Annotated in this window: 114 protein-coding genes, 1 tRNA gene and 1 riboswitch (2 of these 116 cut by a window edge); of the genes, 48 read left to right on the forward strand and 67 right to left on the reverse strand. The window is 33.0% G+C overall.

All coding sequences use genetic code 11. The features are described from left to right. The 4 genes from ACQ654_RS09305 to ACQ654_RS09320 form a co-directional block, all read right to left on the reverse strand. A protein-coding gene (locus ACQ654_RS09305; RefSeq protein WP_430410049.1) for a chorismate mutase crosses the window boundary here: on the reverse strand, window positions 1–304 show its 5' end (the start). The gene continues 779 nt to the left of window position 1, outside the view; only the first 304 of its 1,083 coding nucleotides appear in the window; the start codon lies at window positions 302–304; the stop codon falls past the left edge of the window. 273 nt (window positions 305–577) lie between these two features. Then, on the reverse strand, window positions 578–1,426 hold the full coding sequence (locus tag ACQ654_RS09310; RefSeq protein ID WP_430410050.1) for a prephenate dehydrogenase: 849 nt from the start codon (window positions 1,424–1,426) through the stop codon (window positions 578–580). Further along, the gene (locus ACQ654_RS09315; protein WP_430410051.1) at window positions 1,423–2,577 is read right to left on the reverse strand and encodes a pyridoxal phosphate-dependent aminotransferase; all 1,155 of its coding nucleotides are present in this window, start codon (window positions 2,575–2,577) and stop codon (window positions 1,423–1,425) included. The genes ACQ654_RS09310 and ACQ654_RS09315 overlap by 4 nt, the downstream gene beginning before the upstream one ends. Next, a complete protein-coding gene (locus tag ACQ654_RS09320; RefSeq protein ID WP_430410052.1) occupies window positions 2,577–3,404 on the reverse strand; it encodes a prephenate dehydratase in 828 nt (275 codons plus the stop codon). The genes ACQ654_RS09315 and ACQ654_RS09320 overlap by 1 nt, the downstream gene beginning before the upstream one ends. 422 nt (window positions 3,405–3,826) lie before the next feature. Here ACQ654_RS09320 and gldA point away from each other — a divergent pair, with 422 nt between their 5' ends. Both gldA and porU read left to right on the forward strand, forming a co-directional pair. After that, on the forward strand, window positions 3,827–4,723 hold the full coding sequence (gldA, locus tag ACQ654_RS09325) for a gliding motility-associated ABC transporter ATP-binding subunit GldA (RefSeq protein WP_430410053.1): 897 nt from the start codon (window positions 3,827–3,829) through the stop codon (window positions 4,721–4,723). Between the two features lie 154 nt (window positions 4,724–4,877). After that, window positions 4,878–8,756, forward strand: a complete 3,879-nt coding sequence (gene porU, locus ACQ654_RS09330; protein WP_430410054.1) for a type IX secretion system sortase PorU — start codon at window positions 4,878–4,880, stop codon at window positions 8,754–8,756. Window positions 8,757–8,859: 103 nt separating this feature from the next. Here porU and ACQ654_RS09335 read toward each other — a convergent pair whose 3' ends face one another. From ACQ654_RS09335 to ACQ654_RS09345, 3 genes are all read right to left on the reverse strand, one after another. After that, a complete protein-coding gene (locus ACQ654_RS09335) occupies window positions 8,860–9,606 on the reverse strand; it encodes a head GIN domain-containing protein (RefSeq protein ID WP_430410055.1) in 747 nt (248 codons plus the stop codon). A 145-nt stretch (window positions 9,607–9,751) separates the two neighbouring features. After that, window positions 9,752–10,312, reverse strand: coding sequence for a hypothetical protein (locus ACQ654_RS09340; RefSeq protein ID WP_430410056.1), 561 nt, complete (start codon window positions 10,310–10,312; stop codon window positions 9,752–9,754). Window positions 10,313–10,376: 64 nt separating this feature from the next. Next, a complete protein-coding gene (locus ACQ654_RS09345) occupies window positions 10,377–11,471 on the reverse strand; it encodes an acyloxyacyl hydrolase (RefSeq protein ID WP_430410057.1) in 1,095 nt (364 codons plus the stop codon). A 210-nt stretch (window positions 11,472–11,681) separates the two neighbouring features. Here ACQ654_RS09345 and ACQ654_RS09350 point away from each other — a divergent pair, with 210 nt between their 5' ends. From ACQ654_RS09350 to ACQ654_RS09375, 6 genes are all read left to right on the forward strand, one after another. Further along, window positions 11,682–11,879 carry a hypothetical protein gene (locus ACQ654_RS09350; protein ID WP_430410059.1) on the forward strand — a complete coding sequence of 66 codons (198 nt, stop codon included), beginning with the start codon at window positions 11,682–11,684 and terminating at the stop codon, window positions 11,877–11,879. 332 nt (window positions 11,880–12,211) lie between these two features. Further along, complete coding sequence (locus ACQ654_RS09355; protein ID WP_430410060.1) at window positions 12,212–12,403, forward strand: hypothetical protein; 192 nt, start codon at window positions 12,212–12,214, stop codon at window positions 12,401–12,403. Window positions 12,404–12,438: 35 nt separating this feature from the next. Continuing rightward, window positions 12,439–12,630: a hypothetical protein gene (locus ACQ654_RS09360; RefSeq protein WP_430410061.1), complete on the forward strand. Its 192-nt coding sequence runs from the start codon at window positions 12,439–12,441 to the stop codon at window positions 12,628–12,630. A 30-nt stretch (window positions 12,631–12,660) separates the two neighbouring features. Further along, entirely contained in the window at window positions 12,661–12,861 is a 201-nt protein-coding gene (locus ACQ654_RS09365; RefSeq protein ID WP_430410062.1) for a class I lanthipeptide, read from the forward strand. Between the two features lie 10 nt (window positions 12,862–12,871). Beyond that, window positions 12,872–13,072, forward strand: a complete 201-nt coding sequence (locus ACQ654_RS09370; protein WP_430410063.1) for a hypothetical protein — start codon at window positions 12,872–12,874, stop codon at window positions 13,070–13,072. Window positions 13,073–13,157: 85 nt separating this feature from the next. Further along, the gene (locus tag ACQ654_RS09375) at window positions 13,158–13,352 is read left to right on the forward strand and encodes a class I lanthipeptide (protein ID WP_430410064.1); all 195 of its coding nucleotides are present in this window, start codon (window positions 13,158–13,160) and stop codon (window positions 13,350–13,352) included. 71 nt (window positions 13,353–13,423) lie between these two features. Here the strand turns inward: ACQ654_RS09375 and metF are convergent, their stop codons facing one another. The 17 genes from metF to ACQ654_RS09460 all read right to left on the reverse strand — a co-directional run bounded on the left by metF (window position 13,424) and on the right by ACQ654_RS09460 (window position 35,026). After that, entirely contained in the window at window positions 13,424–14,380 is a 957-nt protein-coding gene (gene metF / locus ACQ654_RS09380; RefSeq protein WP_430410065.1) for a methylenetetrahydrofolate reductase [NAD(P)H], read from the reverse strand. A 283-nt stretch (window positions 14,381–14,663) separates the two neighbouring features. Continuing rightward, the gene (metH, locus tag ACQ654_RS09385) at window positions 14,664–17,378 is read right to left on the reverse strand and encodes a methionine synthase (RefSeq protein WP_430410066.1); all 2,715 of its coding nucleotides are present in this window, start codon (window positions 17,376–17,378) and stop codon (window positions 14,664–14,666) included. Window positions 17,379–17,569: 191 nt separating this feature from the next. After that, window positions 17,570–18,571, reverse strand: coding sequence for a homocysteine S-methyltransferase family protein (locus ACQ654_RS09390; protein WP_430410067.1), 1,002 nt, complete (start codon window positions 18,569–18,571; stop codon window positions 17,570–17,572). A gap of 332 nt (window positions 18,572–18,903) precedes the next feature. Next, window positions 18,904–19,010: riboswitch (SAM riboswitch) on the reverse strand. A gap of 100 nt (window positions 19,011–19,110) precedes the next feature. Then, window positions 19,111–20,091 carry a phytanoyl-CoA dioxygenase gene (locus ACQ654_RS09395; RefSeq protein WP_430410068.1) on the reverse strand — a complete coding sequence of 327 codons (981 nt, stop codon included), beginning with the start codon at window positions 20,089–20,091 and terminating at the stop codon, window positions 19,111–19,113. Between the two features lie 326 nt (window positions 20,092–20,417). Further along, window positions 20,418–20,660 (reverse strand): hypothetical protein, encoded by a 243-nt coding sequence (locus ACQ654_RS09400; protein ID WP_430410069.1) that lies wholly within the window; start codon window positions 20,658–20,660, stop codon window positions 20,418–20,420. A 190-nt stretch (window positions 20,661–20,850) separates the two neighbouring features. Then, the gene (locus ACQ654_RS09405) at window positions 20,851–21,906 is read right to left on the reverse strand and encodes an NAD(P)/FAD-dependent oxidoreductase (RefSeq protein ID WP_430410070.1); all 1,056 of its coding nucleotides are present in this window, start codon (window positions 21,904–21,906) and stop codon (window positions 20,851–20,853) included. Between the two features lie 40 nt (window positions 21,907–21,946). Continuing rightward, window positions 21,947–22,528 carry a precorrin-2 dehydrogenase/sirohydrochlorin ferrochelatase family protein gene (locus ACQ654_RS09410; RefSeq protein WP_430410071.1) on the reverse strand — a complete coding sequence of 194 codons (582 nt, stop codon included), beginning with the start codon at window positions 22,526–22,528 and terminating at the stop codon, window positions 21,947–21,949. 4 nt (window positions 22,529–22,532) lie between these two features. Beyond that, window positions 22,533–23,309: a uroporphyrinogen-III C-methyltransferase gene (gene cobA / locus ACQ654_RS09415; RefSeq protein WP_430410072.1), complete on the reverse strand. Its 777-nt coding sequence runs from the start codon at window positions 23,307–23,309 to the stop codon at window positions 22,533–22,535. Further along, window positions 23,302–25,395, reverse strand: coding sequence for a HEPN domain-containing protein (locus tag ACQ654_RS09420; protein WP_430410073.1), 2,094 nt, complete (start codon window positions 25,393–25,395; stop codon window positions 23,302–23,304). The genes cobA and ACQ654_RS09420 overlap by 8 nt, the downstream gene beginning before the upstream one ends. A 310-nt stretch (window positions 25,396–25,705) precedes the next feature. Continuing rightward, entirely contained in the window at window positions 25,706–26,953 is a 1,248-nt protein-coding gene (locus ACQ654_RS09425) for a sulfate adenylyltransferase subunit 1 (RefSeq protein ID WP_430410074.1), read from the reverse strand. A 29-nt stretch (window positions 26,954–26,982) separates the two neighbouring features. Beyond that, complete coding sequence (cysD, locus tag ACQ654_RS09430; protein WP_430410075.1) at window positions 26,983–27,888, reverse strand: sulfate adenylyltransferase subunit CysD; 906 nt, start codon at window positions 27,886–27,888, stop codon at window positions 26,983–26,985. A gap of 10 nt (window positions 27,889–27,898) precedes the next feature. Continuing rightward, entirely contained in the window at window positions 27,899–28,513 is a 615-nt protein-coding gene (locus tag ACQ654_RS09435) for a phosphoadenosine phosphosulfate reductase family protein (RefSeq protein WP_430410076.1), read from the reverse strand. Window positions 28,514–28,515: 2 nt separating this feature from the next. Next, entirely contained in the window at window positions 28,516–28,767 is a 252-nt protein-coding gene (locus ACQ654_RS09440) for a DUF2061 domain-containing protein (protein WP_430410077.1), read from the reverse strand. Between the two features lie 131 nt (window positions 28,768–28,898). Further along, window positions 28,899–30,077: a trans-sulfuration enzyme family protein gene (locus tag ACQ654_RS09445; RefSeq protein ID WP_430410078.1), complete on the reverse strand. Its 1,179-nt coding sequence runs from the start codon at window positions 30,075–30,077 to the stop codon at window positions 28,899–28,901. Between the two features lie 225 nt (window positions 30,078–30,302). Beyond that, entirely contained in the window at window positions 30,303–32,705 is a 2,403-nt protein-coding gene (thrA, locus tag ACQ654_RS09450) for a bifunctional aspartate kinase/homoserine dehydrogenase I (protein WP_430410079.1), read from the reverse strand. Between the two features lie 25 nt (window positions 32,706–32,730). Further along, window positions 32,731–33,723 (reverse strand): alpha/beta fold hydrolase, encoded by a 993-nt coding sequence (locus tag ACQ654_RS09455; RefSeq protein ID WP_430410080.1) that lies wholly within the window; start codon window positions 33,721–33,723, stop codon window positions 32,731–32,733. A 7-nt stretch (window positions 33,724–33,730) separates the two neighbouring features. Next, window positions 33,731–35,026, reverse strand: a complete 1,296-nt coding sequence (locus tag ACQ654_RS09460; protein ID WP_430410081.1) for an O-acetylhomoserine aminocarboxypropyltransferase/cysteine synthase family protein — start codon at window positions 35,024–35,026, stop codon at window positions 33,731–33,733. A gap of 832 nt (window positions 35,027–35,858) precedes the next feature. On the opposite strand from ACQ654_RS09460, the gene metK reads away from it, so the two are divergent. Continuing rightward, entirely contained in the window at window positions 35,859–37,112 is a 1,254-nt protein-coding gene (gene metK / locus ACQ654_RS09465; protein WP_430410082.1) for a methionine adenosyltransferase, read from the forward strand. An 81-nt stretch (window positions 37,113–37,193) separates the two neighbouring features. On the opposite strand, the gene ACQ654_RS09470 is transcribed toward metK, so the two are convergent. The 3 genes from ACQ654_RS09470 to ACQ654_RS09480 all read right to left on the reverse strand — a co-directional run bounded on the left by ACQ654_RS09470 (window position 37,194) and on the right by ACQ654_RS09480 (window position 39,204). Then, a complete protein-coding gene (locus tag ACQ654_RS09470) occupies window positions 37,194–37,838 on the reverse strand; it encodes a hypothetical protein (RefSeq protein ID WP_430410083.1) in 645 nt (214 codons plus the stop codon). Window positions 37,839–38,045: 207 nt separating this feature from the next. Next, window positions 38,046–38,510: a hypothetical protein gene (locus ACQ654_RS09475; protein ID WP_430410084.1), complete on the reverse strand. Its 465-nt coding sequence runs from the start codon at window positions 38,508–38,510 to the stop codon at window positions 38,046–38,048. A gap of 121 nt (window positions 38,511–38,631) precedes the next feature. Continuing rightward, entirely contained in the window at window positions 38,632–39,204 is a 573-nt protein-coding gene (locus ACQ654_RS09480) for a hypothetical protein (protein WP_430410085.1), read from the reverse strand. A 124-nt stretch (window positions 39,205–39,328) separates the two neighbouring features. On the opposite strand from ACQ654_RS09480, the gene ACQ654_RS09485 reads away from it, so the two are divergent. The 3 genes from ACQ654_RS09485 to ACQ654_RS09495 all read left to right on the forward strand — a co-directional run bounded on the left by ACQ654_RS09485 (window position 39,329) and on the right by ACQ654_RS09495 (window position 42,247). Then, window positions 39,329–39,853 (forward strand): DinB family protein, encoded by a 525-nt coding sequence (locus ACQ654_RS09485; protein ID WP_430410086.1) that lies wholly within the window; start codon window positions 39,329–39,331, stop codon window positions 39,851–39,853. A gap of 15 nt (window positions 39,854–39,868) precedes the next feature. Further along, window positions 39,869–40,843 carry a Gfo/Idh/MocA family protein gene (locus ACQ654_RS09490; RefSeq protein WP_430410087.1) on the forward strand — a complete coding sequence of 325 codons (975 nt, stop codon included), beginning with the start codon at window positions 39,869–39,871 and terminating at the stop codon, window positions 40,841–40,843. A gap of 129 nt (window positions 40,844–40,972) precedes the next feature. Then, entirely contained in the window at window positions 40,973–42,247 is a 1,275-nt protein-coding gene (locus ACQ654_RS09495) for a paraquat-inducible protein A (protein ID WP_430410088.1), read from the forward strand. Here ACQ654_RS09495 and ACQ654_RS09500 read toward each other — a convergent pair. Genes ACQ654_RS09500 through ACQ654_RS09515 form a run of 4 tightly spaced genes read right to left on the reverse strand, consistent with a single transcriptional unit; the run spans window position 42,244 to window position 45,059 of the window. After that, window positions 42,244–42,903 carry a response regulator gene (locus tag ACQ654_RS09500; protein WP_430410089.1) on the reverse strand — a complete coding sequence of 220 codons (660 nt, stop codon included), beginning with the start codon at window positions 42,901–42,903 and terminating at the stop codon, window positions 42,244–42,246. The genes ACQ654_RS09495 and ACQ654_RS09500 overlap by 4 nt on opposite strands. After that, window positions 42,900–43,685: a sensor histidine kinase gene (locus ACQ654_RS09505; protein ID WP_430410090.1), complete on the reverse strand. Its 786-nt coding sequence runs from the start codon at window positions 43,683–43,685 to the stop codon at window positions 42,900–42,902. The genes ACQ654_RS09500 and ACQ654_RS09505 overlap by 4 nt, the downstream gene beginning before the upstream one ends. Next, a complete protein-coding gene (locus ACQ654_RS09510; protein ID WP_430410091.1) occupies window positions 43,661–44,311 on the reverse strand; it encodes a hypothetical protein in 651 nt (216 codons plus the stop codon). The genes ACQ654_RS09505 and ACQ654_RS09510 overlap by 25 nt, the downstream gene beginning before the upstream one ends. A gap of 10 nt (window positions 44,312–44,321) precedes the next feature. Continuing rightward, window positions 44,322–45,059, reverse strand: coding sequence for a hypothetical protein (locus ACQ654_RS09515; RefSeq protein WP_430410092.1), 738 nt, complete (start codon window positions 45,057–45,059; stop codon window positions 44,322–44,324). A 276-nt stretch (window positions 45,060–45,335) separates the two neighbouring features. Between ACQ654_RS09515 and ACQ654_RS09520 the strand changes: the two genes are divergently transcribed. Further along, window positions 45,336–45,671 carry a hypothetical protein gene (locus ACQ654_RS09520; RefSeq protein ID WP_430410093.1) on the forward strand — a complete coding sequence of 112 codons (336 nt, stop codon included), beginning with the start codon at window positions 45,336–45,338 and terminating at the stop codon, window positions 45,669–45,671. 275 nt (window positions 45,672–45,946) lie between these two features. Here the strand turns inward: ACQ654_RS09520 and ACQ654_RS09525 are convergent, their stop codons facing one another. The 6 genes from ACQ654_RS09525 to ACQ654_RS09550 all read right to left on the reverse strand — a co-directional run bounded on the left by ACQ654_RS09525 (window position 45,947) and on the right by ACQ654_RS09550 (window position 53,543). Beyond that, window positions 45,947–48,667 carry a carboxypeptidase regulatory-like domain-containing protein gene (locus ACQ654_RS09525; protein WP_430410094.1) on the reverse strand — a complete coding sequence of 907 codons (2,721 nt, stop codon included), beginning with the start codon at window positions 48,665–48,667 and terminating at the stop codon, window positions 45,947–45,949. Between the two features lie 41 nt (window positions 48,668–48,708). Next, entirely contained in the window at window positions 48,709–49,599 is an 891-nt protein-coding gene (locus ACQ654_RS09530) for a GLPGLI family protein (RefSeq protein ID WP_430410095.1), read from the reverse strand. 151 nt (window positions 49,600–49,750) lie between these two features. After that, complete coding sequence (locus ACQ654_RS09535) at window positions 49,751–50,935, reverse strand: aspartyl protease family protein (protein WP_430410096.1); 1,185 nt, start codon at window positions 50,933–50,935, stop codon at window positions 49,751–49,753. A 14-nt stretch (window positions 50,936–50,949) separates the two neighbouring features. Next, window positions 50,950–51,798 carry a GLPGLI family protein gene (locus tag ACQ654_RS09540; protein ID WP_430410097.1) on the reverse strand — a complete coding sequence of 283 codons (849 nt, stop codon included), beginning with the start codon at window positions 51,796–51,798 and terminating at the stop codon, window positions 50,950–50,952. Between the two features lie 245 nt (window positions 51,799–52,043). Then, window positions 52,044–52,655 carry a TlpA family protein disulfide reductase gene (locus ACQ654_RS09545; protein WP_430410098.1) on the reverse strand — a complete coding sequence of 204 codons (612 nt, stop codon included), beginning with the start codon at window positions 52,653–52,655 and terminating at the stop codon, window positions 52,044–52,046. Between the two features lie 243 nt (window positions 52,656–52,898). Next, the gene (locus ACQ654_RS09550) at window positions 52,899–53,543 is read right to left on the reverse strand and encodes a bacteriocin fulvocin C-related protein (protein WP_430410099.1); all 645 of its coding nucleotides are present in this window, start codon (window positions 53,541–53,543) and stop codon (window positions 52,899–52,901) included. A 193-nt stretch (window positions 53,544–53,736) separates the two neighbouring features. Here ACQ654_RS09550 and ACQ654_RS09555 point away from each other — a divergent pair, with 193 nt between their 5' ends. The 4 genes from ACQ654_RS09555 (at window position 53,737) to ACQ654_RS09570 (ending at window position 57,527) form a co-directional block, all read left to right on the forward strand. Beyond that, window positions 53,737–55,224, forward strand: a complete 1,488-nt coding sequence (locus ACQ654_RS09555; RefSeq protein WP_430410100.1) for a sensor histidine kinase — start codon at window positions 53,737–53,739, stop codon at window positions 55,222–55,224. Continuing rightward, a complete protein-coding gene (locus tag ACQ654_RS09560; RefSeq protein ID WP_430410101.1) occupies window positions 55,221–55,904 on the forward strand; it encodes a response regulator transcription factor in 684 nt (227 codons plus the stop codon). Before ACQ654_RS09555 ends, ACQ654_RS09560 begins: the two co-directional genes overlap by 4 nt. Window positions 55,905–56,040: 136 nt before the next feature. After that, window positions 56,041–56,832: a hypothetical protein gene (locus ACQ654_RS09565; RefSeq protein ID WP_430410102.1), complete on the forward strand. Its 792-nt coding sequence runs from the start codon at window positions 56,041–56,043 to the stop codon at window positions 56,830–56,832. Between the two features lie 77 nt (window positions 56,833–56,909). After that, window positions 56,910–57,527: a deoxynucleoside kinase gene (locus ACQ654_RS09570; protein WP_430410103.1), complete on the forward strand. Its 618-nt coding sequence runs from the start codon at window positions 56,910–56,912 to the stop codon at window positions 57,525–57,527. Between the two features lie 62 nt (window positions 57,528–57,589). Here ACQ654_RS09570 and ACQ654_RS09575 read toward each other — a convergent pair whose 3' ends face one another. Then, window positions 57,590–57,838 carry a hypothetical protein gene (locus tag ACQ654_RS09575; RefSeq protein WP_430410104.1) on the reverse strand — a complete coding sequence of 83 codons (249 nt, stop codon included), beginning with the start codon at window positions 57,836–57,838 and terminating at the stop codon, window positions 57,590–57,592. A 135-nt stretch (window positions 57,839–57,973) separates the two neighbouring features. On the opposite strand from ACQ654_RS09575, the gene ACQ654_RS09580 reads away from it, so the two are divergent. Both ACQ654_RS09580 and ACQ654_RS09585 read left to right on the forward strand, forming a co-directional pair. Continuing rightward, window positions 57,974–60,502 carry a hypothetical protein gene (locus ACQ654_RS09580; protein WP_430410105.1) on the forward strand — a complete coding sequence of 843 codons (2,529 nt, stop codon included), beginning with the start codon at window positions 57,974–57,976 and terminating at the stop codon, window positions 60,500–60,502. A 6-nt stretch (window positions 60,503–60,508) separates the two neighbouring features. Further along, window positions 60,509–61,000, forward strand: a complete 492-nt coding sequence (locus ACQ654_RS09585; protein ID WP_430410106.1) for an SAM-dependent methyltransferase — start codon at window positions 60,509–60,511, stop codon at window positions 60,998–61,000. A gap of 63 nt (window positions 61,001–61,063) precedes the next feature. On the opposite strand, the gene ACQ654_RS09590 is transcribed toward ACQ654_RS09585, so the two are convergent. After that, the gene (locus ACQ654_RS09590; RefSeq protein WP_430410107.1) at window positions 61,064–63,355 is read right to left on the reverse strand and encodes a sodium-translocating pyrophosphatase; all 2,292 of its coding nucleotides are present in this window, start codon (window positions 63,353–63,355) and stop codon (window positions 61,064–61,066) included. Window positions 63,356–63,472: 117 nt separating this feature from the next. Then, window positions 63,473–64,000, reverse strand: coding sequence for an inorganic diphosphatase (locus ACQ654_RS09595; protein ID WP_430413018.1), 528 nt, complete (start codon window positions 63,998–64,000; stop codon window positions 63,473–63,475). Window positions 64,001–64,366: 366 nt separating this feature from the next. Here ACQ654_RS09595 and ACQ654_RS09600 point away from each other — a divergent pair, with 366 nt between their 5' ends. The 3 genes from ACQ654_RS09600 to ACQ654_RS09610 all read left to right on the forward strand — a co-directional run bounded on the left by ACQ654_RS09600 (window position 64,367) and on the right by ACQ654_RS09610 (window position 68,402). Then, window positions 64,367–66,121 (forward strand): helix-turn-helix domain-containing protein, encoded by a 1,755-nt coding sequence (locus tag ACQ654_RS09600; RefSeq protein ID WP_430410109.1) that lies wholly within the window; start codon window positions 64,367–64,369, stop codon window positions 66,119–66,121. 97 nt (window positions 66,122–66,218) lie between these two features. After that, entirely contained in the window at window positions 66,219–66,476 is a 258-nt protein-coding gene (locus tag ACQ654_RS09605; protein ID WP_430410110.1) for a hypothetical protein, read from the forward strand. A 147-nt stretch (window positions 66,477–66,623) separates the two neighbouring features. Then, a complete protein-coding gene (locus ACQ654_RS09610; RefSeq protein WP_430410111.1) occupies window positions 66,624–68,402 on the forward strand; it encodes a helix-turn-helix domain-containing protein in 1,779 nt (592 codons plus the stop codon). A 99-nt stretch (window positions 68,403–68,501) separates the two neighbouring features. Here ACQ654_RS09610 and ACQ654_RS09615 read toward each other — a convergent pair whose 3' ends face one another. Together ACQ654_RS09615 and ACQ654_RS09620 are read right to left on the reverse strand one after the other, a co-directional pair. Then, a complete protein-coding gene (locus ACQ654_RS09615; RefSeq protein WP_430410112.1) occupies window positions 68,502–71,024 on the reverse strand; it encodes a DUF5686 family protein in 2,523 nt (840 codons plus the stop codon). A gap of 75 nt (window positions 71,025–71,099) precedes the next feature. Next, complete coding sequence (locus ACQ654_RS09620; protein ID WP_430410113.1) at window positions 71,100–72,077, reverse strand: pyruvate dehydrogenase complex E1 component subunit beta; 978 nt, start codon at window positions 72,075–72,077, stop codon at window positions 71,100–71,102. Between the two features lie 533 nt (window positions 72,078–72,610). Here ACQ654_RS09620 and ACQ654_RS09625 point away from each other — a divergent pair. The 9 genes from ACQ654_RS09625 to ACQ654_RS09665 all read left to right on the forward strand — a co-directional run bounded on the left by ACQ654_RS09625 (window position 72,611) and on the right by ACQ654_RS09665 (window position 80,279). Beyond that, on the forward strand, window positions 72,611–73,357 hold the full coding sequence (locus ACQ654_RS09625) for an electron transfer flavoprotein subunit beta/FixA family protein (RefSeq protein WP_430410114.1): 747 nt from the start codon (window positions 72,611–72,613) through the stop codon (window positions 73,355–73,357). A gap of 111 nt (window positions 73,358–73,468) precedes the next feature. Then, complete coding sequence (locus ACQ654_RS09630; protein WP_430410115.1) at window positions 73,469–74,437, forward strand: electron transfer flavoprotein subunit alpha/FixB family protein; 969 nt, start codon at window positions 73,469–73,471, stop codon at window positions 74,435–74,437. 93 nt (window positions 74,438–74,530) lie between these two features. Continuing rightward, the gene (locus tag ACQ654_RS09635) at window positions 74,531–75,169 is read left to right on the forward strand and encodes a bifunctional nuclease domain-containing protein (protein ID WP_430410116.1); all 639 of its coding nucleotides are present in this window, start codon (window positions 74,531–74,533) and stop codon (window positions 75,167–75,169) included. A 12-nt stretch (window positions 75,170–75,181) separates the two neighbouring features. Beyond that, window positions 75,182–76,939 (forward strand): nucleoside transporter C-terminal domain-containing protein, encoded by a 1,758-nt coding sequence (locus ACQ654_RS09640; protein WP_430410117.1) that lies wholly within the window; start codon window positions 75,182–75,184, stop codon window positions 76,937–76,939. A 164-nt stretch (window positions 76,940–77,103) separates the two neighbouring features. Then, window positions 77,104–77,739, forward strand: a complete 636-nt coding sequence (locus ACQ654_RS09645; RefSeq protein WP_430410118.1) for an antitoxin Xre-like helix-turn-helix domain-containing protein — start codon at window positions 77,104–77,106, stop codon at window positions 77,737–77,739. Continuing rightward, window positions 77,736–78,194, forward strand: a complete 459-nt coding sequence (locus ACQ654_RS09650) for an RES family NAD+ phosphorylase (RefSeq protein ID WP_430410119.1) — start codon at window positions 77,736–77,738, stop codon at window positions 78,192–78,194. Before ACQ654_RS09645 ends, ACQ654_RS09650 begins: the two co-directional genes overlap by 4 nt. Window positions 78,195–78,321: 127 nt before the next feature. Next, window positions 78,322–79,146, forward strand: a complete 825-nt coding sequence (locus ACQ654_RS09655; protein WP_430410120.1) for a thymidylate synthase — start codon at window positions 78,322–78,324, stop codon at window positions 79,144–79,146. A 5-nt stretch (window positions 79,147–79,151) separates the two neighbouring features. After that, a complete protein-coding gene (locus ACQ654_RS09660) occupies window positions 79,152–79,679 on the forward strand; it encodes an alpha/beta hydrolase (RefSeq protein ID WP_430410121.1) in 528 nt (175 codons plus the stop codon). 6 nt (window positions 79,680–79,685) lie between these two features. After that, window positions 79,686–80,279 (forward strand): GNAT family N-acetyltransferase, encoded by a 594-nt coding sequence (locus ACQ654_RS09665; RefSeq protein ID WP_430410122.1) that lies wholly within the window; start codon window positions 79,686–79,688, stop codon window positions 80,277–80,279. Window positions 80,280–80,385: 106 nt separating this feature from the next. Here the strand turns inward: ACQ654_RS09665 and ACQ654_RS09670 are convergent, their stop codons facing one another. Then, window positions 80,386–80,682: an isoamylase early set domain-containing protein gene (locus tag ACQ654_RS09670; protein ID WP_430410123.1), complete on the reverse strand. Its 297-nt coding sequence runs from the start codon at window positions 80,680–80,682 to the stop codon at window positions 80,386–80,388. 349 nt (window positions 80,683–81,031) lie between these two features. On the opposite strand from ACQ654_RS09670, the gene ACQ654_RS09675 reads away from it, so the two are divergent. The 4 genes from ACQ654_RS09675 to lspA all read left to right on the forward strand — a co-directional run bounded on the left by ACQ654_RS09675 (window position 81,032) and on the right by lspA (window position 83,975). Next, on the forward strand, window positions 81,032–81,517 hold the full coding sequence (locus ACQ654_RS09675) for an energy transducer TonB (RefSeq protein WP_430410124.1): 486 nt from the start codon (window positions 81,032–81,034) through the stop codon (window positions 81,515–81,517). Window positions 81,518–81,530: 13 nt separating this feature from the next. Continuing rightward, the gene (locus ACQ654_RS09680; protein ID WP_430410125.1) at window positions 81,531–82,460 is read left to right on the forward strand and encodes a dihydrofolate reductase; all 930 of its coding nucleotides are present in this window, start codon (window positions 81,531–81,533) and stop codon (window positions 82,458–82,460) included. Window positions 82,461–82,562: 102 nt separating this feature from the next. Beyond that, window positions 82,563–83,453: an ACP S-malonyltransferase gene (gene fabD / locus ACQ654_RS09685; RefSeq protein ID WP_430410126.1), complete on the forward strand. Its 891-nt coding sequence runs from the start codon at window positions 82,563–82,565 to the stop codon at window positions 83,451–83,453. Window positions 83,454–83,468: 15 nt separating this feature from the next. Continuing rightward, entirely contained in the window at window positions 83,469–83,975 is a 507-nt protein-coding gene (gene lspA, locus ACQ654_RS09690) for a signal peptidase II (RefSeq protein WP_430410127.1), read from the forward strand. 174 nt (window positions 83,976–84,149) lie between these two features. Here the strand turns inward: lspA and ACQ654_RS09695 are convergent, their stop codons facing one another. The 3 genes from ACQ654_RS09695 to ACQ654_RS09705 form a co-directional block, all read right to left on the reverse strand. Next, on the reverse strand, window positions 84,150–84,353 hold the full coding sequence (locus tag ACQ654_RS09695; RefSeq protein WP_430410128.1) for a hypothetical protein: 204 nt from the start codon (window positions 84,351–84,353) through the stop codon (window positions 84,150–84,152). A 245-nt stretch (window positions 84,354–84,598) separates the two neighbouring features. Next, window positions 84,599–85,312 carry a zeta toxin family protein gene (locus tag ACQ654_RS09700; protein ID WP_430410129.1) on the reverse strand — a complete coding sequence of 238 codons (714 nt, stop codon included), beginning with the start codon at window positions 85,310–85,312 and terminating at the stop codon, window positions 84,599–84,601. 20 nt (window positions 85,313–85,332) lie between these two features. Continuing rightward, window positions 85,333–85,623, reverse strand: a complete 291-nt coding sequence (locus tag ACQ654_RS09705; RefSeq protein WP_430410130.1) for a hypothetical protein — start codon at window positions 85,621–85,623, stop codon at window positions 85,333–85,335. Window positions 85,624–85,904: 281 nt separating this feature from the next. On the opposite strand from ACQ654_RS09705, the gene ACQ654_RS09710 reads away from it, so the two are divergent. The 3 genes from ACQ654_RS09710 to ACQ654_RS09720 all read left to right on the forward strand — a co-directional run bounded on the left by ACQ654_RS09710 (window position 85,905) and on the right by ACQ654_RS09720 (window position 86,793). Then, window positions 85,905–86,141 (forward strand): hypothetical protein, encoded by a 237-nt coding sequence (locus ACQ654_RS09710; protein WP_430410131.1) that lies wholly within the window; start codon window positions 85,905–85,907, stop codon window positions 86,139–86,141. Window positions 86,142–86,287: 146 nt separating this feature from the next. Then, on the forward strand, window positions 86,288–86,503 hold the full coding sequence (locus ACQ654_RS09715; RefSeq protein ID WP_430410132.1) for a hypothetical protein: 216 nt from the start codon (window positions 86,288–86,290) through the stop codon (window positions 86,501–86,503). A gap of 110 nt (window positions 86,504–86,613) precedes the next feature. Then, the gene (locus ACQ654_RS09720) at window positions 86,614–86,793 is read left to right on the forward strand and encodes a hypothetical protein (protein WP_430410133.1); all 180 of its coding nucleotides are present in this window, start codon (window positions 86,614–86,616) and stop codon (window positions 86,791–86,793) included. Between the two features lie 71 nt (window positions 86,794–86,864). Here ACQ654_RS09720 and ACQ654_RS09725 read toward each other — a convergent pair whose 3' ends face one another. The 3 genes from ACQ654_RS09725 to ACQ654_RS09735 all read right to left on the reverse strand — a co-directional run bounded on the left by ACQ654_RS09725 (window position 86,865) and on the right by ACQ654_RS09735 (window position 90,411). Continuing rightward, window positions 86,865–88,145, reverse strand: a complete 1,281-nt coding sequence (locus tag ACQ654_RS09725; protein WP_430410134.1) for an amidohydrolase family protein — start codon at window positions 88,143–88,145, stop codon at window positions 86,865–86,867. Between the two features lie 19 nt (window positions 88,146–88,164). Continuing rightward, window positions 88,165–89,190, reverse strand: coding sequence for a UDP-glucose 4-epimerase GalE (gene galE, locus ACQ654_RS09730; RefSeq protein WP_430410135.1), 1,026 nt, complete (start codon window positions 89,188–89,190; stop codon window positions 88,165–88,167). A gap of 63 nt (window positions 89,191–89,253) precedes the next feature. Then, the gene (locus tag ACQ654_RS09735) at window positions 89,254–90,411 is read right to left on the reverse strand and encodes a DegT/DnrJ/EryC1/StrS family aminotransferase (RefSeq protein ID WP_430410136.1); all 1,158 of its coding nucleotides are present in this window, start codon (window positions 90,409–90,411) and stop codon (window positions 89,254–89,256) included. A gap of 98 nt (window positions 90,412–90,509) precedes the next feature. Here ACQ654_RS09735 and ACQ654_RS09740 point away from each other — a divergent pair, with 98 nt between their 5' ends. Together ACQ654_RS09740 and ACQ654_RS09745 are read left to right on the forward strand one after the other, a co-directional pair. Next, window positions 90,510–91,748 carry a 3-deoxy-D-manno-octulosonic acid transferase gene (locus ACQ654_RS09740; RefSeq protein WP_430410137.1) on the forward strand — a complete coding sequence of 413 codons (1,239 nt, stop codon included), beginning with the start codon at window positions 90,510–90,512 and terminating at the stop codon, window positions 91,746–91,748. Between the two features lie 137 nt (window positions 91,749–91,885). Next, window positions 91,886–92,242, forward strand: a complete 357-nt coding sequence (locus ACQ654_RS09745) for a hypothetical protein (protein ID WP_430410138.1) — start codon at window positions 91,886–91,888, stop codon at window positions 92,240–92,242. A 76-nt stretch (window positions 92,243–92,318) separates the two neighbouring features. Here the strand turns inward: ACQ654_RS09745 and ACQ654_RS09750 are convergent, their stop codons facing one another. The 4 genes from ACQ654_RS09750 to ACQ654_RS09765 all read right to left on the reverse strand — a co-directional run bounded on the left by ACQ654_RS09750 (window position 92,319) and on the right by ACQ654_RS09765 (window position 96,688). Continuing rightward, window positions 92,319–92,555 carry a hypothetical protein gene (locus ACQ654_RS09750; RefSeq protein ID WP_430410139.1) on the reverse strand — a complete coding sequence of 79 codons (237 nt, stop codon included), beginning with the start codon at window positions 92,553–92,555 and terminating at the stop codon, window positions 92,319–92,321. 406 nt (window positions 92,556–92,961) lie between these two features. Further along, window positions 92,962–94,467 carry a tail fiber domain-containing protein gene (locus ACQ654_RS09755; RefSeq protein WP_430410140.1) on the reverse strand — a complete coding sequence of 502 codons (1,506 nt, stop codon included), beginning with the start codon at window positions 94,465–94,467 and terminating at the stop codon, window positions 92,962–92,964. Between the two features lie 325 nt (window positions 94,468–94,792). Further along, window positions 94,793–96,376, reverse strand: coding sequence for a tail fiber domain-containing protein (locus tag ACQ654_RS09760; protein WP_430410141.1), 1,584 nt, complete (start codon window positions 96,374–96,376; stop codon window positions 94,793–94,795). A 230-nt stretch (window positions 96,377–96,606) separates the two neighbouring features. Next, window positions 96,607–96,688: transfer RNA gene (locus ACQ654_RS09765), tRNA-Leu, on the reverse strand. A gap of 109 nt (window positions 96,689–96,797) precedes the next feature. Between ACQ654_RS09765 and ACQ654_RS09770 the strand changes: the two genes are divergently transcribed. The 5 genes from ACQ654_RS09770 to ACQ654_RS09790 all read left to right on the forward strand — a co-directional run bounded on the left by ACQ654_RS09770 (window position 96,798) and on the right by ACQ654_RS09790 (window position 104,276). Further along, window positions 96,798–98,186 (forward strand): dipeptidase, encoded by a 1,389-nt coding sequence (locus ACQ654_RS09770; protein WP_430410142.1) that lies wholly within the window; start codon window positions 96,798–96,800, stop codon window positions 98,184–98,186. Window positions 98,187–98,565: 379 nt separating this feature from the next. After that, entirely contained in the window at window positions 98,566–98,931 is a 366-nt protein-coding gene (locus ACQ654_RS09775) for a BlaI/MecI/CopY family transcriptional regulator (RefSeq protein WP_430410143.1), read from the forward strand. A 3-nt stretch (window positions 98,932–98,934) separates the two neighbouring features. Then, complete coding sequence (locus tag ACQ654_RS09780) at window positions 98,935–101,568, forward strand: M56 family metallopeptidase (RefSeq protein WP_430410144.1); 2,634 nt, start codon at window positions 98,935–98,937, stop codon at window positions 101,566–101,568. Between the two features lie 115 nt (window positions 101,569–101,683). After that, complete coding sequence (locus ACQ654_RS09785) at window positions 101,684–103,120, forward strand: TlpA family protein disulfide reductase (protein ID WP_430410145.1); 1,437 nt, start codon at window positions 101,684–101,686, stop codon at window positions 103,118–103,120. Window positions 103,121–103,175: 55 nt separating this feature from the next. After that, a complete protein-coding gene (locus ACQ654_RS09790) occupies window positions 103,176–104,276 on the forward strand; it encodes a DUF4407 domain-containing protein (RefSeq protein WP_430410146.1) in 1,101 nt (366 codons plus the stop codon). A gap of 9 nt (window positions 104,277–104,285) precedes the next feature. On the opposite strand, the gene ACQ654_RS09795 is transcribed toward ACQ654_RS09790, so the two are convergent. The 9 genes from ACQ654_RS09795 to ACQ654_RS09835 all read right to left on the reverse strand — a co-directional run bounded on the left by ACQ654_RS09795 (window position 104,286) and on the right by ACQ654_RS09835 (window position 110,427). Then, window positions 104,286–104,510, reverse strand: a complete 225-nt coding sequence (locus ACQ654_RS09795) for a hypothetical protein (protein ID WP_430410147.1) — start codon at window positions 104,508–104,510, stop codon at window positions 104,286–104,288. 127 nt (window positions 104,511–104,637) lie between these two features. After that, on the reverse strand, window positions 104,638–105,357 hold the full coding sequence (locus ACQ654_RS09800) for a LytR/AlgR family response regulator transcription factor (RefSeq protein ID WP_430410148.1): 720 nt from the start codon (window positions 105,355–105,357) through the stop codon (window positions 104,638–104,640). A gap of 12 nt (window positions 105,358–105,369) precedes the next feature. Beyond that, window positions 105,370–105,693, reverse strand: coding sequence for an Hpt domain-containing protein (locus ACQ654_RS09805; RefSeq protein ID WP_430410149.1), 324 nt, complete (start codon window positions 105,691–105,693; stop codon window positions 105,370–105,372). A 1-nt stretch (window position 105,694) separates the two neighbouring features. Continuing rightward, window positions 105,695–107,758, reverse strand: a complete 2,064-nt coding sequence (locus tag ACQ654_RS09810) for a PAS domain-containing sensor histidine kinase (RefSeq protein ID WP_430410151.1) — start codon at window positions 107,756–107,758, stop codon at window positions 105,695–105,697. A 149-nt stretch (window positions 107,759–107,907) separates the two neighbouring features. Next, window positions 107,908–108,321 (reverse strand): response regulator, encoded by a 414-nt coding sequence (locus tag ACQ654_RS09815; RefSeq protein ID WP_430413019.1) that lies wholly within the window; start codon window positions 108,319–108,321, stop codon window positions 107,908–107,910. 149 nt (window positions 108,322–108,470) lie between these two features. Beyond that, window positions 108,471–108,743, reverse strand: a complete 273-nt coding sequence (locus ACQ654_RS09820; RefSeq protein ID WP_430410152.1) for a DUF1272 domain-containing protein — start codon at window positions 108,741–108,743, stop codon at window positions 108,471–108,473. A 16-nt stretch (window positions 108,744–108,759) separates the two neighbouring features. Then, window positions 108,760–109,128 carry an MmcQ/YjbR family DNA-binding protein gene (locus ACQ654_RS09825; RefSeq protein WP_430410153.1) on the reverse strand — a complete coding sequence of 123 codons (369 nt, stop codon included), beginning with the start codon at window positions 109,126–109,128 and terminating at the stop codon, window positions 108,760–108,762. 315 nt (window positions 109,129–109,443) lie between these two features. Further along, window positions 109,444–110,058 carry a DUF4230 domain-containing protein gene (locus tag ACQ654_RS09830; protein ID WP_430410154.1) on the reverse strand — a complete coding sequence of 205 codons (615 nt, stop codon included), beginning with the start codon at window positions 110,056–110,058 and terminating at the stop codon, window positions 109,444–109,446. A gap of 108 nt (window positions 110,059–110,166) precedes the next feature. Beyond that, the gene (locus ACQ654_RS09835) at window positions 110,167–110,427 is read right to left on the reverse strand and encodes a hypothetical protein (protein ID WP_430410155.1); all 261 of its coding nucleotides are present in this window, start codon (window positions 110,425–110,427) and stop codon (window positions 110,167–110,169) included. Between the two features lie 151 nt (window positions 110,428–110,578). Between ACQ654_RS09835 and ACQ654_RS09840 the strand changes: the two genes are divergently transcribed. Together ACQ654_RS09840 and ACQ654_RS09845 are read left to right on the forward strand one after the other, a co-directional pair. After that, window positions 110,579–110,971, forward strand: a complete 393-nt coding sequence (locus ACQ654_RS09840; RefSeq protein WP_430410156.1) for a hypothetical protein — start codon at window positions 110,579–110,581, stop codon at window positions 110,969–110,971. A 214-nt stretch (window positions 110,972–111,185) separates the two neighbouring features. After that, a complete protein-coding gene (locus ACQ654_RS09845) occupies window positions 111,186–111,581 on the forward strand; it encodes a hypothetical protein (RefSeq protein ID WP_430410157.1) in 396 nt (131 codons plus the stop codon). A 7-nt stretch (window positions 111,582–111,588) separates the two neighbouring features. On the opposite strand, the gene ACQ654_RS09850 is transcribed toward ACQ654_RS09845, so the two are convergent. The 5 genes from ACQ654_RS09850 to ruvC form a co-directional block, all read right to left on the reverse strand. Then, entirely contained in the window at window positions 111,589–112,338 is a 750-nt protein-coding gene (locus ACQ654_RS09850) for a cyclase family protein (RefSeq protein ID WP_430410158.1), read from the reverse strand. A 48-nt stretch (window positions 112,339–112,386) separates the two neighbouring features. Continuing rightward, window positions 112,387–113,511 (reverse strand): radical SAM family heme chaperone HemW, encoded by a 1,125-nt coding sequence (gene hemW, locus ACQ654_RS09855; protein ID WP_430410159.1) that lies wholly within the window; start codon window positions 113,509–113,511, stop codon window positions 112,387–112,389. Next, complete coding sequence (locus ACQ654_RS09860; RefSeq protein WP_430410160.1) at window positions 113,511–114,257, reverse strand: DUF3667 domain-containing protein; 747 nt, start codon at window positions 114,255–114,257, stop codon at window positions 113,511–113,513. Before ACQ654_RS09860 ends, hemW begins: the two co-directional genes overlap by 1 nt. Window positions 114,258–114,267: 10 nt before the next feature. Beyond that, entirely contained in the window at window positions 114,268–114,558 is a 291-nt protein-coding gene (locus ACQ654_RS09865; protein ID WP_430410162.1) for a hypothetical protein, read from the reverse strand. A gap of 64 nt (window positions 114,559–114,622) precedes the next feature. Beyond that, window positions 114,623–115,177 carry a crossover junction endodeoxyribonuclease RuvC gene (gene ruvC / locus ACQ654_RS09870; RefSeq protein WP_430410163.1) on the reverse strand — a complete coding sequence of 185 codons (555 nt, stop codon included), beginning with the start codon at window positions 115,175–115,177 and terminating at the stop codon, window positions 114,623–114,625. A 137-nt stretch (window positions 115,178–115,314) separates the two neighbouring features. On the opposite strand from ruvC, the gene ACQ654_RS09875 reads away from it, so the two are divergent. Beyond that, window positions 115,315–115,343: the 5' portion of a lysylphosphatidylglycerol synthase domain-containing protein gene (locus tag ACQ654_RS09875; RefSeq protein WP_430410164.1), read on the forward strand. The gene runs 955 nt beyond the window's last position; only the first 29 of its 984 coding nucleotides appear in the window; the start codon lies at window positions 115,315–115,317; the stop codon falls past the right edge of the window.

Consider the following 115,343-nt stretch of genomic DNA (forward strand, 5'->3'; position numbering starts at 1 on the left):
CGTGTTCTAATGCTAAACGAACGTGTGTTGCGTTTGCAACTTCTGTTGCTGTCAACATTCCGGTTTCTTCTTTGGCTTTTTGCAACCATTTTAGTCCGAGTGCGCCAACACCTTCAAAGTTTCCAGGACGTGTACGTGGTTTCCAAATTCCTGCACGCAATACAGTTGCATCTGTACCTTTGAGTTGGTGTGCTATTTTGAGTACTTGTTCTTCAGTTTCTGCACTACATGGCCCAGCAATTACTAGTGGATGTTCCAATCCGAAAGCATTCAGCCAATTTCTAAGTTCTTTTTTGTTTTCCATGATTATCTTGTTACTGTTTTTGGTTCTTGTTTACTATTTTCACTTTCGTGAGATATTACTTTTTAAGTTTCTCGTTTTATTGGGAAGTTCCGCGTTAGGGATTGAGACGGCATCCTTTTTTGTTTTGCCTCGTCATTACGAGGAGTTTGCGACGAAGTAATCTGCTACTTCTTAACAGATTGCCATCACAAATTTAAAAATTTGTCTCGCAATGACAGTATCAAAAAAGATATAGCCGAAAGCCCGACCCAAAGGGTAACGCCCAAATTGTTGTTATATAATTCCGTTTAATATTTTTTTTATGTGATTTGTATTTTCCATTTCTTTATAAATTCCTTCAAAGTTATCTTGCAACATTAATTGCTTAAACTCTTCTAAGTTAGCAATATATTCTTGTAATGTTTCAATTACATTTGCTTTGTTTTGTTCAAATATTGGTGTCCACATGTCTGGCGAACTTTTTGCCAAACGCACTGTTGACGCGAATCCACTACCAGCCAAGTCAAAGATATCACGTTCGTTTCTTTCTTTTTCAATAACTGTTTTCCCCAACATAAACGAACTGATATGTGATAAATGTGACACATATGCAATGTGTTTGTCATGCGATTTCGGGTCCATATACCGAATGCGCATTCCTAAGTTTTTGAATAACTCTAATGCTGTTTCTTGCAGTACGAATGCTGTTTTTTCAACTTCACATATGATATTGGTTTTTCCGTTGAACAATCCTTTTATTGCCGCTTTTGGACCTGAAAATTCGGTTCCTGCTATTGGATGCGCCGCTAAAAAATTTCTTCGTCTTGGATGCGTTTCAATGCTTTTGCAAATTTTTTCTTTTGTTGAACCTGCATCTATGACTAAAGTTTGATCGTGTATTGTATGCAATACTTCTGTAATGACTTCAATGGATACGTGTACAGGAATCGTTATGATGACGATGTCTGCATTTTTTACATGTTGCAGTGTTGTTTTTTCATGAATAAGCTGTCTTTGCAGTGCTTCTTCCAAATGTGCGTCGTTTGCATCAATTCCATAGATTGTTGCCTTCGGATATTTTTCTTTAATATCTAAAGCCATGCTTCCGCCAATAAGTCCAACTCCTATGATGTATACATTCATGATGCTTCGATTCTTTTGATCACTTCTTTTATTTTTTCTTCAGATACACATAATGAGAAACGAATATAACCTTCTCCTTGTGTTCCAAAAATGCTTCCTGGCGTAATGAATACGTCTTTTTCATAGAGTAATTTGTCTATGAAAGCTTCTGACGTGAGCGTATTACTTTCAGGTAATTTTGCCCAAACAAACATTCCGGCTGTTTCTGTATCAAACGTACAGTGTAAGTTTGTCGCTAATTCCCAAATGAGTTTACGACGTTTTTCATAAATTGTATTTAGTTGTGCAAACCATTCTGTAGAACTTGCCAATGCTTGGATTGCTCCTTTTTGGATTCCATAAAACATTCCTGAATCCATGTTACTTTTTACTTTTAATACATGTTGAATGTGTTTTGCTCTTCCCATCACCATTCCTGTACGCCAACCTGCCATATTGAACGATTTACTGAGCGAATTTAACTCCAAAGCCACTTCTTTTGCACCTTCAATTGCCAAAATACTCAACGGCTCATCGTTTAGAATAAAACTATACGGATTGTCATTAATGAGTAATATTTGATGCTTTTTTGCGAAAACGATCAATTTTTCAAAGAATGATTTTGTTGCTTTTGCGCCAGTTGGCATATGTGGATAGTTTACCCACATAAGTTTTACATTGCTTAAATTTTGCTTTTCAAGTTGTTCTAAATTTGGCAACCAATTATTGTTGGCATCCAAGTCGTAATATATAGGAATAGCGCCTAATAGTTTTGTAACTGATGTATATGTTGGATAACTTGGATTTGCTATTAATACAGCATCACCTTCGTCTAAATATGCCATTGATATGTGCATGATTCCTTCCTTGCTCCCCATGAGTGGCAAGATTTCATCATTCGCATTAAGCGAAACATTGTAGTTTTTCTGATAGAAATCAGCAATGGCATTTCGCAATTCTGGAATTCCTTGATAGCTTTGGTATTTGTGCGCCGTTTCGTCGTGTAAACTTGCTTCCAACGCATCAACTACAACTGTTGGTGGTTGCAAATCTGGACTTCCAATTCCGAGATTTATAATTGGTTTCCCAGCGGCTATTAATCCGCGTACTTCTCGTAATTTTTTAGAAAAGTAGTATTCTTCAACAGTATGTATTCGTTTTGCAGGAATCATTAGTCGCGTTGGTTTTTGTAGGTTCCTAATACTTTTAAACTTGTGGTCATTATTTCTAAGATGGAAATTGCTTTGACATAGTTTTCATAACTTTCAAAAGTTACATCTACGAAAAAAGCATATTTCCAAGGTGTTTCAATAATTGGTAAGGATTGTATTTTGGTGAGATTGAGTTTGCAATCGCTCATTACATTTAAAACAGCGGCCAAACTTCCTCTTTTATGATCGAGTTCAAAACGAATAGACGCTTTGTCAATTTGATCAATGCCATTTGTTGGTTTTTCTTTTTGAAGAATTACAAAACGTGTTGCATTGGTTTTTATGGTTTGAATTTCTCCAGAAAGGATATCTAATTTGAACAATTCTGCGGCAGTTTTTGTAGCAATTGCAGCAATTCCTTTTAGTTGTTTTTTCTGAATTTTTCGTGCTACAGCGGCTGTATCAACATCTTCTACCAATTTGATATGTGGATGTCGCTTGAAAAATTCTTTACACTGTAATAATGCCATCGGATGCGAACATACTTCCGTAATATCTTCTATTGTTTGATTTGGCAACGCCATTAAGTGATGATGAATGTTTAGGTAATATTCACCATTGATGTGAATATTATTAGCATCAATCAACGCGTAATTTGGAATTATAGATCCTGCAATCGTATTTTCCAACGCCATAATTGCGTACGTGCATTTTCCTTGTAGCAAGCTGTTTACCAAAGTATCAAAAGACAAACATTCGTCTAACTGTACGTCGTTTCCAAAGTATGCTTGTGCTACTTTATGATGATTGGAACCTTGAATTCCTTGTATGGCTATTGTATTTTTCATATGTTCATTTCTATTGCTTTTATTGGTTATTGGGTGCATTCATATAACCTTAATCAGCAAGCATTCAAATTTTTAATTATGAATGGTTCATTCGTTTTTGTGCAAAAAAAAAGTTCCGATTATTTCGGAACTTACTTTTTATATAATGTGTTTATCTACATAAACTATACAACAAGGAGTTCCAACTTCTTTCCGTAGAAGAAGTAAAAATAACCTTGCCAAAAATAGTTTGTACTAAACATGTTGTTTTCGTTTATGTTAGCTAAAGTATTGATTAATTTTAATAATCAAAATCCTTTTCCAATATTTTTTAAAGAAAAACGTTTTTATCAATAAACTGTCCTATTTTTTGTTTTTATTTAATTTAAACATGTGAAATACTGATAAAAATTTATGTAGTTTTGAATCTTTAATTCCTTTATATGTCTATAGTTGTAGAAAATATTACGAAAACTTATGGTGAACAAAAAGCATTAGATAGTGTTTCATTTACTGTAAAAAAAGGTGAAATTGTTGGTTTTTTAGGTCCAAATGGTGCTGGAAAATCGACGATGATGAAAATATTGACTACATATGTAAAAGCCACAGCTGGAAATGCCACTGTAAATGAGTTTGACACGAATGCTGATGCAAGAAACGTTCAAAAAAGTGTTGGTTACTTGCCTGAGCACAATCCGTTGTATTTGGATATGCACGTTCGTGAGTATTTAGCGTTTAACGCGAATGTATATAAAACGGAAAAATCACGGATCGATGAAGTTATAGAAATGACAGGATTAACGCCAGAAGCCAGCAAAAAAATTGGGCAACTTTCAAAAGGATACCGACAGCGTGTTGGATTGGCAAATGCATTGTTACACGATCCGGAAGTGTTAATTTTAGATGAACCTACAACTGGTTTAGATCCGAATCAGTTAACCGAAATTCGTAATTTGATCACTTCTATTGGAAAGGAAAAAACTATTTTCTTATCAACACATATTATGCAAGAAGTGGAAGCTATTTGCGATCGTGTGATTATTATTAATAAAGGAGAAATTGTTGCCGACACAACCTTGGCGAAACTTAAGAAAGATCAGAAACAAGTAATTGAAGTTGAATTTGATTACCGTATTGAAGATGTATTGATTGAGCAAATTCCGCATGTTGAACACGTAATCAATACGCGCGATTTGGTATATGAAATTACGTTTAATACTTCTAAAGATATGCGATCAACAGTATTTGATTTTGCACATGACAATAGTTTGAAAGCATTGCAAATTAATCAAAAAAACAAAAACTTAGAGAGCTTGTTTAGAGAGTTGACGACTGAGTAATTACACTTCAACTACACTCAGTGTGCAATTTTCATCAGATAAACCAACAACAAAAATCTAGTTTTCAGCAATCAAAAACTACACTTCAGAAATTTTTATGATTTTTAAAGCATACGTTGATACTATTTAAACAGGTTTTATCGTTTAGAGAACGATGAAAACAACCACCACATTTTTCCTACTAAGTTTATTCTTTATAAATATTCATGCACAAAGCAAACATTTTGATTTAACATGGAAAGAGTCAACAACCGATTTTACCATAGGAAATACCACAACGAAACTTCCAACATTCAATACTGAATATTTTGTCTACAATAACGATCAGACAATCAGTTTTGTAACGCAATGGGACAATAACCAAAAAGCAAATACAACTTCGTTACGCATTGATAATGTTTCGTATGGAAGTATCAGCAATAGCGATTTAGGCGGAATTGACAAAACGAAATTACCTACTGAAATTCAAGCTCGTATTTACAATGTAAAAGCACGAAATAGACATGAACATATATTAGTCGTTTCACCATTGATAAACGAAAATGGTAGTGTAAAAAAAGTATTGAGTTTTGATATTAGTTACACAACAACTTCGCAAAACGCTAATAATTTCAGCAATAGCGAAACAATTGAAAATTCAATATTATCCTCAGGAAGCTTTTATAAATTCTCGGTAACGGAATCTGGAATTTATAAAATTGACGCAAATTTCTTAAATCAATTAGGACTCAATACGGCAAACATCAATCCTAGAAAACTTAAAATCTATGGAAATGGAGGACGTATGTTGCCTTTACGAAATTCCGAAAATGAACATTATGGCGTTCCTGAAAATGCCATTACTGTTGTTGGAGAAGAAGATGGTTCGTTTGATGCAGCAGATTATATGCTGTTTTATGCAGAAGGTCCTGATAAATGGAATGAAGACAGCCAAACACACATTAATGCCTATACAGATGTCACCTATTATTACGTTACGATAGAAGGTGTTGATGATGGAAAACGAATTCCAGAAGCTGTACAACCTTCTGGAACACCAAATGAAACGATTACAACTTTTGACGATTACCAGTTTCATGAAGTAGACAACGTAAATTTGGTGCGTTTAGGACGAAGATGGTTTGGTGATATTTTTAATATAGAAACCGAAAAAACCTTTGATTTTTCCATTCCAAACCTTGTGACTTCCGAACCTGTAACTATCGCAATAAAACCTGCGGCAATTGCTAATGTTTCAACTACGATGTCTACATTACTTAACGGACAAGTTCCGCAAAACACAACTGGACAATCTATTTTTAATTTTGGTTTTTCGCCTATCAATAACTCTTCATATGCAACTCAAAACCTTTCGGGTTCTCAATATACAGCAGGTTTATTAAAAGAAGAAGTGAATTTAAATTCAGAAGACTTAAGCATTACTTTAACCTATGATAATGGTGGCGTTGCTGGATCAATTGCCTATTTAGATTACATTACGGTAGAAGCCAAAAGAAATTTAGTCGGCATCAATGAACAATTCTTTTTTAGACATAAAGATGCCGCAAATACAACAGGAATTGGCGAATATGTTATTGGAAACGCTTCTAACATTCCGCAAGTTTGGGATGTTTCAAACATTTGGAATGTAACTAAAATCACAAACGAAACTGCCGCTACTAATTTTTCATTCAAAGCATCTTTAGGAGAAATTAGAGAATATATTGTGTTGGATAATTCTGAAATATTAATTCCAACAATAGAACCGAACAGTTTAGTTTCGAACCAAAACTTAAAAGGAACCATCTTTTCCAATGGTGATATTGACTATATGATTATCACGCCTGAAGCATTTGCATCAGAAGCGGAACGTTTGGCAGATTATCACCGTACAAATTCAGGCATGAACGTACAAGTTGTTGGTTTGCAAAGTATTTACAATGAATTTAACACAGGAAATCCAGATGTCGGTGCCATTCGAAATTTTATAAAATATGTGTATGACAATGCAATTTCTGATCAAAACAAGCTAAAATATATATGCATGTTTGGTGATGCTTCATTTGATTACAAAGGTCGAATTGAAGGAAATACAAATATTGTCCCAGTGTTTCATGCGTTTCAAAGTTTTAGCTTAACGGCAGGCTTTATGACAGATGATTTTTATGGATTGATGGACGATCATGAAGGCAACCTAGATATTTTACCAATAACACAACGCTTAGATATTGCAATGGGAAGAATGTTGGTTTCTTCGCAAAGTCAAGCAAAAGCGATGGTTGACAAAACGTTGACATATTATACAAAAGAAGCCTATGGAAGATGGCGAAACAATATTACAATAATATCTGATGACCCTGATGTTCAAGGAGATGTTAGTTTACAAGAAGATTTGGATGCTTTGGGAAATGTCATTGCTGCAAACAAACCTTTTATCAATATTGTCAAAATACATTCAGATTCATATGAGCAACAAACATCGGCTGGTGGAGATCGTTATCCCGAAGTAAATACTGCTATTAAAAATAATATTGCTCTAGGTTCGTTGGTTGTAAACTACTTTGGTCATGGTGGAGAAGACGGCTGGGCTGGTGAACGAATTTTTGAAAAAACCGAATCGCAAGCATTACGCAATGAATGTCGATTGCCATTATTAATCACAATTACTTGTGAGTATACTCGATTTGACAATCCGCTGCGTCAAACTGCTGGCGAATTTATGTATTGGAATGAAAAAGGCGGTGCAATTTCCTTAGTATCAACAACTCGACTCATTTTTAAACAAGTTGGACTTAATCTAAATCGTTATTTATCAGAACATTTATTTTCCTACGATTCAAACACGTATATACCAGTTTCTGAGGCGTTCCGATTGGCCAAAAATTCAGAAAATAGTCCCAACAAACATGTCGCTTTTTATATTGGCGATCCTGCACTTGTCATTGCCATTCCGAAATCTAGAATAAATTTAACAGCTATTAATGATGTGCCAATTACACAAGAAACTGATACCTTAAAAGCATTGAGCAAGGTTAAAATTTCAGGAAATATTACCGATGAAGCTGGCAATTTACTTTCAAACTATGACGGAACTGTTTTTTCTACCATTTATGATAAACAAGTTCAACGTCAAACATTGGCAAATAATTATCAAACAATAATGGATTTTACCACATTGGGCGAAATTATTTTTAGAGGAAAAGCGGTTGTTACAGACGGAACGTTTTCTTTTGAATTTGTAGTTCCACGTGATATTGCAATTCCTGTTGGAAATGGTCGAATTAGTTTTTATGCGGAAAGAGAAGGCACTTTGGAAGATCATACAGGCGCAAGTGAAAACTTGAAAATTGGAGAACTCAATGAAGATGCGCCGCAAGACAATCAAGGTCCAGAAGTAAATTTGTTTATGAATGATGAAAGTTTTATGTCTGGTGGAATTACTAACGAATCCCCTTTTTTACTTGCAAAATTAGCCGACGACAACGGAATTAATACGGCAAGCGGAATTGGACATGATATTGTCGCCATTTTAGATGGTGATGAGTCAAATCCGGTTGTTCTGAACGATTATTACGAAACGGAATTAAACGATTATACCAAAGGAATTGTAAAGTTTCCTTTTCGCGATCTTTCGGAAGGAACACATACATTAAGTTTAAAAGCGTGGGATGTATATAACAATTCGACAACCGTTGAAATACAGTTTACGGTTTTTAATGAAAATAATTCGTTGACAGTTACCAATGTATTAAATTACCCGAATCCGTTTGTGAGTCATACTGAATTTTGGTTCAATCATAACAGTTCAAGTGAATTGGATATTACGGTACAAGTTTTTACAATTTCTGGAAAAGTAGTACGTACACTTTTTGGAAAAGCCAATTCAGGCTCTAGTAGTAAAGATTTTAGTTCGCTTTCGCGCGATATTACTTGGGACGGACGCGACGATTTTGGAGATAAACTAGGAAAAGGTGTGTATGTGTACAAACTTATTGTAAAATCTGCGGCAACCAATCAAAAGGTTGAAAAGTATGAGAAGATTGTGTTGTTGTAGGTTTGATTTCTTTGAATTTTGGTAGAAGCAATTATTTTCTAAAGTTTCTCGACTGCGTTCGAAATGACAAAAAAAATAGCAACATATGCCTGTAAAATTAACATTAATTAAAAATAAGACTTCCTGTATAATGCGTTGTTAGTGTTACAATTGGTGGACGATTTACAGCAATAACATCACCTGTTCCGTATATATTTCCTAAAAGTTCTAATTTTGGGTTTATGATGATATCATTGCTTCCGCGTGAAAAGATAGTTACTACAGCTGCTGCAAAATTTGCTGCTTCAACTCTTGAATTCCCACCTGGAAAGTTAATATCAAAAAGTTCGGTTGAACCTGATATGAACAGGTTTGATAAGTTATTAAACACAAAATTCAATTCCTCATTTTCAACTTCTAATTTAAAATTTCCGGAAGCCGCACTGTCATTGGTAAAGTTTTCAGATAGTAAAGTAAGTTTTGGAAATGTCAGTACACCTTCCGATCGAACTTCAAATTGTGTTTTGCTATTAATTTCTGTAATGTTTGAAGCCGTCACATATATTATTGTAAGTCCGTAATCACGTACATAATTACAATCGTTAGCATCCGATAAAAACAACGTCTCGCCTACTACTTTCACTTCTACATCATTGATGAGATTTGCGCCAGTTTCTACCAAAATTTCTTGACTCAACCCTTCTTTTACGACTAAAGTGATACCTTCATTTACTTCTATTTTTGTAAAATTGCTTACACGAATTTCTTCAGTAATAATATTTCCTGATGTTTGAAAACAGTCGTTTGCGTTTTCCTTATCACAAGAAACAAGCATCGCAAGCAAACATATTAAATAGTATTTTTTCAACATTCAGTTTTCAGTTTTCAGTTTTCAGTTTTCAGTTTTCAAAACTAACTTATTATTTTCAATTTAAAACTATGTATTCCTATTTTGCTTTTTATTTAAATTTTTAGTGTAATTAACAGACAACGGATACTTTCAACTTTAGGAAGTGTTACATTCCTAGAAAATTTATTTTTTCTTTTATCCCATTTGCCTTTTTATTGAAATTTAAGAAGCAAATAACAGATGCCATATATTTGCTAACGTTTGGCATGTCTTTATTTGTGATTGCCATATTGGTAGCAAAAGTAATTTTAAAGCTTCCTGAAGCAAGTCCTATTTCTGGTCGCAGGCGGAAACTATTATTTTTTTCCATATCAAAATACCATGGAAAGCTCATTCCTATATTTAAGAAAATAGCATTTGCCCATAAAGCGACTTTTGGTGCAATAATATAATTCTGATTTATATAATGTTCGGTTGTTAACGAATAACCAAATCCGCCAATCGCAGGAATTTTGCCATCTTCATTTACCCAGAGATAATCAAAATACCCAATTTCAAACATAGTTTCTCTTGCTCCATGAATTCCTAAAAGTAATCCTTTTAAACGAGGAGTTTTTTCAAAAGTTTCGGTCGTATTTTTATCAACTTCTTCTTCTGGAGCTATTTGTGCTATTCCAAATTGAAATGCCATTAGTAGTAGAAATACTAAATATGTTCTTTTTTTCATGTCGTTGCTTTTTGATTGGTATTGTAAAGAGCAACTGAAAGTCAGAATGTTACAGTCTAAGGTTTTACAATCGGATTCCGACACCAAATTCAACAGCTTCTGCTTTGGCGGCATGTGATTTGAGCGTAACTGCCGCAAACCATTTTTTTCCGAAATAGCGTTTCATTCCGATACGTATGTACGTTCGTCCTTCAAAATCAACAGGATAGTAGACATAATATCCCAATTGTGTTATGATAGAAAGTTTATTGATAAATAATTCGTGTCCAGCAAATACACCAACACGCTTGTAATCTTCATCACCTTTTACTTCCCCATTAGGAAATGCAATCGATCTGTATCGAATCCATTCTTCTAAAAAGTTAGAGAAAAACACTTCTGTTCCTAATTGAATAGCACTTTTGCGTCCTAATCGTTTATCGGCATACGCTGAAAGGATATAGAAACCATATTGTCCACTTCCTATGGCATCACTTTCGTTGATTCCTGCACGTAATACAAAGTTGAATTTTATAGGTTCGGCAAAGTTTTGTGCGACTTCATTTTTTTGATATTCAATGAGTGAAGTATCTTCTAAATTATAATTTACACCAATATTAAAAGCCAATGTGTTAATACTTGTGTTTGGCGCTTTTACATTCGCATTGGAATAATGAATGAATGACAAACCTGCTTGTACTCCCAAACGTTTGAAAAGGTTTTCTTTTTTGTAATTGAACATTAAATACGTGCTACTCATAAAACGTGAGCCAAATGCAATGTTTCGGAAGTTGTCTTTTTTATCGTACGGATTGCTGGTATATGCCAATCCTTGTCCAAAACGCAACATTAAATTTCGCTTTAAGAAGTAAAAATTGTAATGTGCATACAAGGCAACATTCTTTCCTAAATATTCATTATTAAGATTTTGATAGCTCAATGAAACACCATAATCTGGGTAATTGAAGTATTGTGACCAATTATCATAGCCAAAAGTTTTCTGGTTGTAACTTACAATAAAACCTTCTGGATGTCCCGTAATTAAATGTAGAATGTCATCATTGTGACGTACGATGTTTCCTGTAAAATAGTTTACATCAATAGAAGCCGCTTTTGGCGTTTCTACTTGTGCAATCATAGTGGTGACAGAAAGTAACAAGAGGAAAACTATATTTTTCATAGGGATGACAAATGTAGTTTTTTTCATTGAATTTTTTCACATCTTGTCAAATTCTAACATAATTGGAAAATGTTAAAATAATTATGTTAAATTGTGTTAATATAAGTTAAAACTTACACAAAGTGCGGTTAAAACTTTAATATTGAGGGTTTTATTTCATATATTTGTACTGAATATACCTACTTATTTTAAACCCAAATTTTTTAAACCATGAAAAAAAAATCAATGAACACGTTAAAATTAAAAAAATCATCAATTGCTATGTTGAGCGCAAAAACAGTTACTGGGGGAAACGAGCCAAGTAATGTAGACATATACTGTGTGTCTGTTAATTTTTGCGAAACTAAAGATTTTTCTCAGTGCTTTGGAGAAAATCAATGTCAAGTTTATAGACCTCAAAGAAGTTAAGCAACTGTAGTTGTTTTAAATGATTGTTTACTGTTAAACCTACAGCTTTCAAATTTAATACGATAACCATATCCAAGAAACATTCTAAGCTACTGTAAAACAATCAATTACACAACTCACATCGAGAAATACACATAAAATCATGATTTTCATAAAGATGATTTTATAATTTTAAAAAAGAGATTATCTAAAAAGGTAATCTCTTTTTTTATTTGTTTTTTCTATTCCTTTAATAAAAATACTATTGGGAACACGTACTTGTAGTAATGGAAAACCGCTACAGTCAACTGTTTCGTTTTTATATATTTAGCCTAAATGAAAAAACTTAGATCATGAAAAAAAAATCTATTAAAAAATTAAAGTTAAAGAAAGCTTCTATTTCTACTTTAAATGCTGAAGCATTGACAGGTGGAACTATTGGTGGCACCTTGTTTTGCCAATCTGTTAATATTTGCGAAACTATTGATTACACTAGATGTAACGGAGAGTTTTATTGTCAATTGTACGATAGAAACGAACGATAGTTCTTAAATTAATTTTAACCTAAAAAAAGTAAATCATGAAAAAAAAATCAATTCAAAAATTAAAATTAAATAAGAATGCTGTTTCTACATTAACTGCCAACGCATTATCAGGTGGAACAGACACAAATACGCTATTCTGTTTTTCTCAAAATTTCTGTGAAACTATAGATTATACAGCATGTAACGGAGAGTTTTATTGCCAAATTTATCCGTATCCACAACGCTAATTAAATACAAATTTTAATCAAATCTTTATCATGAAAAAAAAATCAATTCAAAAACTTAGCCTAAACAAAGCTTCTATTTCTACTTTAAATGCAAATACTATAAAAGGAGGAACTGCGCTTTCTCAAATTGTATGTGAATCTAGAGATTTTTGCGAAACTATTGACTACACAAGATGTAGAGGAGAATATAACTGTCAGTTATATCAATTTACAACTACTCAAGATTTTTAAAGAATAGACCATGAAAAAAAAGTCAATTCTTAAATTAAAATTAAAGAAAGCATCTGTATCTAATTTAAACGAAAATGCAGTTAAAGGTGGTTTTGGAGATTCATTTCATATATGTCAATCGGTAAACAATTTCTGCCAAACTGTAAATGTAACAAGATGTTATGGAAATTTAAATTGCGGATTATTCGATCCGAATACAGTAAATTGTTAGTAATAACAAGTTGAAATTTGTAAAGGTGGAAGGATGGAGGGTATTTTTCCGCCTTTATATTTAATAACAAACAAAAAACAAAATCATGAAAAAAAAGTCAATTAAAAAGTTAGCACTAAAAAAAGATGCTATTTCTACGTTAAATGCAAATAGTGTACAAGGAGGAACTTGGCAATCTGTGTATTTATGTGAGTCTGTAAACTGGTGTGAAACCAGAGATTACACTAGATGTAATGGAAATAGAAACTGCGGAATATTTGATCCAACAAATGATTTTTAACAATTTAATTTGTAGTTTAGTAAAAGCGGAAGAATTTTTAAGTGATTCTTCCGCTTCGTTTATAGTATCATTTAGAAAACTGCTTTAGCAATTGCTTCTATATTGCTCGATCTTCCCATAGAATAATAGTGTAAAATTGGTACGCCAGCTTCAATCAATTCTTTACTTTGTTGCGTACACCACTCAATTCCTACTTGGCGTACTGCTTTGTTATCTTTGCAACGCACAACATTCATAATCAAATCGTCTGGCAAATCTACTTTGAAACGATGTGGAATCAAGTTCAATTGTTTGCGTGTCGCAATCGGTTTCAATCCTGGAATAATTGGCACCGTAATACCTTCACTTCTACATTTCTCTACAAATTCAAAATATTTTTGATTGTCAAAAAACATTTGTGTCACAATATATGCTGCGCCCGCTTTTATCTTTTTCTTTAAGAAATGTATGTCCGAATCTAAACTTGGCGCTTCCATGTGTTTTTCTGGATAACCTGCAACGCCAATACAAAAATCTGTTTTGGACGAGTTTAGCAGTTCTTCATCCAAATATTTTCCGTTATTTAAGTCTTGTATTTGATGTACCAATTCGGAAGCATATCGGTGTCCATCTTTTTCTGCCTTGAAATAGGTTTCACTTTTTACGGCATCACCACGCAATGCTACTACATTATCAATTCCTAAGAAATCTAAATCGATTAAGAAATTTTCGGTATCTTCTTTTGTAAATCCACCACACAAAATATGCGGAATGGCGTCTACTTGATATTTATTCTGAATTGCAGCACAAATTCCAACCGTCCCGGGACGTTTTTTTACGACTTGTTTTTTTAGCAAACCATTTTCAAGTTCTTTAAACGTGTATTCTTCTCTATGATATGTTACGTCAATAAATGGCGGTTTGTATTCCATTAACGGATCAATGTTGTCAAAAATCGATTTGATGTCTTGTCCTTTTAATGGTGGTAAAATTTCAAAGGAAAATAAGGTTTCTCCGTTTGCTTTTTCTATATGATCTGTTACTTTCATGTTTTTCTTGTATTGAGTTTTGAGTAATTAGTATTGAGACTTGCTTACTCAGCTCTTCTATTTTCTTTTCTATAATTTTATCATTCCTGCATCACATCGAGTGCAGTCGAGATGCATACAGGAATCTATTTATTTTCCTCTTTCTGTCATTGCGAGACATTTTATTAATTTGTTGTGACAATCTGCTCCTTAAGAAACCGATTACTTCGTCGCAAATTCCTCGTAATGAAGAATGCAGCGTAAAAAAAGGATAAACCTGTACTGAGCGCAGTCGAAATGCGGGTTAATCCGCCAACGTTGGATGCAACCATTTTTGTGCTTTTTCAATGGTAATTCCTTTTCTGTTTGCAAAATCTTCAACTTGATCATTTTTTATTTTCCCCAAACCAAAGTATTTTGCTTCTTCGTTTCCAAAGTAATATCCAGAAACTGCCGCTGCTGGCCACATAGCTAAACTTTCCGTTAGTGAAACACCAATTACTTTTTCGACATCTAGTAATTCCCAAATTGTTTCTTTTTCCAAATGATCTGGACATGCTGGATAGCCTGGTGCTGGGCGAATTCCTTTGTAATTTTCCTTGATCAAATCTTCATTAGTTAACTCTTCACTGACTCCATAACCCCAATGTTTCGTTCTAACTTGTTTGTGTAAATATTCTGCGAATGCTTCCGCAAACCTGTCTGCAATTGCTTGTGCCATAATTGCGTTATAATCGTCTTGTTTTTCTTTGTAACTGTTTGCCAATTCATCAGCTCCAAATATAGCTGTACAAAACGTTCCCATGTAGTCTTGTTTTCCAGTTTCTTTTGGTGCTATAAAGTCAGAAAGTGCAATGTTTGGAACTTCCGCACGTTTTTCTAATTGTTGGCGAAGCGTTCTGAAAACTGCAATTTCTTTTCCGTTTTTCTGAATAGAAATATCATCATCATTGATTGTATTTGCTTCAAACAGTCCAAAAATTCCTTTTGCTTTTAGCGATTGTTTTACAATGATTTCTTGAATCATTTCTTGTGCATCTTTGTATAATTGTGTGGCTTGTTCACCCACAATTTTATCTTTCAAAATTGCTGGATAATGCCCGTGTAAATCCCACGACCTGAAGAATGGACTCCAATCGATATATGGAACTAATTCTTTTAAACTCAATTGTGTTAGTTTTTGAATTCCGAGTTCTTTGGGTTTTATAATGTTGCTTGTTTCCCAATCAATTTTGTACTTTTTCTTTCTGGCATTTGCCAATGAAATATATGATTTTTCTTTTTTACGTTTTAAGAATTTTTCGCGAAATTCATCATAATCTTGTTTTAGTTTATCACGATATTCCTTTGATTTTTTCTTGTTAAGTAAATCTCCAACAACCGTTACCGCTCTGGATGCATCATTGACATGAACTACTGCATTTTTATATTCTGGATCAATTTTTACAGCCGTATGCGCTTTGGATGTTGTTGCGCCACCAATTAGTAAAGGCACACTAAAGTTTTGACGTTCCATTTCTTTTGCCAGATATACCATTTCATCTAACGAAGGCGTTATTAAACCAGATAAACCAATGATGTCTACATTTTCGGCTTTTGCAGTTTCAATTATTTTTTCTGGCGGAACCATCACACCAAGATCTACAATTTCGTAGTTGTTACAGCCTAAAACGACACTTACTATATTTTTTCCGATATCGTGTACATCTCCTTTTACTGTTGCCATGAGTACTTTTCCAATTGCCCCATGATGATCGTCTTTTTCAGCTTCTATAAAAGGGTTTAGATACGCAACTGCTTTTTTCATGACGCGTGCCGATTTTACCACTTGTGGTAAAAACATTTTCCCTGAACCAAATAAATCGCCCACGACATTCATTCCAATCATTAGGTTTCCTTCAATGACTTCAATAGGTTTTTCGGCTTTTTGGCGTGCTTCTTCTACATCTTCTACAATGTATTTGTCTATTCCTTTTACGAGCGAATGTGTGATGCGTTCTTGCAATTTATAACTACGCCATTCTTGTATTGTTTCTACATCTGCTTTTTTTGTTCCTTTGAAGGCTTCCGCCAGATCAAGCAAGCGTTCTGTAGCATCTTCTTTACGATCAAACATTACATCTTCAACATGTTCTAGCAAGTCTTTTGGAATATCGTCATACACTTCTAACATGGTAGGATTTACGATTCCCATGTTCATTCCTGCTTGAATGGCATGATATAGAAATACAGAGTGCATGGCTTCACGAACGACATTGTTTCCTCTGAATGAAAACGATACATTACTTACGCCACCACTTACACTTACGTTTGGATAGGTTTCGCGTGTCCAACGTGTAGCTTCAATGAAGTCGATAGCATTTTTACGATGTTCGTCCATTCCTGTAGCAACAGGAAATATGTTTAAATCAAAGATGATGTCTTCTTCTGGAAATCCTACTTTATTCACCAATACATCGTACGAACGTTTTACAATTTCTAAACGACGTTCGTAGTTGTCTGCTTGTCCAACCTCATCAAAAGCCATAACAATTACAGCGGCTCCATAACGTTTGATTTGTGTGGCTTCCCAAATAAATTTTTCTTCACCTTCTTTGAGTGAGATTGAGTTTACAACACTTTTTCCTTGTACTACTTGCAATCCTGCTTCAATGATTTCCCACTTAGAGCTGTCAATCATAATTGGCACGCGGCAAATGTCTGGTTCGGCGGCAATAAGGTTTAGAAACTTTACCATGGCTTCTTTTCCGTCTATTAAACCATCGTCCATATTAATATCGATAATTTGTGCACCGCCATCAACTTGATCTCTGGCAATTGCCAACGCTTCATCAAATTTTTCTTCTTTGACGAGTCTCAAAAATTTACGTGAACCTGCTACATTCGTTCGTTCTCCTACATTTATAAAGTTGCTGTTTTCGTTTAAAACTAAAGGTTCTAACCCTGAAAGTTGCATGAATTTTGTTTGGCTGATGGGTTTTTGCTGTTCGGTATTTGGTGTTGTATCTTTATCTTGCATCTTCTTTTCTCTTTTTTACTGATGTCGCTGTACTCTGATATTTGTTTTTTGTTGATTCGTCTATTTGTTGATATAATTATTTGGTTTTCACAGTACTTCTCGATACTAAATTTTATATTAAAATTTCACTCAAAGTAGCACTAACCAATTCGTTTTCAACTCTTAAAACACAGTTTCATTTTTAATTTTTCTTAAGCGTTTACTGTTATTTGACGCGGTTTGTACTTTGCGGCTACGTTTGCAATTGCTGTGATATGATCAGGTGTTGTTCCGCAGCAACCACCAATAATATTGATGAGATTCTTTTTTAGGTATTCTTCTATTTGTCCTGCCATTTCTGAAGGTGATTCGTCATATTCACCAAAAGCGTTTGGCAATCCTGCATTTGGATGTGCAGAGATTGCAAAGTCCGTTTTGTTGGCAATGGCTTCTAAGTGTGGTTGCAATAGGTTTGCACCTAATGCACAGTTGAACCCGACAGATAGTAATGGAATGTGCGATACAGAGATTAGGAATGCTTCCGCTGTTTGTCCTGATAGTGTACGTCCGCTTGCATCGGTTATGGTTCCGCTTAACATGATAGGAATTGTGATGCTTCTTTCCTCTTTTACTTCTTCAATGGCAAATAGTGCCGCTTTTGCATTGAGCGTATCGAAGACCGTTTCTACGAGTAATAAATCTACGCCACCATCTATTAGTGCTTCTACTTGTTGTTTGTAGGCAATGCGTAATTCGTTGAAGGTTACAGCTCTGTAGCCAGGATCGTTTACGTCTGGTGACATACTCGCCGTTCGGTTTGTTGGGCCAATAGAACCTGCTACAAAACGTGGTTTGTGTGGTTCTTTTTCAGTGAATTCGTCTGCAACTTCTTTTGCTATTTTTGCCGATTCGAAGTTGAGTTCGTACACCAAATCTTCCATTTGGTAGTCAGCCATTGCGATTGTAGTCCCTGAGAATGTGTTGGTTTCTACAATGTCTGCACCAGCCGCAAAGTATTTTGCATGTACTTCTTTAATGGCATGTGGTTGTGTTATGGATAGTAAATCGTTGTTTCCTTGTAATGGTGTTGGATAGTTTTTGAAACGTTCGCTACGGAAATCGGCTTCCGTAAATTTGTATGCTTGTAGCATGGTTCCCATTGCGCCATCTAAGACTAGGATTCGTTTTTCTATTTCGTTCCGGATGTTTTTCATTTTTCCTTGTATTCTTTTTTCTTCGCTTCGATTTTGCTCAGCGAGCTTTGTTTTTTACTTCTTTAATACCTTTTTTACGTAGCGTTAAGGATAGTAGCACTTTGACTACACTCAATACAGACTTATATTTTTTAAAATTTTGATATGTCATTGCGAGGAGATACGACGAAGTAATCTGCTTTTTGAATGCACAGATTGCCACGAATTTTTACAAATTCTCGCAAAGACGTTATCTTTTTAAAAAATATAACGAATAGCCTGACCCGTTAGGGTAACGCCCAAATAAATATTGTGTATCAAAAAAGTGTGAGGAAATAACGAGAATTTCTCTTTTGTTATCTATCTGTATGTAAGTACAGTAGAACGTAGCACCTTCTTTAAATGTAAAGGGTTGCTAAGGCTTCATCGGGTCTAATCCCTCGGCCTTTCTTGATAACGACAGTATAGGTATGAACTATTTTACACAAATTAACGGCTTCCAAAAGGAAGATGCAAATATTTTGTAATGATTTTTAAACGATAACGTTTTCGAGGTTTGTTTAGTTACTTAGTTTGAGCTCAACAGATGGTTTTAGCTGATAGAAGAAGGTTACGTTTGGCGCTTCGAGTGGATATACTATTTCCATTTCGAGTGGAATGCTTAGTGACGATTCGTTTCTGTACAACCAAATATCCTTGTGTATGTGTACTTTGGTATCAACAATCATTGTACTGTATTTTTCTTCGCCGCTTAGATTTATTGTTATTGGCTCGAACGATTCTGGTAGTGTTTTGCTTCCGTCATTTGCTTTTACAGCTTCGCGAACATTTAAGATTACACCAACTTGTTTTTCTTTTTTAGTGTCTTCTCCTTCTTGTTTTGGAAATGTCATACTTGCTTCCACTATCACATTGTTTGGAATTACCGCGCAGTTTTCTGAGAGTTGTGGTAGCATGTTCCAAAGAATTGGTACATACGATTCTCTGTAGAGTAGCGCATCGAGTGTTTCACTGAATAGAATGTGGTATTTTTTGGCATCCGGAATTTGAAACGTTACGGCATCAGCTGTATAATATTCTGAAACGTACTCAGATAGATTTAGTTCTTTGATTAGATTTTTTGCTACTTGAATGGAAGCCGTATTTATTTCGAGTATTGAAAATTGCACTTCTTTTGAATTGAATAATGGAGCAATTAAAGTTATAAATGGAGCATATGGTCCACAACCAGCATAGAATATGTTGATGATTTCGTTTGGATGTTGTTGTTGTTTTTCGCGAATAAGCGATACCATTGCATCTAAAAATTTTGTGGTTCTTCGGTAATCTAATAAACAAGCTGCTGCATGATTGAGTGATATTGCCGCACCACTTGCAGTTGGTACAGCCGCTAAGTTTTGCAAACCTTCTCCCATGTCAGCAATGTTTGTTATTTCGAGAAAGTGCTTGTGTATTTCATCAATTAGTTCTTTCGCTTTTGAAGGATTTGATTGATTGTCAATGATTGCAGTTGAGAGTTTTTTGATGGTATTACTTAGCATACTTGTTTGTTTGATTTGGTATAAAAGTAAGCGAACCTTTTCAATTTAGCAACCCGTATTTCTATCTGTTTTGTTTCGTTTCTTTTACTGACAATTTAAATAACTTCTATAAATAACAGAAACCTTACTTCATTGCAGCAACAAGGCTTTGTGTGTATTTTTATTTTTTACAATTTTACCATAATTATAAAGAAATTACTATAGAAATGTTTATAACAATGTTTTTTTTAAAACTGGGAACTAAAAGTAAAGCGAGCCTTTTGAGCTCGCTTTTTTGGTTGATTTATATCATTAGAATAATTATGATATTTTTATGAATTTTAAGATTATTCACAATCTCTACATGTAGGGAATTCTGTTTGTGTAATACAAGTAATCAAAACACTTGCACAACCGTCAGTTATAACACACTTCGCAGTTTCAAGGCAAATGTTTATACCATTCGCATTTACAAATGTTCGAATACATTCTATATAAGAATTTGGTGCTCCACCTTTACTATTCGTTGCATCAAGGTTAGAGATTGTTTTTCTGTTAAGTGCTAGGCTTTTTAAATGTTTTTTCTTCATGATTTTAAATGTTTTAAGATTAATAAGCATGAAATTACTATTTATTTTTTCACACAAATTACGGGAATACCTTACTTAACATTTCAACTCATCTTAGTACAAACATTTAATTTCAATATTATTTATTGAAAACACTCAGTAGTACATCATCTTTTAATTTTACTTGCGTGAATTTCTAAATTAATCCACATTAGTATATCGTTTGTACAATTTCCTTTTTTGCTTCCTTTTTAGATCCGTCAAATCCTTCTACACCTGAAACTGTCGTGTATTTCATTACATATTTTTTACCTGGATTGATGCGCTGATACGCACTTTGACACATAATTGCTGCTTCATGAAATCCTGATAGAATAAGTTTCAATTTCCCTTTATAAGTGTTTACATCACCAATAGCATACACACCTGGAAGATTCGTTTGATAATCGTATGAGTTGTCTACTTTAATGGCGTTTTTTTCTATTTCGAGTCCCCAATTTCCTAAAGGTCCTAGTTTTGGAGATAATCCAAATAAAGGAATAAAATGATCTACTTCTAAGAGTCTTGACTCTTCTCCTTTTTTTGCAATCGTTACCGCAGTGAGTTTACCTTCTCCATGTAAACCTTTGATTTCTGCAGGTGTAATGAGATTAATTTTCCCAATATTTTTCAGCTCTTGTACTTTTTCTACAGAATCTAAAGCGCCACGAAATTCATTTCTTCTATGCACCAATGTTACTTCTGAAGCAACATTTGCTAAGAAAATAGACCAATCTAAAGCAGAATCTCCGCCACCAGCAATGACTACTTTTTTGTTACGGTATATTTCTGGATCACGAATGATATATTCAACACCTTTATCTTCGTAATTTTCAATACCAACAATTGGCGGCTTTCTTGGTTCAAAAGAACCCAATCCGCCTGCAATAACAACAACTGGCGCATAATGTTTTGTGCCTTTGTTTGTGGTTACAACAAATGTATCATCTTCCAAACGTTCCAACGTTTCTGCGCGTTCTCCTAAGGTAAATCCTGGTTCAAAAGATTCTATTTGTTTGAGTAAGTTTTTCACCAAATCGCCTGCAAGTATTTCTGGAAATCCAGGAATATCATAGATTGGTTTTTTTGGATAAATTTCTGAACATTGCCCACCTGGTTGTGGCAACGCATCTATTAGGTGTGTTTTTAATTTTAATAATCCAGCTTCAAAAACAGTAAAAAGTCCTGTTGGTCCTGCTCCGATGATTAATATATCTGTTTGTATCATTTTAATATTAGTATTGAGATGTTCGTATTGAGTATTGAGATTATTTTTTGTTTAGTAATGTTTCTGTGAGATCATTTAGAATGTCTACCTTTTCTTCAAAGTCACCTTTGAGCCTTTTACGATACGTATGTAAATTTTGCACGAGTTCATTTATGTTTTCAGGAATGACTTGCTCAAAAAATTGACGCAAACGTTTTGCCGTAGTTGGTGATTTTCCATTGGTCGAAATAGCAATTTTCACATTTCCTTTCGTAACAATTCCACCTAAATAGAAATCGCAGTATTTTGGTTGATCTGCTAGATTTACTAGTAAATTCCGTTGCTTTGCTTCTAAGTAGATGTCTAAGTTTACTTTTTGATTGTCTGTTGCGGCAATTACAATGTGTTTTTCGTTTAGATATTCTTTAGCATATATATCTTCTATGAGCGTTACTGTCGGATGCGCCGCCGCTAATATTCTGACTCCTGCCTTTATAAAAGGTGCCACCAATGATACGTTTGCATTTGGACTCGATTTGAGTAAAAAACTTAGTTTTTCGAGTCCGACATTGCCACCACCAACAATTAAAACTTGAAGTTGATGTACTTTTAAAAATATTGGATAGAGTTCATTTTTTTCCATGATCTTATACAACTTCTCTCAAAGGAAAAGAGTTTTTATTGATTCGTTTTAGACTGTTTATTTGCTGAGTAGCGTCATTTACAACTTCGCCAATTACAATAATAGCTGGCGCAACAATGTTGTTATCTTTTACTTTTTTAACAATAGAATTTACAGTTCCAAAAACTGATTTTTCATTATCTGTCGTTCCGTTTTGAATGATTCCAACGGGCGTTTTATGTTTTCCTTCTATTTTGAATAATGTTACTATTTCTTCTAGTTTCCCCATTCCCATGAGAATGACTACTGTTGCTGTAGATTGTGCCGCTAGTGCAACATCTAACGATAGTTTTCGTTCTGAAGTTGTTCCTGTAATTACCCAAAAACTTTCCGAAACACCTCGTTTTGTCAATGGCACACCTAAATGTGCAGGAACCGCAATTGCTGACGTTATTCCAGATACGATAGCCGTTTCTAGTCCGTGTTGTTTTGCATATTCAATTTCTTCTGCGCCACGACCAAATATAAATGGATCGCCACCTTTTAATCGAACTACATGTCCATACGCATGTGCTTTTTCAACAATAAGCGCATTAATTTCATCTTGACTGTATTTGTGAAATCCTTTACGTTTTCCCACAAAAATATGAGTTGCATTTGGTGCGTACTTCAGTAATTCTCTGTTTACCAAAGCATCATATAATACTACAATTGCTGTTGCCAATGTTTTTACACCTTTTAGTGTAATTAATTCCGGATCGCCTGGTCCAGCACCTAAGACGGTTAGTTTTGGTTTATGCATGAGCTAGTTCCTCCTTTCTGAATGTTTTTAGTTGTTGTAAAAACCAAATTGCGTCTTGCAAATAACTTTTGGCAAAGGCTTCACTTGGTTGATTTTTTTGTATTTGATAGATGAAAGTTGCGAACGTTTCTGGTAATTTTATTTTTTGTGTGTCTATAAATACCGCATCAAATTGATTGATAATTGTCGCATGCGAGTTTGTTTTCTGTTGTGCTGAAAGTAATAACGCTTTCGCTGAATTTATAATGGCGGCGTACGAATGATAGATACTGTCACTGTATAATTGATTCCGTAATGCCGCGGAAGCATTTTCTATTTTTTCATGACTTTCTAAGAGTAATGTTTCGATTAAATCGATAACAACACCTGCACATTCGCCAATTCCTACTGCTTTTACATATGGTTTTTCATTTCCCCAATCTATAAAATCATCTTCCGAAAGATTTTCACTGTCCGACAATCCCTTTAGTAAGTTATAGAAATACAGTTTTTCTTTTCGTTCGTAATATGCTAGAAAAGATTCATCCTGTTTACTATTCGTTTTGAAATCGTTTAAAATTTGACGCAACGCAATTGGCCCACGTTTACTCGGTATTTTTAATACTTTGTCTGCAAAACGACCTTCTCCATTTCCTAATACGCCACCACCTAAAAGTACTTGTAATGCTGGCGCAACTAGTTTTCCTGATTTTATGGTCATTCCTTGAAAACCTATTTCCGCCATGTTGTGTTGTCCACAAGCATTCATACAACCACTTATTTTTATCGTAATGTCTTTTGTTGTGATAAATTCATGATATTCGGTAGCGATTACTTTTTCTAATTCACGCGCAATTCCTGTACTACTTGCTATTCCTAAGTTGCACGTATCCGTACCTGGACACGCAGTAATGTCTATGAGTTTATTGTACCCTGTTTTAGCAAATCCTAGCTTTTTTAATTCTTGATAAAATACTGGTAGCAATCCTTCTCTAACATGACGAATGAGAATGTTTTGACGCAATGTGAATCGCAATTCATCAGCCGCATATTTTTTGATTAAATCTGCTAACAATCGAGCTTTATCCGTATAGAAATCGCCCAAAGGCACACGAATTCCAATCGCAAACAGTCCTTTTTGTTTTTGAGGAATTACGTTGGTTTCTTTCCAAGCTTCGTACGCAGTTTCATCTTCAACTTTTACTGTTTCAATAGTATTATTTTGAAATTTTGGCGCTACTTCAAATGCTTCCGTTTCAATATGAACTTTGGTTTGCGACAATGCTTTTCGTTCTGCATCTATCAATTGTGTAAACGCTTCTAAACCTAGATCTTTGATTAAGAATTTCATTCGAGCTTTTCCTCTTTTTGCGCGTTCTCCATGACGATCAAATATTCGCAATACACTTTCCGTTAACGGAATGATTTCGTCCGAAGCTATAAATTTGTATAACACATCAGCATGTCTTGGTTGCGAACCTAATCCGCCACCTAATAATACTTTGAAACCACGAATTCCGTTTTCAACTTTAGCAATAAATCCCAAATCGTGTATGTAAGCAAGTGCCGTATCTTCATCGGTTGCCGAAAAGGAGATTTTAAATTTTCTGCCCATTTCTTGTGAGATTGGATTTCGCAAGAAAAACGAAAACATGGCGTCTGCATATGCAGATACATCAAACGGTTCATCAACATCAATTCCTGCCGTTTCACTTGCTGTTATATTCCGAACCGTATTTCCGCAGGCTTCTCGTAATGTGATGTCATCTTTTTCAAGTTGCGCCCAAAGTTCAGGTGTTCTGTCCAAACTTACGTGATGAATTTGAATGTCTTGACGCGTTGTAATGTGCAATCGTCCTGTGGAATATTCATCAGCAACATCCGCTATTCTGTGCAGTTGCGCACTCGTTACTTTTCCATACGGAAGTTTGATGCGAATCATTTGTACGCCATGTTGTCGTTGTCCGTACACACCACGCGCCAATCGTAGACTTCTAAATTTTTCTTCGTCAACTTTCCCTTCTTTGAATTCACGAATTTTTTGTTCTAATTCGATGATGTCTTTTTCGACAATTGGGTTTTCTATTTCTGTTCTAAAGCTTTGCATTTGTTTGATTTTCAAGTATTAAAAAAGTCCTTTTGAGCTATGTTTCAAAAGGACTTTTATTAAAAATATGTATATGATTTTCACGTCATATTCCTTTTGTTTTTAGAAAGATGTTATCGCAACACATACACATGCATTGAGTTGAATATTTTATGGAATGATTCATCATATTGTTTTTAGTTACTATTTTTTTGATATACTTTTTTTCAATTAAAATTTTTAGATAGTCAGTATGCTATCTCATTACATATTCAATTTTTATTTTCTTTGCTCGCTCAATAGATACTGAATTAAGTTTACTTCTTAGTTTTTAGTTAATAAATCCAACTCCAGCTGTGGTATTTGTTTGTAAATCGATTAGTATAAATCCGCCATTGTGTTTGTTTTTTTGATAACTATCAAAGAATAATGGTTTGTTTAGTTTGAGTTGAATCTTGCCAATTTCATTCAATTGCAATTGAGCTGTTGTTGTTGTTTTTCCTGAGAAATTGGTTTCTTCTATGGTATCAACATCAACAATTTTTGCCAATACATTGCGTACACCATGTTGCAAACTGTATTTTGAAGCTGTAGTCAGCGGCTTTTTGTCCATCCAGCAAATGGTAGCTTCTAATTCTTTTTCTATCGTTGGTTTTTCATCAATTTTTACAATCATGTCACCTCTACTTACATTTACGTCATCTTCTAATGTGAGTGTTATAGAACTTCCTCTTTCGGCTTTTTCAAATTTTTCAGTATAGAAATAGATTTCTTTTACTTTCGATTTTGTTCCAGAAGGCAACACCACTATTTCATCCCCTACCGATAAATCTCCTCCATAGAGTTTTCCTGCATATCCTCTAAAATCATGATATTTTTCAGTTTTTGGCCTGATGACTGTTTGTACAGGGAAACGTGTTTGTGCTTCTTCATATACATCTTGCGCTTGTATTTCTTCTAAATGTTCTACCAATGTTTTTCCTGTGTACCACGGCATATTTTGAGACTTTTTTACAACATTATCACCTTGCAATGCACTTACAGGAATACAAGTAATGTTTTGTTCTTTATACGTTGTTTTTGAGATTAGTGTTTGAATTTCCTCTTGTACAGCATTGTATTTTTCTTCTGAGAAATCGACTAAATCCATTTTATTTACTGCAATTATGATGTCTTTCGTTCGCAATAAATTGTTGATGTAAAAGTGACGCGACGTTTGTTCAATGACACCTTTTCTGGCATCAATTAAAATAATTGCTACTTGTGAAGTAGAGGCTCCAGTTACCATGTTTCTGGTATATTCTACATGTCCTGGCGTATCTGCTATGATGTAACTTCTGTTTGCAGTAGAAAAATAGATGTGTGCTACGTCTATTGTAATTCCTTGTTCACGTTCAGCGACTAATCCGTCAGTTGCTAAGGAAAAATCTAAGTAATCAAATCCTTTTTGCTTGCTATTGCGTTCTATCGCTTCGAGTTTGTCATCTGTCAACGATTTTGTGTCGTATAAAATTCTTCCTATTAAGGTACTTTTACCGTCATCTACACTTCCTGCAGTTGCTATTTTTAGTACTTCCATTTTTTTTGTATTCGGTGTTGGGTCTTGGGTTAAAAATATCCTTGTTGTTTTCTTTTTTCCATTGCGGCTTCCGAACGTTTGTCATCTATTCGTGCGCCACGTTCTGATATGGTCGATTGTCTAATTTCTTGCACTACCGAAGCAATGTCATACGCACTTGATAGTACTGCCGCCGTACAACTCATGTCGCCAACAGTTCTGAATCGAATGACACGTTCTTCTGTTTTTTCATATTCTTCTCTGTAAACGACCTCATCATTTGCAGACCATATTAAACCATCTCTAAGAAACGTTGCTCTTGTGTGTGCAAAATAGATAGAAGGAATTTCGATGCGTTCTTTTTCAATGTAACTCCACACATCTAGTTCCGTCCAATTTGATATTGGAAATACACGTACATTTTGACCTAGATTGATTTTACCATTTAGCATATCAAATACTTCTGGTCGTTGATTTTTTTCATCCCATTGTCCAAAATCGTCTCGTACAGAGAAGATTCGTTCTTTGGCTCTTGCTTTTTCTTCATCTCTTCTAGCGCCACCAATACATGCATCAAAACCGAATTCTTCTATTGCATCTAATAAGGTTTCTGTTTGTAACATATTTCGACTTGCATATTTCCCTGTTTCTTCCGTTACTTTTCCTGCATCAATATTGTCTTGCACATTTCGCACAATTAGTTTTAGCCCTAATTCTTGAACTAATTTGTCACGAAATTCAATCGTTTCAGGGAAGTTGTGACCTGTATCAATATGCATTAACGGAAACGGAATTTTTGCTGGAAAAAATGCTTTTTGAGCCAATCTGACCAACGTAATGGAATCTTTTCCTCCAGAAAATAACAATACAGGTTTTTCAAATTGTGCAACCACTTCTCTGAAAATATGTATCGCTTCGCTTTCTAATATGTTTGTTTGTAATACTTTCGTACTCATGTTTTTTATCTTATGAATGTAATCCACATTCTCTGTTTTCTAATACTTTTGTTGGGTCGAAATAGTTAAATTCGTTTGGAATTTGGTACAATTCTAAATAGTTGTCTAATTCAACATCTGACCAATGATAGAATGGACTTACTTTTAAAACGCCATCTTTTCCGTATGATACAATATCTATTGAATCTCTAAAAGCTGTTTGTCCTTTTCGTAGGTTTGTAAACCAAATATTTGGTTTGTGAAATTCCATCGCACGCTTAAAAGGTTCTAATTTTACTTGTTCCGTAAATAGTTGATGTTTTTCATCAGTGACATCAGGAATTCCTAGTACTATATCTCGGTGAGCCGAAGTTTGTTTCGGCACGTATAAATCTATTTGTAATGCAAGTTGTTTTATTAACGTTTCTGCATGTTTATAGGTGTTTGGCGTATTGTAACCTGTATCGCACCAAATAACTTCTATATCTGATTTCACTTGTGTACAGGCATGTAAAATTGCACCTTCATACGGTCTAAAGTTTGTTGTTACAACCGCTTTTTCTCCTTGTGCTAACGCCCACAATATGATTTCTTTAGGCGTTTTTTCACGTAACGCTTTGTTTATTTCTTGAATGTCTTGCTCCATTTTTATTTACCCCATTTTATACTATTCCAAATTCTCTCATGAAAAAAATACAGTATCATTTTTGTAACCATTTCTACCGAACCAATTGCAAAAGCCACAGTTAGTGTACCTGTAATCAGCCAAGAAATTAATACAGTATCTAGCGTACCTATTAATCTCCAACTAATTGATTTCACTAAACTTCGCAACGGTTTTTCAGAATTTACATCTGTTTTATAATCGCTTTTGTTTCTAATTATTTGGTTAAAAATCATTTTATCTTTTTATTAAAATACTATTAGCCTATAGACTTAGTAGATTATTTGACAAATATATTTGTTTTTTATTCTCAACACTACCTTTTTTCAAAAAATATTATGTTTCTTTAGTTTTGTTATTACAGTAATTAATTTTCTAGTGCTTGCTTTACATCTTCTATAATATCATGCACATTTTCCAATCCTACAGAAATACGGATTAAACCATCCGTAATACTTGTTTCCAATCTGTCTTCTTCAGAAAGTTTGCTATGTGTTGTAGATGCTGGATGCGTTACAATACTACGCGTATCTCCTAAGTTTGCCGATAGTGAACACATTTGGATGCTGTTTAGAAATTTTCTTCCTGCATTGATACCGCCTTTTACTTCAAACGCAACTACATTTCCTCCTAATTTCATTTGCTTTTTTGCGATTTTATATTGTGGATGCGATGTTAGAAAAGGATATTTTACCCAATTTACTTTTGAATTATTTTCTAAGAATTCTGCAACTTTTAATGCATTTTCACAATGTTTGTCAACACGAACAGCTAGAGTCTCTAAACTTTTGGATAGCATCCACGCATTGAAAGGTGATAATGCTGGACCAGTATTTCTAGCAAATAGATAGATTTCTCTGATTAAAGCTGCTCTTCCTACCGTAACGCCTCCTAATACACGACCTTGTCCGTCAATGAGTTTAGTGGCAGAATGAATTACTAAATCTGCTCCAAATTGTATTGGTTGTTGTAAATATGGTGTTGCAAAACAATTGTCTACAATGAAGATTAGATTGTGCTTTTTGGCAATTGCACCTAAAATTTCTAAATCTAAAATATCAACTGCCGGATTTGTAGGCGATTCTGCATATAATACTTTTGTATTTGGCTGAATTAATGATTCAATTTTGTCTACTTCGTTTACTTTGAAATAACTTGTTTCGATATTCCATTTTGGTAAAAACTTCGTGAATAAACTATTGGTTGAACCAAAAATTGATCTTGATGACACAATATGATCTCCACTATTGAGTAATGCCGCAAAGGTTGAAAATACCGCTGACATTCCTGTTGCGAATGCGTGACCGTCTTCCGCACCTTCCATTTTGCAAATTTTAGAAACAAATTCAGACGTGTTCGGATTTGTAAATCGGCTGTAAATGTTACGTTCTTTTTCTTCCGCAAAGGAAGCACGCATATCTTCTGCGTCTTCAAATATAAAACTTGAGGTTAGGTATAGTGGACTTGAGTGTTCTAAAAAGGCAGAGCGTTCAAGTTGCGTTCTAATTGCCTGTGTTTCTATATGTTCTGTATATTGTGAGTTCATTTTTTTTTACTACTTGTTGCTTGTTTTCTGTTGATTTGTTTGCATTATCTCGACTGCACTCGATGTGACTCTTACTTGTTAAGTTGTTTATACTGCTTTTAATTTCAATACTTAAATTCCTAAACTTCTAATTTTGTTGATTTGTGTTTTGTTGATTTGCTTTCTATTTTTTTTAAACTAGTAAACTTATCAACTCATAAACTTTCTAGCAGTTATAATTTGATATCATAATTTTTCCGTTAATCGTAAAATATCTCCAAAAACACCTCTTGCTGTTACTACTGCTCCTGCGCCTGCACCTTGAATTACCAATGGTTGTGTTGCATACGCTTCTGTGTAAATTTCAAAGATAGAATCCGAACCTTTTATTTGTCCTAATGCGCTATTTTGTGGTACAGAAATCAATTTTACTTCTAAGATTCCTGTTGCTGTTGATAAGTCGCCAACATAACGTAAGACATGATTTTCTTCCTGATTTGCTTTGATGAGTTTATAGGTTTTGTCCAATTCGGTTACTTTCTTTTTAAATGCTTCCAACGAAATGTGTTGCAAATCGTTTGGCAATAAGTTTTGAATTGTAATGTCTGATAGTTCATGTTTTAAATCGAGTTCTCTGGCAAGGATTAATAGCTTTCGTGCTACGTCATTTCCTGATAAATCTTCGCGTGCATCAGGTTCTGTAAATCCTTTTTCTTCTGCTTGTTGTAATACTGCACTAAACGGAATTTCTTCCACCGAAAACGTATTAAACAAATAACTTAACGATCCTGAAAATACACCGCGAATTTTCTTAATATTTTCGCCAGACTTGTGCAATAATTTTATAGTATCAATTAATGGTAAACCTGCTCCTACATTGGTTTCGTACAAATAGTTTTTTTGATGTTTTTTCAGTTGCGTACGCAATTCTTCATAGAATGAATAGGCAACCGTATTTGCAATTTTATTTGCCGAAACCAAATCAAAGCCATTATTAACTAAAGGTATATAATTATGTACAAACTCTTTACTTGCCGTTGCATCAACTGCAATGAGATTTTCCAAGTGATGTGCTTTTGCGTACGCTATAATTTGTTGTAATGTATACGCTATTTTTTCATGCTGAAATGCGGTTTTCCAGTCGTCAGCAATTCCGCTTTTATCTAAATATACATGTTTTGAATCTGCCACAGCAAATACATTTAACTTGATATTATTTTTGTCTAAAATAGCCTGCTTGCTTTTGATAATTTGATCTAATAATGTTCCACCAACCAAACCTTTCCCAAAAACGGCAATGTTTACTTTTTTTGAAATTCCGAAAACCTGACCGTGAATTACATTTGCGGCTTTGTGTAGCTGTGATTTTTTGACAACTAAACTCACATTTTTTCCTGAAACTGTATTATTGAACAGAATTGGAATAATTTGATTTTTGATTAACGCTGTGTATGGTTTGTGAAATTCGCTTAAATCTTGCCCAACTATTGAAATGACAGCGACATCATCAATGATAGATATTTTGTTGACATCTTTCGTGTAAAAATCATTTTCAAACTCTCGCTCCAAAGCTACAACTGCTTTGGAAGCTTCGTCTACATTAATGACAACTCCAATTCCACGTTCGGATGAACCTTGCGAAATTATACTTACGTTAATGTTGTTTTCGCCTAAGGTTTTAAAAATTCGTGCATCAACTCCAACTCTACCGAGCAAACCTCTTCCTTCTAAATTGACCAACGCTACATTGTCCATTACTGAAATTGATTTGATACCTTTTCTAGTAACTTTTTGAGTGATAATTGTTCCATTATCTGAACTATTAAATGTGTTCAAAATTCGTAATGGAATGTTCTTTTCAATTAATGGAACTATTGTCTTTGCATGCAAAATATTAGCGCCAAAGTTTGCCAATTCGTTAGCTTCATTGAACGATAAAGCTTCTATTTTTTTGGCATCTGAAACCAATTCAGGGTTCGCTGTAAAAATTCCGTCTACATGCGTGTAATTTTGTAATTCTTCTGCATCTAAAAAATTCGCTAATAAAGCTGCAGTGTAATTACTTCCATTTCTACCTAAAGTTGTTGTTTCATTTTTTTGGTTGGAGCCAATAAATCCCGTTACAATATTGACAGTAGTTCCATTGTGTGATTTAAAATGATTGATAATATTCTTTCTTGATATTACATCTAAAAGACGCGCATTTCCAAACGCATTGTCCGTTTTAATTAATTTGCGTGTATCTGTAAAATGTGCATTAACGCCTTCTTTTTTCAGTAAACTTGTTACTAATTTTGCTGCTATAATTTCACCTTGCGACAACACTTGATCTTTTATTTTCTCACTATAATCACCGAGTAAAGAAACGCCTTGAAATAGATTTTCTAAGGTTGTAAATTCTTCTAAAAAATCTAACGATCTATCTATTTGACTTTGATAAGACGTAAACGCAGACAATTGTTCGTGGTACGATTCTTTTCGTGATGCTTTTTCTAACATTTCTAACAATTCATCCGTAGCATTTCCACGCGCCGATAATACTACAGCAATATCTTCTTGCTGTATTGCTTTGTCTTTTATGATTTGAATTGCGGTTTTAATCCCTTTTCCGTTCGCAAGTGATTTTCCACCAAATTTTAAAATTTTCATGTCTTTTCTTTTTCTTTCTTTTTCTTTACACCTTTGATATGATTGGTACGCTGAATATATTTTTTAGTAATAAACTTAGTTGTTCGTATTCTATTAAAAAAGCATCGTGTCCGTGAATGGAATCAATTTCATCATAATAAATATTTGATTTAATGTGCTTCAAACGTTCATACGTTTCTCTATTTTCATCTGCTGTAAAAAATACATCTGTCGTAATACTAATGATGTGAATTGTTGATGAAATAGTTGGCACTACTTTTTCTAAAGGCTCGCGTCCTCTTGTAATATCAATAGTTTTCAATAGTCGATTCATTAATTTGTAAGCTGCTAATTGAAAACGCGTTTGTAACTTTTCCCCATGATGCAACAACCAACTTTCTGTATTAAAGATATTTTTTTCAGTATTTCGCGTCCGCTGAAATTTTGTCTTTAAGGAAAAAGGCGTTCGGTAACACAACATGGCATGAATTCGTGCATCTTGAATTGGCTGATTGGAGTTTTCTAAAATTCGTTCTTGCAAGAAACAATTTGCAATTAACCAATCAGAAGACTTCCAGTCGGAAGCAATCGGAATTAAATTTTGTATCAAATTCGGTTCTAATATTGCAATTTCCCATGCAATTCCGCCACCTAACGATCCGCCAATTGCGGCAAAAAGTGTATTGATTTTTAAATGTTCTAAACCTCTGATGAAGATTTTTGCAATATCTCTCGCAACAAAATCTTTATAATTTTTAATGAGCTCCGATTCTTTCAAAAATCCATTTCCAGGAATATCAAAACTTACTACACGAAAATGATTTGTATCGATACATTTTTCTGGACCAATTAAAGTTTTCCACCAACCATTTTCACCTGTAACTTCTGAGTTTCCAGTGAGCGCATGATTCACCAATACAATAGGTGCGTCTGGATTATCCGTTCCAAAAAACTGATAACTCAGCTGTAAGCTCGGATAGTACGCGCCACTTTCCGTGAAAAAATCTGTAATGGTAATATGTGCAATACTTTTTCCCATGGCTTATTTATGATGCTGAAATTCCTGCTGTTATGTTTTCAAATACAGTTTGTAAATCGGCTTTTAAGTCTTCTACATCTTCCAAACCAACTGATAAACGAATTAAATCTTGTGTTACACCTGTAGACGTTTGTTGTTCTGCTGTTAGTTGTTGATGTGTTGTGCTTGCTGGATGAATGATTAATGATTTTGTATCACCAATATTTGCTAAAAGTGAAAAGACTTTCGTTTCATCTGCAATTCGTTTTGCGGCTTCGAATCCGGCTTTGATTCCGAAAGTGACAATTCCGCTTTGTCCTTTTGATAAATATTTTTCAGCTAAAGCTTTGTAATTACTTGTTTCTAATCCTGGATAATTTACCCACGCAACTGCTTTTTGTGTTTGCAACCATTTTGCTAATTCTAAGGCATTTTCACTATGTTGTTTGATACGAATTGGCAATGTTTCTAATCCTTGAATAATTTGAAACGCGTTGAAAGGGCTTAATGCTGAACCAAAATCACGCAATCCTTCAATACGAACTTTGGCAATAAAAGCCGCTTCTTTTAGGGCTTCGCTATAAACTAAACCATGATAACCTGCTGATGGTTCTGTAAATTCTGGGAATTTTCCATTGGTCCAATCAAACGTTCCTGCGTCAATAATAGCACCACCTAAAGCAGTTCCGTTTCCGTTAATGTATTTTGTGAGTGAGTGAATAACAATGTTTGCGCCGTACTTGATAGGATTTAGTAAATATGGTGTGGCAATTGTGTTGTCAACAATAAGTGGAAGTTTATTTGCTTTGGCTTGTGCCGAAATTGCTTCGATGTCTAAAACATCTAGTTTTGGATTTCCTAATGATTCAATAAAAACAGCTCTTGTGTTTTCTTTTACAGCATCATTGAAACTATTTTCTTCATTCGGATCAACAAAAGTAGTAGTGATTCCGAGTCTTGGTAAGGTTACATTGAGTAAGTTGTACGTTCCGCCATATAAACTATTTGATGCTACAATATGATCGCCTGCTCTTAGTAATGTTAGAAGCGTTGTTGCAATGGCGGCAGTTCCTGAAGCGGTAACTACGGCGGCTATTCCACCTTCCAAAGCCGCTAAACGTTGTTCTAAAATATCATTTGTTGGATTGTTGATTCTGGTGTAAATATTTCCAGGTTCCGCTAATGAAAATAAATTTGATGCATGATCCGAGTTGTTGAATACATATGCTGTAGATTGATAAATTGGGACTGCTCTTGTTCCTCCGTTCTGAGTTGTGTCGTGTCCTGAATGTAATGCTTTTGTTGCGAATTTTTGTGTGCTCATTTTTTCTGTTTTTATGTTTTATTTTCTTTTTAGCTATTGGCTTTTAGTTTGTTGATTTGATGATTTGCTTTTTGTTGATTTGATGATTTGTTTGATTCCTGTTTTTCAACCAAATAAAAAGGTCCCTTTGGAAGTGTATTACCAAAAGGACCTTTTTTTTCTAAAAACGATAAATGGGTTAGTATCTATCAGGAACTTTTCGATAATAGCGAAGTTGACTACAGCACATCATGCACATAGTCATCATACAACACATTGTCATTGTTGTTTTGATTTCCGCTATTTGAAAAATTCTATTCATTTGGTTTTTTGAAAAAAAAATTAACTTAAAATATAATCATGAAAAAAGCCTCTGCAATTGCAGAGGCTTATATTGTGGATGTTACTTTTATAAAGTTTAACGTACTACAATGGTGTCTCTGCGGCATTTCTGCTACACATCATACAACACATCATATCTGAAACTTTAGTGAACATTTCTCGTCTTTGTTTGGTACAAAGGTAAAGTGATTATTATTTAATATCCAAATGTTTTTCAAAAAAAAATTGTTTTTTAACACTTTTACCGTCAAATATTAATTTATATTTTTTTGTTGTTCGTATGTAAGTAGATTTTCATACATTTGCACCTGATTTTGAGGAAAAATTTGAACTGATTGCAACCTCATGTGCTGAACTTGTTTCAGTACCTAGTTTATAATTTATAGACTAGATTCTGAAGTAAATTCAGAATATTAAAAAATGCTAAAGCAGTAATTTTCTACTTCTTTAGCCGACCAAGCAATCACTTTTTAGTTTTCCAACTTTATAATTTTTAAAAAGAAGATTTATTATGTCATATTTTTTTACCTCTGAGTCTGTTTCAGAAGGACATCCAGACAAAGTAGCAGATCAAATTTCTGATGCTTTAATTGATAATTTTTTAGCATTCGATCCTGAGTCAAAAGTAGCTTGTGAAACGTTGGTAACAACTGGTCAAGTTATCTTAGCTGGTGAAGTTAAATCGAACACTTATTTAGACGTTCAAAAGATTGCAAGAGAAGTAGTTAACAGAATTGGCTATACGAAAAGTGAATACATGTTTGATGGAAATTCTTGTGGTGTTTTATCTGCAATTCATGAGCAATCTGACGACATTAATAGAGGTGTTGACAGAGCTACGAAAGAAGAGCAAGGAGCTGGTGATCAGGGAATGATGTTTGGTTATGCTACGAAAGAAACTGCTAACTTAATGCCTTTGGCGTTGGATTTATCACATTTAATGTTGATTGAATTGGCGGCGTTGCGTAGAGAAAATAAAGATATTACGTATTTACGTCCAGATGCGAAGAGTCAGGTAACAATTGAGTATGATAATAATAATGTTCCTTCACGAGTAGAAGCGATTGTTATTTCTACTCAACATGATGATTTTGCTGATGATGAAACAATGTTAGCAAAGATTCGTAAAGATATTGTTGAGATTTTAATTCCTAGAGTGAAGTCAAAATTAACTCCAGAAATTCAAGCTTTATTTGGTGATGATATTAAATATCACATCAATCCAACAGGAAAATTTGTTATCGGTGGACCACATGGAGATACAGGTTTAACAGGAAGAAAAATTATTGTGGATACCTACGGTGGAAAAGGTGCACACGGTGGTGGAGCTTTCTCAGGAAAAGACCCTAGTAAGGTAGATAGAAGTGCCGCGTATGCAACACGTCACGTAGCGAAAAACTTAGTTGCGGCTGGCGTTGCTGATGAAATTTTAGTGCAAGTTTCGTATGCAATTGGAGTTGTAGAACCAATGGGGATTTTTGTTGATACGTATGGAACTGCAAAAGTAAACAAGACTGATGGAGAGATTGCAAAAATTGTTTCTGAAGTATTTGATATGCGTCCTGCAGCAATTGAAAGTCGTTTAAAGTTACGTACACCAATGTATAGTGAAACGGCGGCTTACGGACATATGGGACGTAAAAACGAAATTGTTACAAAAACATTCGTTACACCAAATGGAGAAAGCAAAACGTTAGACGTTGAGTTATTTACTTGGGAAAAATTAGATTACGTAGACAATGTAAAATCAGCTTTCGGATTGTAAGATTCTAAGAGTAGTTATATATTTAGAAAACCGCTTTCAGCTTATGGAAGCGGTTTTTTTGTAGCGTATTTTAAATTAAAATTATCCTTTCAAAACTCCATTATCATTCCATAAGTTAGCCGTAGTTACATTTGTTAAATCAAATGATGCTGAAACCCATGACCCATCAATTTTTTGTGCTTCACAATTAAGTGTAACTGTAATATTAGAGCTAGTTAATTTCCAACTTCCGCCAGGTTGAAAACCATCTTGAGGTTGATAGCCTGCAGCTATTTCTAAATTCCCAGTATTATTCCATACATCTGGATTTACAAGGTTTGTAAGATTCAAGGTTGTAGCGTTATTACTTCCATTTCCATCTTGAGCGTCGCAAGCAAGTGTTACCGTTATATTTCTACACGTTTGTTGATAACTGCCTAAAGGTAGAAATCCAATAGTTGGACTACTTGGCTGTGTTGCTGATTTTTGATCTTGAGCTTGTCTATTTGTAATTACTCGGATTGAAGAAGCATCTGGAATTGGTTCATTATTTGTAGTTGTTCCACAATATTCAAAATTTCCCCCTGAAGACTGTACATTTGTTGCAATTCTAATTGGCGTACCACTTGGTGGAATTACTTCTACAGTGTAAGCCGTAATTGGCACTCCACTACTCCCTGTTAAAACTCCTGTTACTTTTACTGCTGCATTGTATATGCTTGCGCTAGTTATACTTACTGTTGGCATAATTTCTAATTTTTTCTTTCCTACTCTATTCAATACGGGCTTTTCGGATATCGCCTTTGTCAAAAAGAATAGTGTAGCTACTGAATTAATGTATTTCTTATTGACAATTCAAAGTTGAAGAATAAGTAGGTTTGATATGAAAAAAATGAAATGAAGTGATGGTTTTGAGGCATTAAATCAAAAATATATGGAATAAGAAATTACATACTACTCGCAATTCGCATTATAAAATGCTAGCAAGTCCGAAAGATTCATTCTACTTCGTTGTACTTTTTCTGAGAATTTTTCACGGAAAGCATCACACTTATCCAATTCATTTAATAATCTTGTGAAATCGCTTTGGTTTCGAACATATCCATGAAAAGAATCGCTCACAACAAACGGAATGTTTGGCATTCGTGTAGGATTATGATGGTATAATTTTACCTTTCCAGTATTTATTATAATATCCATCAATGTGTATGATATAGGGTTATCAGGAGTTAACATGACTAATTCTTCCACATAAAAACTTCCGTTTTTTCGATAACGATGTACTTGATATGCTTCATCATATCCGTACGTTAATTTTTCGCCATTGGCTTTTACTACTTTTATGTTTCCTATTTTATTGAATCCTCTCGAAAGTCGGATCTTTTTGCCATAAATTGTGTCTTTGTTTTTTAGGATCACAAAACTATTTTCAAAGGTATTTTGTTCTTGAGTATTTAACGTTGTAGCACACGCGCATATTAAAAAGAATATGCTTGTTATTACTATTATTTTGAGAATGACGCGGTAATTACTCAAGATTTTACTCACAATTTGTATTATAAAATTGAATTAATTTTTCAATATGTTTTTTACGACGTTGTTTGTTGTTGTTGAATTTCTCTCGAAAAGCTTTACACTTATCAAGTTGCTTCAAGAATTTTTTATAGCTACGTTTATAAGCGTAACCATAAAAAATGTCGCTTACTACAAATGGACGATCTGCCCATTGACCAGAATCATTATAATAGAGTTTTACTTTTCCTTGGTTGATACTCATATCCATGATTTCATATGAATTTTCGTCCTGCTTAAATTCTTTTACAAGTTCGTAAACGCTTTTTTTACCTTTTCTATTAAATTTATGTAGTTGATATACTTCGTTAAAACCATACGTCAATTTTTCTTCATTCTCTTTCACTACAGTAATCCGACCTAGTTTGTAGAACCATCTGATGTTTTTTATTTTCTCACCATAAATCGTGTCTTTGTTTTTTAAAATGATAAAGTCTTGTTGTTCAACTGTTAAATTTTGTGCAGTAACTTTCCATGAAAAATTTAACAAAAGAACAATACAACTTGTGCATATAAATTTTAGAATGAAACTCTTTTTCATAGGTTTCTAATTAGGATTAGTTAAAATTACGAAAGATAATTGCGCAAAAACATACGATGTTTTGCGTAGATTTGATTTGTGTTAAAAATCGTATTTTAGAAATCATTACATTCAAGCTATATCCATGAAATTCAATTTAAAGAAGTCCATAGCAGTATTAAGTAATACGCCTAAAACGCTGCATACATTATTAAATAGTTTGTCTGACGATTGGTTGCTCACTAATGAAGGCGAAAACACGTGGAGTCCATATGATATTATAGGTCATTTGATTCATGGCGAAAAAACAGATTGGATTGTTCGAACTAAAATTATTTTGTCTGATGACGAATCTAAAATTTTTGAATCGTTTGACAGATTTGCGCAAGAACAGGAAAACAACGGAAAAACCGTTCAAGAATTGTTAGCAGAATTTACACAACTTCGAAAGCAAAATTTAGAAATATTAGCACAGCTACAAATCACCGAAAATGATTTCCTGAAAACTGGCATACATCCAGAATTGGGCGAAATCAATTTAAAACAATTGTTAGCCACTTGGACAGTTCATGATTTGGGACATATTGCACAAATAGCAAGAGTTATGGCAAAACAATATGCTACTGAAGTTGGGCCTTGGAATGCGTATTTAGGAATTTTAAAAAGCTAAAAAAGAAATACTTTTATGACTAAAAAAACGAATTGGGGAATTATCGGTTTAGGAAAAATTGCTAACAAATTTGCCGCAGATTTACAACTTTCTGAAACTTCAACATTGTATGGAGTTGCTTCTCGATCTTTGGAAAAAGCAACCGAATTTGCTACAAAATACAATGCAAAAAAAACATTTAATTCGTATGAAGCACTTGTACATGATTCAGAAATTGATGTCATTTATATTGCAACACCACATACATTCCATTTTGAAAATACCATGTTATGTTTACGAAATAACAAAGCTGTTTTATGTGAAAAACCTATGGGAATCAATTCCACGCAAGTGAAAAAAATGATTGCAGAAGCAACAACCAAAAAGCTGTTTTTAATGGAAGCCGTTTGGACACGATTTATGCCTGCTATTGAAAAAGTAATGGAACTAATTGATAAAAAAGTAATTGGTGAAATTACCAGTATTCGGGCTGATTTCGGCTTTCGAAGTGAATTCAATGCAGAAAGTCGTTTGTTCAATAAAGCACTTGGCGGCGGCACATTATTAGACATTGGCATCTACCCTATTTTCTTAAGTTTAGTCGTATTGGGAATTCCAACAAATATAAACGCAATGGCACGAATGACACCTACAAATGTTGATCGTTTTTGTGCCATGTTATTCGATTATGAAAATGGAGAAAAAGCAATTTTAGAATCTTCTTTTGAGGCAAATACACCAACAGAAGCTTATATTCATGGAACAAAAGGTACTCTAAAAATTCATCGTCAATTCCATCAGCCAACTGCAATTACACTTTACAAAAATGATCAAGAAACTGTCATTGAACTTCCATTTACTGGAAACGGCTATTTTCATGAAATTGAAGAAGTAAACGCCTGTATTCGTGATGGAAAAACTGAAAGTTCAAAATTACCGTTGGCATTTAGCGAACAATTAATTCAAATTATTGATCGTGTAAAATCTGAAATTGGTTTGACCTACATGTAGTCATTCAATAACAATTATTCAACATATAATTAAACACGTTCAGAAAGATAGTTCGTCTCTCTTACAATTTGTTTGAAACAAATCAACCTATAATTCGTCTAGTAGTTGACAACGAGTTTTAAAATAATTATGAAAACCAACCAACTTTCCAACATATTTCTTGTCATTCTCTTAGTAATCATAAGTATTGCGGCTTTTACTACACATTCATTTGAAACTGAGAAAAGAACCAAAAAAGCGGATCTAATTGAACTTTCGGATATTAAATACGGTATGTTTAATATTGATCAATGGGAAGAACAGTTTGCTGAAATTATCACGAAAAAACTAAAAGAATTAAAACTTACTGGGAACGATCGGAAAGAAGCGCGCATTAAAATTCAGGCGTTTTTATATAAATCCATTGATAAGTTTGAAACGACTTATAAAGCCGAAAATGATCGGAAAGCAGGTTATGGATTTTCATTAAAGAATTTCGGAGCTGACTTTTTTAAAATTTTTGGCGAATTGAAACAACATGTGCCTGTCATTACGGAAGATATTATTGATTTTCTGGAAAATGATGAAAATCGTGATAACATAAAAAAGTACATTCTGGAGCAAATCAATTCGTATACAGATGGTACTTTTCAAAAGATTGATTATACAACCTATAACCGTATTATTTCAAAATACAATGTTACAACCGAAAATAATTGTAAAGCACTTATTTCTATTCAGTTGAAAACCATCAACGACAAACAAAATATAATAAATTCTGTTTTACTAATTGCGTTTTTGTGTATTTTGTTGATCATTCTCTTTGAGAAAAATCAGTCAAAATTTAAAATTACAGTATACATTGTAGCCGCGTTACATTTGTTAGTTTTAGGTGTTTTTCTTCCAATGATTGCAATTGATGCACGAATTTCTTCGATGGAATTACAATTGATGGGCGAACCAATTTCGTTCACAAATCAAGTATTATATTATAAGAGTAAAAGCATCATGGAAGTTTCAAAAGTGATGCTTTCGCAAGGAGAAATCAAAGTAATGCTTGTTGGCGTTTTGGTAGCATTATTTAGTGTCATTTTTCCTGTTTCAAAGTTAATTTCAAGTATTTCGCTACTTTTTAAACGTTCGCTAAAAGACAACAAAGTTATTCGTTTTTTAGTATTTAAAAGTGGAAAATGGTCAATGGCAGATGTATTAGTTGTCGCAATTTTTATGTCGTATATTGGTTTTACGGGAATTATCTCGAGCCAACTAGGACAATTGGAAAACGGCATTGAAAGTTTAGACATTTTAACCACCAATAAATCGGAGCTTCAAAATGGTTTCTTCTTCTTTTTAGGATTTGTGATGCTGAGTATTTTTATTTCGCAAACGATTCAGAAATTGGTTGATAAACCTAAAACAGCTTAAATCACAATCAACTTTTCTTTGATGGCTTTGATCAACAAACCTGCGGTATTTTTTACGCCCAATTTGCTAATTAAGTTTTTACGATGACCTTCAATAGTACGCACACTTAGGAATAGTTTTTCGGCAATTTCGGCTGTGGTAAACTCTTGCGCAATCAATTCTAACACTTCTAATTCACGTGCTGTTAAATGGTAATCTTTCCCGATTTTCAACGGTTTTCCTGATTTGTTTTTTAATCCTTTTAATAATGCTTGTGATACAAATTCATTAAAGTAAAATCCACTTTTTACAACTGTTTTGATGGCTTCTTCCAACTCTTCACGCGTTGTATCTTTTAGTAAATAACCATTCGCGCCAATTTCCATTAAGTACGAAATCATACGTTCTTCTTTGTGCATGGTTAGAATCAAAATTTTTACATCAGGATAGGTTTCTTGAAGCTTTAAAGTAGCATCAACACCATTCATTTCTTCCATTTCCAAATCTAACAATATCACGTCTGGCACGTCATTTTTCAACTTGGTAAACATATCTTTTCCGTTGACAGCTTCCAATACAAGTGTTACGTCTGAAATTTTATCAAGTAATGATTTTATACCTTCTCTAAATAAGTTGTGATCGTCTACTAAACCTAATTTTATACTTTTTTCAGTCATGAGTTCATTGGTATTTTTATAGTTGCTTTCATCCCCGATTTTTGCGCATTAAAATGTATTGTTCCTTCTACTACGGACAATCTACTTTCTATATTTCTGAGTCCAATTCCTTTTTGGTTTAAATATTCTTGTTGTAAACCAATTCCATCATCTTCATATACAATTTTCAAGGTATTTCCTTCATTTCCAACAGTGATTGACAGGTTTGATGCCATTGCATGTTTTAAGGTGTTATTGATTAATTCCTGTATAATTCTGTACAGATTTAATTCGTGTGCTTTCGCGATAGGACTCGTAGTAACATCTACAAAAATTGCTTCCAATTTACCCGCATCATTTACAGTTTGCACCAAAGTATCAACCGCTTCTAATAGTCCTAATTTTTCTAGAATTACAGGTCGTAAATCCTGAGAAATATTTCGAACACCTTGAATCATGGTATCAAAAAGTGAACGCATTTTAACTGTCGTTTTTGTCAATTCTTCTGGAGAAAGTTCTGGAGAAATTTGACCTAAGTACAATTTTGTTGTCGTTAACAAAGCGCCAACATCGTCGTGCAATTCTTTGCCAATTCGGGTCCGTTCTTTTTCTTCACTTTCAATGGCAACAGCTAGTAATTCTCGTTGGTAAGCTGCTTCCATTTTCTGATGACTTTTTTGTTGTGCTAGCAGTCGCTTTTGATATACAATAAAAAATAAAATTACCGCTAAAGCAAGTACAAAAAACATAACCATTCCGATGATTATGACTTGTAACGTTAGTGTTGATTCGGATTCACCCATATAGCAATTATGAAAAATATGACTAATACAATGTTGACAATAGCATGCAATCCCCAAACTAAAAAGTTAACTTCAGCTGCTTCAGTAGATATGCTATTACTAATAAAGAATAAGAGCAAGTTACTTGAAAAATATATTAAAAAGCCTGCATTGCCCCAAAACATTGGATTGCGTTCCAACGAAGTGTATTTAATTTCTTTGAGTAATGTGTAAAAATAACTGATTGACAGAAAGATAACTAAAACACCTAACATTGTGGTTGCGTTTGAGTTGAATGTGAAAATGCTCTGAAAATAAAACGTGTTTATGATGCAAAATGCCGTAAATACTACCGCTATAATTGTAAAAACACGTTGGGGAAATAGTGTATGCAACGCATCTTTGTAAATGTATATAATACATAGAAATTCAATAATGGTATAAATGTGATATACTGGTAAGTTATTGAGTTTTTGATACCATAAAATGTTTGCAATGAGCTCTGTAATGGAAAATAAAACGATTAAATACATTAATTTTTGTTGCATTCGCGACAAACGATAGTACTTCCATATTCCTATAAGTAACGGAAGTACTATTGTTAATGACGATAGTAATCGAAGATTTCCAAAGAGTTCTCTACTCATTGCGTTCTATTTAACATGTTGGTGGGCAAGGACTTGTATATTCAATAAATACTTCTTTTCCTTTACTAAATTCTAAAATACCTTTTAGTCCAAATGTTTCGTTATCTGTATCTTTATTTTCATATTCAAATCCTAAAACTGGTGTAAAAGATATTTGATATTTATCAGAAAACTTGTTCATGTCTATTCCAGAATATAGAGTTATTCCATTAATAACATCTAGTTTTTTGATTACTTTCTCAATAATTTCATCACAAATTTCATAATACTTTACACGTACCGTAGCTTCAAATCCAATATCACTTTTTGTACGTGCTGTAAATAAATCATCAATTAAATTAATGTCAATCGTATCCCAATTTTTACAGATTATATTTTTAAATAATTCTGGCACTACTTCAGATTTCCCATGATTAGGTCGCTTTGCAATAATGGAATTTAGCTTGAAAAAATGTTTTTTATCATCAACATCTAGTACTTGTAATACAGGAAAAAAGGTGAACTCTGATTTATCTTGAGCATTCAACGCCATGTAAATTCTGAGTTTTTTGATTGATTGTTTAATTTCATTAAAATTAACTACAGCATCAGTTTTGTTCATACTAAAATTGCTCGTTCGTTCAAACTGACCTTTCCCTGTATTTAATTTATGAAAATGATGCGCTAGTTGTAATACATTTTCTTCTTCCCATCGTTCAATTTCGTCTGAATAATCTTTTGTCTTTGTATGCGTACTCTCGTTTTTCATGATAAAATAGTTTATGTGATTAATACTAATTTGGTAGTGCTTTCTTTTTTTCAATATGATATAAAACTAGACAAAAAACCACGTCGTTTCTAGTAAAAAAGGTATAAACACGTAAAAACCACTATTAATCACGGGAATCTACGGAAGTGTAATTTCAGTACTTACAGTCTATTATTTTTTCTGTGTTATGATGAATTTTGAAACATCAAACAATCAAACAGGGCGAAGCTGAAAACCCTTTTATAGAGTAAGCATTTATTCAAAATTTAATTTATTATGGGAAATGAAGAAAAAATTTCAAGACGTCAAGCTGCCAAAAAAACGTATTCTTGGGAATTAGTTACATTTGAAAAACAAGGTAAATTATGGCTAGAGTGGAGAACTGACGCACCTTTTAGAGCGCAAAAAGATAAGATTGAAGTCTATAAAGGAAAATGGCCACACAATCCTGATTCTGAAGCTACTGCTTGGACATGGGCAGAATCTAACAGTCCAGTTGGTGGTTGGAATTCAGGTATTGAGTTCGGTTCAGATTGGTACTGTGCTCGAATTGCTCAGAAAGCTCCAGATGGACCTTATGTTTATATGGAGCAAATTATAACGAAAGGCTAAGCTTGCTTGTTTACGGTGTTTTCTTAACACACAACACAACCTTTTCTTATTTTAAGGATCTATTATTAAAAGCTGCTAATTATGCCAAAGTGAAATGATTATGATTTTAGAATTTGAGAAAAATTCTTTCTATTATTAAAGAAATCATACTGTCATTAGAGCTTCGTTTTTTGCAAGATGAGCATAATTATTATAGTTTTTAAAGTTTTTATTTCATGAAGAAGCCTTTCTGCTCGAACACAGAAAGGCTTCGCTTTTTATAAACTAATTCGCAGTTATAAATTATATTTTACGCTTAAAATTAAGTAGCGTGGCTGAATAAAATATTCACTTGTACTTGTTGAGAAGTTATTTGAATTGTCTTGGTTCAATGATTTTGTGTTTAATAAGTTTGTCCCACTTAGGGTATATTCCCATTTACTATCTTTCTTTTGGTAGGCTAAATCTGCTTTTAGGAAACTGTAACTATTAATCGTGCGTTCTTCACTTTTGTAATTGAAATACGAATAGTCTGCGGTAAACACGAAGCTTTTTAAGAAATACGCATCTACATTTACAAACGGACTATTTGTGGTAAATGTGTTGGTAATGTTACCTTGATCGTATTTGTTGATTGATAAATTATATCCAACTTCAATATTTGGAGCGTTTCTAAAGTTTGTACTCAAACGTGTTTGATATGATTGTGTAAACGATTCATTCACATTTCTATTTCCGTTGATTTCTTGTGTAAATTTCGATAGCGAATAACTTCCACCAACTGACGCTTTTAGTTTTCCAAATGTACGCTCAAAACGTCCATTTGCGCTAAAGGTTTCGTCTGCAAAGCTAGAGTTGAAAGGTGATGAAACACTGTTTGTACTTAACACATCTGGATCACCTGGATTTGTTCCAGGAATGGTTAAGAATTGCGAACGATTTCTGATTGGATCTACACGTTTGTTGTAATTTACGAAGGCAAATATATTTGTATAATTAAACATATTGAAACTAAAGTAACTTAAATTCAAGTTGTGCGATAATGCATTTTCTAAGGTTCTATTTCCTCTAAATAATGAATTGTAATTGTTAAAAATTAAACCTGTAGCCAAATTGTTTACATCTGTAAAATCGGTTTGCATTTGATATCTAAAATTGATGTTTTCAGAATTTTTCAATTGTAATCGAATGTCTACATCTGGCAAAAATCGTGTAAAAGTATCTTTAAATTCTGAATCAAATTGTGTATTCTTCACACTATATGCATGTGCCGTAATTCCTGGCGTAAATGTAAATTTCCCCGTTTTTATTTTATAATGCATTCCTAGATATGTATCACTAAAATTGTATTTTACATCATTGGTTACTTCCTGCATTGAGTTTGTCAAAGGAAATATACTTCCATCATCTAAAACCTGAAAAATTTCAGAATCAAATCGTTGTGTACTTAGTGTTGTTCCCACAGTAATGTTGATATTACTTTTATGGTTTAACACATACCAATAATCCAATCGTGCATCTAATTTATTTGTCTTTACACGTTTGTCCTGTCCAATGTTTAAACCAGATTGTGTTGTATTTAAGCCTAATATATCTGTAAACCGAAATTGTTCACTTTGCGCTAATCGAGCGTTGTAAAAAGGATCTTCATCTTGTAATAAATGTTGTGCTTCAAAAGCAAAGATGTTTTTTTCGTTTGCAGTATAATAGTAGTTGAAATTTTGATTGATACTGTACGGGTTTTGTGTTTGATTTTCATCAATATCACCTAATAAAGAAGAAAAGAAATCTGTACGTTCACCTTGATTCGACACTTTTACAAACGCATCATAATCTAACTGATTGTTTGAGTTTGGCTTGTACGTTGTACTCAACTTGAACAATCCTAAATCACTTTTTTGACGTGTATTTGTAATTGTGCTTTCATCAGGAATATTTTCATCCAAATAATTATTGATACTGTTTTCGCTAATTTCCGTTCGAGAACCTGAATAGATGGCAAAACCAGTAATATCCCAAGTTTTCTTTACAGCATAACTAAAGTTTGCCGCACCAAATTTAGAGTCAATTGCTTGCGCTCTGTTGTTTCGTAACGTTAGAAATCCGATATCGCTTGTAGCTACATTGAAATTCGTTCCAGTATTACGAGATGTATTTCTGAATCCGCCTGAAAAATTGAAAAAGTCTCTTCGTGTAAACGGGATTGAACCTATATTATTGAAATCTGTAATGATGTTTAGACTGTATTTCGGACTGTAATAAAACATCCTCGGATTTGCAATGTAACGTTCTTCTGGACCTGCTCCTGCTGTTACTTCTCCAAACCAAAAATTCTTTTTCCCTTCTTTTAGTTTGATGTTAATTGCCACATTATCTTGATCGTTCCCAAGTCCGCGCATTTGAGAAACATCGTTGTGATTTTTTAACACTTCAACTTTGTCAATAGCATCCGCAGGAATGTTTTTGGTTGCCAATTTACTATCGCCATCAAAAAACTCTTTTCCTTCCACCATTACTTTTGAAACGGTTTTCCCTTCTACTTCTATTTCTCCATCATCAGTAACTTCAACGCCAGGTAGTTTTTTCAAGACATCACCCAGTTTTTTTTCAGAACCATTTTTAAAGGAATCCGCATTGTATACAATCGTATCTCCTTTGATGGTTACGGGCATTTCATAGGTAAGTTCTACAGCTTGCAAACTGTTATCCGTTTTCATAACAAAGTCTTTTTTGATATCAGCTTCTTTTGTTGTGAGTGAATCATTGATAGTAGCAAGTCCTATGAAACTTACTTTGATAGTATAGTTTGTATTCTTTTTTAATGAAAGCCGAAAACGTCCTTCATGATTTGTAATTCCGTAGGAATCTAATGTGTTTGTTTTTTTATTTAATGCAATTACATTTGCTAATTCTAATGGATTTCCAAGTGTATCTTTCACGATACCATCAAGTGTAATTTGGGCATAGGTAGCCTGAACCATGCCTAAGCATAGCAAAACAATTACTATTTTTTTCATTGATTTTGTTTCTTCTGGTTAGCTACAAGCTTGGTAGTATTTTATCCTCTACCGCCACGTCCGCCGCGTCCTCCACGTCCACCACGTCCACGGTTGTCTTGCATTTCTTGCATTTTCTTTTTTACAATGTCATTGTATTCAGCACGTGTAACTTCTTTTCCTTTTGTTGGTTCTTCAATTGGATCTTTGTCATCAGGGTTCATCACAATTTTTGAACATAGAATTGTTGTTTTGTCAGCGCTTATTTCTAAGATTAAACCTGGTAATCCCCAATATTCTCCAGGTCCTTGATTTACAGGAATGTCTAATGTATACCAAGCAGTTACCAATATTTCTTTTGGCACTTCAACTTGACTCATCGGATCATTTATTGCTTTGATAGAATCTTGTTTTTTCTGTTCTGCAGTTTTATCATCATCATTGTTACGTCGTCTTCGCATGCTGCTAAAATCAAGTTCATCAACCCTTTTTAAGGCAGTTGCTTTGAAACAAAGATATTTTCCTATTTGTTTGGTTTCACCTTCCATTTTCCATGCAAGTTTTGGCAAATTGTCTTTGATTAAGAATTCTTTTCCAAAAAATTCTTTCGATTCAATCATGACACCATCTTTAACGTTTTTGTATTGTTTTCCAGGAGAAAAACTTCCCATCATCATACGTCCAAAACCACGTCCACCGCCTTGTCCTGGCGCTTCAATTCGTTCTTCTTCTTTGTATGTTGATGCTGATCTACTAAAATCTAATATGTATACTTTTTCTAGAAAGCCTTTCATACGTTCAGTAAGTCGTTTTTTCTGCTCTTCTGACATTTGTCGTCCGCCCCAGCTATCGTCCATTGTTGTTTTTGACTGATAATATGCTTTTCCTTGAAAACCTTGAGCAAACATGCTTGTTGTACATAAAAGTAAGCTCCAAATTAAAATACGTCTCATTATTGTTAGGTGTTTATTTTTTTAAATTTTTTTTGATGTTAGTACGTAACTAGGTGAAAAGTTACACTTTTAACATCATTTAGACCTAACATTTTGATGAGAGTTTAATCACGTTTCGTTAAATTTTTCATAATTTTCACATGAACGTTCCTTATATAAGCCGTTTCAGCGTAATAATGACTGTTTTAGCACTTCCGTTTTTATCTTTTAACACGAGTTCAATTTTCTTGTTTTTTTGTTTTAATAGCTCTCGATACGCTTTTATATTTGACATTTTCTTGCCATCAATTGATACCAACTCATCACCTTTACGAATTCCTTTTGCAAATGCTTCCGTATCTTTGATAACATTTGAAATTTGAATTTTTTTAGCTTCTTTTTCAATCGAAATTCCACTTAATGGAAATTCAAATTCATTTGTATACGTGTTGTTTGGTTTGAAATAAATCTTTTTGTTTTTATAGTCTAAGATTGTATTGAATCTGTTGATTATTTTCACACCTAAAATTCCTGCATATTCATCTGAAGCCATCACACCTGATTCACTTTTTGATAAGTCTATTGGCATTTCTCCAAATTCAAATTTAGCTAGTTTTACATTGGTTACTTTTCCTATTTTGAATGTTGAAGAAGTCGTTAAACTTTCTGCCTTGTTTTCAATCGTTTTTCCGATAATACTTTCTATTTTTTGTTTATTGACAAAAGGTGTGTTTAATAGAAATGTCATATTCGCACCAGAATCAAATAAAAAATTTCCACTAAACTTTTGATCATTTTCAAGCGTAAATTCCAATTGTATTTGTGGAATATTAGCAAAGTCTAACAAAGCTGGCAATGCTTTATATTCGTTCACATTTGCAATGTCATTTATACTTTTATAGAGTTCAATTGCATTGTCGTCAAAGTTGAGTCGTGTGACAAATTGTTGCATAATATTTGCACCTACAATTCCGTCAATTTTTTGATTTCCTCTTTTAGATAATCTAGACAAGTCAACTAAAACCATATGTGCATTCGCTAATGTAATATCTTGAATGTGCAGCTTTTGTGATAAGGCAATATTATACGTTTCTGATCCTGCCGCACCTTCTGTTGATTGCTGATAATCAGATGTTACCCCTAGTTTTTGGGCAACAGCTTCATCTAACACAATTGTTGATGCACCAGTGTCAAATACAAAATTTAAGAGTTCCGAATGATCATTTACCTTTACTTTAATGAACATCAAGTTATCATTTTCAAAAGGAATTGTGGCTACTTGCGCTTGTACAGTTGACACACAAATTAACAAACAAAAAAGTGAAACTACGCTATATTTTTTTAAATTCAATTTCATGATTTCAACAGTTTTTATCCTCCAATTTGAATTGTCATCTGTCCTCCTTCTCTTGCATTTCCACGATAGCGATCCATCATTTCTTTGGATTTTTTTTCCATGATTGATTTGAACTTATCTTGGTTTACTTTTTTACCTTTTGTCGGTTCTTTAATCGTTATTTTATTTTTAGGATTTAATATTATTTTACTACATATAATCGTTTCCGAACCATCATTTACTTCTAGTATTAAACCTGGCAATCCCCAATACATTGCCGGACCAGCATTTACTGGAATTTCGGGTGTATACCAAGCAGTTACTGTAACTTTTTCTTTGGTTAACTTTGATTCTTCTTTACCATCGTTAAGAGAAAAAAATGCTATTTTGTCTACTTCTATGGTACGTGTAGCTTTGAAACACTGGTATTGTCCTATAAATTTTGTTTCTGTGCTTAGTGTCCATTTTTTGTTTTCTAGCGAATCTTTTATTAGAAAGACTTTCCCAAAGATATCTTCTTGATTCGTATAGCGTTTTTCCTTCATATTTTTATATAACATGTTAGATTCACTATTTCCCATAACCATAATTTGCATTCCATCACTATTTGGTTGTGGTGCCGCAAGTTTTCCTTCTTCTCTGTAAATAGATTCAGAGGTGTCAAACGTTAGTTTGTATTCTTTTTGAAATTGTTTTTGTATCATTTCACTCATCTTTTTTTGCATGTCAGCATCTATCCCATTTTTTTCGCTTGTTTTGTCGATTTTGAAATCCATTTTACGACTTGTTTTATAGGTGGCTTCTCCTTGAAACTCCTGTCCGTTTACTAAGGTACTTACCAGAATAAAGACAAATACAATGATTGATTGTGCGTGGTTTTTCATAATTTATTACGTTCTTTTTGCTTTTTGATGTTACAAAGATGAATTAGAAAATCGCTTTTTTTGGTTAACGAACGTTAACGAGTGTTAACTATACAAAAAGAAGTTGTTTAAAAAGTATAAGTACGTCAAACTAAACTTGATTCAGTTTCACATAATTTTTGAAAATTAACATTTTGAGATTCTGCAATGATATTTTTCAAACCTTTTTAGGCAATCTCTTTTTGAAAGTAAAGATATTTTACATCTTATTTCAATATATTTTTTAGGACATTTCTAGTATTGGTTAGGACAATTTTACGGTCAGTTTCCATATCGCCTAAATATCGAATGGTATCATTCTTTACAATAAGTAAATGTGGAAATCCGTTGATTTCTAAACTATCACGAATCATTTCAAATTTTTCTGCAAACACCGTTTCGTAATCGTAATCTAGTTCTTCTATAATATTTAGTGTTTTTTCGTGTGTATCACGTTTTAGTGGAACATTTGCACTGTAGAACTTTACTTTGGAATTCCCTTCAAACTCTTGTTTTAGTTTTTCAAATATTGGAAATTCTTCAAAACACACACCGCACGTTGTTGACCACAAATCGATAACTGTGACTTCTGTATCAAAGTTTATTTTTTCTTGATTCAATGACTCAAAAGCAATATTGGGAAGTTTTTTGTTTTGAAACGCGTCTGTATTTCTAAAATAGTGAATTGCATTAGGTCGCACCAACACACACACAAATACTAATAATATCGGGAAATATGCAAACTGTAATTTATGCTTTCTTGCCCAACTTCCCATCAATTCACTTATTGGCATCATAATAATGTAAATTACTGTACCAGCAGTAGTCGCTAAACGCATAGGCAATAGTATCAAAGTGATAAAGATTATTGTATTTAAGAGTGAAATACTAATATCTTTTGATTTAGATGGTCTTTTGCCTGTCATCCAATAGCTAACTAAAAAAAACGAAATACAGGTGGCTGGAAACATTTTGGGATGATTCCCATTAAAAATTACTCCATAAAACAAATAAATAAACATTCCCAATAAGGAATTCAATATGTATTTTAAATACTTTTTTCGTGTTTCTTTGTTCATAATCTATCCTAAATCTGGTCTACATAAACCTATACATGGTTCTTTAAAAAACCAACCACAATTATCTTTTGTTACGTCACAAGCATCTTTTCTTTTGTCACAAGGTCCATCTAGACAACCAAATCCCCAATCGCAGTCACAATCTTGTTTACCTGGATCAAAAGCATCTTCTGCCATATTTGTGTTTTGTGTACTGATTCCGTTTTTGTCTATATCTTCTAAATAACCAAATGCACTGACAACAAAACGTTGTGACCAATTGAATTCCTGAATTCCTTCATCACGCAAACCGTTTAAATACTTTTTTTCTTTTTGAGTGATGGAAACAGAAAAATCACTTTTATTAACAAAATCTTCAAATTTCTTTAGCAATGCACGTTCGCCTTCGTTCAAATCTAAGGAATTTATTTGTGCGAATTTATCTTTCCAGATTTCTTTTTTTCTGTCAGATGTCAATGATCTGTACATTGCACGCTGTTGCTCATTGGAATAGGTGATTATTTCCGCTCGATCCATTTGTTGAATCGCTTTCAAGTTTTCTTTTACGAAAGCATCTACACTTTCATCACAACTGTAACACACTTCTTCTTGATTGCAACCTAAGAGTAAAAATTGCAGTACAAATACGTATAAAATTGATTTTCTCATAAACTGTATTGTTATAAATTAATAAAAAACAATCTAATATAAAATATTTTTTAATATAATTTACCTACACTTTAATTTATTTTTTCTGTCATTTAATCGTCATTTTACAAAAGTTATTTTTTGTTAACGAGTGTTAACCAATTGTTTGTTATCCTAAATAACTTCTTACATTTGACCTGATAAACAAATCAAAATGAAGCAACAACAATCTTCTTGGGTTTTATATTTTATTATTGCAACTATTGCAATTACGGTTGTTGTACAAGTATATTGGAACTATAAAAATTATCAAGTAAACAAACAGCAATTTATCAATCAGGTTCAGATTAGTTTGGATAACGCCGTAGAAGCTTATTATGCTGACATTGCCAAGAAAGATAAGTTCATGTTTATATCCATGAATGCTACAAATTTTGAAGATATTGATCAATTAAAAAAAATTAAAAATATAAATTTTAATGCTATCATACCTAAGGGTGATAACCTTCCTGATACAATTATTATTGATGCTAGCGGAAAAGGACTTACTAAATATCCTCAAAAAACTATTGATTCGTTAATAAACTCAACCGAATCAACAATCAGAACGAAACTTGCAGAGTTGAGCAAAAACAATCAAAAATATAAAGATAGCATTCGCTTATTCAACGAGGTTTCCTCTTTATATTTTTCTATTTCTGAAGATTCACTAAATTTTAAAAAGCTACAAACGTTTTTAGACATGGAATTAGATAGAAAACAAATTACAGTTCCATATCAACTAAAACAATACTATCATGATGCTATTATTGATGAACTAAATGTAGCTGTGCTTCCGGAGCATTTTTTAAAGACATATGCTAAATCTACGTATTTGAAACCACACGAAAAGCTGGAGTTACAGTATGCAAATATTTCAAAAGTAGTGTTGCAAAAGAGTTCCGTAGGCATTTTGTTATCCACGTTACTTTCCTTGGCAATTATAAGTTCTTTAGTATATTTATTGAATGTTATTAAACGTCAAAAACAGTTAGCAGAAATTAAGAACGATTTGATTAGTAATATTACACACGAATTTAAAACGCCAATCACAACGATTTCTACAGCTTTGGAAGCAATTCAACATTTTGATGCCTTGAAAAATCCTGAGAAAGCACAAAAATATTTATCTATTTCTGACAAACAGTTAAAAAAGTTACACGTAATGGTAGAAAAGTTGTTAGAAACAGCAACGTTGGATAGTGAAAAGTTATTGTTGAAGAAAGAACGTTTAAATGTGGTAGATTTTGTAGAAAAAATCACGGAGAAACACCAAACACTTGATTCCGATAAGAAAATTGTTTTTAGAAATAATACTGAAGAGCTCTTATTAGATTTGGATCCTTTTCACTTTGAAAACGCCATTACCAATTTAATTGATAACGCTTTAAAATATGGTGGCGACACAATTGAAATAAACATTGCAAAAGTGTTAGAAACTGTCGAAATTTCAGTTGCAGATAATGGCGCTTTTATTGAAAAATCGCAACGTGAAAAGATTTTTGATAAGTTTTACCGAATTCCAAAAGGAAATACACACGATGTAAAAGGTTTTGGAATTGGCTTGTATTACACCAAAAAAATTATAGAAAAACACAACGGAACCATTCAGTTGCTTTCGAATGCAAAACATACTATTTTTAAAATAACACTCCACGCATGAAGAAAAACACTGTAAAATTATTGCTTGCCGAAGACGAACCTGCGTTGGGACAAATTGTAAAGGAAAGTTTGGAATCGCGTAATTTTGAAGTGTTTCTATGTGAAAATGGTCAAATAGCATATGAAACGTATCAAAAAGTAACGCCCGAAATTTTAGTGTTAGATGTGATGATGCCAAAAAAAGATGGCTTTACGTTGGCACAAGAAATTCGACAAGAAAATCCGAGTATTCCAATTATTTTCTTAACTGCAAAATCGCAAGTGAAAGATGTTGTGGAAGGTTTTCAACATGGCGGAAATGATTATTTAAAAAAACCATTTAGCATGGAAGAACTCATTGTTCGTATTCATGCGTTGTTAGATCGAATTCATATTAAACAAGATCATGCACAAATTCCAATTGGAGCATATACTTTTAATCACACCAAACAGCAATTATCTCACAATGAAGAATTTATACAATTGACACATCGTGAATCTGAACTACTTTTCTATCTATCAGAAAAAAGAAATAATGTGTTAGACAGAACGTTTATTCTCAACAAACTTTGGGGAGATGATGATTTTTTCAACGCACGAAGTATGGACGTTTTTATTACGAAACTTCGTAAAAAACTAAAAAATGACACTTCCATTCAAATTGTAAACATACGAGGTTTTGGGTATAAATTAATCTGTTAAAATAGTATTGAGAAGTTAGTGTTGAGTATTGAGGTTTTTTAAAATTGACACCAAATCAATATCAATATATTGATCTATTTTCACATTAATACATTGCTTCATCAAAGTATGGCTCATTTTTTGTAATTTGCCAGTCATGAAATATCTGATTCTTTGTCTATTCTTGTGTTGTTCACTATTTTCATTCGGACAGAAAACAATTTCGGCTACGTTGCAACAGCAAGATAGTTTGTCTGTTGACCAATTTGTAGCAATGGACAATTTTGGTGCTTCCTACGTAATTCAGGATAATATTCTGATAAAGAAGAAAGACAATAAAAAGTGGCAATACAATAATTTTCAGATGGGAACAATTACTTCTGTAGATATTCTCAACCCATTGAAAATCACATTATTTTACGGAGATTTTAATACGGTTATCATTTTAGATAACACACTAAACGAAATTAAACGTATTGATTTTAATATTATCGGTTCTTTTAAAAATCTTGCAGCGGCTACAACAGCAACCGATCGAAACTTGTGGGTTTTTGATACCAATACGCAACAATTGGAAGTATTTAATTATGTTCAAGAAAAAACTCCGATTCAAAATTTACCAATTCCAGAAAAATTTATCACACAAAAAAGTAATTACAATTATTGTAGAGTTCTTACCGAAACTACCTTGTACACTTATAATATTTACGGAAGTTTATTGACACAACAAGAGTTGACAGGTGTTACAGACTTTTCCATGACAAACACGGAAGTTATTTTTGTAAAAGACCAACGACTTTATTACACCTTTGAAGAAGACGTTTATCTTATAAATTTACCTTCTGACAGAATTGCTATAAAACAGTTTTCGCTTCACGATGATATCTTGTATATTTACGACGGAATTGTATTGTATCAATTTCAACTCAAAAAACCAACAAAAGAATAAATAGAACGAATATTTTTAAAATCGATTGTAAAATCCAATAGTCTGATTTTAAAGCAAACACCTAATTACAGAAACACATGCACGTTGCAATTGCAGGAAATATTGGCGCTGGTAAAACAACTTTAACGAAACTATTGGCAAAACATTACAAATGGGAACCTCATTTTGAAGATGTGGTAGACAATCCGTATTTGGATGATTTTTACACACAAATGGAACGTTGGAGTTTTAACCTTCAAATTTATTTCTTAAATAGTCGTTTTAGACAAGTTTTACAAATTCGCGAAAGCGGAAAAAAGATCATTCAAGATCGTACCATTTATGAAGATGCACACATTTTTGCACCCAACCTTCATGCAATGGGATTAATGACAAATCGTGATTATGAAAATTACCAATCACTTTTTGAATTGATGCAAAAACTCGTAGACGCACCAGATTTATTAATTTATTTACGTGCGGATATTTCTACCTTAGTTGCGCAAATTCACAAGCGTGGACGCGATTATGAAAACTCAATAAGTATTGATTATTTAAGTAGATTGAACGAACGCTACGAAGCTTGGATTTCAAAATATGATAAAGGAAAATTATTAGTTATTGATGTTGATAATTTAGATTTTGTAGACAATCCAGAAGATTTAGGAAGCGTTATCAACAAAATTGATGCAGAAATACACGGATTATTTGAATAATAATTTTGATATATAATACCAAAGCCATTCCGTAAAAGAATGGCTTTTTTTGTGACTTATTTTTAACACCAGTTTGTTTCTACAACACAACCTCTACAGTGAATTGGGTCACTCGCTGGATGATTATCTGTGTAACAATTATTAGTTCCACAATTGTTGGTCCCGCAATTTCCTGTTCCGCAATTGCCTGTTCCACAATTGCCTGTTCCGCACAAAACAGGAGCCGTTACATAACCTCCGTTAATGGATTCTAAGTTAGAAACTCGATTTTTTCCTAATGATAATTTCGTTGTTAATTTCTTTTTTTTCATGATATATATTTTATAATGGTTAATAAGCACTTATAAAATACAATCTTATCTCTCTGACTACTAGCATTTAACCATAGTTTTTGTACGTGTATACACGAAAAAATATTAGTTCTGCTCAAAATTGTTTAATTTTCTATGCTTAAAAGTCATTTTACACGTATGCTCAACTTTTTTAAAGGATCAAAAGATAAAAACACGAAAACGATTGCAAAATTGTATGTTGCCAATGCCTTTTCAATACAAGATTTAAAATCGCCTTTAGTAACTTTTTTTGAAAACTCAGCCATTACAGATGCCACATTTAAAGAAGTTCATAATGGTTTTTGGGTAGATTATTCAAGGGAAACCAATGACAAAAAAGGTGTAATTACAGCATCTCGATTGCAATTATTGCAAAACGAAACTGTTGTATATGTTACTGCCGAAACTTTAGAAATAAATCCTGCAACGTATGAAGAACACAAAGAAGCAGCAAATTTTGACTTGCAAACTCAAACATTTTTCATACAACTACAAGAGTATTTATTAGCCGTACAAAATGATGATTTATATGCGCTAAATAATGCTACAGGAATTTCATTTGTAACCACGCTCGATTTAACCACGAAGAATTTCATATTTCATCAACTGCTGACCAAAGAATATGTATTGAGTATTTTAGGAATCAGCGAATTAACTCCGAAAGATGAAAATAATAGCTATCCAAAAGGTACATTTTGGCATCTTGTCGTCACTTCCGTGAGAACGTTTATTGTTGGAAAATCACCTGATAACGAAATGAGTATCATTGATATATCTAGCGAAAGCTTTCATATTGAAGGTAAAACTGGAAAAGATAAAGTAACGACAGATTCTTTAATTTTTTATACAGAATTCTTGAACGATTATTTGTATAATGAATTGTTACCAGTTATTGAAAATACAGGAAATCGTATTGGACTTTTTGGAGATATCTTAGTCAAAAAATACCATAAAAAAGAAGCACATTTGGCAATAGCTTCACGCCTATTTCAATTGCAAAGTACAACTTCAGATTTATTAGGTAACGAATTGAAAAGTGATTTAATTCTACATTTAAAACGATTAAAAGTTACAGAAGAACAACAAGAAGCAATTGCAACTGTTTTTGAAAAACATATACAAACACATGACATTTTTGGCGAAAATTTGGTCGCTATTGTGAATAATTGGACACTTTCGTATGATGAACAAAAAAAGTTATTGAACTTATTACAACCATTTCAGAAAAAGCAAACAGCTACGCATACAATTAAATTTCACGATCATTTTTATCAATTATTTAGCGCGAAAGAAAAAAAGGATGAAGTCATATTTGAATTCAATTTAAACTATGCAAAACACCTGAATAATGCAGAACGTTTTCCAGAAGCAATTGCACTGTACAGAACGATTTATGAAACGCTTCCTGATGATAGCATTACAGATTTATTGCCTGCAGACACCACAAATTTGCTGGAAGGTGAAGGCGGACAACAATTAAAAATCACCATTTTAGAATCAATTTTAAACATTCAAAAACAACTTGAAGAAGATATTTCTGAAACCGTACAGCAACTCGCGGAATTGCAACCTTTGAAACGAGCGCGTATTGAAGCGTTACTTACACATAAAAAACAACAGCAGAAAGCAAAAATTATACAAGAAGTTTTGCAAGCAAAAACCTTGACAACTGCAACTATTGAACATTCCAATCAGTATGAACGCTTGGAAAAGAAAGAAGTTTTAAAAGAAGTTGTGCCTAGTTGTTTTAAAAATGCAAAAGGTTTTTTTGATTCGTTAAATAATTTTATTGCGGCGTTAAATCCGCCAGATTATGAATCGGTGATTTCTTTTTCAGATCGACTAAACACGCACAATCATCCTGAAATTATGGAACGCATTACAGCCATTTGTTATGCGTTACAAATGAACGTTCCTGAATGTTATATTGGACGCGGCACGTATGCAACTGCTGTAATTGGTGTTGAAGGCAAACCTTCCTTTTTAATGATTGGAATTGACTTTTTGGATGCTGAAAATATTCGTTATTTGGAAGTGAATGCACTTACTTTTTTAATTGCTATTGAATTGGCACATATGTACTTTGAACATTCAAAAATTACCTCAACAGATGTTTGGCGCGGCGCGGCAGATAAAGGATTTACCGTTGTAAGTATGTTGCTAACTGTATTGCCATTTGTTGGAAATATTGGTAAAATTTTCGGGAATGTTGCCAATGTTGAAAAATACGGTAAAATTATAAGTCGTGTAGAGCAAGTTGCCAATGTTGCCGAAAAAGGACAAGGCATTGTAGAAGTAGGTGAAAAATTTAAATTGAATCCTTTTAGTAAAGAAAAATCGCAAGCAAATGATTCACAAAATTTATTAATTACATCCAGATTGATGGAAATTGTGGCTGATAAAGTTGCGTTATTGTTTTGTGATGATTTAAAAGCCGCTGTAAAAGGGTTATTAGTTAGCACACATGGTTTTGAACAGGATCATCATATTATTTCTCAATATGGCGTAGAAGCCTTTTTAGCACGAACTGACGAACAAGGTGCATTTGTGCATCAAGAATTAATTATCCGTTTGAAAAATATGTGTTCTTTCTACTTATCTGATACTTTCGAAAACTTAAAAAAACAATTGAATTCCCTATAAAACTGTATGACTTTAAAATCTTCCCTTGTACATTTCCCAGAACCGTATGAACGCACACCACATGAGGTTATTGATGAAAAATTACGTCTTTTAAACTTGAAAGATGGAGAATTACTTATTGATTTAGGTTGTGGAGATGCACGGAGTTTAATTGCCGCTAAAAAACTCGCAAATGTTACATGCATTGGATATGAAGCTTTGCCAAAAGCGTTGGAAGCGGCTTCTGAAAATATCGCAAAAGAACATATGTCTGATTGTATCGAAATTAAAGAAGAAGATTTTTTAGATGCAGATATCTCCAACGCAGACGCGCTCATTTTATATTTGACTAGAAATACGTTAGGTCAACTTTCGTTGAAATTGGAAAACGAATTGCCTGTTGGCGCACGAATTATAACTCATGATTTTGATATTCCTGCTTGGGAAGCTGATAGAGTGATTAATTTTATCTCTAGTAAAGCAATTGTATTTACATTTTATGTATATCAAAAAAAATAATTTGAAAATAAAAAAGCCGCAATCGTAACGATTGCGGCTTTTGAGAGTATAAGTGTTTGCTACTTAAATATTTTCTTCTTCTAACGTAACTGCATTGATTGCTACATTGGTTTTAGTAGCTTCTTCAACTTGTACTTGAATTACATTTTTGTTTACTTCTTCTGCTGTTGCTGTATCATCTGAATGACCTCCTAAAATTGGCGCAATTACCAATCCAATTAAACATGTTAGTTTAATTAAGATGTTCATTGATGGTCCAGACGTGTCTTTAAAAGGATCTCCAACAGTATCTCCAGTTACAGCGGCTTTGTGTGCATCAGAACCTTTGTAAGTCATTTCTCCGTTGATTTCTACACCAGCTTCAAAAGATTTTTTAGCGTTATCCCAAGCTCCACCAGCATTGTTTTGGAAGATTGCCCAAAGTACACCACTTACGGTAACTCCAGCCATATATCCACCTAACATTTCAGCGATTGCTAAATTATCCATTCCAAAAATCATAGGAACAAAAGCAATTGCTAATGGAAACCCAATTGTTAATAATCCTGGTAACATCATTTCTTTTAACGATGCTTTCGTTGATATAGCCACACATTTGTCGTATTCTGGTTTTCCAGTACCTTCCATAATTCCTGGAATTTCTTTAAACTGACGACGTACTTCGTATACCATTTCCATGGCCGCTTTTCCAACAGCATTCATTGCTAAAGCAGAAAATACTACTGGAATCATTCCTCCAACAAATAACATTGCTAATACTGGCGCTTTGAAAATGTTGATTCCTTCAATTCCTGTAAATGTTACATATGCCGCAAATAATGCTAATGATGTTAAAGCCGCAGAAGCAATGGCAAATCCTTTACCTGTTGCCGCTGTTGTATTTCCTACTGAATCTAGGATATCTGTACGTTCACGTACGATTGGATCTTGTTCACTCATTTCTGCAATTCCTCCTGCGTTATCCGCGATAGGTCCGAAAGCATCAATTGCTAATTGCATTGCTGTTGTTGCCATCATTGCTGAAGCCGCTAATGCTACTCCGTAGAATCCTGCTAATGCATATGATGACCAAATAGCACCTGCAAATAATAGAACTGATGGGAATGTTGAAATCATTCCTGTTGCTAAACCTGCAATAATATTTGTTCCAGCTCCTGTGCTTGATTTTTGTACAATTTCTAAGATTGGTTTTTTACCTAATCCTGTATAGTATTCTGTTACTGAAGAAATAACGCCACCAACAAACAATCCAACTAATGTAGCATAGAATACGCGCATTGCAGATATTTGAACTTTTCCTTCTCCGAAGAATTCCATTGTCATTGTTTCTGGTAGCATGTATGTGCATAAACCGAAACAAGCTGCAGCAACTAAAGCAATTGATGTCCAGTTTCCAACATTTAAAGCTCCCATAACTTGCTTTTCTTTGGCTTCGTTATTTTTAATTTTCACTAACATTGTTCCGATTACAGAAATAATAATTCCTGCTCCAGCTATTGCCATTGGTAATAATACCGGACCAATTCCTCCGAAACCTTCTGTTGTAATATTTCCGCCCATATCTTTAATGATATAGTTTCCTAATACCATTGCGGCTAATACGGTTGCAACGTACGAACCAAATAAATCTGCTCCCATTCCGGCAACATCACCAACATTGTCTCCTACGTTATCTGCAATTGTAGCCGGATTACGAGGATCATCTTCTGGAATTCCCGCTTCTACCTTTCCTACTAAATCTGCTCCAACATCTGCCGCTTTTGTGTAGATTCCTCCACCAACACGTGCAAACAATGCAATTGATTCAGCTCCTAAAGAGAATCCTGCTAGTGTTTCTAATACAATTGTCATATCGTCTGTAGATGTCCAAACACCTCCCATAAAGTATCGATAGAATATAATAAAGAACGCAGTTAATCCTAAAACGGCTAAACCAGCAACTCCTAGTCCCATTACCGTTCCACCACCAAAAGATATTTTTAAGGCATTTGGCAAGCTTGTTCGTGCGGCTTGTGTTGTACGTACATTTGTTTTGGTTGCTATTTTCATACCTACATTTCCTGCGTATGCAGAAAACACTGCTCCAAATATAAATGCAATTACAATTAGCCAGTGTGTTGTATCTACCACAATAGAAACAACAAATAATGCGATACTCACAATTACTACGAATATTGCTAGCAAGCGGTACTCTGCATTTAAGAATGCCAACGCACCTTCATATATATGATCTGAGATCTCTTTCATTTTACCGTCACCGGCATCTTGTTTCATTACCCAAGATTTTTTTATAAGCATGTAGATTAAGCCTAGTGCAGCTGCAACTATTGGCAAATAAATCATCATTGATTCCATATTTTTTTGTTTGATTTGTTATTTAGCGGCGTAAATGTAACAAAATCAAGTAGAATAAAAAACCTTCTAAATCGATTTAGAAGGCTTTTGTTGAAAATTTGTAAGGTATTGTTTTCTTTATATTGTGAAGTTGCCGTTTTTCTTGTGTTCACTAGATTCGTAACGTTCGATACATTTATCGACAATTTCGTAGGCTTCTTGTGCATTTCCCCATCCGCCAACATCAACTTTTTTCTTTTCTAAATCTTTATATACTTGGAAAAAATGTGTGATTTCTTTGATTCTGTGTGGATTTAAATCATCAATATCGTTATAACTATTCCAAATTGGATCACTTACAGGAACACAAACTATTTTTTCATCGGGTCCTTTTTCGTCTGCCATATGGAAAACCCCTATTGGTTTTACTTCCATTACACACATTGGAAATGTAGGTTCTGTTCCTAAAACTAATACATCTAATGGATCACCGTCAAGTGCTAGTGTTTCTGGGATAAATCCGTAATCTCCAGGATACATCATTGATGAGAACAACATTCGATCGAATCGAATTTTCTTTAAATCGAAGTCATATTCATATTTATTTCTACTTCCTTTTGGAATCTCAATTAGTGCGTCAAAAGTAATTTTCTCTTTAGCTGTCATATCTTCTTTTCGTATTCGTTTTTCTAAAATCGGGTGCAAATTTACGTAAAACCTATTGACTGACCAATTGACTAACATTAATATTTTGTTAGCTTTGTATGATTATTACTGTAATAATCAACTATTTTATACCATCTATTATTTGTAAGTAGGTCTATTTATAAAGAAAGTCTGTTTCAAAAAAAATATGATTCTATTAGATTTTGTTAGATTTGTAAAGGTTTTTTGCCTTTTCAATTGTTCGTGATATCCATTATCAATAGTATATTTACTTTTACACATCTTTTTACGTAACATTTTAGAAAAATCACTACTTATTATAATGAGTATATTTACCTCATTCGTATATAAAATCAAGCCCTTTTTATGTTTCATGCATTCCCTTCAGCATTTTTAAAAAATATTTTATGCTTTTTTGTTTTATTTTCTACACTAACCAGCTATACGCAGGAAAGAGATTCGTTGGCGAAATACTCTTATGAAGAGTTAGATGAGCTTTACCTTGAACATTTATATGACGAATCGAATAAAGCAGAAATATATGCTGAACAGCTTTTCAGAAATGCTCAGAAAAGTGGTGATTTTTCAGATTTATTTAATGCTAACAAACGATATGCAGTTCTAGAAAATAAAAAAGGGAATTATGAAAAAGCTCTTGATTATTTACACATTTCTAAAACTATTGCTACTGAAAAGTTAAAAAATCAGCATCTCGAAACACTTTGTATTTTTTTGATGGGAAAATTCTCGTATGATTATGGAAAATATGAAGAAGCCTTTGAGCACTACACGGAAGCTTATGATTTTTACAACGCTAATAATAAATACATGGCCCAAATGACTTCTCATAATATAGCATTGGTAAAAAATGTTTTAGGAGATCAAAAAGGAGCTTTAAAGATTTTTTTAAAAATCCACGATGCTTATTTAGCTTCCATTCAAGATACAAATACTCACTTTGATCGTTTTTCTTATTCAAATATATTGGGAGCAATTTCTGACACATATCTTAAATATGCTATAAAAGAAAAAAACTTAAAAAACAGTTTGTTAGATTCTGCAGAAGTATATATAAATAAAGGTTTAAAAGAAACAGAACGAATTAATAATGATGCTGGTTATACTTTTTTTTTAACAGAGCAAGGGATTCTAGCTCATGAAAGAGGTAATCAACAGAAAGCAATTTCAACATTAGCTATAGCTGAAACAAGAGCCATTTCAGAAAAAAACAAGAATTTATACCCTAGTATATATTACTATATGGGTAATAGTTTTAAAAACAATAATGATGATGAAAATGCAATCAAATTTTTTAGAAAAGTTGATTCAGTATCTTTAAAAAATGCAATTAACTATCCATTACTTGATAGAACATATCATTCACTTATAAATCTTTATAATAAAAAAGGAGATAATGAAAACGCCTTGAAATATTGGCATTTATTTGAAGAGAATAATAAAATCAATGAACATGTATCAAAAAGTGTTAAAGATGCTATTCACAGAGAATATGATATAAAAGAATTAGAGGCATTAATTGAAAAATTAATTTCTTCAAAAAAAGCAAATTATAATACTGCATTGATAATAATCATTACACTAGTTTTGCTTTTCCTAGCTTATTTCTTTTACAATAAGAATAAACAACTTCAAAACCAAATAAAATTTGACAAACTCCTAAGAGAGTTAGAAACAAAAAAACAAATACTTCCTGTTGAGAAGCAAAAATCAAAATCAACCTTAACTATTGATGAAGAAAAAATACAAAAAATTCTATCTGAACTAGATAAGTTTGAACAGAAAAAACAGTTTTTAGATCTCAATTGTGATTTGGCTTTTGTTGCCAAAAAAGTAAAGACTAACAAAGCCTATTTATCCAAAGTAATTCATTCAGAAAAACAGCAAAAATTCATTCAATACATTACCAATCTTAGAATTAATTATGCATTAGAAAAATTGAAAGAAGATAAGCTTTTCCGTTCGTATGATATTAAATCAATTGCTTCCGAATTAGGTTTTAAGTCACCAGATTCTTTCTCTAGAGCCTTTAAAAACAAAACTGGAATTTACCCGTCGTATTATATTAAAAATATCAATAAAATCAACACTTCCGAAAGCTAATTTAAAACCATAATTATCGAATTACAGGCTACTATTTTTTGTTTTTATAAGCTTCGTCTGTAGATTTGATAAATAATAATTTAAAAAACACATCCCCGTGAAAAAGCAAAAAAAATTAAATTTAGGAAAGATCAAAATTGCAGGAATCAACAATACTCATTCAATTATTGGAGGAGTAGATTCTGTAGCTGGAGTACAAACTTGTAATAATTGTGACACCTACCATTCAGAATGTGTCACCGAGCGCTATTGTGATACAGAATTGTATACTACATGTGCTACAACAACTCAAACAAGAGCACAAAGTGATGCTTGTACACATCGATGTGGTAACGAAATAGATTCTCAACTTTAAACGTTAGAATGTAACAAATATTAAAAGCGCATAAACTTAGTTTATGCGCTTTTTTTGTACACATTTTGCAAAGTTATTCTCAAAAAAAACCATTGACGATACTATTTTCTTAGTTTTACGTTATTAGTTTAGACAAGAACCGATCGTATGCCTACCAAAATTTATTTGAAGCGATTAAAACGCTTTTTCTGCGCTTTATTTTTATTTTTTACCTCTTCTATTTTTGCGCAAAATACTAGTCTCAAAAAAGACTCTATTCATCTGTATAGCTATAAAACATTAGACAGTCTTGCCAGAAAAAATTATTTTCCAAATCCAGGGCTCTCAAAAAAGTATGCCGAAATATCCTTGCGGAAAGCACAAATAGACAAAAATGATGAACGAATTGCCAATGCACTCGTACGTATTGGCATGATGGAAGCTAAATTTAATCGTTTTGAAAATGCTCTTCAACTAATAGATAGTGCCATTACCATTGTAAAAGAAAAGATTGGCGATAAAAACAAAGAACACGAATACCTTTTTTTCAAAGGAAATCTTCATTATGAAAAAGGAGATTATATACATGCTTTGGAATATTTTGACATTGTACAGCGATACAAAAAAAGCATTAATGAAACTAGCTTTGACAGAGACATTAACCACAATATTGCAATCATAAAAAGTCAATTAGAACACTATGAAGAAGCAATTCAACTTTTAAAAGAGAATTATAATTTTCTAAAAGAAAAAGAAGAAATAGAAAAGACAAACTTTCATCCTACACTGTATTTAAGTACACTTGTTTTATTAAACATAGCGTATATAAATACTGCCGAAAAGGAAAAGGATCCTAAGAAGAAAAATATACTTATTGACTCTGCAAATTATTACAACAGCATCGGATTTGAAAAAAGTATTTTTTATGATAAAAGGGATACCTACAACTACTTCGTGTATGCAAAAGGAAGAAGTTTATATCTTCATAAAAACGATACCGAAGCTATTAAAAAATATAAAGAAGCACTTAAAAGGGCAATAGAGATTCCACAAAACCAAATGATTCCAAGCATCTATTTAGCTATCGGTAAAAGCTATGAGAGATTGAATGATTTTGAAAACGCAATCGCCTATTTTAAACAACTAGATTCAATAACTGATACTGAAGGTAAAAGTGCATTTATAAAAGCAAGTATGTATGCTTCGCTTGCAAACATATATATTGAGAAAAAAGACATTTCAGCCGCTAACAAATACTTAAAGTTATTAATTGAAAGCAAAAATGAAAGTTCAGCAATTGCCAATGCTACCATCGAAAAAATACATGAACTTTATGACATCAATGTACTAAAAGATCGAATTAATGTCTTGTCTGAAGAAATAGAGAAAAAACAAAATTGGTTGCAACTATCTATTGTGTCCATCATTACAATTGTATTCCTTTTTATCATTTTAGTATTTTATCAGAGAAAAAAGAAACGAAAAAATCAGCTTCTTTTTCATCAATTAATGCAGGAATTAAAGTCCGTAAAAAAACAAGAAACTACTGTTATTACCAAAGCTACTTCTATTACGGTGAATGACGAGAAAGTCACTAAAATTCTAAAAGCACTTGATGCGTTTGAAGAAAAGAAACAGTTTTTAAATATAAACTGTGATTTAGCATTTGTTGCCAAGAAAGTAAAAACGAACAAAGCGTACTTATCAAAAGTCATTCATGAAGAGAAACAACAAAAATTCATTCAATATATTACCACATTACGAATTGAATATGCTTTACAACAACTACAAGAGGATAAAACATTACAATCATATACAATTAGTGCTATAGCGACCGAATTAGGTTTTAAATCTACCGGAACATTTACAAAAGCTTTTAAAAAGAAAACAGGATTGCTTCCGTCCTATTATATTAAAAAAATAAAAGCTAAAAAAGGATCGTTTTAATGTACGCAAAAGCGCATCTAACACAAAGATTTACAATTAGGTAAAAAAAGCCACAATCAATGATGGTAGCTTATATATTTTAGCTAATAATATTTTTCGTTAGAAATGAAAACCAAATGCACCTGTAACTCCAAATTGTCGTGCATCGATGTTGTTTTTGTAATTTCCACGGAAGTTAAAATCGATTCTAAAGACTTTAAAGATGTTTCCGATTCCTAATGAGTATTCCCAATATATTTGATCGTTTGGTGCAATTCCTTTTGGTGTAATGCTACGAAACGGTAAACTTTGAAATGCTGGCGTATTCATAGCAACGTTTTCTTCTGAAATTCGTCCCCAAACTCCTCTAATTCCTACGATTTCACGTAAATTTAATTTTCGTAAAAACGGAATTCTTGAAAAAATACGTCCGTTAAAATTGTGTTCTATGTGCAATGAAGTATATGTGTCTGTCACAAATTCATAAAAGTTTAATTGTGAAAATGTGTTATGAATAGAGAAATACGCTTGGTTTCCAGGCACTACATTTAGTAAACTTAACGGAACTGTTCCGAATGTTTTTCCAGCTTCTAAAGTTGTGTATGTGCGTCCAAAACCACCAATTTGAAATGGTTGCCTGTAGAATAATTGCACTCTCGAATAATTAAAATCACTGTTAAACAATCCTTCTACTCCTCTACTATAATTTAGATAAATTCTTGGAAAATTGTCATTTACCACTTTTCGTTCAACACCGTGACGAATGGTTTTTCTTCCAGGCGTCATATCAACAGAAAAATTCACTTCCGATTGTACCAATCGATCGTTAACACCATTTGGTGCTTGCGGATCAATGTATGATAAACTAAACGTTGTTGGCGAAGCTGATCGCATGGTTTTGTAGGAACTTCCCAAACGCATGGTTATGTTTTTCCAAGGCTCCATTTGAATAGCTAATGTTGATAAATTTATATTTGTCAATCGGTCACTATTTCCACTTGCAAATAAAGCGGAGGAAGCAAAACTTCTTCCTAAAACATTATCATTAACTGTTAAACTTACACCTGTTTGTTCAACATCACGTCGATTTCCTGCTGAAATTATCAAACGATTTTTTGGGTTTAATAACCATTTTCCAGAAATTCCATATTTAAATCTGTTATCTTTAAAACCATAAGCTCCATATCCTTCAATACGCCATTTATCATTTGGCCCAAAATACGTTCTTCCACCTGCTCGCAAACGAATTCCTTCTACATCATTAAATCCGAATGTGGAAAAAATTGGTCCGTAATCAAGATTGTATTTATCAAATTCTACATAACCAGAAGCTAGTATGGACGCCAAGCTATACAAACGTTTAAACTTTGGAACCGTTTTTAATGTATCTAACATTTTGTAGACACCTTTTTCATCTTTGTTTAATTTTTCCAAACGATTGGCATCCCAAAAGGCATCATCTCGTTGGTAAATTTCTTCATCAAATGGATTAATTTCTTGACTGTAGAATTCAGAAGGTTTTTCTTGATCGAACACGTAATTATCATACAAAGTCGTACGTTTTCCATACACACCTTTTGAATTTTCTTTTTTCTTTAAAGCAAAATCGGACAACATGTAATCACGTTTCAACAAGAAGACTGAATCATTTACAACATCAAACTCTTGTTCTATGTAAATTTCTTTTACCCAGTTAATATTGGCACTTTTACTTGCTTGAAGATTAATTTTTTTGATGGCAAATGTTGAATCATTTACCCAAAAATCACCTTTAAAAGTCAATTCGTTTTTGCGTCTTGGATAAAATATTATATTGTAGCAATATTTGTTATCTATATATGCTGTATCTGCTAATACATAGTTATACGTATTGATTCCTGTACGCGATAACGGACTCGTGAAACTTTTGTCAAAAAACTTCAAATAATTATCGTAAATATCATAATCTGCATACAAATCTTTGATAAAAGCAGTAATTGTTTCATTGCTACTAAATCCTGAATTTTTGTTTCCGATTAAATCTTCTTTGAATTTATTTTTTACGTTATCCCCATATACTTTTGAAACGGCTTCATTAATAAAAATTGGCAAATATGTTTTTCCCGTAACGCTCGATGTATCAATTTCATTAAAAATAAATTCCATTCCACGAAACAGTCTGCTTTTCATCATAGCACTATCAATCGTATTCAAATCAAACTCAACCTTTTCGTATTTGTCATACGCGTATTGTTTAAATTGATTTATACCATTGAAACGCTTTCGTTTCCATATTTTTCGTAAAATATCTATTGCCGGATTGTTCTTTTTGGGTTGTTTTCCGGAAACTACAACAACGGCTTTTAGTTTTTGTCCTTCTTCAAGAACAACTTCCATTTTGTAATTTACACGTTTTGTAAGTTTAATTTCTTTTGTGGTAAATCCTATAAAAGAGATAACAACAATATCATATGTTTTATCAGATTCTAAATAGAAACGTCCATCTTCATTACTAATTGTCCCTTCAATCGAGTTTTTAAACACAACATTGGCAAAAGGTACAGGTTCGCCTGACTCATCTTTAATTAATCCACTTACTTTCGTCTGTGAATAACTTGTATAACAAAATAATAGGGCTAAAAAACAATATAATGTAGTCTTCAAATTTTTATGTTTTAAAAAACAAAAACTTCATCAACAAACATGCCGATGAAGCTTTTTTTATGTTAAAATACTATCTTACTTGTACATAACTTTTTTTACAGCCTTGATAACATCATTTTTATTAGGCAACCATTCTTCCAACAATACTGGAGAATATGGAGCTGGTGTATCAGCTGTATTTATTTTTTGAATTGGCGCATCTAAATAATCAAATGCTTGTGCTTGTACTTGATACACAATTTCGGTAGAAACATTTCCAAACGGCCACGCTTCTTCTAAAATAACCAATCTATTTGTTTTCTTTACGGACGTTATAATTGCCGCACTATCCATTGGGCGAATTGTTCGTAAATCAATAACTTCACAAGAAATACCTTCTTCAGCTAACTCATCCGCAGCTACGTATGCTTCTTTGATAATTTTCCCAAAAGAAACAATTGTTACGTCTGTTCCTTCACGTTTAATATCGGCAACTCCTAACGGAATTGTATATTCTCCTTCAGGAACTTCTCCTTTATCACCATACATTTGCTCAGATTCCATAAAAATAACAGGATCGTCATCTCTAATCGCAGTTTTTAACAATCCTTTTGCATCATATACATTAGAAGGAACAACTACTTTTAAACCTGGACAGTTTGCAAACCAGCTTTCAAAAGCTTGTGAATGCGTTGCCGCTAATTGTCCTGCAGAAGCTGTTGGCCCACGAAATACAATAGGAATATTTAATTGTCCACCAGACATTTGACGCATTTTTGCGGCGTTGTTGATGATTTGGTCAATTCCAACCAATGCAAAGTTAAACGTCATAAACTCAATAATAGGTCTGTTTCCGCCCATAGCAGAACCAACTCCAATTCCTGCAAAACCTAACTCTGCAATTGGTGTGTCAATAACTCTGTCAGCTCCAAACTCATCAAGCATACCTTTTGAAGCTTTATAGGCTCCATTATATTCGGCAACTTCTTCTCCCATTAAGTAAATGCTGTCATCTGTTCGCATTTCTTCGCTCATAGCTTCGGCTACCGCTTCTCTAAACTGTATTGTTCTCATACAATTGATGTTATTTTAAAAAAGTGAAAAACAAAAATAACAATTAATTCCAAAAATGAGAGTTCCTAAATCAAACATTTCTCAAAGTCATGTGTTTTTGTGATAACTTTAATAAAAATGATAAATCTTTACGGAATCTTCGTTAGCTTCAAAATAAAAAAATCATCCTAATTTCTTTGAACTTATAACTGAAATAAACTTCTATAAAAAATAGTCGCAACTATTTCTTATCTAAAACAATAACAAAAATTATAATGCTTAGTATTGCAATTAAATAGTGTATGTGAAGAAAATTATTTTGAAATACGATTGATTTTAAGAAATGTCAATCAAATTAAAAAGAAAACGCTAAGTTTATTATTATAAAAATATGCTGAATTAGCTTTAAAACGACATATATATTGCAGATAATTAAAAAATTTAGTCTAAAAACAAAAAATAATTGAAATTTACTATGCATGCATAGCATTTTTAGAGAAATTATCTGTATCTTCGTAAAAAATTTCAAAAAACACTAAAAATATATAATCCCAATGAAGATATTAGTATGTATTAGTCATGTTCCTGACACTACTTCAAAAATTAATTTTACAGAAGGAGATACTAAATTTGATACCAATGGTGTACAATTTGTAATTAACCCAAATGATGAGTTTGGATTAACGCGTGCAATGTGGTTCAAAGAAAAGCAAGGAGCATCTGTAGATGTTGTAAATGTAGGTGGAGCTGAAACTGAACCAACATTACGCAAAGCATTAGCTATTGGAGCTGATGGCGCTATCCGTGTGAATGCAGAAGCAACAGACGGATTTTTTGTTGCTAAACAATTAGCGGCAGTTGCAAAAAATGGTGGGTATGATTTGGTAATTGCAGGAAGAGAATCTATTGATTATAATGGAGGAATGGTTCCTGGAATGTTAGCTGAATTAATTGATGCTAATTTTGTAAACAACTGTATCAGCTTAGAAGTTGACGGAACTACAGCAAAAGCTGTTCGTGAAATTGACGGAGGAAAAGAAACTTCAAATACATCTTTACCATTAGTAATTGGTGGACAAAAAGGATTGGTTGAAGAAAGTGACTTGCGTATTCCGAATATGAGAGGAATTATGATGGCACGTAAAAAACCTTTAACAGTTGTAGATGCTACAGATGCTGGAAAAGAAACTACTGCTGTAAAATTTGAGAAACCTGCGCCAAAAGGAGCTGTAAAGCTAGTTGATGCAGCTAATATTGATGAATTAATTAATTTACTTCACAATGAAGCAAAAGTGATTTAAGTCGTAAGACTAAATCATTCCGAATTCATTTCGGAATCTTTTGAACTAATCAAATAATATGGTTAATCAGATCCTGAATCAAGTTCAGGATAAATTTTAAAAGAAAAATTTATGTCAGTTTTAGTATATACAGAATCAGATCAAGGAAAACTTAAAAAAGCAGCTTTTGAAGTTGCTTCATACGCAAAAGAAGTTGCTAACCAATTAGGAACAACAGTTACAGCAGTAACTATAAATGCAGAAGATACTGCCGAATTAGGAACATACGGTGTTGATAAAGTATTAAATGTAGTTGCAGACAACTTAAAAGACTTTAACGCTAAAGCGTACGCTTCAGTTGTACAACAAGCAGCACAACAAGAAGGTGCAAAAGTAGTTATTGTAAGCTCAAGCGCAGACAGTAAAACATTAGCACCAGGCTTAGCTGTAGCGTTACAAGCTGGTTACGCTTCTAATGTAGTAGCCGCGCCAACGAGCATAAGTCCTTTTACAGTAAAAAGAACAGCGTTTACAAACAAAGCATTCAACTTTACAGAAATTAATTCTGATGTGAAAATTGTTGGAGTTTCTAACAATGCTTTTGGATTGGTTGAAAACAATGGTGCCGCTACTACGGAATCGTTCTCGCCAAATTTAGATGACTCATTATTTGGAGTAAAAGTTGAAAGCGTAGACAAAGTAACTGGAAAAGTTACCATTGCAGATGCAGATGTTGTTGTTTCAGCAGGTAGAGGATTAAAAGGTCCAGAAAACTGGGGAATGGTTGAAGAGCTAGCAGACGTTTTAGGTGCTGCAACGGCTTGTTCAAAACCAGTTTCCGATTTAGGATGGAGGCCACATGCAGAACACGTTGGACAAACTGGAAAACCAGTAGCTTCTAATTTATACATTGCAATTGGAATTTCTGGAGCCATTCAACATTTAGCTGGAATCAATGCTTCTAAAGTAAAAGTAGTCATCAATACAGACCCTGAAGCTCCTTTCTTCAAAGCGGCTGATTACGGTGTTGTTGGAGATGCTTTTGAAGTAGTACCAGCACTAATCGAAAAATTGAAAGAATTTAAAGCGAATAACGCATAATTTTTTTTAAATTGTGCCCAACTAAGGGCTGTCTAAAATGGTTAATCCCTTTTTTTAGACAGCCTTTTTTTATGTTCATGCATTCACAAACAGATGAGTTTAGTAAAACTAAATATTAAGGGAATTTCATACAGCCAAACACAAAATGGAGCCTATGCGCTTATTTTGAACGAAGTTGATGGAGACCGAAAACTACCTATTGTCATTGGCGCCTTCGAAGCCCAATCAATTGCTATTGCGCTAGAAAAAGAAATAAAACCACCGCGACCATTAACGCACGATCTTTTCAGAAACTTTGCAGATCGATTTGATATTGTTGTCAAACAAGTTATAATTCACAAATTAGTGGATGGCGTTTTTTATTCAAGTATTATTTGCGAACGTGATAAAATTGAAGAAATCATAGATGCGCGTACTTCTGACGCTATTGCGTTAGCGTTGCGCTTTGACGCACCTATTTTTACATACAAAACAATTTTAGACAAAGCAGGAATCTTTCTAAAGCTAACTTCACAAGAAGAGGAAGAAGCCGCCGAAAAAGAAAGTATTGTGGTGGACGAATTGTTCACAGAAGAAGAAACTGAAGTTGTTGAAAATAATCCTGATAACGGATTCAAAACGCTTTCACTTCAAGAATTATACAATATGTTAGATGGTGCAGTAGCAGATGAAGATTATGAAAAAGCTGCCAGACTCCGAGATGAAATTTCTAACAGAGAAAATAAAAAATAAAATCCATTTTATATGCGAAAATTTATAGCAAGTATTCTTACAGTTTTTTGTGTGCTTTTTAGTGTAAATGCACAAGAAATTGACGGAACATGGAACTTTAGCAACATTCAAAATTCGATTGGTGAAAACATCATTCCTATTGCTAAAAATGATAAACTTACGCTTAAAACAGGAGAGTTTCAATATCAACTTGCGGCTAAAAACAATTTAAAAGCTAGCGGAGATTATATCTATCAAAATAATTTATTAGTTTTTTACTACAACCAGCCAACAGATACAATTCGTAAATACAAAATTACTTCATTAACGGATTCTACCTTGGTGTTTAATGAAAAAGGTGTTTCGTATCATTTTACAAAAAAACAAGAAAAAGAAGCACAAGTTACAGCAACTACAAATTCAGAGGTCTCTCAAATTATACCAAGTGAAGGATTTAGCACTAAAAGTTTAATCAGAGGAATTTTAGGAATGTTTGTACTTCTGGTAATCGCTTTTTTATGTAGTAGTAATCGGAAAGCTATTAACTGGAAAACTGTCGGATTGGGACTTGCCTTTCAGTTAATTATTGCTATCGGAGTATTAAAAATTGATGCTGTAAAAAATGTATTTGAAGGAATTGGACAAGTATTTATTAACATCCTCAATTACACAAAAGCTGGAAGTGAATTTCTGTTTGGAGGCATGATGAATGTGGAATCGTTCGGATTCATATTTGCGTTTCAAGTATTACCAACCATCATCTTTTTCTCTGCATTAACTTCCGTTTTATTTTATTTAGGATTAATTCAAAGGTTGGTAAAAGGAATGGCTTGGGTTTTGACAAAAATTTTAGGAATTTCTGGTGCAGAAAGCTTATCCGTAGCTGGAAATATCTTTTTAGGTCAAACAGAAGCACCATTATTAATAAAAGCCTATTTAGAAAGAATGACACGTTCCGAAATTTTGCTGGTCATGATTGGCGGAATGGCTACAGTTGCCGGAGCTGTATTAGCAGCGTACATTGGGTTTTTAGGTGGTGATGATCCTGATTTACAATTGGTATATGCAAAACACTTATTAGCGGCTTCTGTAATGGCAGCACCAGGTGCGATTGTTATCTCAAAAATATTATATCCACAACAAGAAAAAATTGACAACAACATTGAAGTTTCACAAGAAAAAATAGGTTCTAACATTTTAGACGCCATTGCAAACGGAACTACAGAAGGTTTAAAACTTGCTGTTAATGTTGGTGCAATGCTACTCGTTTTTGTAGCGTTTATTGCAATGTTCAATGGTATTTTGGGAGGTCTTGCTGGTTTTGACGGGTTCACTATTACTTCCTTAAATATTGATTGGCATTTTACATCTCTTAATGAAATTATTGCCGCAAATACTCCATATGACTCATTATCGCTTGAATTTATATTAGGGTATCTTTTTGCTCCTTTAATGTGGTTAATTGGCGTTGACAGTCAAGATATGTCACTTATGGGACAATTATTAGGAATTAAACTAGCGGCAAGCGAATTTATTGGATACATACAATTAGCAGAATTGAAAAACGTAGCGAACGCAACGCACTTAACATACAACAAATCTATAATTATGGCAACCTATATGTTATGTGGATTTGCCAACTTTGCATCTATTGGAATTCAAATTGGTGGAATTGGTTCACTTGCGCCAGGACAACGTAAAACATTATCAGAATTTGGTATTAAAGCATTAATTGGTGGAACAATTGCTTCTCTGATTTCTGCTACAATTGCAGGAATGTTGATTGGATAATCATTCAAGCTCACTTCATAAAATTAAACATACAAAGTGCATTTTATCTAGTATACTTATGGATAAAATGCACTTTTGCTTTTGTCAAAAAATAAAATCAACTTTAAAAACTAATAAAAATTGTAAATTGTCGTTTAAAAACGAAAAAATTCGTAAATTTATTTATGGAAAATGCAACAACACATACAAAAGATCAAAAATCAACTACTGATTTCTTCAAAATATTAGATAAAATCATTCAGCCTACTGTTGATAATTTTATTCCTGTTCCAAAAATTCAAACCAAAAACGCACAAGTTGGAGAACAAGGTATTATGTATCAAAATTCTACAAATACTGCAAAAAGTGTGTTTATGAGCGCGAGAACTATCGCACTTGATGCAACCAAAAATAAAAAACAAGAACATTTTCAAAGACGTTTTTTATATTCTGATATTGACACTATTGCATCTGCACGAAATGGAATTGAATTCAATGATTTTAAAGAAGTGTATGATTTATTGAAATTATCCAATGGGAAATGGGCTGAAATTATTGGAATTAGCGAACGCACCATGCAAAGTATTCTTAAAGAAAAAAGAAATCTTGATCAGAATAAATCTGAAAAACTATTGTCTTTTTTAACCTTAATTGAATATGCATTAGATGTTCTCGGAAACGAAAAAAATGTTGAAGAATGGCTCAACTATAAATCTCCAGCTTTACAAAGTAAAGCTCCTATTGAATATGTAGATACTTTTCAAGGCATTAGTATGCTCCGCGAGCAATTATTTAAAATTGATACAGGTAATTTCGTATGATTGTTTACAGAGTTTGCAGTTCTAAATACGCAACTAATATTTCGGGAGAAAGTTCACGAAAACAAAAAAATAATCGTTGGAATTCTTTTGGAACGCCAATGTTGTATACTTCTGATAGTCCAGCTTTGTGTGCTGTAGAAATTCATCAATATCTTCCGCCTTCATTTATTCCAGTAGATTATTCGTTACTTAAAATTGAAATACCAGATGAAGATCATTTATTAATTGATGAAGCATTTTTTGAAGATAAAGTATGGATTGATCAATTGGCAATTACACAAAGGTTTGGTGATTTTTTTATAGAAAAGAAAGAGCATTTAATTATGAAAGTTCCTTCCGCTATGATTTCTTCTTGTTTTAATTATTTAATCAATCCGATGCATAAAGATTTTAACGAAGTAACTATAGTAAATTCAATGACGTTTCCGATGGAAGGAAAACTATTCAGGAAGTAATTATGGCGTAATTAATTATGGTTAATAACCTATTGATAAAATCCAAACACTTTAGTTCAAAATCAAGGCGTTTTTTTTATTTTTACGAACTATAAATTGTATTGCTATACTATTAAAAGAAAACACCATGAGACAGTATTTAGACCTCGTTAAACATGTACTTGAGCACGGAAATGAAAAAGGAGATCGTACAGGAACGGGAACAAAAAGTGTATTTGGATATCAAATGCGTTTCGATCTGAATGAAGGTTTTCCAATGGTAACTACTAAAAAGTTACATTTAAAATCGATTGTTCATGAGCTTTTATGGTTTATAAAAGGTGATACAAATGTAAAATATTTACAAGAAAATGGCGTGCGTATTTGGAATGAATGGGCAGATGAAAATGGTGATTTAGGACCAGTGTACGGACATCAATGGCGTAATTGGAATAGCGAAAGTATTGATCAATTATCAGAAGTAATTGAAACGTTAAAAAATAATCCTAATAGCAGACGCATGATGGTTTCTGCTTGGAATCCAAGTGTATTGCCAAATACTAAAATTTCATTCAGTGAAAATGTTGCCAACGGAAAAGCCGCCTTGCCTCCATGTCATGCGTTTTTTCAGTTTTATGTAGCAGACGGGAAATTATCATGTCAACTCTACCAACGAAGCGCAGATGTGTTTTTAGGCGTTCCGTTTAATATTGCTTCGTATGCGTTGTTAACAATGATGATGGCAAAAGTATGTGGATATGAATATGGCGACTTTATACACACTTTTGGTGATGCACATATTTACAGCAATCATTTTGAGCAAGTGGAATTACAATTAACACGTGAGCCGTTTCCATTACCAACCATGAAAATAAATCCTGAAATCAATAGTATTTTCGATTTCAAGTTTGAAGATTTTAAATTGGAAAACTACCAACATCATCCAGGTATTAAAGGTGCTGTGGCAATTTAATTCACATGAAACCACGACTAATTATTTTATCTGATTTATGGGGAAAGCAAAAATCGGCGTGGATTCAATTCTATATAGAAAAACTAAGTCCTGTATTTAACATACAGTATTATGATTGTTGTGAATTAGGAAAAATCGAAACTTCAACATACACACAAGAACATTTACACCAACAATTTGTTTCTTTCGGAATTGAAAATGCTGTAAAACAATTACTTCAGTTAGAAAAGAATTCTATTCACGTACTATCTTTTAGTATTGGAGGTATAATTGCTTGGAAAGCAGCATTACTTGGATTACCTTTATTATCATTAAATACAATTTCTGCAACACGATTGCGTCATGAAACTAGTATTCTTAAAATTCCTGTTCAATTATATTTTGGAATGAATGATGCACACAAACCATCTGATAATTGGTGTAATCAATTCAGCAGTGAAAACATTACTCATTTTGATGATGAATCGCATGAAATGTATCGGAAAGAAAAAATTGCAGTATTAGTCTGCAAAAAAATAATAGAAGCGAATTAATCAGATATGATTTTATTAGATTTTAATAAAAACTACATTTTAGACAATGGTTTTGTCCAATTGCGCCCGTTAACCATGGACGATTTTGAGCATCTTCTTCCTTTTTCTATGAAGGAACCTGAATTATGGAAATATTCCTTAACACCAGCAGATGGAGAAGAAAATTTAAGAAAGTACATGCAAACGGCAATTCAAGCACGAATTGAAAAAAAAGCATATCCTTTTATTGTATATGATAAGCGTTTCAACACCTATGCAGGTTGTACACGTTTTTATGATTTTCAGCAACTACATCAAGCAGTTTCTTTAGGTTATACATGGTATGGAAAAGAATTTCAAGGTACTGGACTGAATAAGAATTGTAAATTTTTACTGCTTCAGTTTGCATTCGAACATATGAAAGTTCAACGTGTAGAGTTTAGAGCAGATCATACGAATAAACGTAGCATTGCGGCTATGAAAAGTATTGGCTGTAAAGAAGAAGGTGTTTTGCGGAGCAATTGCGCTTCACCAACTGGTAGACGAGACAGTATTGTACTAAGTATTTTAAAATATGAGTGGTTTAGCGGTATTAAAAAAGAGCTGGCTAAAAAACTATAAAACGAAGCAATCTGTAAATCAATAATTTAAATTTCACAGATTGCTTCACTTCATTCGCAATGACTATTTTTTCAGACAGCCTCGTTTTTGTGATTGTTATATAAAATTACAAGCTTAATACGCCGTTTTCAGCAGCTGCGAAATCATTCCACTTATATGCGTCAGCTTGTTCATCATTTGCGTATAAACCATCAACTACGTATCTAAATTCGTATTCGTTGTCTTTTTCTAAATCGACAGTACCTTTAAAGGTTCCATTTTTTAACTTTTTTAAGCTCGTTGCTTCTGTATTCCATTCATTAAAATTTCCGACTACAGAAACCGCTTCTGCTTCTTTTGCCGCAACACTAAATGTTACTTTACATATAGGTTTGCTTTTTAAATATTGCTTTTTAATTGCCATAATTTCAAGTGTTTGTTATCGTCAAATGTATAGAAGAATTTTCCGCAAACAAATGAATGAGTTCACAAAAATGAAAGAATTATGATTTTGCTAATAAACTCCAATTAAATTCAAAAAGAATGAAAAAAAACACACCTTTAATTAACAGATTATCAATACGATTTTAAAGGGTTTTCACCTGATTCTCAACGATATCGATTGCGTAAAATATAAATATCGCAGACAAATTATAGAATACATTCATCTAAATAAATTGCATTTCATAGTGAAATTTCATCTTTTCGCATCAACAGAATGCAGTATTCAAAAAAGAAAAGTATCTTTATATCATTAAAAAAATTACACAGTGATGAAAAAAATAATTATTCCCGTTTTATTTTGTTTGATAGCTCATATTGGATTTGCTCAAAAAGCAACAAATATGTCAACCATAAAAGTAGGCCCTAATGGAACTATTCATTATTCTCAAATGGACAACGCGCCATTATTTGCAGGATGTGAGAATGCTGGCACTACAAAACAACAGAATAAATGTACTGAGAATAAAGTTCAAGCGTACCTTCAAAAAAGCTTTGATAAAAACACTGCAAAGTCAATTTCCGCAAAAAGAAATATTGTTGATAATAATGTATATGTTCGTTTCATTGTAAACAAACAAGGAGCTATAGAAAATATAGGTGTACGTGTAAGCAATGAGCAAATGAAAGCTGAAATTAAAAGAATTGTAGCTACTTTACCTCGTTTCTCAAAAGGGACACATCAAGGAAAAGCTGTAAACACATCTTTTTCTTATTGGTTTCAAGCTGATTTATTATTGAGAAATGCTGCGGAATAAAAACTAAAGTCACATGTTCGGCAAAAAAAATAAACCTACCACGCAAATCGATCAAGAACAACTTGAACTTATTGAAACAGCGCAAAAACGCATCAAGCAAAAAAAGCGACTGTATTATCATTTAGTCATTTTTATTATTGGTTCTGCTTTTTTAGTCCTCTTAAATGTAGTTTTAGGATTTGGAGAAGACTTTACACTGTTTCAAACTCAATGGTTTGTTTGGGCTGTATTGGCTTGGTTATTTGTATTCTTATTTCATGCATTTGATGTATTTATCACCAAAAAATTCTTAGGAAAAGATTGGGAAGCAAAACAATTGGAAAAATTAGTTGCCAAGCAAGAATTTCGCATCGAAAAACTAAAACAAAAATTTTTAAAACAAGAAACTGAAATTGCTAAAACACAAGCAATGGATGAAATTATTAATACACCACAACCAATTCCAGCAAGAAGTTCGTTATCTATAATTGTGGCGGCGGCTGAAAACAATATCATTGGCAAAGACAATGAATTAATTTGGCATTTGAGTAATGATTTAAAACGTTTTAAAGAATTAACTTCAGGACACCATATTATTATGGGACGCAAAACATTTGAAAGCTTCCCAAAACCATTACCAAATAGAACACATATTGTCATAACACGTCAAAAAGACTACCAAGTACCTAAAGGTGTCATTGTTGTAAATTCTATTCAAGATGCAGTACATATTGCAACAACAAACGATGCGCAACCATTTGTAATTGGTGGTGGCGAAATATACAGGCAAGCACTTCCATTTGCTACAAAAATTGAATTGACACGTGTACACCACGAATTTGAAGGTGATGCTTTTTTCCCAGAAATTGATTTAAAAGAATGGAAAGAAATTGCCAACACTCTTCATACAAAAGATGCCAAACACGATTATGAATTCTCTTTTATTACATATGAAAGAATCTAAATATATATTCCCTTAAAATTCTTTATTTTTGCATCAACTAATTTAAAAACAATCGCTTTTTTCGACTATTTAAAACAGTTGAAGAAAAAATAAGACATACACATGAAAGCATATATATTTCCAGGGCAAGGCGCTCAATTTACAGGAATGGGATTAGACCTTTATGAAAAATCAGATATTGCACAAGGTCTTTTTGAAGATGCCAATGATATTTTAGGATTTCATATTACAGATATCATGTTTGAAGGTACTCCGGAAGATTTAAAACAAACGAAAGTTACGCAACCTGCTATCTTTTTACATTCTGTTATTTTAAGTAAAGTATTAGGTGATACATTTCAGCCAGAAATGGTTGCAGGACATTCTTTAGGAGAACTTTCTGCCTTAGTTGCCAATGGAGCATTAACTTTTGAAGATGGCTTAAAACTTGTTTCACAACGTGCTTTAGCCATGCAAAAAGCTTGTGAAGCACAACAAAGTACAATGGCGGCCGTTTTAGGTTTAGATAATGAAGTTGTTGAAAAAATATGTAGTGAAACTCCAGGAATTGTGGTTGCGGCAAATTACAACTGTCCAGGTCAAATTGTGATTTCAGGAGAAATTGATGCCATCAATACTGCTTGCGAAACGTTAAAAGAAGCTGGCGCTAGAAGAGCTTTGGTATTACCTGTTGGTGGCGCTTTTCATTCACCTCTTATGGAGCCTGCACGAGAAGAATTAGCCGCAGCTATTGAAAATACAACATTTGTCAATCCAAATTGTCCTATTTATCAAAATGTGACAACAACTGCAATAATCGATGCTACTGAAATTAAAAAGAATCTAATTTCGCAATTAACAGCTCCTGTAAAGTGGACACAATCAATACAGCAAATGATTACAGATGGAGCGACTTCATTTACAGAAGTTGGCCCAGGAAAAGTGTTGCAGGGATTATTACGTAAAATTGATCGTTCTGTAGCCGCACAAAGTGCTACTTTTGGAGAAGAATAAATTTATACAATTGCTATGAAAATTTCTAGAACGTTTCGAATGTTGTTGATTTTCGGACTGATTTTAATGAACGTTGGTTGTGACCAAGTTTCTAAATCAGTGGCGCGAACTCACATTGATGCAAAGGAACAAATTTATGTGATAGGAGAATATTTAGTTTTAATGAAAACTGAAAATAAAGGCGCATTTCTAGGATTTTTATCTACATTAGAAAACCCAATATTGAAAGCTATTCTTTTAATTTTACTACCAATTGCAGTATTGTTCTTTATTTTACGAATGATTATTGTTAATACAGACTTAGATAAGTATATGATTTTCGGATTGTGCTGTATTATTGGTGGTGGAATCGGGAATTTGTATGATCGGATTTTATACAGTTCTGTAACCGATTTTATGCATATTGATTTAGGTGGCGTTTTTAAAACTGGAATTTTCAATATGGCAGATGTTTCTGTGATGTTAGGAACAGGATTATTGATTTTTTCCTTTATCAAACGAAAAGAATTTTCCATATCATAACTAATAAAAAGAGGCTGTCTAAAAAGCTAATAATTATGTCATTACGAGAAATTTTTAATTTCGAAGCAATCTGTAAATTAATAACTTAAATTTTACAGATTGCTTCATTTCTTTCGCAATGACGTCTTTTTAGACAACCTCTTTCTTTTGACTTCTACTTTTTGTTTCGTTGTACTATAGTGGAGTACTTTCACATTCACTTGGAAGCGCACCATTCGTATCTCTTGATGTATGTGGTTGGTGTACACGACAATCAAATGCTTCTGTTAACGGTTCTCTTGGGCAAAACCAAGTATATCCTGGCAATCCACCTTTGATAGCTAAGTTAGAAATTGATTTTTTGTTTAATGACAAGTTTTTTAAATGTCTTTTTTTCATAGTTATAGTGTTATGATTACTAATTATTTACTCCTAAACTAGTAAAGAATACTAAGTGTTATGAAAACTACTTTCTGAAAGGTTCGTTTGGACTGCTGGAAATATTCAATTTTAAATAGATAAGTTCATAGTATCAATAAAATGATAGCTAACAAAACTGTTGAGTTTACCAAAATTCCTTTTTTCTTAAAAAAAAGAATCCAATTTAATATTCTTAAAAAAATCACAAATACCTATCGTGATAATTATAAATTTTCTAAAAAATAAGTATCCATCCAAACCGGAATTGAATCTGAGTGAAATGTTATTTTCTCACCTTTAAAAACATCTAAAACTAACACAGAATTATCTCCACTATTATCAAAAATAAATGTTCTATGAGTGTGTTGAATGGCTTCAGATAAATAGGTTAGACTTCTATAATACCGTTTTTCAATCTTATCCTCAGGAACAGGGTGACCGCCATTTATGACGCGCTCGTCAACTCTTTGTTTGTTGATCTCAACATTCTCTGTAGATATAAAGTATAAATAATTTTTATAGCCTTTCGCCTTTGAATTTCTTAAAGTTTCTAACTTAGAAGAATGAGACATTACCGTCTCAAAAGTTAGTTTCTTACCATTTTCTATGAGTTCATTACGTATAAAATCTGCCAAAATTGAGGCTTCGTATGAATGAGTTTTAAGATTTGGATTCAAAATTTTACCATTTTGAAATTGAAGATCTATTACAAAACCAGCGGCAGTTACTTTTTTATATAAAGTATGATTTTCAATAAATGCTGTAAAATATTCACTTGTAATTTGATTGCTTAATCCATAATCAGTAAGAGAAAATATTTTGGAGTCAGCTAATTTTTTCTCTATTTCATCAGCATTTACATAAACACCGACGTCAAACTTATTTTTCAAAACATCGTAAACAGTGCTTTTACCAGATCCATTAGGTCCTGCAAACATCCGTAATCGCTTACTAAACATTAAGTAGCCTTTCTACTAATGGTAAGTGTAGCACCTCTCGTGACTTTGCGAGGTTTTAAAACTTGAATAACCTCTCTTTTTTCTCCTTTAGTTTCCCGAATTACTTCTCCATCAATTACATATACTATTTCATCAAATGTTTCTGTAGCCTTTTGATGAGCAACACGCGTACCTTGTGCAGTTACTTTGTCTAAAAAGCTCAAATTATCAGCATCTTCCAATTTTTCAAGAGTAACAAAATAAGAAGAAGATTTACTTCTTCCTTGTTGGCGCTTTGAAATACTTTTCATCTTACCAATTGCCTTTTTTCTATCTACGCGCTGACTCATTATATCATTTACTTTATTGATTAACGCTAATAAAAATACAAAAATTGTTCCTAAAGCCTTAATTATATAGTGCTAATTATTGATTTTAATATTATTTAACAATTAACTATTATAGCTACTTCCCCAATTTTAAGTTAAATAGTAACTAAATTTTTAAATGTTAACTACGGCTAAACCGTAAATTGTTTCTCCATGATTTTCATATTTTAAAAGTCAGCTATTAACCTATAAACTTTAAAGTCATGAAAAAAAGAAACGTAAAATTATTAAAACTTCGTAAAAATTCAATTTCTCATTTAAACCTTGATCAAATAAATGGAGGACTTGTGCAAATCACAAAATTTAATATCTGCGGCTCACAAATTGACGCTTGCCCGTCTGCGCTTGGCTGTACATTTCTTCAAAATTGCCAGACATTAAACAATACATGTCAAACATTTAATTACGTATGCCAATCATTGGTAGAATGTCCTAAGTAAACAATTTCATTAGATACTAAATAGTAAGTCTATTTGTTCTTTTTCTTTCCATGAAGAACCTATTAATAACTACGGCTTTACCGTAAAGTATTCAAAAATGATTTTTATAATTTAATGCAAGTTATTAACCTATAAATTTTTAAGTCATGAAAAAAAGAAACGTAAAATCGTTGAGACTTCGTAAAAGTTCAATTTCAAAATTAGGAGATCAGCATGTAAAAGGAGGAATTTCAGGAACTTTTCCACAACCAACTCCACCAATTAAAATTACTGTAGGTGGATGTACATCGTTTATTGATGCATGTCCAACAGCATGGTGTCCGCCAACGGTAGATCCAAAAACGTGTCCTTTTCCATATTAAGATTTTTATACAGAAAGAGGATTGAAGTGTTAAGTACGGCTATACCGTAAACTATTTTTATGTGTTTTTTATATTTTACAGATATAGACAACCTAAAAAATTATAAAACCATGAAAAAAAGAGATGTAAAGTCATTAAAACTTCGTAAAAACTCAATTTCTAACTTGGAAAACAGTCAACTAAAAGGAGGTGCTAGACTTACGTACACATGTACATCAGTTATAGACAATTGTCCGTCAGCTTGGTTTTGTCCTACTGACCTTCCTTGGACCTGTAACACTTCTTGGTAAAAGAAAGGTTTGAAGATAAAAAAGAGGAGCGAAAAAATCGCTCCTCTTTGTATATATTTTAGTTAAGCTGTTTATTGCTTGTATATTTTTCCGTCTTTCATTACAAACACTACATTTTCCATCGTAGTAATGTTTTCTGTAGGATCATCATTAACTGCTACGATATCTGCTAAGAAACCTGCTTTCAATTGTCCTAATTCATTTTTCATTCCTAAAATCATTGCGTTGGTAATGGTAGCCGATTGAATGGCTTCCATCGCTGGCATTCCAGCTTCTACCATAAAACCAAACTCCTTTCCGTTGAGTCCGTGTTCATATACACCTGCGTCAGTTCCGAAGGCAATTCCAACACCTTTTTTATAAGCTTTGGCAAATGTTCCTTGAATTTTTGGTCCAACAGCCAATGCTTTCGGCACAATGATATCTGGATAGTATCCTTTTATTTTAGCTTTTGCTTCTACTTCTTTTCCTGCTGTTATTGTTGGTACTAAGTACGCATCGTATTTTTTCATGAGTTCCATTGTTTCGTCACTCATATATGTTCCATGCTCAATGGTTTTTACACCTCCAATAATAGCGCGTTGCATTCCTTCATCACCATGTGCGTGTGCCGCTACGTGCATTCCGTAATCTTTTGCAGTTTCACAGATAACTTTTATTTCTTCAACCGTAAATTGCGGATTACTTCCACTTTTTGCCACACTTAATACACCACCAGTTGCCGTAATTTTAATGACATCTGCACCATTTTTATACCGTTGACGCACTGCTTTTTTCGCATCGTTTATATTGTTTACGACACCTTCTTTTGGTCCTGGATCACCAATGATTTCTTTGCGATTTCCGTTTGTAGGATCGGCATGTCCACCAGTTGTTGCTAGTGATTTTCCTGCGGTAAAAATTCGTGGACCAGCAACTCTTCCTTGATTTATAGCGTTTCGTAATGAAATATTTACACCTGTTCCACCTAAATCTCGAACTGTTGTAAATCCTGCTTTTAGTGTTACAGCTGCAAAACCAACCGAACGAAAAGCTACATCTGCATCATTTAGTGTATATTTTTCTAAATATGCTTTCGGATTGGTTTCACTTTCAATATGAACGTGCATGTCTATCAAACCTGGCATTACCGTTTTCGACTTTAAGTCGATCATTGTAATGTTTGCTTTTTTAGGTTGTAGATAACCATCTGAAATACTTGTTATTTTGTTTCCAGAAACAACAATTGTTTTTTCTGTGAGTACTTTTCCGCTTTCTGTGTCAATGATTTTTCCACAATGAATATATGTTTCTTGTGCCAAAGCAACTGTAGAACAAAGTATTCCAAGGAATAATATGAGTAGTTTTTTCATTTGATTCGTTTATGGTTAATTAGTTGGTTTTTCTTATTTTTTGTTCCCATTGCCACGCTGAAAGCATTGCTTCATCTAAACTAGACGTTGCTTTCCAACCTAAAATAGTATTTGCTTTAGTCGTATCTGCATACGCAGAAATTACATCGCCTTCTCTTCTATTTACTATTTTATAGTTAAGTGATTGTTTGCTTACACGTTCAAAACTTTGAATGACTTCTAGTACAGAACTTCCTGTTCCTGTTCCTATATTGAATACTTCAAAATACGTTTCATGCTGTTTGTTTAGCAATCGTTTTAAGGCAATTACATGCGCTTTCGCGAGATCGACCACGTGAATATAATCACGAATACAGGTTCCATCTTTCGTAGGATAATCGTTTCCAAAAACAGCCAATTGTTTTCGCAAACCAATAGCCGTTTGTGTGATGAAAGGCACTAAATTTTGCGGAACACCATCAGGCAATTCTCCTATTGCTGTGCTTGCATGTGCGCCAATTGGGTTGAAATATCGCAATGATATTACTTGTAATCCTTTGGCAATTTTGGCAGTATCTTGTAAAATTTCTTCTCCAATTTGCTTGGTGTTTCCGTACGGAGAAAACGCTTGTTGTATGGGTGCATTTTCCGAAATCGGCATTGTTTCGGCTTGACCGTACACCGTGCATGAAGAACTAAAGATAAACGCTATGTTTTCGTTGTATTGAATTTGTTGTAATACCGTAACTAACGTTGAAACATTATTTTCATAGTATAACAATGGATTTTCAACACTTTCGCCAACCGCTTTACTTGCCGCAAAGTGAATGATTCCTTGAATGTTTTCATGTTTTTGAAAGAATGAAACCGTTGCTTGTTTGTCACGCAAGTCTAATTCTTCAAACGTTGGACGAATTCCTGTGATACTTTCTATTCCGTTTAAAACAGCTATGGAAGTGTTTGACAAGTTATCAATAATTACAACTTCAAATCCTGCTTGTTGCAACTCTACAACTGTATGAGAGCCAATGTAACCTAATCCGCCAGTAACAACTATTTTTTTCAAACTTTTCTAATTTGGATGTTGGGTTTTGGTATTAGGTTCGTTCCTAACGAGTATCTTTTTTATTTATCTAGTAACAAATTCTAATACCGTTTTAGTGATAAATTCTATTTGATCATCTTCTAATTCGGTATGCATTGGCAATGAAATTACTTCTTTGACCAATTGATTCGTTACAGGGAAATCTGCTTCGTTGTAACGATCGTCTTTGTATGCTTTTTGCAAGTGTAACGGAATTGGATAATATACACCACAAGGAATTCCGTTGTCGTTTAAGTGTTGTACGAGCGCATCTCTATCAACATTTACAATTCGTAATGTGTATTGATGAAATACATGACAGTTGCAACCTGCACAGATTGGATTTTCACAAACTTTTGATATTTGTGGCGTAATGATGTTTTCATTTCCAGCAAAAGCCGCGTTGTATTTTTTAGCTGCATTTTGACGTGCGGCATTGTAGGTGTCTAAATTTGGAAGTTTTGCACGTAATATGGTTGCTTGAATGGAATCCAATCGAGAGTTTACACCAACAACATCATGATGATATCGTTTGTACATTCCGTGATTTACGATTCCTCGGATTGTATGTGCTAAATCGTCGTCATTTGTAAAGATAGCACCACCATCTCCGTAGCAACCTAAGTTTTTTGATGGAAAGAACGAAGTTGACGCTACATGCCCAATTCCGCCAGCTTTTTTAACGCTTCCGTCTTCAAATGTATAGCTTGCGCCAATGGCTTGTGCATTGTCTTCAATTACGAATAGATTATGTTGTTTAGCAATTTCTTGAATCGCGTCCATGTTAGCACATTGTCCAAATAAATGTACAGGTACAATTGCTTTTGTTTTTGGCGTGATTGCTTTGCGAATAGCTTCTGGATCTATATTGAAAGAATCTTTTTCTACATCAACTAATACAGGTGTTAATTGCAGTAACGCAATTACCTCAACAGTTGCCGCAAATGTAAAATCTGCAGTAATGACTTCATCACCTGGTTTTAATCCAAGTCCCATCATTGCAATTTGTAATGCATCCGTTCCATTAGCACATGGAATTACATGTTTTACGTCTAAATATTCTTCTAATTCTTTTTGAAATGCATGTACTTCAGGTCCGTTTATGAATGCAGATGATGCAATTACATCTAATACGGATTGATCAACTTGGTCTTTTATTTTTGCGTATTGACCTTTGAGGTCGACCATTTGGATTTTCTTCATTCGTATCTTTCTTTTGTTCTAACAATATTACAAAATTGTACAACGATACCCAATGAATTTACCTGAAAGAATGTATTTTAGCATCAAACTTTTTGCTTTTGTATTTTATCTATAACATATTGATATACATTACTGGTTTCTTCTTAAAAATAGTCGCACTATTTCATAAGAAACTTGGACTTTTTGTTGCAGGTAGAAAGACCGTTTTTGAAACGTTAACCAATAAAATTCAATCTACAGACAACGTTATTTGGTTTCACACAGCTTCTTTGGGCGAATACGAACAAGGTTTACCTGTGTTAGAAGCACTGAAAAAGCAATATCCGACACACAAATTTGTATTAACTTTTTTCTCGCCTTCGGGTTATGAGGTTAAGAAAGATAGTGGCGTAGCAGATGTTATTACCTATTTACCGTTAGACACAAAAGCAAATGCAAAGCGTTTTTTAGATATTGTAAAGCCTGAATTAGTTGTTTTTGTGAAGTATGAATTTTGGCCGAATTATTTAGCAGAATTAAAAAAACGATCTGTTCATACGATTTCTATTTCTACTATTTTTAGAGATTCGCAAGTGTTTTTTAAGTCGTATGGAGGTTGGATGCGAAAATCATTGCATGCGTTTGATCATATTTTTGTACAAGATGAAGCGTCTGAGAAGTTGTTAAATTCTATTCAATATACAAACGTTACTGTTAGTGGAGATACACGTTTTGATAGAGTTTTAGAAATTTTGGATCGTGATAATTCATTACCATTTATTGCTGATTTTAAAGGCGATTCAATGTGTGTTGTTATTGGAAGTAGCTGGCAAGAAGATGAAAGCATTTTTGTTCCTTTTATCAATTCGTCAACAGAAGCTTGTAAATATATTATTGCGCCACATAATATTAAATCGCAAGAAATTCAGAAACTTCAACATCATATTACTAAGAAGACAGTTTTGTTTTCAGAAATGGATCAACATGAAAATTTAAATCAGTTTGATGTTTTTATTGTGGATACAATTGGAATTTTGACCAAAATATATAGGTATGCAACTATTGCATATGTTGGTGGCGGCATGGGAACTACTGGTTTGCACAATACCTTAGAACCTGCTGTTTTTGGAATTCCCGTCGTAATTGGCAAACATTATAAAGGATTTAAAGAAGCCGAAGAGTTGGTAAAACTAAAAGGAGTTCTTTCTATACAGCTTCAAACTGAATTTGATACAATAATGACACGCTTGTTAACGGATATTGACTTTAGAAAGCAAGTTGGTGACATTAACCGTAACTATGTGCATTCGCATGGAAATGCAAGTAACATTATTATGGAATATCTTTCCAAATTTTAATTTTTTCGCAAAAATTTACCTTTTATCTACAAAAGTGACAATTTCAAAGAGTGTTAAGAAGATGTTAAAATATTCTTTGTTTATCCGTGAAAGAAGTCTTAACATTGCGCAACAATTTAACAATAAATAGAATAGAGATGAAAAAAGTAATTTTAAAGGTTGCACTTGCCGTTGCATTGGTATTTGGCGTAACTTCATGTGAAGAAGTAAAGAAGAAGACAGATGATGCCGCTGAAAAAACTGAAGAAGTGGCTAAAGATGTAAAAGAGGAAGTAAAGGAAGCGGCTGAAGCGACTAAAGAAGCCGTGAAAGAAACTGCTAAAGATGTAAAAGATGCAGTTAACGATGCTGTTGATGAAACGAAAGATGCAGCAAATGATTTAAAAGAAGGCGCTAAGAAAGCTGTAGAAGACACAAAAGAAGCGGCTAACAAAGCTGTTGAAGATACTAAGAAAGCGGCTAACGATGCTAAAGAAAAAGCTTCAGGTCACTAAGAAATAATATATCTTTTTTGATTCTAAAACTAAAAAGCTTCTCCAAAATGGAGAAGCTTTTTTTTATTCCTTATTGTTAACAAATTGGAAGTGTGTTTGGGTCTATTTCATTTGTATTTACACAACCACGTTGCCATGTACGGTCACAATTGAATACTGTTCGTAAACAGATATTGTTTCCATTTTGATCAACTAAGGTTAGAATACAGAAGTTGATTGAATTTTCTTTTCCTCCTCCTATTCCTTGACTTGCATGCAAGTTAGAAATTGATTTTTTGTTTAGTACAAAATTTTTGATACTCTTTTTTTTCATGATGTAAAAGTTTTGATTCTTAATGAAATTAAAAAACTTTAGTTTGAGTGAGTTACGGATTTACCGTATTTAACGTTTCATTGACTGTTAAATTTTTAGAAATAAAAAAGCATCTCCAGTGTTGAAGATGCTTTTCATGCTAGGGTTTTACTCCCTATTTTTCACTTTTATTTGCATTTACATGCACTTGCATTATTTAGTGTAAAGCAGCCCTCGCTCATAGGTGGACATTGCCCTGTACATATTACCGAACAAAGGTTTGAAGTTCTTGTTCCTCCTTTTAAAGCATCCGAAGTTAAGTTAGATACGATGCTTTTTTTGAATGCGATTTTTTTGATTTCTCTTTTTTTCATGATTTTGGTTTATTAAAGTTAATATGTGATCTAAAGTTTTAAGTTGTATCAGATTACTTTACAATCATCTTTTTAGTGATTATGATTTTACTATCAGAAATTAAACTATATAAGAACATTCCTTTTCCTATATCACTTGAATTGATTGTAACTTGACCTTTATTATTTGTTAAACTGTAGTCTCTTATAAATTTTCCTGATAGATCAAAAACTGAGATTGTTGCTCTTGTGTTACTTGGCAATGTATAATTTATAACTGTTTGGTTTGTGAAAGGATTTGGTCTGTTTTGCTCCATTGAGAAATTGAGTTCTTTTCGATCTTGCTTATTGAAGCCAGATTTACTATTAGAGTTTTCTCTTTTAACATCTTCTAATTCACTTTCTAAGGCAGAAACTTTATCATTCAATTCGTTAAGGCTTGATGTTAAAACCGAAATGAGTCCCGTGTAGTTTACTACTTTATATTCGTATGCATCAACTTCTTTGTTGTCTTTGTCTAAAATTGGCTTTCTAACAGTTGTTACTAATTCAGGAAAAACTTCTTCAATGTTTTGTGCTAAGAATCCATGTTGTAATTCACTTGGTAAGTTTAATTGATCATTTTCTTTAAAAGTATAGGTAACTGCATCTAACTGTGATATTTTGTCTAATACATTTTCTTCACTTTTTACATCATTTTTTAGTTTTTTGTCAGATGCTGTAAATGTTCCTGTAACAACCACATTACCATTAAAATACCCTGCATATCGGTTTGTGCTTGCTGGAGAACTACCATAAATTCCAGCTCCAAAACCAGTCGGTGTAACACCGCTAGGACCTGTAATTGATCCACGAACACCATATGTACTACCATTACTACTTCCAGTTACAAATGCTGTTACACCTGTACTCTGAAATGCATCAGAAACACGGACACTTATACCTGTATCTGCATAACCACCTCCACTACTTTGAACTTGCACACCCGTTTTTATGTAACAAGATGCAGTATTAATTGCTTTAACTCCAGTAACAGTTCCACTGGAACCTGTAGTGTTTTGCGTAGTTACCCCTGTACGATTTGAACCGAAGCTACTAAAATCTACTCCAACAGTTGCATCAGGAGCTGTTAATGGAATTCCAAAAAAGGTTTTACCATCATTTGTCATGGTAGTAACCAATCTAGAAACTGTAGATGTAAAACTATTCGATACTCTAAATTCTAAGTCGGTTCCTGAAGCGAAAGAATCACCAACCCATTGTACTCTTGGATTTATATCGCCAGTATCTTGATATCCCATTGTTAACGCTCTATTTTTTAATTGAAAGCGCAGCCCAAATACATTCTGACTACCTGTATTTAGTTTACCAATAGAAAACCATTGACTCGTATTGAAGTCAAAAGCTGTTCCTGCATCTAATTGTGTGATCAAGCCTGGTTGAAATCTAAAAATTTCTTGTCCACTAAATTGTTGTGGAATCGGATTGAAAATTGAAGAAAAAACGGATCCAGACGATTGATTTTGCCCAAAAGCTGTTGCGGCAAAAAATACTGCTAATAAGAAAGTAATTTTTTTCATGGTTATATATTTTTAGTTGATTTTGTTTAAAGATATTTATAAAAAGTTAAACAAAATTACGGTAAAACCATAAAATGTACTCTGTTTCAGATATTTACAACTTTTTTACACATTTCAAACAAGAAGAGATAACCTATAAAGTGTGCTAGAAAACATGTATTAATCAATGAATCAGATGTTCTTGATAGAATTTAAAAAGTATGTAAACTCTTATGAAATTCCTATGTCTAGTAATTGAAAGCTATACACCATTAAAACAAAAAAGCCGAAATTTAGAACTTCGGCCTTCGTTTTCGTTTTGGAATTATATAAAAATGACACGAAATTACCTTACAATCATCTTTTTGGAGATAACTACTTCATTATCCGAAATTAAAGCATATATAAATATACCTTTTCCAATATCACTTGAATTGATAATTACTTGCCCTTTTTCTGTTGATAAATTATATTCTTTGATAAACTTCCCTGATAAATCTACAACCGAAATTGTTGCCTTTGTATTTCTTGGCAATGTATAGTTTACAACTGTTTGATTGGTAAATGGATTTGGTTTATTTTGTTCCATAGAAAATCCTACATCTCCTATATTATTTTGACCATCTAATTTAGTTTCTCCGTTAGAGTCAACTTCTCTTTTCATGTCTTCTAACTGACTTTCTAAAGATGTTATTTTTTCATTTAATTCTTCAATACTTGTAGTTGCTTTTTCATTTAATTCTTTGATACTTGATGTTAAGATTGAAATAAGCCCCGTGTAGTTTACCGCTTTGTACTCATATATTCCAGCCTCTTTGTTGTCTTTATCAATAATAGGCTTTCTAATAGTTGTAACCAATTCAGGATATACTTCTTCAATGTTTTGCGCTAAAAATCCGTGCTGCAAGTCACTTGACAGATGTAGTTGCTCGTTTGGTTTAAATGTGTACGTTATAGCATTTAACTTCGCTAATTTTTCTAAAACATTACTTTCGTCCTTAACATTGTCTTTTAATTTTTTGTCAGAAGCTGTAAATGTTCCAGTCACAAAGACATTTCCATTAAAATAACCTGCAAATCGATTTGAGTCCGTTGATGATGTTCCATAAATAGCGGCTCCAAAAGCAGGAGATTTTACATCAGCAGTACTAGCTACTGATCCAAAAATACCATACGTTGGACCATCACTACCATTATCAGTTACAAGTGCTCTGACTCCAGTATTACGACTTCCTCCATCTAAACGCACATTAATACCTACATTTTCGAAGATAGAACCATTGACACTTTCAATATCTATACCTGTTTTATTAAAGCCTCCAGCATTATTTATAGATCTTATGGATGTCATAAAAGCACCACTTTGATTGGCCTCGTTTTCTAAAGACAAACCTACACGTGAAGAAGTTCCACTCACTTCAGAATAATTGATACCAACTTTTGTATCAAATGCACCTAGTGGATCTCCAAAAAGTGTCCTACCATTATTTGTCATTGTTGCTACTAGCGTCGAATTTGTTGATGTAAAACTATTTGCGGCTCTAAATTCAAAATCACTTGCCGAAGAAGTACCAGAGCTTACCCATTGAATTCTTGGGTTTATATCACTTAAGTCTTGATATCCCATCGTTAATGCTTTGTTTGGCAATTGAAAACGTAAGCCATACACATTTTGGCTTCCTGTATTTAGTCTTCCGATAGAAAACCATCTACTGTTGGTAAAACCAAAATCATTGCCTGAATCTAATTGTGTAACCAAACCAGGTCTGAATCTAAATATTTCTCCTGTACCAAATTGTTGTGGTATTGGATTGTTGATTGTTGATTGTACAGGATCAAAGGATTGATTCCGAGGAATAGGTTGCGCTACAATTTGAGAAAAACAAAGAGTAGTAAAAAATAATGCAAAAATTAAAGTAATTTTTTTCATAATTTGAATATATATGGTTAATTATGTTTTAAAGTTAATCTCAAAAATCTAAACATAATTACGGTATAACCGTAAAATTAAACCCTTAATAATCAGTATTTTATTAATTCATATTGTTTCATTAATGACAAAAATAATCGCAGAAATATTGCAGAAACAGCAAAAGAAATTTTAGAAGTTATGATGAATAAAAAAAGCCGAGATTTTTCAATCTCAGCTTTCTGTTTCTGTGCGGGTGAAAGGACTCGAACCTTCACACCGTGAGGCACTAGATCCTAAGTCTAGCGTGTCTACCAATTTCACCACACCCGCAAATGTGGGTGCAAATATAAAGAAGATTTTCAATATTCAAAGGAAGTCACAACTATTTTTACCTCTTTTTTTAGTACTTTTGAGTATCTAGATAAATTCAATACATTACATGAATACTATAAAATCCTATGTTGAAGCGCATAAAACCCGTTTCATCGATGAACTCATCGAACTTTTAAAAATTCCCTCAATAAGCGCAGATCCAGCGTACACGCAAGATGTGATTGATACGTCAACCGCTATTAAAACTAGTTTAGAAAAAGCTGGTTGCGATCATGTCGAAATTTGTGAAACACCAGGATACCCAATTGTATACGGACACAAACACATTTCTGACGACTTGCCAACCGTTTTAGTATATGGACATTATGATGTACAACCACCAGATCCATTAGACTTGTGGGAAAGTGGACCATTTGAACCTGTTATTAAGAAAACAAAGATTCACCCAGAAGGTGCCATCTTTGCACGTGGTTCATGTGATGACAAAGGTCAAATGTACATGCACGTTAAAGCATTGGAATTAATGAACGAAACCAATCAATTGCCTTGTAATGTAAAATTTATGATTGAAGGCGAAGAAGAAGTTGGTTCGGAAAGTTTGGCTTGGTTTGTAGAACGCAACCAAGAAAAACTAGCCAATGATGTTATTTTAATTTCTGATACAGGAATGATCAGTAACACGCAACCTTCTATCACAACTGGTTTACGTGGATTAAGTTATGTAGAAGTTGAAGTTACAGGTCCAAATCGTGATTTACATTCTGGATTGTATGGTGGCGCTGTTGCGAATCCAATTAATATCTTAACAAAAATGATTGCTTCGTTACATGATGAAAATAATCATATTACAATTCCAGGTTTTTACGATAACGTTGAAGAATTATCAACACAAGAACGCGCCGAAATGGCAAAAGCGCCGTTCTCTCTTGAAGACTATAAAAATGCATTAGATATTGACGATGTGTATGGTGAAGCTGGTTATACAACCAACGAACGCAACTCTATTCGTCCAACATTAGATGTTAACGGAATTTGGGGCGGATACACTGGCGAAGGTGCAAAAACCGTAATCGCAAGTAAAGCGTACGCTAAAATTTCAATGCGTTTAGTGCCAAATCAAGATTGGCGTGAAATCACAGAATTATTCAAAACCCATTTTGAAAGTTTAGCGCCAAAAGGCACCACGGTTAAAGTAACGCCACATCATGGTGGACAAGGCTACGTAACGCCAATTGATAATATTGGCTACAAAGCGGCAAGCAAAGCCTATGAAGATACATTTGGTGTTCCAGCAATTCCACAACGCTCTGGAGGAAGCATTCCAATTGTTTCTTTATTCGAAAAAGAGCTCAAAAGCAAAACCATTTTAATGGGATTTGGCTTAAATAGTGATGCAATTCACTCTCCAAATGAACACTTTGGAATTTTCAATTATCTTAAAGGAATTGAAACCATTCCACTATTCTATAAATATTTTACAGAGCTTTCTAAGTAATAAAAAATACAACAACTTTAAAATCCGCTTCGTGCGGATTTTTTATTTTATACTAAACTTGTTTCAATATCTCATACTTTACTTTGGGGCGTTACCGTAAAAGTTCACTTCGCATTTCGGCTTCGCTCAATGTTCAGTGTACTTTTACGGTCAGGCTTTCCGCTACAAGTCCTCACTATCGTTCCGGGCTTTTCACTGCAATCCTTAACGCGGTTTTGAAATTATTTTACCTCTACACTTGTAGAATTAAATATTATATTCTACATTTGTAGAGTAATATTACAATGATTCTTGTGTACTATGCGTATGTATCCTTTTGAAGTCGACCAAAAAGATAACTATTCATTCCTCTATAGAATCAAAAAAACAAACCTAACAAATGAAATTATCAAAAACAGAAGAACAATTGATGCAGCATTTATGGAAACTTGAAAAAGCATTCATGAAAGATATTTTGGAACAATACAACGATCCAAAACCTGCAACAACAACAATTGCAACTTTACTGAAACGTATGACAGATAAAGGATATGTTTCATATGCAACGTTTGGAAAATCAAGAGAATATTATCCATTAATTAAAAAGGAAGATTATTTTTCTAAACATGTAAATGGATTGATCAAAAACTTTTTTAACGATAGTGCTTCTCAATTTGCTTCTTTCTTTACGAAGAAAACAAATTTAACAAAAAAGGAGCTTGAAGATTTACGTAAGCTTATCGATAATGAAATTAAAAAGAAGTAAGTAATGATTAGTTATATCATAAAATCAGGATTGTGTTTAGCGTTAATACTTTTGGTATACAAAGTACTTTTGGAACGTGAACGCATGTACAAATTTAATCGATATTATTTACTATTCGGGTTGTGTTTTGCGTTAATTGTACCATTTATTACTATGGAAGTAACTGTTGAAATTCCTGTTACTGAAAGTACAAATGTGATCAATTTTGAAGATGCAAATTTTGCAGAAACCATTCCTTTGGCAACTGAAACTCCAGAAATTACGACAGGTATTCCTGTTTGGATACTTGTTTTAGTGAGTTTGTATGTGATTGGATATTTGGTGTTCTTCTTTCGTTTTATGAATAATATTTATCAAATTTTTTATAAAATCACGCGAAACGCAAAAGCTTTCTATAAAAAAGCTTCGTTGGTTTTATTAAAAGAAAATATTCTTCCACATACATTTTTACACTATATATTTATTGAAAAAGAAGCGTATGAAACTGAGAATATTGCAGAAGAATTGTACACACATGAACTCGCACACGTGACACAAAAGCATACGATAGATATTATATTAATTGAATTGATTCAGATTGTATTTTGGTTCAATCCACTACTTATTTTTTACAAAAAAGCAATTCAGCTCAATCATGAATTTTTAGCTGATGATGCTGTATTAAAATCGAATATTCAAATTCCAACCTATCAACAATTATTACTTGATAACGCCAGTTGGAACCACAACTTATATTTAGCCAGTAATTTAAATTTTTCTGTAACTAAAAAAAGACTACAAATGATGACAAAACATACATCTAAAATTCGTGTTTGGCTTTTTGCCTCATTCACGATTCCTATTTTTATAGGCGCGCTATTTTTGTTTAGCACAAAAGTAATTGCTCATGAAACAACTGCTGAAATCATAGAAATTCCAGCAACAGATATGATCATTGAAGAAGATCAAGATCCGAAGAAATATTATTACCAAAACGCAACCTTCATTTTTGAAGATGAAAACGGAAATAAGGTCAAAAAAACGTACGCAGAACTCACTATTGAGGAAAAAGCAATGTTGACACCTGCACCAAAAACGCCTGTTGCAAAACGTCCGACAGCAAAACTATTGAACGACTGGAAAGACAAAAAAGGTTTTGCCATTTGGCTTGATGGAAAAGTGATTGAAAACAATACAATTTCTAACTATGACATTGTTCATTACACAGGAAGTTTTATTCACAAAAATGCACGAAGCAAACGTTTTCCACAATTATACCAAATGCATTTATATACAGCTAGTGGTTTTGAAGGATTGAAAAAAGAATTAGCAAGTCCATTATCAAAAAGTGCTATTTTACATATCAAAAAAGGGAAACACGGAAAGCGAGTTGGTAAAAAAGTAAGTACTACAACTGAAAAGTTAACAGCAAAAGAGGAACTTGCAGTAGCGAATGAAGTGCCTGTGAATTATATTAATGAAAATAATGGTCCTAATGAAACTGACTTGCCTACAGAAAAGGCAAATCAAGGAAGAAAAGATATTATAATTCATATTAATAAAAATGGAAAATTTCTTGTCAATTATGAACATAGCTGCGATTTGGAAGAACTCAATACATTCATAAAGTTAGAACTTGCCAAAATTCAACACAAAAGAGCAAGAACTGGTTTAATTATTTATGATGGTTATGTAAAAGACAAACTTACTGCTGCTATTGCTGCTGCTGAAAAAGCATTAAAAGACCTTAAAATTCGCAACATTGACCTTATGAGTTCTAAAGATGTTCCGCCACCGCCACCGCCACCACCAGTGCCTAAAAAGCCCGTGATAATAGAGGTCGAAGAAGTCAACCCACCTAAACCAAAGAAGCCAGTAGCTGTTGAAGTGATAGAAATTGAAGTGCCAGAACCTAAAAAACCAGCGGTTATTGAAGTGAAAGAAACTGCCTATCCAAATGTAACTGAAGAACGCGCAAAAGCTATCAGTAAGATGCATCAAAATATCAAAGGGCAAAACGTTAAGACAATGATTATTAATGGTAAAAAGCATTATTATGTTGTCAAAAATGGTATAAAATTCATTTACAATGAAGAAAGTCAATTGGTAGATGAAAACGGGAAAAGATTACCGCCACCGCCGCCAATAAAAAAAGAAGGCAAAAAAGTTGGGGAAGCATCTAAAAAATCATCTGAATGGAAAGATGTAGCCTATTTTTCAGAAGAAGAAAAGCAAACTGGGTACATCAACATTAATGGTGAAACCTTTTATTACACAACTAAAAACGGACAGAAATTAATATACAATCGTTTTGGCAGACCTGTAGATAAAAATGGAAAAGAATTGCCGCCACCACCGCCAAAAAAGAAAGATGAGGCTAAAAAAAATACCAAAAAAAGTAATAGAACTCGCTTGGTAGGTACAAAACATGTTCCTGATAAAAATGCTACAACAATATCGTTTCCAACAGTAAATGCAGGAAATATTGTTTCGCACATAAAAGTAATGAACAGACATAATGCTGTGTTTTATTTTAATGAAAAACGGATCACGTATAGAGAAGCGTTGCGTATGGTACGAAAAAATAAAAACTTGCATGTATATTCACAAATTGAAACTGAAAATAGCAGCGCTTTTGTAAAGCTTTCAGAATCATAACTTTCTAGATACAAACCCTATAATAAAAGTTCTTACACTCGATTTAAGTTAAAATCTTGTCTAGGAACTTTTCTTTTATATATCTTTAAAACATCCATCAAATAACAATCATATCATGAAACAATTACTTTTTTTACTACTCTTATTCCTTTGTATTTCATGTGTGAAAGAAGAAGAAAAACTTGCTTCAATGGAAGTCAAAACAGACGCAGTAGCGTTTATAGAAATTCGGAATTCGATTGATGGAATTACACTTTGGGATCATAAAACAGATACGATTTATCCGAATGAAAAAAATGAATTTTTATTTACAAAAGATATTAAAATACCTGAATTTGTGAGTATTAAAATTGGCGATACACGCTTGAACTCAATTTTACTACCTGGAAAAAAAGTGAAAATTACTTCACTTGATTCTACTTATGTTTTTGAAGGAACAAACAAGGCAGGAATGCAATTTTTAAATGATGTAGAGAGACCCAATTTTTATATGTCCGAATCTAATAAATATAAAAATGATACTACTGCAGTTCAAGTGACCAAAAAGATGGAAACTTTAAAAGTAGCTGAATTGAAAAAGCTTCAGAAACTGGTAAAAGATCAGGAAATTGATGCCGAATTTGAAAAAATTCTCAAACAAGAAATTGATTATTTTTATGCTTTACGAACTTCACAAATTGTTACCGTAAAACAATATGGAAAAACTCCAATTGCTGCTGATTTAATTTTGTTAATTGATGAAACTGTACAAAAATATCCTCTAGAAACTAGTTATAAAACGAGTACTTGGAGTATGTATGCAGAGACAATTTTAAAAGAAAAAAGAACGTATGATGTATTAACTGAAGGAACTATTACAAAAGATACATTATCAAGTTTCTATAAAAGAGACGCATTACATCCGTTTTATTACAACATGATAAGTTCGTATGAAAACAAAGAAGTTGCAGAAAAAGCGGCGGCAACATATATTATTAGTGAAGCAAAACAGCGTAAATTTGAAAAAAGCTTGATTTCAGTATATGAACAATTTCAAAAAGACTTTCCAAATAGTATATACGAATCATACTTAACACCAGATATTGATGAAATTCGTGAATATTATGTGAAAATTTCTGGAGAAATGCCAGCTAGTGTAAAATTCTATGAAAATGAAAATATTGCAAGTTTGAACGATTTATTATCAGATTTAAAAGGTGAAAAATATTATGTTGATCTTTGGGCAACTTGGTGTAGTCCTTGTAAACGAGAATTTAAACACAATGATGAATTGAATATTTTGCTTAAAGAAAAAGGGTATAAAAAACTTTACATTTCGTTAGACAAACCTGAACAACGTGCAAAGTGGAAACAAGACATCAAGTATTTCGACTTAAGTGGTTTACATTTATTAGCTAGTAAGAAATTTTTTGTAGACTTCGAAACAAACCATTCCTTAGCAGATGGTTACATTACGATTCCTCAATATTTAATTATTGATGCAACAGGTAATTTGGTCACTAATAATGCGCCACGACCTAGTCAAATGGAGAAACTTCGTGAATTTTTGTAACATTTACAGGAATCCTGCGTTCTTATAGTATCATCATCATTCAAAAGACTTTTTTATGTTAAAACAATTTTTCCTCGTTTGTTCGGGCGTTGACCTCAACTTGGTCCGCGACTGTAGCGATGGCGAACAAACCAAATATGCTGGAATTGGCGCTACCGTATTTTTTACTGCTCTCATGGCTTTTATAGCAAGTAGTTATGCTTTATATACCGTTTTTGATAATCCATTTGCCGCAGTTGGTTTTGGACTTATTTGGGGATTGCTAATTTTTAATTTAGATCGCTTTATCGTTTCTACACTTCGAAAAAGAGAGAATAAATTTGATGAAATTTTACAAGCAACACCTCGTATTATTTTAGCTGTAATTATTGCCGTTGTTATTTCCAAACCCTTGGAATTAAAGATATTTGAAAAAGAAATCAATCAGGTTTTATTAGAGCAAAAGAATGAGCTTACACTTGAAAACAAAACACAAATTGCACAACAGTTTACGCCTGAAATTGAACAAATTAAGAGTGAAATTACACAGCTAAAAAATGATGTCGTTACGAAAGAAAAAGAAGTAAACGATTTATATGAAACCTTTATTGCTGAAGCTGAAGGACGTAAAGGAACTGAACTTGTTGGTAAAGGTCCAGTGTATAAAGAGAAAAGAGAAAAACATGATGCCGCGTTGCAAGAGTTACAATCTTTACGAGCTGAAACCAGTGATAAATTAGCGGTAAAAGAACTCGCTATTACAGATTTAGTTGAAAAACAAAAAACACAAGAAACTAATACACAACCTATTATTGATGGTTTTGACGGATTGATGGCACGCGTAAATGCATTGGGAGAATTGCCTTGGCTTCCTTCCTTTTTTATCTTTTTATTGTTCTTAGCCGTAGAAACATCTCCAATTTTTGCAAAATTATTTACTTCAAAAGGTGAATATGATGTAAAATTACAAGATGCCGAAGATGCAGTGAAAACGTGGGTTGCACAAAAAGTACATCAGCGAAAAACCTTATTGGATACGGATGTTGCTCTAAATAATAAAGTATACGCAGATATTGCTGAAGAAGAAGAATTGTACACGCACAAACGCAAAAAAGCCCGTGAATTGATGAAATTACAAGCAGATGCTTTCTTTAATTTACAGAAGAAACAGTTCTAACTTAACTTGTTAGTTTGTAAGACTTTTTAAATGTTTAATCATTCGTTGTTGTGCTTTGGCTTGTGCAATTTGTAGACTTGTGGCAAATTCACTTTCTGCAATTGCACGGTATAAAACTTCACCGTTTTTGTAAACTATCCACCAATATTTGCTGTCTTGAATATATTCTGCTTTTAAATGATAGCCATCATCTGTGATGACTTCCTTAAATTTTTTATCTCCTTTCCATCTCATTTTTTAAGTAGTCCCTTTTTTTAAAGAATAAAAAATAAGAAATATATTGCAAACAATCTCAGTTACTGACGTTAAATGTTCTGAAAGTGAATATAGTAGTCATGAAACTGATGTAGAATGTTCTCTATCATAAAAGATTGAGTCGTTGCATAAGTTCCTTCTTGTTGGCTCTACTTACTGGAATTACATCTTGTTTTATCAACACACTATTATCTTCAATATCTACAATTTTTGTGGTATTTATAATGTAAGAACGATGCACTTTTAAGAATAAAGAGCTTGGCAACTTTTCTTCTATTTTTTTAAGTGTAGAATGTACAATATAGTTTTTGTCTTCTGCCTTTATTTTAATGTAATCACCTTTGGCTTCTATAACACAAATATCTGGAATGTTTATTTTTACCAGACGACGATCAATATTTACATACAAATCATTTCCTACGCTAGCCGTATCATCAGAAGATGTAAGTACAGGTTCTTCTGCTTTTGCTGACGCATTTCTATCTTTCATACGACCAACAGCTTTTCCAAAGCGTTCTGGCGTGATTGGTTTTACCAAATAATCAACAACACAATCGTACTCAAAAGCATCTAAGGCAAAGTTTTTATCAGAAGTAGTTAATATAATTTGTGGCGGATTTTTCAACGTTTGAATAAAATCAAACCCAGAAAATGTTGGCATATGTATGTCTAAAAAAATAAGATCAACTGTATCTGAGTTTAAGTATTTTATAGCATCAATTGCATTATCGAACTCTTCTTCAATAACAAGTTCTTCTATTTTTTTACAGAGCTGTCTCGTAATTGCTCTTGCTGTTGCTTCATCGTCAACAATTATACACTTCATAAGTAGGTAGGCTTAAATTTTGGTTAAAAATTCTTCCATGTTTTGCAAAATCCTCATAAACATATTATATCCACTTGAATCGTCTTTTCTTAGCGCTTCTTCAAAGGAAGCGGCAAACTCATAGCTTTTTTCAAGTCCCAAAATACTAATTTTATGTTTAATTTTATGCACGAGTTCAGCGGAATTTTGATAGTTTTTATCAAGTATGCTTTGTACAAAAGCTTCTTTTTCGGTAGGAAGTTCTCTTTTTAAGATCGAAATCATGCTTGCTTCAAACGCTTTGTCACCATCAGAAAGCATGTGTATGTATGATAAATTTGGAGTGTCTAATTGCATATTATTTCCGTATTGTGAAAAAGAATTTAGTTCCTATGTTCTCTTCTGATTCTACGTAAATTTCCCCATTGTAGAGTTCTATAATTTTTTTTACGATAGATAATCCAATTCCTGTTGATTTGCCCTTTTCATTAAGTGTTTGGAATATTTTGAATATTTTATCATGGTAATTTTTGGCAATACCAACTCCATTATCTTCAACTGAAAATTTCCAAAACTTTTCCTGTTCTTCAAACGTCACTTCTATTTTCCCATCCTTCTTATCAACATAATTAATGGCATTACTAATTAGGTTTTGAAATACTTGCTTGATGCGTGTTTTATCTGCTTGTATTACTGGCAAGTTTTCTGGATATACGAATTTGATATGATCTGGAATGTATAAAATTGTTTGAATATCTTCTAAAATATCCTTTATGCCAACATTTTGTACGGTAATGATATTTTTATCGCTTACGCTAGAATAACGCAAGATACCATCAATAAGCGCATCCATTTGTTCTAACTTATTATTGAGCTTGTCAAAAGTTTCTGTGGCATTGTCATCCAGCACTTCTTCATAATCCTCTTGAAACCAAGATATTAATGCATTTATGCTTCGCAAAGGAGATTTTAAATCGTGCGAAACTATATGTGCAAAATCATGAAGTTCTTTGTTACTTCGTTGTAAATTATCAAGTAATTCTTTGTTTTGACTTTCCGCTTCAATAGTACGTTCTAAGTTTGCGGCGTTTGTTAATTGAATCGACACTAAATCTGCAACATTTTTTAGTAAACGCAAGTGTTCTTTCGTGAAAAAACTTTTTGCTGAGTTTTCTGAATCTATCACACCAATTACATTTCCATCAACAATAATTGGAACTGTAATTTCCGAATATCTTCTTTTATCATCTACAACATAGCGTTCATCTTTGCTTGTGTCATGAATCAACGCTGCTTTTCCTGTTTCGGCTATATTTCCAACAATTCCTCTTCCAAATGGAATAAATATTTTGTCAATAATTTCTTTGTTCTCATCAACTTTTGCACCGTAACCTGCTATTTGTTCCAGTACTTTATTTTCATTATTTACAAGATATACGACGCAATCTTCAAACTCTAAATCACGAGCAATTACGTTGGCAATTTCCCAAGCAATGTCATGAATATTTAGTTTTCCAATAAATGAACGTGTTAAGTTGTTGAGTGTGCTCAACATTAAATGTCTTTTATGTTTTTCTGTAACGTCTTGTACAAATGCCAACTGATATTTCACCGCTCCTGAGCTGTCTCTAATTGCTGTAACATTTGTTTCTGATAGAAAGTAAGTTCCATCTTTCCGCTTGTAGCGTTCGGTAAGATCGTACCTATCTATTTCGCCAGCCACCATTTGATCATAATACATCTGAGATTCTTCGTGTGCTTCTTGATAAGATAAGTTTTCTACCGGAACGCCGAGTAATTCTTCTTCAGAATATTGTGTGAATTTTTGAAATGCTTGGTTCGTTTTTATGATATTTCTATCTTCCGCTAGTACAATTCCGGCTAATGAATTGTCTACAATAGCGGCTAGTTGTTCTTGTTGCTCATCAAAAATAGTGGTGTCTTTTTTCGACTGTGTGATATCGCGTACAATTCCTTGTGCTGCAATAATTCGTCCTTCTTCATTATAAATTAGACTCGAATTGATCTGAACCCATTTTACTTCTTTTGTTTTTGTGTAAACTCTGGCTTCGTAGTTTTCAAAAGAACCATCTTCAATCAATTTTGCAAAAGAATTCATTGCATATTCAAAGTCTTCTTTGTAAATAATGTTTACTACATTCAAGTCTTCTTTTTTGATATCGTATCCAAAAAGCTTTACAGCTGCATCATTCATTTTGATGACATTTCCCATGATATCCATCAAAACAAAAGAGTCGAGAATGTTTTGAAAAACACCATCAAATTCGATCGTTTTTTTCTGAAGTGCTTCTTTTACTTCTAGAAGCTCGCTAGTGCGATGTAGCAAAAGTGCTTCTGCTTTTTCGCGGGCTTTTTTTTCGTTTTGTAGCGCTAGTTTTAGGGTCTGAATTGGGTCTTTCATTTAAACGCAAATCTAAATTGATTCGTATTTTGCGTTGAATATACTAAATTCCGCATAAATTACAGACGTTTAACCTAATTAACCGACGATCTACACAGTTTGTATACCGTGTACTATGAGATAAAATGTATAGGAAAAAGAATTATGGTTTAGAAAGTAATCACTTCATTTACCATCCAATAATCGATAACACGTTGAATTTTAAGAATATAATCTTCGTATCGTAATGGTTTTATGATGTAACCAGCAATTCCTAACTTGTAACTTTCCAACATATCTTTATGATTGTTAGAAGTTGTTACGATAATTGCAGGAATATAACGCAAATGTTCGTCCTCCTTGAGTTCTTTTAAGAATTCAAGTCCGTTCATTTTTGGCATATTTAAATCGAGTAAGATGACATTTGGAAGCTCTTCCTTTTTTTTCAAAATAGCAAGTGCTTCTTCTCCATTCTTAGCTTCAAGTATACGATGTTTAAATCCTAGTTTTTTTAAAGACCTTTTAAACTTCATTACTTCAATCTCATCATCCTCGATAAATAAAAACGAAAGATTTTCTACCATTGGCGTTAATGTTATATCTCCAATCACAACGTAAATTTCTTATTTATATGTTAGATAAAAAACATCTTTCGATTAAACTCAATTTAAAATAGGTTGAATGGTCTTTTAAGTTAGACTAATGGTTTTTGGAATTATGTGCTTTTTGTCGATTATGCATTGTTTTTAATGATGTTCTCATAATGTCTTTCCAAATTTGTAGGATTATAAACACGTTTTGCACTTGGCGGGTATTTTGCTAAAAGTCGTTTAGGGCGAATTGGTCGTTTTGTGAAATTTCCGCCACAATTTGGGCATGTGTTTTTCAGAATTGTTGTTACACATTCTTCACAATAGGTACATTCAAATGTACAAATAAGTGCATTTGTAGCATCAAAAGGTAAGTCTTTATTGCAATGTTCGCAATTTGGTCTTATTTCTAACATAGTTTCTTTTGACGTATTAGTAATTTTTGAGTTCGGCTTGTTGCCTTTTAGTCATGCCTTTTACTACCAATTCGTAGGAATGATCTATTAAATTTTGTACAAATTCGTTGGAAAGTTCGTGTTGAAATAGTTCTATGGTATTCCAATGTTTTTTACTCATATGAAATCCTGGCGTAATACTTTCATATGTTTCGCGAAGTTCTATTGATTTTTTAGGATCGCATTTAAGATTTACTGCCGCCAATCCTTGTTCCCACTTTTTTAAAGAAGTTAATGCAAACATTTTTCCCAAAACTTTAAATACTAGTGTGTCTTGATCAAAAGGAAATTCTTCAGTAACAGCAGGTTTTGAAATACAGTATTGATGAAGTAATTCAATATTCATACAATTAAATTTTACACAAGATATAAAAAACTGTTGAATACCGTATTTTATAGAAATTACTGGATATTTATATCTGACTTTGTAGTGGTATTATTTTTATTTTTTGATTTAGACTTTGCTTCAATTCTATGAACTGGCGCAATATCTAAACTTACAAGAACATCATTTAGATAGTAAACTACTTTATCAATTAGAGGCATCTTTTGCATTCTTTTATTATTTGTTGCAAATATACAGCTAGATTCTTAATTTGTAGGTTATCCTAGCTTTAAATCAACATAAAATATGCGTAAAATGTGTGTTTTAAATTGTGGATTAATGTTTTTTTAGATATGAAATATCATCATCTGGAAGTTTTAATTCGGAATAGTCTAATTCCCAACCAATTGTTTCTACAATTTTTTCAATGATTAATATCGCATCTAACGCTTCCTTTTTTGCTGTTTGAATAAGTCCACTTTGCGGAACTTTATCTACAATATGTTGTTTTGCCGCTTTGTTGAGTACTGTTAAATCGCCTGCTCCAAATTTGTTTAACAAACCATCTTTTTTGTCGTAATAGGTAAAATCTGTTTCTACCGTTAAAATTTCAGGTTGTGGAAAATGTAAAATTCGGACTTGCTTTTTTTCTTTATCAGCTTTCAAGCGAAGTTTTTTTAAATCGTAACCAACACTTGCTTTCGCTTTTATTACAACAAGCGCTCGTTTTTTGCTAGAAATTAATCTTAAAAAATGCTCTGATCTATCTTCATAGTGATAAATTTCACTAAAATCACCTTCGACAGTAGTAAGCTTACAAACACTTTTTATTTTGTCTAATAATAAATGTGATTGACGTATTGTCAACTGTTCTTTTTGTTTCTTTCCTAAGTAGCTATACACAAAATACGAGGCAACACCTCCAAGCAATAGTGCTAAAAATATATCCATACAATATCAGCATTTACAATAATTATACCTTAATTATTGGAATACAAATTTACATTAATTTTAAGCAATTGTAAGAAATGTTGTGTTTTGCAGCAAAATTAGGATTCATTATTGAATTCCTAAAATTCTATTTCGTGCTTCGTTGATTTCTTTTTCTTCTTCTTGTGTCCTAACAAAGAGTTGTATTATTGCATTTTCAATATCTTCGTTTTCATTAAGTCCGTTAAAAACATTTCGAATCATGGAAGAACCATATGCTTTTCCATTTCTACTTGTAATTTTCTTTTCTTTTAAGATTTTTAAGACACCATCTGTATAGTGATATCCCAAAACTTCTTTGAGTTTTCTTCTTTGTTCTTCGTTTATCATTTTGGGTTCTTGAATTTATCCATATATTTACTAATTGTTAGTTTGCTACTGATTTAGTATTGATTTTATGACGCTTTTTGCAATTGACAGTATACTATTACAAACTATTTTCTATAAAACTAAACATTTTGTAGCATAATTTCTAATTATTATGAAAATAATCGACAGAATAATCCTCTTTATAAAGCATAAAAACTTGAGTATGCGTGCGTTTGATATGTCTATAGGCGTGGGAAACGGATACACTAGCAAGCAATCGAAGTCAGGCGCTTCTGTCGGTAGCGATGTTTTGGAGAGAATAATCGATGTGTATCCAGACTTGAGTCCACTTTGGCTGGTAACTGGAAAAGAACCTATGATTCTTACTGTGGAGACTTCTGAAGAACCACTTCCAGATTATGGAAAATCTATTGACGAAATTTTAGAAAGTAAAATTAAACGTATCGTAAGAGAACAACTAAAAGATTTTAGTGACAAATTGGAAAATTTTCCAACACTTGATCAAATTAGTAAAGAAATTCAGAAGAATTTAAAAGGAAAATAACCTATTTTCTATCTTCAAAAAACTGCCTTAATTATACGTAAAAAACTGCAACTACAGTATAAAATTGGGCACCTTTGTAAATATCAAAACGAATTATGTATATTTACGAATTGTTAAACTTGTGCTGATTTACTGTCAGTACGCATAACCTATAGCATATATTAAATCTTATTTTCTATAAAAATGGATTTCTCTATGACTTAATTTCTCTATCATGAAAATAATTGATCGAATCGTAAAATTCATAAAATACAAAAATCTAAGCATGCGTGCATTTGATATTTCAATTGGCGTTGGCAATGGATATACAAGTAAACAAGCAAAAACAAAAGCTTCCGTTGGAAGTGATGTGTTAGAAAAAATTATTGACCAATATCCCGATTTGAGTCCGCTTTGGCTCTTAACTGGCGAAGGCGATATGGCTATTGATCCAAAGAAAATGACAGATGAACCACCTCTTGAATATGGCAATTCTATAGATGAAATTATCGAAAATAAAATCAAACGTATTGTTGAAAAACAGTTTAAAGAGTTCAATGATAAGCTTGATAACTTCCCAACTTTAGAACAAATTCGTAAAGAGATTCAAAAGAATTTGAAAAAAAACTAGTTATATATTACTTTTTAATTTTGTATAAAATTGGTTTACTTGGAGTTGCATCATTTTCAAAAGGTGCAATTTGTAAGTTTAGATAATATGCACCATCTTCTATACGATTTGCAACATATATAAACTCAGTAATTGTTGCGTTTAATCGGATGTTTCCGTTTGTATTCCAAAAAGCATTGTGCGCCAATAATTCGCCATCATCTTTTTCTTTATCCACACTTGGAAGATCTATTAATAAATGATCAATTCCTTTTTCTCTAAGATATATAGCAGCGTCTTCCGTAAGATAAGGCGGATTCGTGTGCGAATATTGCATGCTTTTTTTGTCTGTAAAGTTTGGAAGTGTTCTAATAACAATTGCTTCTCGTTTTTTGTTTCCGATAGCAAATTGTAATTGCTTTTTTGAAATAATATAATCTTTATCTTGTTTTTCAGGAACTACCGTAATTACCTCAGCATAAAAGAAAAAACGTTTTAAGTTTTCATTTATAGAATGTATTTCTTCTGTAATATGTCCAACACATTCTGTATGTGTTCCATGCGCATGCGGATTGAAATGTATGTTGTTAAAGTTTACATCACCACCTTCTTTTACGTTTCCAACCCATTCATCCGTACGAACTGGAAAAATTTTAGGTTCTTCAACATACCAAGCATTTACATTTTCTTTTGAAGCGCGTAGCGGAATTGAAATGTCTAACGGTTTTGATAAATCAATTTGATGCTTTGTCGTTTTTCGTTGAATGGTACAGATCATTTTTTACAGGCTTTGGTTTCTCACCCAAAATTACGCTAAAAAGTTAGATTATACCTTAAAAAAATCTGAAGCAATTCCGTCACATAGAAATTTTCCTTTTTGTGTCGTTTTTATAATGTCTGCATTCTGTTCGAGCGTTTGCTGTGTAAGATGTGTTTTTGCCAATTTTAAAGTGTGGACTTTATATGTTTCTCCAAATTCTTTTTGAATATACGCCATAGAAATTCCCCAAATGGTTCGCAAACCTGTCATCACATATTCGTTGTATTGATCGTTTAACGAAAGTGTTTCTGTCGTAGATGGCAATTTTTCTTCTTGAATGTTTTTGATATAGATTGCATTGTTAGCAATATTCCAACTTCTTGTGGTTTTGTTAAACGAATGCGCACTTGGACCAATTCCAATATATGTTGCGCCTTTCCAATACGATGTGTTGTGTTTTGAGAAATAATCAGGTTTTCCAAAGTTTGAAATTTCATAGTGTACAAAACCTTGTTTGGAAGTTTCTTCCACCAATACATTAAAATGTGCCAACGCTTCTTCTTCTGAAACATTTGGATACGTTCCTTGTCGGATGAATTTTTCCAATGCCGTTTTTGGTTCTACTGTAAGTGCATAACTTGAAATATGTTTGATGCCAAAATCGAATGCAATTTTAAGGTTTTCTTTCCATTGTTGCATGCTCATGGTAGGAACCCCGTAAATGAGATCGATTGTGATGTTATCAAAATATTGTGTTGCAATTGTTAAAGACTTGTTGGCTTCGACAGCAGCATGTGCACGATTCATGAGTTTTAAATCAGTATCAAAAAATGATTGTATTCCGATACTTAACCGATTGATTGGAGAAGCCGCCAATTCTTTTATTTTTTCTTCTGATAAATCATCTGGGTTTGCTTCAAGCGTAATTTCTGGAGTTGCTGAAACCGTATAGTTTTCTTGAATAACCTCTAGAATTTTATTTAATTCGGCCAACGATAGTAAACTTGGCGTTCCACCACCGAAATAGATGGTTTCAACCGTAATATTATTCAATTCAGTTTTACGAAGTTGTAATTCTTTATGAATCGCTTTAAGCATATTCTCTTTTTTCGCTAACGAGGTTGAAAAATGAAAGTCACAATAATGACATGCTTGTTTGCAAAATGGTATATGTATGTAAATTCCAGCCATTAGCTATTAAAAGAAACAATTAACATTGATAGCCCGAAACTACAAAGTATATATAAGAATACAGCTAGAAAGTATGCAATAATTCCTTTGAGAACGGTTTTGAAAGTCACTTTTTGAAATAGTGACATAATTGCATACATAAAATAAATCAACATTAATAAAAGCGGAATGGAGCGCATATTTAATGGAAGTTTATTGATGAAATACATGAAGCATGAAACCATAAATGTATAGATTCCAACTAAGTAAAATGCAATTGCAAAATATTCTGCTAACGTATGTCGCTTTCTAAAGACTAATTTTAATGAAATACCAATGGAAAACACAAAGAAGAATAGAAAGTTTGTAATGTTACTTCGCATAAATTCTCCAGCTTGGTACGCCATACTTTGCGCACTTTCAGAAACACTTTTGAATGTTTCATCCTTTATAGGGTCAGAATTGAGAATTGAACTTATTACTACATACAAAACCGTCATTAAGATAAAAAAGGAAACAGGTTTGTAATACCTTTTCCGCTTTCCTTCAATAAACTCTCTAAATACTTTCCTTGGATTAATACATAAATATTTCAATGTTACCATCAAAGGCGCATTTATAGAAAAGAACATATCTAGAATTTCTTGAAACGTCTCTTTTATAGTAATCTTTGAAACTGTTGACTTCTGTCCGCATGTAGCGCAATAATTTCCAGTTAGTGGAGTATTGCAATTTTTACATATATCAGACGAAGTCGTTGTATCCATTTGAGAAATTCTAATTGTTTGAGCAACGAACTGCTAAACGTACAATGACGAGTATAAATATAATTACACTACCGGCTATTCGCCATCCAGAAACTGAGTTTCCATTTTCATCTACATAATCACCTTCATCTAATACGGCTTGCCGCTGAATCATTTTTTGTTCTTCTTTTTCATCTTTAACAAAATCAGGGCATTGACTCAAGAATGTCGGTTTTTGATTTGTTAATCCACATACAATACCTTCAGAAGAGGAAAAGGATTTGTTTACACATTTTTTACAGAATTCTAATTGGTAACTCATACAGTTTTAATTTGGTTGTTTAGCGAAAATATCAAAATCATTCAATATTTATCAAAATTTCAATTTACTTTTTTACTCTTTTTTCATTTTGTTTTACAAAACTTGCCCAGCCAGAATAATTTTTCCCTATTTCTACTCTTCCTTGATTGTAAAAGTGACAAACAGCCGCTGCCAAACCATCTGTAGAGTCTAAATTTTTTGGAAGTGTTTTTAAGCCAAGTAAACTTTGTAACATTTTGGCAACTTGCTCTTTGCTAGCATTTCCATTACCTGTGATTGCCATTTTTATTTTTTTAGGGGAATATTCTGTAATTGGTACTTCGCGAGATAAACCAGCCGCCATTGCAACTCCTTGTGCTCGACCAAGCTTTAACATCGATTGTACGTTTTTTCCAAAAAAAGGTGCTTCAATTGCTATTTCGTCAGGATGATACGTATCAATCAATTCAATTGTGCGTTCAAAAATTAATTTTAACTTTAAATAATGATCGCTGTATTTTTGTAATTGAAGTTCATTTAGTTGTAAAAACTCCATCTTCTTCCCTACTATTTTTATCAACCCAAAACCCATAATTGTTGTTCCTGGATCAATTCCTAATATGATTTTTTCTGTCTTCAATTACGTTTTTTAGAATATTTTTAATAAATTTTAATTATTTTTCTTACAATTTTATTAGTTTTACCCTGCTTTCTATATTGCATAGCAAAAGTTAACGATTATGTAAATTTATGTAACGAAATGCTTTTCTTTGTAGCATGCGCACCACGGTATCTCACAAATCTAA

Source organism: Kordia sp. (assembly GCF_965283645.1).
GTDB lineage: Bacteria > Bacteroidota > Bacteroidia > Flavobacteriales > Flavobacteriaceae > Kordia.

What these genes read in the sequence shown, in the direction of transcription:
- ACQ654_RS09310 (WP_430410050.1), bottom strand. Translation starts at nt 1,426, where the DNA reads ATGAATGTATACATCATAGGAGTTGGACTTATTGGCGGAAGCATGGCT.
- ACQ654_RS09315 (WP_430410051.1), bottom strand. Translation starts at nt 2,577, where the DNA reads ATGATTCCTGCAAAACGAATACATACTGTTGAAGAATACTACTTTTCT.
- ACQ654_RS09320 (WP_430410052.1), bottom strand. Translation starts at nt 3,404, where the DNA reads ATGAAAAATACAATAGCCATACAAGGAATTCAAGGTTCCAATCATCAT.
- gldA (WP_430410053.1), top strand. Translation starts at nt 3,827, where the DNA reads ATGTCTATAGTTGTAGAAAATATTACGAAAACTTATGGTGAACAAAAA.
- porU (WP_430410054.1), top strand. Translation starts at nt 4,878, where the DNA reads ATGAAAACAACCACCACATTTTTCCTACTAAGTTTATTCTTTATAAAT.
- ACQ654_RS09335 (WP_430410055.1), bottom strand. Translation starts at nt 9,606, where the DNA reads ATGTTGAAAAAATACTATTTAATATGTTTGCTTGCGATGCTTGTTTCT.
- ACQ654_RS09340 (WP_430410056.1), bottom strand. Translation starts at nt 10,312, where the DNA reads ATGAAAAAAAGAACATATTTAGTATTTCTACTACTAATGGCATTTCAA.
- ACQ654_RS09345 (WP_430410057.1), bottom strand. Translation starts at nt 11,471, where the DNA reads ATGAAAAATATAGTTTTCCTCTTGTTACTTTCTGTCACCACTATGATT.
- ACQ654_RS09350 (WP_430410059.1), top strand. Translation starts at nt 11,682, where the DNA reads ATGAAAAAAAAATCAATGAACACGTTAAAATTAAAAAAATCATCAATT.
- ACQ654_RS09355 (WP_430410060.1), top strand. Translation starts at nt 12,212, where the DNA reads ATGAAAAAAAAATCTATTAAAAAATTAAAGTTAAAGAAAGCTTCTATT.
- ACQ654_RS09360 (WP_430410061.1), top strand. Translation starts at nt 12,439, where the DNA reads ATGAAAAAAAAATCAATTCAAAAATTAAAATTAAATAAGAATGCTGTT.
- ACQ654_RS09365 (WP_430410062.1), top strand. Translation starts at nt 12,661, where the DNA reads ATGAAAAAAAAATCAATTCAAAAACTTAGCCTAAACAAAGCTTCTATT.
- ACQ654_RS09370 (WP_430410063.1), top strand. Translation starts at nt 12,872, where the DNA reads ATGAAAAAAAAGTCAATTCTTAAATTAAAATTAAAGAAAGCATCTGTA.
- ACQ654_RS09375 (WP_430410064.1), top strand. Translation starts at nt 13,158, where the DNA reads ATGAAAAAAAAGTCAATTAAAAAGTTAGCACTAAAAAAAGATGCTATT.
- metF (WP_430410065.1), bottom strand. Translation starts at nt 14,380, where the DNA reads ATGAAAGTAACAGATCATATAGAAAAAGCAAACGGAGAAACCTTATTT.
- metH (WP_430410066.1), bottom strand. Translation starts at nt 17,378, where the DNA reads ATGCAAGATAAAGATACAACACCAAATACCGAACAGCAAAAACCCATC.
- ACQ654_RS09390 (WP_430410067.1), bottom strand. Translation starts at nt 18,571, where the DNA reads ATGAAAAACATCCGGAACGAAATAGAAAAACGAATCCTAGTCTTAGAT.
- ACQ654_RS09395 (WP_430410068.1), bottom strand. Translation starts at nt 20,091, where the DNA reads ATGCTAAGTAATACCATCAAAAAACTCTCAACTGCAATCATTGACAAT.
- ACQ654_RS09400 (WP_430410069.1), bottom strand. Translation starts at nt 20,660, where the DNA reads ATGAAGAAAAAACATTTAAAAAGCCTAGCACTTAACAGAAAAACAATC.
- ACQ654_RS09405 (WP_430410070.1), bottom strand. Translation starts at nt 21,906, where the DNA reads ATGATACAAACAGATATATTAATCATCGGAGCAGGACCAACAGGACTT.
- ACQ654_RS09410 (WP_430410071.1), bottom strand. Translation starts at nt 22,528, where the DNA reads ATGGAAAAAAATGAACTCTATCCAATATTTTTAAAAGTACATCAACTT.
- cobA (WP_430410072.1), bottom strand. Translation starts at nt 23,309, where the DNA reads ATGCATAAACCAAAACTAACCGTCTTAGGTGCTGGACCAGGCGATCCG.
- ACQ654_RS09420 (WP_430410073.1), bottom strand. Translation starts at nt 25,395, where the DNA reads ATGCAAAGCTTTAGAACAGAAATAGAAAACCCAATTGTCGAAAAAGAC.
- ACQ654_RS09425 (WP_430410074.1), bottom strand. Translation starts at nt 26,953, where the DNA reads ATGGAAGTACTAAAAATAGCAACTGCAGGAAGTGTAGATGACGGTAAA.
- cysD (WP_430410075.1), bottom strand. Translation starts at nt 27,888, where the DNA reads ATGAGTACGAAAGTATTACAAACAAACATATTAGAAAGCGAAGCGATA.
- ACQ654_RS09435 (WP_430410076.1), bottom strand. Translation starts at nt 28,513, where the DNA reads ATGGAGCAAGACATTCAAGAAATAAACAAAGCGTTACGTGAAAAAACG.
- ACQ654_RS09440 (WP_430410077.1), bottom strand. Translation starts at nt 28,767, where the DNA reads ATGATTTTTAACCAAATAATTAGAAACAAAAGCGATTATAAAACAGAT.
- ACQ654_RS09445 (WP_430410078.1), bottom strand. Translation starts at nt 30,077, where the DNA reads ATGAACTCACAATATACAGAACATATAGAAACACAGGCAATTAGAACG.
- thrA (WP_430410079.1), bottom strand. Translation starts at nt 32,705, where the DNA reads ATGAAAATTTTAAAATTTGGTGGAAAATCACTTGCGAACGGAAAAGGG.
- ACQ654_RS09455 (WP_430410080.1), bottom strand. Translation starts at nt 33,723, where the DNA reads ATGGGAAAAAGTATTGCACATATTACCATTACAGATTTTTTCACGGAA.
- ACQ654_RS09460 (WP_430410081.1), bottom strand. Translation starts at nt 35,026, where the DNA reads ATGAGCACACAAAAATTCGCAACAAAAGCATTACATTCAGGACACGAC.
- metK (WP_430410082.1), top strand. Translation starts at nt 35,859, where the DNA reads ATGTCATATTTTTTTACCTCTGAGTCTGTTTCAGAAGGACATCCAGAC.
- ACQ654_RS09470 (WP_430410083.1), bottom strand. Translation starts at nt 37,838, where the DNA reads ATGCCAACAGTAAGTATAACTAGCGCAAGCATATACAATGCAGCAGTA.
- ACQ654_RS09480 (WP_430410085.1), bottom strand. Translation starts at nt 39,204, where the DNA reads ATGAAAAAGAGTTTCATTCTAAAATTTATATGCACAAGTTGTATTGTT.
- ACQ654_RS09485 (WP_430410086.1), top strand. Translation starts at nt 39,329, where the DNA reads ATGAAATTCAATTTAAAGAAGTCCATAGCAGTATTAAGTAATACGCCT.
- ACQ654_RS09490 (WP_430410087.1), top strand. Translation starts at nt 39,869, where the DNA reads ATGACTAAAAAAACGAATTGGGGAATTATCGGTTTAGGAAAAATTGCT.
- ACQ654_RS09495 (WP_430410088.1), top strand. Translation starts at nt 40,973, where the DNA reads ATGAAAACCAACCAACTTTCCAACATATTTCTTGTCATTCTCTTAGTA.
- ACQ654_RS09500 (WP_430410089.1), bottom strand. Translation starts at nt 42,903, where the DNA reads ATGACTGAAAAAAGTATAAAATTAGGTTTAGTAGACGATCACAACTTA.
- ACQ654_RS09505 (WP_430410090.1), bottom strand. Translation starts at nt 43,685, where the DNA reads ATGGGTGAATCCGAATCAACACTAACGTTACAAGTCATAATCATCGGA.
- ACQ654_RS09510 (WP_430410091.1), bottom strand. Translation starts at nt 44,311, where the DNA reads ATGAGTAGAGAACTCTTTGGAAATCTTCGATTACTATCGTCATTAACA.
- ACQ654_RS09515 (WP_430410092.1), bottom strand. Translation starts at nt 45,059, where the DNA reads ATGAAAAACGAGAGTACGCATACAAAGACAAAAGATTATTCAGACGAA.
- ACQ654_RS09520 (WP_430410093.1), top strand. Translation starts at nt 45,336, where the DNA reads ATGGGAAATGAAGAAAAAATTTCAAGACGTCAAGCTGCCAAAAAAACG.
- ACQ654_RS09525 (WP_430410094.1), bottom strand. Translation starts at nt 48,667, where the DNA reads ATGAAAAAAATAGTAATTGTTTTGCTATGCTTAGGCATGGTTCAGGCT.
- ACQ654_RS09530 (WP_430410095.1), bottom strand. Translation starts at nt 49,599, where the DNA reads ATGAGACGTATTTTAATTTGGAGCTTACTTTTATGTACAACAAGCATG.
- ACQ654_RS09535 (WP_430410096.1), bottom strand. Translation starts at nt 50,935, where the DNA reads ATGAAATTGAATTTAAAAAAATATAGCGTAGTTTCACTTTTTTGTTTG.
- ACQ654_RS09540 (WP_430410097.1), bottom strand. Translation starts at nt 51,798, where the DNA reads ATGAAAAACCACGCACAATCAATCATTGTATTTGTCTTTATTCTGGTA.
- ACQ654_RS09545 (WP_430410098.1), bottom strand. Translation starts at nt 52,655, where the DNA reads ATGCGTTTAGCGACTACTGCTGGTACAGTAATTTACATTATTATGATG.
- ACQ654_RS09550 (WP_430410099.1), bottom strand. Translation starts at nt 53,543, where the DNA reads ATGAGAAAATCAATTTTATACGTATTTGTACTGCAATTTTTACTCTTA.
- ACQ654_RS09555 (WP_430410100.1), top strand. Translation starts at nt 53,737, where the DNA reads ATGAAGCAACAACAATCTTCTTGGGTTTTATATTTTATTATTGCAACT.
- ACQ654_RS09560 (WP_430410101.1), top strand. Translation starts at nt 55,221, where the DNA reads ATGAAGAAAAACACTGTAAAATTATTGCTTGCCGAAGACGAACCTGCG.
- ACQ654_RS09565 (WP_430410102.1), top strand. Translation starts at nt 56,041, where the DNA reads ATGAAATATCTGATTCTTTGTCTATTCTTGTGTTGTTCACTATTTTCA.
- ACQ654_RS09570 (WP_430410103.1), top strand. Translation starts at nt 56,910, where the DNA reads ATGCACGTTGCAATTGCAGGAAATATTGGCGCTGGTAAAACAACTTTA.
- ACQ654_RS09575 (WP_430410104.1), bottom strand. Translation starts at nt 57,838, where the DNA reads ATGAAAAAAAAGAAATTAACAACGAAATTATCATTAGGAAAAAATCGA.
- ACQ654_RS09580 (WP_430410105.1), top strand. Translation starts at nt 57,974, where the DNA reads ATGCTTAAAAGTCATTTTACACGTATGCTCAACTTTTTTAAAGGATCA.
- ACQ654_RS09585 (WP_430410106.1), top strand. Translation starts at nt 60,509, where the DNA reads ATGACTTTAAAATCTTCCCTTGTACATTTCCCAGAACCGTATGAACGC.
- ACQ654_RS09590 (WP_430410107.1), bottom strand. Translation starts at nt 63,355, where the DNA reads ATGGAATCAATGATGATTTATTTGCCAATAGTTGCAGCTGCACTAGGC.
- ACQ654_RS09595 (WP_430413018.1), bottom strand. Translation starts at nt 64,000, where the DNA reads ATGACAGCTAAAGAGAAAATTACTTTTGACGCACTAATTGAGATTCCA.
- ACQ654_RS09600 (WP_430410109.1), top strand. Translation starts at nt 64,367, where the DNA reads ATGTTTCATGCATTCCCTTCAGCATTTTTAAAAAATATTTTATGCTTT.
- ACQ654_RS09610 (WP_430410111.1), top strand. Translation starts at nt 66,624, where the DNA reads ATGCCTACCAAAATTTATTTGAAGCGATTAAAACGCTTTTTCTGCGCT.
- ACQ654_RS09620 (WP_430410113.1), bottom strand. Translation starts at nt 72,077, where the DNA reads ATGAGAACAATACAGTTTAGAGAAGCGGTAGCCGAAGCTATGAGCGAA.
- ACQ654_RS09625 (WP_430410114.1), top strand. Translation starts at nt 72,611, where the DNA reads ATGAAGATATTAGTATGTATTAGTCATGTTCCTGACACTACTTCAAAA.
- ACQ654_RS09630 (WP_430410115.1), top strand. Translation starts at nt 73,469, where the DNA reads ATGTCAGTTTTAGTATATACAGAATCAGATCAAGGAAAACTTAAAAAA.
- ACQ654_RS09635 (WP_430410116.1), top strand. Translation starts at nt 74,531, where the DNA reads ATGAGTTTAGTAAAACTAAATATTAAGGGAATTTCATACAGCCAAACA.
- ACQ654_RS09640 (WP_430410117.1), top strand. Translation starts at nt 75,182, where the DNA reads ATGCGAAAATTTATAGCAAGTATTCTTACAGTTTTTTGTGTGCTTTTT.
- ACQ654_RS09645 (WP_430410118.1), top strand. Translation starts at nt 77,104, where the DNA reads ATGGAAAATGCAACAACACATACAAAAGATCAAAAATCAACTACTGAT.
- ACQ654_RS09650 (WP_430410119.1), top strand. Translation starts at nt 77,736, where the DNA reads ATGATTGTTTACAGAGTTTGCAGTTCTAAATACGCAACTAATATTTCG.
- ACQ654_RS09655 (WP_430410120.1), top strand. Translation starts at nt 78,322, where the DNA reads ATGAGACAGTATTTAGACCTCGTTAAACATGTACTTGAGCACGGAAAT.
- ACQ654_RS09660 (WP_430410121.1), top strand. Translation starts at nt 79,152, where the DNA reads ATGAAACCACGACTAATTATTTTATCTGATTTATGGGGAAAGCAAAAA.
- ACQ654_RS09665 (WP_430410122.1), top strand. Translation starts at nt 79,686, where the DNA reads ATGATTTTATTAGATTTTAATAAAAACTACATTTTAGACAATGGTTTT.
- ACQ654_RS09670 (WP_430410123.1), bottom strand. Translation starts at nt 80,682, where the DNA reads ATGGCAATTAAAAAGCAATATTTAAAAAGCAAACCTATATGTAAAGTA.
- ACQ654_RS09675 (WP_430410124.1), top strand. Translation starts at nt 81,032, where the DNA reads ATGAAAAAAATAATTATTCCCGTTTTATTTTGTTTGATAGCTCATATT.
- ACQ654_RS09680 (WP_430410125.1), top strand. Translation starts at nt 81,531, where the DNA reads ATGTTCGGCAAAAAAAATAAACCTACCACGCAAATCGATCAAGAACAA.
- fabD (WP_430410126.1), top strand. Translation starts at nt 82,563, where the DNA reads ATGAAAGCATATATATTTCCAGGGCAAGGCGCTCAATTTACAGGAATG.
- lspA (WP_430410127.1), top strand. Translation starts at nt 83,469, where the DNA reads ATGAAAATTTCTAGAACGTTTCGAATGTTGTTGATTTTCGGACTGATT.
- ACQ654_RS09695 (WP_430410128.1), bottom strand. Translation starts at nt 84,353, where the DNA reads ATGAAAAAAAGACATTTAAAAAACTTGTCATTAAACAAAAAATCAATT.
- ACQ654_RS09700 (WP_430410129.1), bottom strand. Translation starts at nt 85,312, where the DNA reads ATGTTTGCAGGACCTAATGGATCTGGTAAAAGCACTGTTTACGATGTT.
- ACQ654_RS09705 (WP_430410130.1), bottom strand. Translation starts at nt 85,623, where the DNA reads ATGAAAAGTATTTCAAAGCGCCAACAAGGAAGAAGTAAATCTTCTTCT.
- ACQ654_RS09710 (WP_430410131.1), top strand. Translation starts at nt 85,905, where the DNA reads ATGAAAAAAAGAAACGTAAAATTATTAAAACTTCGTAAAAATTCAATT.
- ACQ654_RS09715 (WP_430410132.1), top strand. Translation starts at nt 86,288, where the DNA reads ATGAAAAAAAGAAACGTAAAATCGTTGAGACTTCGTAAAAGTTCAATT.
- ACQ654_RS09720 (WP_430410133.1), top strand. Translation starts at nt 86,614, where the DNA reads ATGAAAAAAAGAGATGTAAAGTCATTAAAACTTCGTAAAAACTCAATT.
- ACQ654_RS09725 (WP_430410134.1), bottom strand. Translation starts at nt 88,145, where the DNA reads ATGAAAAAACTACTCATATTATTCCTTGGAATACTTTGTTCTACAGTT.
- ACQ654_RS09735 (WP_430410136.1), bottom strand. Translation starts at nt 90,411, where the DNA reads ATGAAGAAAATCCAAATGGTCGACCTCAAAGGTCAATACGCAAAAATA.
- ACQ654_RS09745 (WP_430410138.1), top strand. Translation starts at nt 91,886, where the DNA reads ATGAAAAAAGTAATTTTAAAGGTTGCACTTGCCGTTGCATTGGTATTT.
- ACQ654_RS09750 (WP_430410139.1), bottom strand. Translation starts at nt 92,555, where the DNA reads ATGAAAAAAAAGAGTATCAAAAATTTTGTACTAAACAAAAAATCAATT.
- ACQ654_RS09755 (WP_430410140.1), bottom strand. Translation starts at nt 94,467, where the DNA reads ATGAAAAAAATTACTTTCTTATTAGCAGTATTTTTTGCCGCAACAGCT.
- ACQ654_RS09760 (WP_430410141.1), bottom strand. Translation starts at nt 96,376, where the DNA reads ATGAAAAAAATTACTTTAATTTTTGCATTATTTTTTACTACTCTTTGT.
- ACQ654_RS09770 (WP_430410142.1), top strand. Translation starts at nt 96,798, where the DNA reads ATGAATACTATAAAATCCTATGTTGAAGCGCATAAAACCCGTTTCATC.
- ACQ654_RS09775 (WP_430410143.1), top strand. Translation starts at nt 98,566, where the DNA reads ATGAAATTATCAAAAACAGAAGAACAATTGATGCAGCATTTATGGAAA.
- ACQ654_RS09780 (WP_430410144.1), top strand. Translation starts at nt 98,935, where the DNA reads ATGATTAGTTATATCATAAAATCAGGATTGTGTTTAGCGTTAATACTT.
- ACQ654_RS09785 (WP_430410145.1), top strand. Translation starts at nt 101,684, where the DNA reads ATGAAACAATTACTTTTTTTACTACTCTTATTCCTTTGTATTTCATGT.
- ACQ654_RS09790 (WP_430410146.1), top strand. Translation starts at nt 103,176, where the DNA reads ATGTTAAAACAATTTTTCCTCGTTTGTTCGGGCGTTGACCTCAACTTG.
- ACQ654_RS09795 (WP_430410147.1), bottom strand. Translation starts at nt 104,510, where the DNA reads ATGAGATGGAAAGGAGATAAAAAATTTAAGGAAGTCATCACAGATGAT.
- ACQ654_RS09800 (WP_430410148.1), bottom strand. Translation starts at nt 105,357, where the DNA reads ATGAAGTGTATAATTGTTGACGATGAAGCAACAGCAAGAGCAATTACG.
- ACQ654_RS09805 (WP_430410149.1), bottom strand. Translation starts at nt 105,693, where the DNA reads ATGCAATTAGACACTCCAAATTTATCATACATACACATGCTTTCTGAT.
- ACQ654_RS09810 (WP_430410151.1), bottom strand. Translation starts at nt 107,758, where the DNA reads ATGAAAGACCCAATTCAGACCCTAAAACTAGCGCTACAAAACGAAAAA.
- ACQ654_RS09815 (WP_430413019.1), bottom strand. Translation starts at nt 108,321, where the DNA reads ATGGTAGAAAATCTTTCGTTTTTATTTATCGAGGATGATGAGATTGAA.
- ACQ654_RS09820 (WP_430410152.1), bottom strand. Translation starts at nt 108,743, where the DNA reads ATGTTAGAAATAAGACCAAATTGCGAACATTGCAATAAAGACTTACCT.
- ACQ654_RS09825 (WP_430410153.1), bottom strand. Translation starts at nt 109,128, where the DNA reads ATGAATATTGAATTACTTCATCAATACTGTATTTCAAAACCTGCTGTT.
- ACQ654_RS09830 (WP_430410154.1), bottom strand. Translation starts at nt 110,058, where the DNA reads ATGGATATATTTTTAGCACTATTGCTTGGAGGTGTTGCCTCGTATTTT.
- ACQ654_RS09835 (WP_430410155.1), bottom strand. Translation starts at nt 110,427, where the DNA reads ATGATAAACGAAGAACAAAGAAGAAAACTCAAAGAAGTTTTGGGATAT.
- ACQ654_RS09840 (WP_430410156.1), top strand. Translation starts at nt 110,579, where the DNA reads ATGAAAATAATCGACAGAATAATCCTCTTTATAAAGCATAAAAACTTG.
- ACQ654_RS09845 (WP_430410157.1), top strand. Translation starts at nt 111,186, where the DNA reads ATGAAAATAATTGATCGAATCGTAAAATTCATAAAATACAAAAATCTA.
- ACQ654_RS09850 (WP_430410158.1), bottom strand. Translation starts at nt 112,338, where the DNA reads ATGATCTGTACCATTCAACGAAAAACGACAAAGCATCAAATTGATTTA.
- hemW (WP_430410159.1), bottom strand. Translation starts at nt 113,511, where the DNA reads ATGGCTGGAATTTACATACATATACCATTTTGCAAACAAGCATGTCAT.
- ACQ654_RS09860 (WP_430410160.1), bottom strand. Translation starts at nt 114,257, where the DNA reads ATGGATACAACGACTTCGTCTGATATATGTAAAAATTGCAATACTCCA.
- ACQ654_RS09865 (WP_430410162.1), bottom strand. Translation starts at nt 114,558, where the DNA reads ATGAGTTACCAATTAGAATTCTGTAAAAAATGTGTAAACAAATCCTTT.